A 111,521-nucleotide genomic window follows, 5' to 3' on the forward strand; every position below is an offset into this window, starting at 1 on the left:
AAACCCTGAAACTCTTCGGAATTTTAAACAGATTGTATAGACCAAAAGGCGAACATTAACCTTTTCGTTAGACATGCCTCCTATTGCTTTCACCGGTAATCCGTCAGTCGGGGGCTGCTTTGAAACAAGACGATAACAATGGGTTCGCCAAATCTTTTCTGCACAAAGGCAGGCACGTTTTCGCGCCCGCAGGCTTCACAATCGGGACTGCCTTTGCATTGGCAATCCTGTGGTTCGGGTGGCAGTGGTTCGCCTTTGTTGGCGCGGTCTTGCTCCCGCTAATATATCTATTCTTAGGACGGTCCCGCGCTGTCGCTCAATCAACCTATGCCTCGCGGCAAGATGCAGTGAGGCCCGTCGCAGCGCCTGTGATCAATAGCATATCACGTTCACGTCCGGCCCGGCACCAGCATGATCCAATGCTATTCCAACCACAAATTTCGACGCACTCGGGTGAGGTAAGTGGTTTTTGCGCAATACGCGCTTCATGTGTCGATTCGATCATACCTCATCAACAACATGGCACGTCGATGGGGGCACCAAGTGAGACGGATAGCGAGCCACTTTTATCCCTCTCCACAATTCTTTTGGAAGCAAAGAAGCTGTCGCGCACCTGTCGTTCTTCAGTTCAGATAATCTACAACCTCGCGCCTTCACAGATGGATGATCCACTACTATTACAGAAGGTAGAATGGGAACTTGAGCGGCTCGATCTCCCTCCCCGCTTTTTGCGCATCGCGCTCCCATCATATCTTTGTCAGCGCCAACCCGGGCCACCGGTGATCATGCTTCTTCGGAAGCTTCATGAGCTGGGCAGCCAAACCGGATTAAATGGATTCGGCAGCGGCCCCCGTTGTGTAGAGATCGTTCAGAGATATGGTATAAACGTCGTAGCGATCGATCCATCGCTAACGAACGGAGCGAACTTAAGCACCAACCGTCGACTCATTTTGTCCACTGTCCTCGCAATGGCACAAGATCTGGGCACCGAAACTCTTGCTTGCGGTGTGCAGACCTCAGGAGAACATGAACTGTTGTCGCAACTTGGTTGCGACAACGTTCAAGGTCCCGGAATCGCGCAACCTATGCCCCCCGAACAGGTCGTCGGCTGGATGCATACGCACATTGAAAAACTCGATTATCTGCCACGGGCCTTCGGTGACATTGCCTGACAATAAGATCCACTTTACGGGAAGCGCTTGGATGCAGGGGCCGAATTTACTTGACCTTTGGTACCTTACTCTGTTGAACCCACGCTGATATTACAGGCATCAGGTGACGGTCAAATGGACGATCAAAACAAGAATCTCATTTTTGCGACGGTTCTCAGTTTCATAGTCATCCTAGGGTGGTTCGTTTTGTTCCCGCCTCAGGAAACCGAAACCCTCTCCGAGCCTCCGCTGCAAACCAGTGATGCAAACGCGTCAGAGGCTGTTGTTCCAGCGAACGCTGGGTCGGCGAGCATACCTGCCGAAGACAGCGCGTCTACCACAAAGGCCCTCGATACAGCGCCGCGTATTGCTGTCGAGACGGCCCGTATCGCTGGCTCTATATCGTTGCTTGGGGGTCGGGTGGATGATCTGTACCTAAAGGATTATAACACAACGATTGAGGAAGACGCGCCTACCGTCAGGTTGCTATCTCCTGCAGGCTCCACTGACGCCTATTACGCGCTCTATGGTTGGGCTCCTGGCGCGGGTATCTCACCCGAGCAAGTCCCTGGCCCGAACACCCTCTGGTCTCACAGCGACGGTGAAACGCTGTCGGTCGACGCCCCCGTTACGCTAACTTGGGATAATAAAGCCGGCCAGGTCTTTTCGCGCACGATTTCGATCGATGAAAACTATATGTTCAAGATCGACCAAACCATTACTAACTCATCCGAAAAATCGGTTTCGCTTGCACCCTACGGCCTCATCGCACGTCATGGTATCCCTAGCGACGCGCAGAACTTCTTCATTCTGCATGAAGGTCTAGTCACCATGAATAATGGTGAACTGATTGAAACCGCTTGGGACGACATACCCGATCTAGATGTTGTAAATGGCGTGCCCTCCAAACGCATTGACGGTGTTACCAATGGTTGGATCGGCTTCACAGGTCACTATTTCATGACCAATCTCATTCCCGATCCGGCCCAGCCAACACGTCTGACGGTTAAATACCTGCCGCGAACTGAAATTTTCCAGACCGAAGCTGTGATGCCTGCACAAGTTGTTGGCAGCGGCCAATCTGCCACTGTTTCAACGCAACTTTTCGCCGGTGCCAAAGAATGGGAGATCCTGCGCGCCTATGAAGCTCAGGGTGTTTATAAATTTATCGACTCCATCGACTGGGGTTGGTTTTTCTTCCTGACAAAACCGATCTTCTGGGTTCTGCACCACCTCAACTTGTTGATCGGAAATATGGGCATCGCGATCATCGGGTTGACGCTTTTGATCAAGGCTCTGCTCTTCCCGCTGGCGTATAAATCATATGTGTCGATGGCTAAGATGAAAGAACTTCAGCCGCAGATGGAGAAACTAAAGAAGGATGCTGGTGACGATCGCCAGAAGCTTCAGCAGGGCATGATGGAGCTTTATAAGAGGGAGAAGGTAAACCCCGCCGCAGGGTGTCTCCCGATCCTAATGCAGATCCCGATCTTCTTCTCTCTCTACAAAGTAATCTTTGTGACACTAGAGCTGCGCCACGCGCCCTTCTTCGGCCCCTTTCAAGATCTAAGTGCACCCGACCCGACATCGATCTACAACCTGTACGGCCTTTTGCCATGGGGCGCTCCCGAAGCTGGGACAGTTCTGGCACTTGTCTTTATCGGCATTCTTCCACTGTTGCTCGGTATTTCAATGTTCTTGCAGCAAAAACTTAACCCGGCCCCCACCGATCCCACTCAACAGATGATCTTCGCCTGGATGCCTTGGGTGTTTATGTTCATGCTCGGCGGGTTTGCGTCCGGTCTTGTTGTTTACTGGATAGCAAACAACACGATCACCTTTACGCAACAATATCTGATCATGCGAAGCCAAGGATATAAGCCTGATATTCTTGGCAATATTAAGGGTAGCATGAAGCTCGGACGTAAAGGCGACCCGAAATAATGACGGCGGTTGCCCAGCTTTATCGCTACCCGCTCAAGAGCCATGGTCGCGAAGAGCTGGGCCACACGACCCTCACCGCGGGGCAGTCTATGCCATGGGACCGGACCTGGGCCGTCGCGCACGACGCCGCACACACCGACGGAACCGAGTGGGCGCATTGCGCCAATTTCAGCACCGGGTCCAAAGCGCCAGCGTTGATGGCAATAACAGCGGTCTTTGACAGCGCGAGCGAACTGCTTACGTTGCACCACCCAGACCGCCCCTCACTCACCTTCCATCCCGATCGTGAAACCAGCAGATTTCTGGAATGGGTTGCGCCGCTTGTCCCCGAAAACAGAGCACAACCAAGTGCAATTTTCAGGTTGGATGGGCGCGGGTTTACCGACACCCCCTACCCGTCCGTAAGCCTATGTAATTACGCGTCCTTGCGCGCTGTGTCGGATGCGGTAGGAACACCGGTTTCGCCCCATCGCTGGCGCGGCAACGTCTGGTTTGACACGGGAACCCCGTGGGACGAACTAGATTGGGTCGGTAAAGAGGTCGCGATCGGCAGCGTGGTACTACGTATCCGCGAACGCACGGAAAGATGTCGGGCTACAACCGCGAATCCACATACTGGGGAACGCGATATTGAAATGTTACGCATATTGAAGACTTGGGGTCACCAGGATTTCGGCGTATATGCCGAGGTTATTGAAACGGGTCCCGTCTTTATCGGTGACCAGGTAAAGGTACTTTAACATATGCAAGTTCAGTTCAGCATCGCCGAAGAGCCTGATGCGCACGCGCTCGAAAAAGGGCGCATGCTGTTCGCAGGCGAAACCTTGTTCGTAAAGGGCGTTGTCGCCATGGACGGTCTACCAGCTGCTGACCGAATGGAGGTTTGTTTTGCAGGCCGCTCTAACGTCGGGAAATCTACACTTATAAATGCGTTAACCGGCACGAAAGCTTTGGCACGCGCATCGAATACCCCCGGTCGCACACAAGAAATCAACTTTTTTACAGCTGCCGAGGAGCATTACCTCGTCGACCTACCTGGTTATGGCTATGCAAATGCGCCTCTGCCCATTGTTGAGAAATGGCAGCGATTGCTAAAGCAGTATTTATCCGGTCGCCAGACTTTGCGACGTGCCTTCGTGCTGATTGATGCACGCCACGGCGTTAAAAAGGTTGATGACGAAATCATGTCATTGCTGGATAGCTCGGCCGTAACATTTCAATGCGTGCTGACGAAAGCGGACAAAGTTAAAGAAGTCGAACGAGAAAAAATTCTAGAGCAGGTGCGCGGCGCGCTTGCCAAACATCCAGCGGCTTACCCTGAAATCGTAGTAACCTCGTCTGAAAAGGGCTGGGGCATTCCTACGCTCCGTGCCATTATCGCTACGTTGGAGTAACGGTATCTCCGCGTTTACCGAGGCAGAGAATGAGAAAACGAGAAATGAACCGCGATTGGATCGCCACCGCGCGCACCCTGAGCCAAGCGCTCCCTTATTTGCAACGTTACGCTGACGCCACTGTTGTCATCAAGCTTGGCGGCCACGCCATGGGCAGCGATGACGCCATGGAAGAGTTCGCGCGTGATGTCGCCCTTATGCGCCAGGTCGGCGTGAACCCTGTTATCATTCATGGTGGTGGGCCCATGATCAATGATATGCTGGGTCGGCTGAATATCACATCCGAGTTTATCAACGGTAAACGCGTCACCGACGCAGCGACGATGGAAGTCGTCGAAATGGTTTTGTCGGGATTGGTCAACGCCCGTATCGTTCAGGCAATTACAGCGCAAGGCGGGCGCTGTGTGGGTGTATCGGGTAAGGATAGCGGGCTTATCATTTGTGACCAAGAAGACCCCGAGCTTGGTTTGGTCGGAGCACCGACTGAAGTGAACCCACGCTTGCTGCGCGATCTGGCGGATAAAGGTATTATTCCAGTGATTGCCCCCCTTGGTATGGGCCGGAATGGCGAAACGTTTAACATTAACGGCGATACCGCTGCTGGCGCTATCGCCGCTGCGCTAAAAGCAGATCGGTTGCTTCTTCTCACAGACGTTGCAGGCGTGAAAAATGCTGACGGGGACGTACTGACAGAGCTCACTGCGACGCAGATCCGTAAGATGGTTTCAGACGGCACTATTGCTGGCGGCATGATTCCCAAGACACAAACCGCGCTTGACGCAATCGACGGTGGCGTACGGGCAGCCGTCATTCTGGACGGGCGAGCCCCGAACGCCTGCTTGCTTGAGCTGTTCACCGAACATGGTGCTGGGAGTATTATCCGCGGTCAATAGCGGACCATTTATCAGTGTGTTACATATCGCTGTCTCCCCTGCTGTAGACACTCTGCCCCCTTGTTTATGCGACCGATAAATTAAGGAGACGTTGATGCGACGGCTTATTTTAATGCGCCACGCTAAAGCTGGCTGGCCGGCAGGGGTATCCACTGATTTTGATCGCCCTTTGGATGATAAAGGGCGACAAGACGCCGTAGCAGTTGGCCAGTGGCTCGTTGCAGAGGGCTACAGGCCAGATCTTGCGCTTTGCTCAGCATCTCGGCGTACGTCGGAAACGCTCTCTCTTTTGGACATACCGACTGATGTTAAGCGAATCCTCACAGACCGCCTTTATCTCGCACATACGGAACGTTTGATGGCGTCCATACAGGGCGCTAAGGGAACCACAGTGTTGCTGGTCGCGCACAACCCCGGCGTGGCCGAGATGGCGAACCTGCTGCCCCGTGAGGGCCTTACAGCGCAACATTCGGGTGCCACTCCTCCTGGTGCTACGCTGGTGTTAACGTTCGACGTGGACGATTGGAAGGATGTGCATTGGCATAGCGGCGATATAGAGGCGCACATCACGCCCCGTATACTTGCACGGTAAATACAGAAAGGGCGGGGAAAATCCCGCCCTTCTAGCTTAGTGCCCTAGAATCTGGCTAAGAAACAGCTTGGTCCTCGGGCTTTGAGGGTTGTTAAAGAACTCTTCAGGTTCATTTTGCTCAACGATTTGGCCCTCATCCATAAAGATGACCCGATTGGCGACCTGTCGCGCGAAACCCATTTCGTGCGTCACGCACAGCATGGTCATACCTTCTTCGGCAAGTTCGACCATCGTATCGAGCACTTCCTTAATCATCTCAGGATCCAGGGCAGACGTCGGCTCATCAAATAGCATGATGCGGGGACGCATGCACAAGCTACGTGCAATGGCGACCCGCTGCTGTTGGCCGCCGGACAGCTGACCGGGGTATTTGTCTGCCTGATCAGGAATTTTGACCTTTTCGAGGAAATGCATTGCGATTTCCTCGGCTTCCTTTTTTGGGGTCTTTCGGACCCAAATGGGTGCCAATGTACAGTTTTCGAGAATTGTCAGATGGGGAAACAGGTTAAAGTGCTGGAAGCACATCCCCACTTCGGACCGGATTTTATCGATATTCTTGACATCAGAAGACAGCACGGTGCCATCCACTTCAATTCGGCCTTTTTGGTGTTCTTCCAATGCGTTGATGCATCGGATCAACGTTGATTTCCCCGACCCCGACGGCCCAGCGATAACAATGCGTTCCCCACGATAAACGGTCAGGTCGATATCCCGCAGTACATGAAACGTACCATACCATTTATTCATGTTTTCGATGCTGATCGCGACCTCGTTCGAGACATTCAGCGCTTGTGCTTGTTCAGCCATGATTAAAGTCTTTCCTTAATGGTGGTCGGTCTGGAGTTGACGTTCCAGCCATTGTGAATATTGCGAGATGCCGTAGCAAACGACGAAGAACAGAAGGGCAGCAAATCCCCAAAGTTCCCAATAAACGCCGTTCCAATCCGTAGAGGCTAGGATCGGACCGCGGATCATCCCCACGAGATCGAACATCGAAATGATCGAGACCAGCGTGGTATCCTTGAACAGTCCGACGGCCACGTTCACTATACCCGGGATCGAGATTTTCAGTGCTTGCGGCAGGATGATCAGGCGCATCGCCTGAGCATAGTCGAGCCCCAGGCTATCCGCGGCTTCGTATTGTCCCCGTGGCAACGCTGCCAACCCGCCCCGGATCACCTCGGCAATATAAGCCGACGCGAACATCGTGATCATGATGATAACACGAAGGATCAAGTCAAAGTTTGTGCCCGGTGGCAGGAAATAGGCCAAGACCACGTTCGCAACAAAGAGGAGCGTGATCAGTGGCACGCCACGTATAAACTCAATGAAAACAACGCAGATCAGCTTGATAATAGGAAGGCTCGATTGACGTCCAAGCGCCAGCAGGATTCCCAAAGGCAATGAAAGGGATACACAAATCACGCCCAGTATCATGTTGAGCATAAAGCCCCCCATGTTCCGCGAGACGACCGGTTCGAGTGCCAGCACCCCCGAGAGTTGTGGCGTGATGAAGCTGAAGACCACCCACGCCACGCCGCCCGCAAGAAGACCGGCAAAAAATGCGCCGGCAAAGCTTTTCTTAACGATTCTGCTGTAGATCACATACCCGATAAGAACCGCCAACAGCGCTGACAGCGGCACGAAAAGGGATCCGCCCCATATCAGCCAGAATGCAATAAAAGGATATAGAACAGTAAAGAGGATAAGCCCGCGCGGCAAATTGCCAAACAGCACCGGTGCCACGGCGACAAACAACAGCACAAAGGCCGCCGTCGGGCGCCAGTACCCGTCTTGGGGATAGGCGATCCCGAAAAGCAGTTGGTTCCAGCGCTCAGTCAGGACGGAGAAGCACCCTGCCTGTGCCCCATCCAACACTTCGCGACATTCCCGGATATTGGATGTCGTCCAAACGCCCCCCAGCAACCAGGGCAGGAAGCCGGAAAGGATCAGATAGATGACATAAAGCGCTGCGAGCGTCAGGATTGTATAAGGAATCGAAGAAAACAGACTTTCTCGAACCCATTTGACAGGCCCCTGTGCGGTCGAAGGGGGCGCGTTCTGTGGCAACATAGTGTCCCGCACATAAGGGACAGAGGCGGCGTGTGTATCTGACATCCTACCGTTCCTTCAAGCTGACAGAATTGTTGTAAACGTTCATTATTGCCGAGATCGACAGCGAAATCGTGAGGTAGAAGAGCATCAGCAAAAGCACGCATTCGATCGCGCGACCCGTCTGGTTAAGGGTGATCCCCCCCAACGTCGCAGTGATATCGGCATACCCAACAGCGATCGCCAAGGACGAATTTTTGGTGATGTTGAGATACTGGGAGATCAGCGGTGGGATAATTACCCGAAGCGCCTGAGGCAAAACCACGAGGTTCATGACACGCTTTGGACGTAGCCCAAGTGAAGACGCAGCCTCAGTCTGACCTTTAGAAATTGCCTGAATACCGGCGCGCACGTTTTCGGCGATGAATGCACCAGTGTAGACCGACAAAGCCAACCACAACGCGATCAGCGGTGCGCCGATCTGCAAACCGCCGCGAAAGTTGAACCCTTTAAGCTCGGGGTAATCTAACGCAATGGGGCTACCCATCACGAAGAACATCAAGATAGTCGGGACGAGAAGGATGGCGATTGTTGGCCAGCCCGTCGGCAACAGCTTGCCTGTCCGGAATAGTAGGCTGACGGCGTAGCGGCGGTAAATAACCATAGCAATGAACGAGAGGACAAAGGTCGCCACGACGATCATTGATCCAGGCCCCCAAACGGGCGCGGGGATGTAGATACCGCGGTTGGTAAAGGCGAAGGCGTCAAACAGCATGCTTGAAGTGGCGTTATCGCCGCGGAATTGGTTTGGCGCAGGCAAAACGGCGGTCATCAAAGTGTAGATCATCAGAATCCAGATCAGCACCGGGATATTACGGAAAATCTCAACGTAAACCGACATCAATTTTGAAACGAGCCAGTTCTTGGACAAACGCGCCACACCGGCGATCACGCCGAGAATTGTCGCGGTTATGCAGGCCAGAAACGCCACAAGAAGGGTGTTGATGATACCGACCATCGCCGCACGCAGGTTCGACGATTGGCTGTTATAGTCGATTAATGATTGGTTGATGTCATACCCGGCAGGTACATTCAAAAACCCGTAAGAGATGTTCAATCCAGCTTCAGCAAGATTTCGCACCAGGTTAATGCCCAGAAAAGCCATCAACGCGATAAGCAAGATCAGCGCGATAAACTGAAAAGTATAGGATCTATAGCGGGTGTCGTTTAGCAACATCGACAGCCGGAACGAGCCCCGTTGAGGGTCGGACATTGTCGTCATCAGATTTTCCCTGTGTGCCGGACCTGTTATTCACGCATCATTCGATGTCGCGGGCCGGGTTTATTTTTGGCGTCTTAGAGGCGCAGAGGGCGCGGAAATGCTCCGCGCCCTCTGACGAATGTGTTTAGCGGAAAGGAGGCGCGTACATCAGGCCGCCATCTGTCCACTGAGCGTTCAGGCCACGCGCCAGACCGATTGGGGTTTCTTCGCCGATGTTCTTGGCAAAGATTTCACCATAGTTACCCTGGGAAGCGATAGCTTTCTTCGCAAAGTCAGCTTCGAGACCCAGCATCTCACCCAACGTACCTTCGGTGCCAAGAAGACGAGCAACCTCTGGGTTGGTGGTGTTTGTGGTCATCTCTTCGACGTTTGCCGATGTGACGCCCAGTTCTTCCGCCGCGATCAGAGCATATAGTACCCAACGGGTGACGTCGCCCCAATCGTTGTCACCGTGACGCACCAATGGGCCCAGAGGCTCTTTGGAGATGATCTCGGGGAGGATGATGTGCTCGCCTGGGTTCTCGAAGGTCGCGCGTGTCGCGGCCAGACCTGACGCGTCGGTTGTATAGGAATCGCAAGCACCGGCCAGATATTGCTGCTGGCCTTCGGCGTTTGTCTCGACAGGTACCGGCTCGTAGCTGATGTTGTTGTTGCGGAAGAAGTCCGCGAGGTTCAGCTCGGTCGTGGTGCCGGTCTGGATACAGACAGTCGCGCCATCCAGATCCTTGGCGGAAGAAACGCCAAGCTCTTTCGGTACCATGAAGCCTTGACCGTCATAGTAGTTAACGCCGATGAAGTCGAACTTGAGGTCGACGTCGCGGCTGAAGGTCCAGGTGGTGTTACGCGCAAGGAAATCGATCTCGCCCGAGGCCAGCGCGGTGAAACGGGTTTTACCGGTTGTGGGGACGAATTCGACAGCGTTCGGGTCACCCAGTACAGCGGCGGCAACCGCGCGGCATATTGCGACGTCAAAGCCTTCCCACTCGCCATTGGCGTTGGGAGCGGCAAAGCCCGCCAGACCGGTGGTAACGCCGCAGTTCAGCTTGCCGCGCGCTTTGACATCGTCAAGCGTTGACGCAGCAGCAGCGCCAGCCGCAAGGCCGGCTACTGTTAGCGCACCAAAAAATACGGATTTATTCATTTTAACCTCTTCCTGATTTTCCGCCACGTTTTAGGGCGGCTCAACCGGCACCTTTTCGGTCCGGAGATGTTTTGGCGGGGTTATCCCCGTCAGTGGAAGAGAGTTTGGGCGATGTTACGCCGGAACGTCAAGTCGCTGCGCCTAAAAAACGCTCACAACCGTTCGGATTGGGGTCACCGTGAAACCTATTCGGGCAAGCTCAGGTCAAACATCAACTTGGCGTGTAGAAAACTAGCCTTTTTCACTGCGGCCAACGCGTCGGCTTCGTCGTCATTGCCCCATTGTTCGGCCTGCCAAAGCTCGTCCAGGCGCGAAAGGTCCCAAATTGATTCCGCTTCCCTTGCGTCAAGCGCGGCTGCAAACCCCAAGATCAGCGATCCTGAAAGGCTGACAAGATCATGAAACGCCGCCAATTGGAAATTGTCGAGCGAATGGGTCCGTTTAGACAGGTTCGCCACATCTGATGGTGACTGCGGCGCGTGCATAATTCCTATTCGGGTCTGCAAACGCACGCCTAAAACATCCTGCGCCCAACCTAGCATCGGGTCCCACCGTTCGGCCTGACGCGTCGCCAGTTCGGCCGGACTATCCGCACGATAGCACAGCAGGTCACAGTCCCCATATGCCGCCAACATATCCGACACTTCAGCGTGTTGGGCCGCGACCTTATCGATCGCGGCATTGGCGGTTTTCGTCGCCGGCATGGTATCAGGTTTGATCACCCCGTCTTGCGCCTGCCATTCGTCAGCGATCTTCTCTGCCATGGCACGGGTCGGGATCACCAGCAAACGCTTCGCCGGTGTCTTGATCCCGCGCCCGTCCAATTCGACGGTAAAGCCACTGTCAGCTTCGAGGACGGCAGCGTCTTGCCAGAAGCGTTTGACCTTCCAGTCGCTCACCCCCAATCCTCCTCGAACGGGTCGGCGGGCACATCAGAAGGCACCCACTGGAAGGTGTCCCAGGTTCGCGCCATGTGATCAGGCAACGGCGCAATCAGGTTCAAACGGGCCTTAGTTACTGGATGCTCTAGCGTCAAAGACCGTGCGTGCAGGTGCAACTTCTTAGAGATGTCGCCCCCCAGTTGCGCGCCCCAGCCATCGCCCATGTTTTCCTGACCGGATCCGCCATATTTTCCATCCCCAACAATGGGATGCCCGATTTCCGCCATATGCGCACGCAGCTGGTGCGTCCGGCCCGTTACCGGGATCAGCGCCATCCAGCAGGTCCGTTTGCCAGCCTGCGCGAGGGTCGCATAATCGGTGGTGGCACGTTTGGCACCTTCGGTGGTTTCCATGTCTTTCGGATGCACGCAGTACATCTTTTCACCCTCGCCCCGGGCCCCGTGACCAAAGGCTTTGACCAAACCGAATTTGATCGTTCCGTTCCTCGGATGCGGCACGCCTGCGACGGCGGCCCAGTAGATTTTGCGGGTCTCGCGGTGACGGAACGACGACGTCAGGGACGCAGCAATCGACCTTGTCCGCGCCATGATCAAGACGCCCGAGGTATCCTTGTCCAAGCGGTGCACAAGGCGCGGCTTTTCATCAAGCTCGAACATCAGCGCATCGGCAAGCGCGTCAACATGGCGGTCTGACTGGCCAGACCCGCCTTGCACAGGCAATCCGGGCGGCTTGTTCAAGGCAATGATATGATCGTCGCGGTATATGACGCAGGACCGGATAAATTTGGTGTCCGCGTCAGAAATACGTGTCCGCTTGGGCGGCGGTGGTGCCTCTGCGTCGGGCAGCGGTGGGATGCGCACGGTTTGCCCCACTTCTAGCCGGGAGGAGGCTTTGACACGCCCACCGTCAACGCGAATATCGCCCTTGCGGCACATCTTTTCAATCAGCCCTTGGCCAATCAGCGGAAACGTCCGTTTGAACCAGCGGTCCAACCGCTGATCCCCGTCGCCTTCTTCTACGACCAGATGTTGAACCCGGCTCATGCAAATACCCCTCTGGCCATCATAAGGCCCAGCATTAATCCCAGCACTGATAGCCCGACGGACAGTGCCATATATATCCCTGCCGCCCCGATCTGGCCGCGCTCGATCAACGTTACCGTCTCAAGCGAAAACGACGAAAAGGTCGTAAAGCCGCCAAGCACACCGGTCATCACAAAAGGGCTAAACTGCGTGAGCCCTTTGTGTGCAGCAAACACTACAAACAGGCCCATAATAAACGACCCGATGATGTTGACCGTCAAGACCGCCAGCGGAAAATCGGACGGCCCGGTCAGCCGCATCGCTGCGACACCGAACAGATACCGCAGGGAGGCGCCGATCGCGCCACCCATGGCTACAAGTGACAGGGTTGAAATCATCTGCGGTCTCTCACGGTTCACGCCCCGAATGTCAAGTTTTCCGCGTTGCCCGCAGCTTTTCGAAATAATCGACCCGTTTTTTAAGATCCCGTTCAAAGCCGCGTTCGACAGGTTGGTAAAGCTGCGGCCGCTCCATCCCGTCAGGAAAATAGTTCTGCCCCGAGAACCCGTCCTCGGCGTCATGGTCATAGGCGTAACCCGCGCCATAGCCCTGCTCTTTCATCATCTTGGTAGGCGCATTCATGATATGTTTTGGCGGCGGAGAGGACCCCGTCTGTTTCGCCGCCCGCCGCGCCGCCTTATAGGCCACATAAGCGGCGTTCGATTTCGGGGCCAGCGCCAGATAGGTCAGCGCCTGCGCGATCGCCAATTCACCCTCGGGGGATCCAAGCCGCTCGTAGGTTTCCCACGACTGCAGACACACAGACTGCGCCTGCGGATCAGCGAGCCCGATGTCCTCGACGGCCATGCGCGTGATGCGACGCATCAGATACCGCGGGTCTTCGCCACCTTCCAGCATACGCGCCAGCCAATAAAGCGCGGCATCCGGATCGGAACCCCGAACGGATTTATGCAGCGCAGAGATGAGGTTATAATGCGCATCGCCCCCTTTGTCATACTGCGCCGCCCGCCGCATCAGCCGCGCCGACAGCGCCTTACCGTCAAGCTTTCCGTCCACCTTCCACGCGACGACCTGTTCAATCAGGTTGAGCAAGGCACGCCCGTCGCCATCTGCCATCTCCAGCAGGTTTTCCCGCGCAGGGCCGTCCAGGGGCAGGCCCCGCCCGAGCTCTTTCTCGGCCCTTTGGGCCATACGTTCCAGATCAGACAGGGGTAAACGCTCAAGCACCAGAACCTGCGACCTGCTCAGTACAGCGGCGTTCAGCTCGAAGGACGGATTCTCAGTCGTGGCCCCCACGAGCAAGATCGTCCCGTCCTCCATATGAGGCAGAAACCCGTCTTGCTGCGCCTTATTGAAACGATGGATCTCGTCGACGAACAACAAGGTGCCCTGCCCGTTTTGCCGCCGGATTTTCGCAGCATCAAAGACTTTGCGTAGCTCGGGCACGCCGCTGAATATCGCGCTGATCTGGACAAAATGCAGGTCTGTCTCATCCGCAAGCAACCGTGCGATCGTCGTCTTGCCCACGCCAGGCGGCCCCCAGAAAATCAACGATCCCAGCGACCCCGAATCCAGCATCACGGTCAACGGCGCGTCCGGGCCCAACACCTGCGACTGGCCGATCACCTCGGCCAAGCTTCGTGGCCGCAACCTGTCCGCCAGTGGCCGGTGCCCGCTTTCTACAACAGGCGCGTCAGAGCCGAATAGATCCGCCATCGTGCTAGACCCGGAACTGCAGCGACAGTCGCTGCACGCCGCGCTGTACGACCATCGACACCTGACGGCTTCCTGCCATCTGGTCGCTCACGTCCGCAGGCGTTGCGACCGTTGCACCATTTACCGCGAGGATCACGTCACCCTGTCGCAAGCCGACGCGCGCGCCATAGGGCCCGCTATCCATCACTGCAACACCGATCACCTCAAGCGGCAGGTTCAATTCAGCCATCACCGCAGGGTTGATCCGCGCGAGCGTTAACCCCGGCAAAAGGCTACTTTCATCCAGCGCCAGCGTCTGTCGCGGCGGTTCATCTGGTGCTGCGATCAAGGCCACAGCGACCTCAGCCGTTTTGCCACCCCGAAGTCGGGTAACGCTCGCCTGCGCGCCCATGCCCGCCACGCTCATGCGATAGATCATCTCGGCGGGGGTATGGACTTCTTGACTGTCAACGGCGGTGATCACATCGCCCACAGCCACACCTGCCTGCAAAAACGGGCTTGCCGGATGCATTCCCGACACGATGATGCCACCGGGGCGATCCAACCCCAAGGGGCCAGCCATATCCGCATCGACTGGCTGCCCGCTCATCCCCGCCCACGGACGGGTAAATTCAGCTGCCCCGTCGCGCGCCTGCGTCATGAACGCCGCGATCAGATTCGCCGGAATAGCAAAGCCGATCCCGTTGGACCCGCCCGACCGGGTCAGAATAGACGTATTGATTCCGATCAACCGCCCTTGCACATCTATCAAAGCACCGCCCGAATTGCCCGGATTGATCGGCGCATCGGTCTGGATGAAATACCCCTGCCCGCCGCCGTTCATCCCGCCCGATCGCGCAAGGCCAGACACAATGCCACTACTTACGGTTTGCCCGACCCCGAAAGGGTTCCCGATTGCAAGCGTAAGCTCCCCTACCTCTACCGTGTCACTGTCGCGCAACGGCAGATGGGCAAGCCCGGCCACGTCATCAATCTTCAGGATCGCCAAATCGCTTTCAGCATCACTCAGCAACACACGGGCCGAGAACTCGCGTCGGTCGGCCAGTACGATACGGATGTCGGTGGCCATACCAACGACATGATAGTTCGACACGACAATCCCGTCCTCAGACAAGATCACACCGGACCCAAGAGAGTTCTGGACACGCGGCCTCCCCGAATCAGGTCGGCGGAAAAACCGTTCGAAAAACGGATCCGCCTGCAGCGGCGTTCGGCTTTGCTCTACGATGGTACGTGCATAGATGTTCACCACAGCCGGGGCCGCTTCGTGCACCAGCGGCGCAAAGCTCAACTGTATCTGCGCGGGGGAACTTGGCACAGTCTGCGCGGCGACGGGAAAGGACAACACGGTCAACAGGATCAGGAGTATTCTCATACCCTCAGATATGCGCAGCCCTTCGCGCTTGCGCAACACCCATGTTCCAAATGGGTCTAAATCCTTGCCGAAGGCATAAAAGCAAAAAGCCCCTGCGCAGGCAGGGGCTTCTAAAATTCGCCACAAAAGCTGATGGCTTTAGTCTTCCGCAACCTCATAGGCCACTACGCGTGCCTTATCGTTTGCACCCTTCGCGTCGCGGTCGCGATCTACGAACTCGATGATGGCCATAGGTGCCATGTCGCCATAACGGAAGCCGGCCTTCAGGACGCGGACATAGCCACCCTGACGGTCTTTGTAGCGTGGGCCCAGGATGTCGAACAGTTTGGCGACATACTGGTCTTGCTTCAGCTTGCTTGCAGCCTGACGACGCGCATGCAGGTCGCCGCGCTTTGCCAATGTGATCATCTTTTCGATGATTGGCTTCAATTCTTTTGCTTTAGGCAATGTTGTTTTGATTTGCTCATGCTCGATGAGCGAGCCCGCCATGTTCGAGAACAACGCCTTGCGGTGTTCATGTGTACGATTCAGACGGCGGTAACCACGTGCGTGACGCATTTTCTAGTCTCCAATTTGATGCCCTCTACGGGCGGTTTTACTTTGTCTGGTTGGCGTGCGTAGCGCCAACTCTCCTTGGGGCAGGTGCCCGGTCGTATTGACGGGCGGGAACAACCCCACCCGTCAAATCTCTTAGAACGAATCCTCGAACTTCTTCGCGAGGTCTTCGATGTTGTCCGGCGGCCAGTCCTCGACGTCCATGCCAAGGTGCAGACCCATGCCCGACAACACTTCCTTGATTTCGTTCAAGGATTTGCGGCCAAAGTTCGGTGTGCGCAGCATTTCTGCTTCGGTCTTCTGGATCAAATCGCCGATGTAGACGATGTTGTCGTTCTTCAGGCAGTTTGCCGAACGGACAGACAATTCCAGCTCGTCTACTTTCTTCAGCAGCAGCGGGTTGAATTCCAGACCGTCGTCGTCGTCTTGACGCGATGCGGATTCGGGCTCGTCGAAGTTGACGAAAATGCCCAGCTGATCCTGCAGGATACGCGCGGCAAATGCCACGGCATCGTCAGGCGAGATGGAGCCGTCGGTTTCGACCTTCATCGTCAGTTTGTCATAATCAAGCACCTGACCTTCGCGGGTCGGTTGCACGTCATAAGACACTTTTTTGACCGGCGAATAGATTGCGTCGATCGGGATCAGGCCGATAGGCGCATCTTCTGGCTTGTTCTTATCTGCCGCAACATAGCCCTTGCCGGTGTTAACCGTCAGTTCCATGTAAACGTCAGCATTGTCATCCAAGTGGCAGATGACGTGATCGCGGTTCAGAATTTCGATACCGGCGCTCTCAGAGATGTCACCGGCAGTGACAACACCTGGGCCTTTAGCAGAGATCGACAGGCGCTTGGGCCCTTCGACTTCCATGCGCAGGGAAACGCCTTTGAGGTTCAGAACGATGTCGGTGACATCTTCACGAACGCCAGTAACGCTCGAAAATTCGTGCAAAACATTATCAATTTGTACGGAAGTAATGGCAGCGCCTTGCAGCGACGACATCAAAACGCGACGCAGCGCGTTGCCCATTGTCAAACCAAAGCCACGCTCGAGCGGCTCGGCAATGACAGTCGCTTGACGTGCGGGGTCATTGCCCGGCTTCACGTCCAACTGCTGTGGCTTAATCAATTCAGCCCAATTTTTGTGGATCATACGTCCCTCCATTCCTGTCCTGCGCCCCATGTCCAAATGGCGAAGAACTCCCGAGGTTTCAACAAAGCAGTAAGAGGCCGAGCGCGAACGCGCGGCCCCTTTTGTAACTTAAACTCTTAAACGCGGCGGCGTTTCGGAGGGCGGCAGCCGTTGTGTGCCATTGGGGTCACGTCACGGATGGATGTGATGTTGAACCCGGCAGCAGCCAGAGCGCGCAGGGCGCTTTCACGGCCCGAACCGGGGCCTTGCACTTCGACTTCCAGCGTTTTTACGCCGTGATCTTGAGCTTTTTTGCCTACATCTTCAGCAGCCATCTGAGCCGCATAAGGTGTCGATTTACGCGACCCTTTGAAGCCCATGGTGCCAGCGGAGGACCATGCAATTGCGTTACCCTGAACGTCGGAGATCAGGATTTTTGTGTTGTTGAAGCTGGAGTTCACATGCGCCACACCTGCGGCGATGTTCTTGGAAACCTTACGCTTCGTCTTTGTCTTTTCGCGTGCCATTGATCAGACCCTCCCTTACTTCTTCTTACCAGCAATGGCCTTTGCAGGGCCTTTGCGCGTACGAGCGTTGGTGTGAGTACGCTGACCACGAACCGGGAGGTTGCGACGGTGGCGCAAACCACGGTAGCAGCCAAGGTCCATCAGACGCTTGATGTTCATCTGCGTATCACGACGCAGGTCACCTTCAACGGTGTGGTTTTCGTCGATGAATTCGCGGATCTTCAGGATTTCGGCATCCGAAAGTTCGTTGATACGACGGGTGGAGTCGATGCCAACAGCTTCGCAGATTGCAGCTGCGGAGGAGTTACCGATACCGGTGATATATGTCAGGGCGATTGGAACCCGCTTTGCAGTCGGGATGTTTACGCCGGCAATACGTGCCACGTGGGTGCTTCCTTTTCGTTGCGGGTCCGTCATACCAGACCCTTTTTTCACAACGTGAAGCCCGAGGCGTTTGTGCCGTCGGGCTCCAGCTGATCAGGTGTTCATGCGCAGGGTATGATCGGTGCCCGTTGCAATTCGATTCTCATACGAGATACGGCTGGTTATGGGGAATTAACCGGCGCGTCAACCCATAGCGACGGCAGAGCGTATGGATTGGCATAGCGATCGAATGCCCGCCTGCCCTGCCCTAAGAAACGGCAAAACGGCGCGTCGGAAAACGCGCCGTTGTCTACCATTGCTTGATGCTTGGACTATGCGTCCAAAACCTTCGTGATGCTGTCCTGAACCTCTTTGATATCGGCCAGACCATCAACGCGCGTGAGCATATTATGCGCGTAATAGTACCCCAACAGCGGAGAGGTTTTCTTGTAGTATTCCATCAAACGATTCCGGAGGCTTTCCTCGTTATCATCTGCACGGCGTTTGAAGTCGGATGCGCCGCATTTCTCGCATTTGCCGTCGGCTGGCTGTGGCTTGGTGACGTCATGATAGACTTCACCACAGTTGCTACAGGTAGAGCGCCCGGAGATCCGTGCGACCAGCGCTTCGTCGTCGACGCCCAGCTGGATCACGTGGTCCAATGGCTTGCCTGTCGCTTCCAGCAGCTCACCAAGCGCTGTGGCCTGCGCCAATGTCCGCGGGAACCCGTCAAAGATGAAACCACCGTGGTCGGTCGTGTCTTCGAGTTTTTCGCGGATGAGGCCGATCACAATCTCGTCGGTGACCAAATCGCCGCGGGCCATGACATCGGCAACCATATTGCCCATCTCGGTCCCGCTGTCTTTGGCTTCGCGCAGCATGTCGCCGGTGGAGAGCTGAACCATGTTACGTGTCTCTACCAAGTGACGCGCTTGTGTACCTTTACCCGCTCCGGGTGGTCCTAAGAGAATAATGTTCATCGACGTAACGGGCTCCGTTTTTTCCGTGGTTTGCCAGACTTACCACGCAGTTGGGAACGTTCAAGCAGACCTTCATACTGATGTGCCAGCAAATGGCTTTGTACTTGTTGGATGGTATCCATGGTGACCGACACAACGATCAGCACCGATGTACCGCCGAAATAGAACGGGATTGCGAACTGACCCCGCAGAATTTCGGGCAGCAGCATCACCGCAACCAGATATGCAGACCCAAGTACCAAGACGCGGTTAACCACATATTCAAGATATTCGGCTGTTTTCTTGCCGGGGCGGATACCGGGAACGAAGCCGTTCTGGTTTTTCAGGTTATCCGCGACATCATCAGGTTTAAAGCTGACGTTGAAGGTATAAAAATAAGCAAAAAAGACAATCATCAAGACGAAGAATAACAGGTATAGGGGTTGCCCTGGTCCGAAATTCGCCAAGAGGACCGACATTACCGGGCCGGTGGAATTCCCAGAGAACGTGCTGATCGTGATCGGAAGCAACAGAAGCGAGCTTGCGAAAATCGCCGGGATAACGCCCGCCGGGTTCACCTTGACCGGAAGATGCGAAGATCCGCCATCGTACATCTTCTGGCCGACCTGACGGCGCGGATATTGGATGTGGATTTTACGCAAGGCGCGCTCCATGAAGACGACGAACATGATCGTCACGATCACCATGACAAGAACACCGACGATCACCGCCGGGCTGATCGCACCGGACCGGCCAGACGAAAAGAACTGAGCGATTGCGGCTGGCACCTCGGCAATGATGCCGACGAAGATAATCAATGAGATACCGTTGCCGATGCCGCGTGCTGTGATCTGCTCGCCCAGCCACATCAGGAACATGGTCCCGCCGACCAGCGTAATCATGCACGCAATGCGGAAATACATGCCCGGATCGGCGGCGATATCACCAGCTTCTAGCGATACCGCAAGGCCATAGGCCTGCAGTGTCGCCAGTGCGACGGTGCCGAAGCGTGTGTATTGGTTGATCTTCTTACGCCCCTGCTCGCCCTCTTTCTTAAGTTGCTCAAGCGCGGGGACCATCGAAGTCATCAACTGAACGATGATCGATGCGGAGATATAGGGCATGATACCCAAAGCGAAGATACCCATACGGCCAAGAGCGCCGCCGGTGAACATGGACACCATGCCGCCGATCCCTTGACCCGCGCTTTCCATAAATTGGCGCAGGGCGGTGCCGTCGATCCCGGGAACCGGAATGAACGTGCCAAGGCGATAAACGATCAACAACCCCAGAGTGAATAGAATCCGGTTGCGCAGGTCTGTCGCCTTGCCCAACGCGGACCAACTGGTGTTGGCGGCCATGCTTTCGACGGCTGATACCATGATATAGGGCTCTTTCTTTGCAAAAACGCCGCCCAGGCCGTTTTCCGGCGGGCGGCATTTGGGAAAACTCGATTGACTATGTAAGCGGGACGCGTCCCGCTCACAAGGCAAAAGGTCGGGTTACGCGTCTGCGTTTGCCGCGGAAGGTGCTGTGACGGTCAGTTTGCCGCCCGCTTTTTCGACCGCTTCGACCGCGGATTTGGACGCGCCGTATACCTGAAGATCAACCTTGGCGTTGAAGTCGCCTTTGGCCAAAACACGGATGCCGTCCAGTTTGCGACGTACCAGACCCGAAGAGATCAGTGCATCTTCGGTGATCGCAGCAGAAGCGTCGATCTTTTTCGCGTCGATGAATTTCTGGATCAGGCCCAGGTTCACAACCGCATAGGACTTCCGGTTCGGCTTGGTAAAGCCACGCTTAGGAAGACGTTGGTACAAAGGCATTTGACCGCCTTCGAAACCTTTGATCGCGACACCCGAACGGGATTTTTGACCTTTGATACCACGGCCACCCATTTTACCGGTGCCGGAACCAGGACCACGGCCAACGCGCTTGCGTTTCTTGTTGGCACCTTCGTTATCAGACAGTTCATGAAGTTTCATGTCGCTTCTCCTTTTGCCGGATGTGGCCCCCAGCGACGGGAGTGGCCAAACGCGGCGTTTCATATGATTCTCGTGGCGGATTGGTGGCCACTGGGCGGCGTATAAACGGGAGAGACGGGGCATTCAAGCCCCCTGCCCTCACCGGCATAACCCGGCTTAACGAAAAACGCCTCGCAGTGTCCTGCGAGGCGTTATAGATTGGCAAAAGGGCGTCATCGGAACCCTTCACTTTCAGGCGAAAGCGTTCAGCCTTTTTCTTCGATGATCTCTACCATGTGAGAGATCTTGCGGATCATGCCGCGAACGGAAGGTGTGTCTTCCAGTTCACGTACACGGTGCATTTTGTTAAGGCCCAAACCAATCAACGTAGCGCGCTGGTCGGCGGGGCGGCGGATTGGCGAACCAACCTGCTTGATTACGATTGTCTTAGCCATGCTTATGCCTCCTCAGCCACTTGTGCGGACGATTCAACATTGTCCTCACGCTTGGGCAGAATGTCTGCAACTTTCTTGCCGCGACGCTGAGCAACAGCACGTGGCGAGGATTCTTTTTTCAGACCGTCCATGGTGGCACGGATCATGTTGTAAGGGTTCTGCGTCCCGATGGACTTGGATACAACGTCCTTGATGCCCAACATTTCGAATACGGCACGCATTGGACCACCGGCGATGATCCCGGTACCTTCTGGTGCCGTCCGCATTACAACGCGACCGGCGCCGTGACGGCCTTCCATGTCGTGGTGCAATGTACGGCCTTCGCGCAGTTGAACGCGAATCATTTGGCGCTTGGCTTGCTCGGTGGCTTTGCGAATGGCTTCTGGAACCTCTTTCGCTTTGCCTTTGCCGAAGCCTACACGGCCCTTTTGGTCGCCAACAACGACAAGTGCAGCGAAGCCAAAGCGCTTACCACCCTTAACGGTTTTGGAAACGCGGTTGATCGCCACTAGGCGGTCGGCGAATTCGGGTGTCTCGTCGCGTTGGTTGCGGCGGTTGCCACCCCGGTTGTCATCTCTTGCCATGCGGCATCATCCTTTTGGTGCTGCGCTTGCGCGCGTCATAATGTCAATCCAAGTGGGCCAAGCCCCCGGATCATCGAGGCGGCACGTGAACCGTGCCGCCTACGTTGGTTTAGATTTTCAGACCGCCTTCGCGGGCTGCATCGGCCAAAGCTTTGATTTTGCCGTGGAACAGGAAACCACCACGGTCAAAATATGCTTCCTTCACACCGGCCTTTTGAGCACGCTCGGCGATTGCCGAACCAACCTTGGTCGCTGCGTCGATGTTGTTTTTGCCAACAACACCCAGGTCTTTTTCCATCGAGGACGCGGAGGCCAGTGTGACCCCGTTTACGTCGTCGATCAGCTGGGCGCTGATGTTCTTGTTCGAGCGGTGAACGGAGAGACGAAGACGCCCCGCGTTGACCCGGCGAAGTTTGTTCCGAACGCGCAGGCGGCGTTTCAGAAACAGTTGTCTTTTGCTGTTTGCCATCTGAGCTATCCTTACTTCTTCTTGCCTTCTTTGCGGAAGACGAACTCACCCTTATAGCGGATGCCTTTGCCCTTGTAGGGCTCGGGCTTGCGCCAAGCGCGAATGTTCGCAGCGACTTGACCAACAAGCTGTTCGTCAATGCCTTCTACCACAATCTCGGTCTGTTTCGGGGCTGTGACTGTCACACCTTCAGGTGCCACGTAATCAACATCATGCGACAGGCCCAGGTTCAGGCGCAGCGTGTTGCCATTCATGGCAGCACGATAACCAACACCCTGGATCTCAAGCTCTTTCTTGAAGCCGGCGGTGACACCGGTAACAAGGTTTTCGACCATTGTGCGGCTCATGCCCCACTGCTGGCGCGCGCGCTTGGATTTGCCGCGTGGTGTGATGGTGACCACGTTGTCTTCGACAGTCAATGTAACGTCGTCAGTCGCCTTGAAGGAACGGGTTCCCTTTGGGCCTTTGACTTCGATGGTCTGCCCGCTCACGGATGCTGAAACACCGCTTGGCAGGTCGACCGGTTTTTTACCAATACGAGACATTTTGTTCTCCTTAGAATACGGTGCAGAGCACTTCGCCGCCAACATTGTGGCTGCGTGCATTCTGATCCGACATCACACCCTTGGGGGTGGAGACAATCGACACACCAAGGCCCTGACGGACAACGGGGATGTCATTGACGCCCATGTAGACGCGACGACCGGGTTTGGAGACCCGCTTCAGTTCGCGAATAACAGGTTCGCCCTCGTAATACTTGAGGCTGATTTCGATGGCGGGATGGCCATCGGCACCAGTTTTTGCTTCGTAACCACGGATGTAGCCTTCGTCCGCAAGCACGTCCAGAACCCATGCACGCAGCTTGGAAGCAGGTGTCATGACGGTGGATTTGCCGCGCATCGAAGAGTTACGGATGCGTGTCAGCATATCTGCGATAGGATCGTTCATCTGATGCGCTCCTTACCAGCTCGACTTGACCATGCCGGGGATTTGGCCGCTCGAGCCAAGATCCCGCAGCGCGATCCGCGAAATTTTCAGTTTACGGTAATAAGCGTGTGGACGGCCTGTCAGCTGGCAGCGGTTGTGCAGACGCACAGCGCTGGAGTTGCGAGGCAGTTTCGCCAGCTTCAGGGAAGCGCGAAAACGCTCTTCCATTGGCTTGGATTCGTCGCTTACGATCTCTTTCAAGGCAGCGCGCTTTTCAGCGTACTTCTTGACCAGTGCTTCGCGCTTCTTTTCACGCTCGATCATGGATTTCTTAGCCATATCTAAATCCTCCCCGCGCTTACGATGTGAAGGGCATGTTGAATGCTTTCAACAGTGCCTTCGCTTCAGCGTCGGTTTTCGCCGTGGTGGCGATCACGATGTCCATTCCCCAAGTCTCGTCGACTTTATCAAAGTCGATTTCGGGGAACACGATGTGCTCTTTCAAGCCCATGGCGTAGTTGCCACGGCCGTCAAAGCTCTTGCCGTTGATGCCGCGGAAGTCGCGGATACGAGGCATTGCGATCGTGATCAGACGATCCAGGAATTCGTACATACGTTCGCCACGCAGGGTAACTTTCGCACCCAACGGCATGTCTTCACGTACGCGGAAACCAGCGATGGATTTCTTGGCAACTGTTGTCAGCGCTTTTTGGCCGGCAATCGTTGTCAGATCTTCCTGTGCGGATTTTGCTTTCTTGCTGTCACGAACAGCTTCAGCACCACAGCCGATGTTCAGAACGATTTTATCCAGACGCGGGATCTGCATTTCGTTCTTGTAACCGAACTCTTCCTTAAGCGTCGCACGGATCTTGTCCTTGTACTCGACCTTCAGGCGGGGTGTGTATGTTGCGTTATCAAGCATCGATCACGTCCCCCGTGGTTTTTGCAAAGCGCACTTTCTTGTCGCCTTCGATTTTGAACCCAACGCGCGTGGCCTTGCCGTTGGCATCAACCAACGACAGGTTGCTCAGGTCGACTGGCATCGCTTTGGGAATACGGCCGCCTTGCGACGTCTGGGACTGACGCGTGGCGCGGATTGCCATGTTGATACCATCTACGATTGCTTTGTTGGCCTTCGGGTCAACAGACGAGATGGAACCCGTCTTGCCCTTGTCCTTGCCAGCAAGCACGATGACTTTGTCACCTTTGCGAAGTTTAGCAGCCATTACAGCACCTCCGGCGCAAGCGAGATAATCTTCATGAAGTTTTTGGCGCGCAGTTCGCGAACAACTGGGCCGAAGATACGTGTACCTACGGGCTCATTCGAGTTGTTCAGAATGACGGCGGCGTTACGATCGAAACGGATGGCTGTGCCATCGTCACGACGAACTTCTTTGGCTGTGCGAACGACGACGGCTTTACGCACGTCACCCTTTTTCACACGACCGCGAGGGATGGCTTCCTTGACCGACACGACAATGATGTCGCCGACGGATGCGTATTTACGCTTGGAACCACCCAATACCTTGATGCACTGAACACGGCGAGCGCCGCTGTTGTCAGCAACATCCAGGTTGGTCTGCATCTGGATCATTTGGTTTCTCCCGACCTTCTGGGGGGCGATGCGTGCCCTATCCCCAGGGTTTCGATTAAGTTGGTCCGCCCGAAATGGGCATCTCGCTCGTGCCTTTGCGCCTTGCTGCCCTCGGTGTCAAGGGTACAAGACGTTCAGGCCCGAGCGAGCAGCGCCTTAAGCCTCAGCGGCTTGCAGCACTTCCCAACGTTTGGTTTTCGACTTTGGTGCACATTCGATGATGCGAACGCTGTCGCCCACTTTGAATGTGTTGTTCTCATCGTGAGCCCGGTACTTTTTGGACTTACGGATGGTTTTCTTCAGAACCGGGTGTGTAAAGCGACGCTCTACGGATACGGTTACTGTCTGTTCGTTGGCATCGCTTGTCACGGTGCCTGTTAGGATACGTTTGGGCATACTCTCAGGCTCCTATTATTCTGCAGATGCCGCGGCAGCGGCTTTCTGGTTAAGAACGGTTTTGACACGTGCGACGTCACGCTTAACGGTCTTCAAACGTGCGGCATTTTCCAGCTGGCCAGTGGCTTGCTGAAAACGCAGGTTGAAGGATTCTTTCTTGAGGTTAACAAGCTCATCCCGGAGCTGGTCCGGCGTCTTGTCGTGTAGTTCTTTGGCGTTCATCGCCTCATCCTTTCGACATCACCAGTAGGCCCCTTATGGGTGACCATGATTCTGGTGGAGTTCATGTGAAAGCTTCCTCTACATGCCCTACCCTACTTTGGCAAGCGAGGTTTCTGCAAAACCGTATCGCCACGCTGCGCAGGCTGATGTAGAACGGCCCTATGTCACAGATAGAATCCCTTTTCGTCACCCGTCTTTACCGCGCCGCTTTGTCAGAGCACGGTCAACCCGTCGACCCGTCCGAGCTTGAGGCCGCGTGCCTGTCCATCGCCGAGGATGACGAGGCCGGCCAGGAGTGGTGCGAGGAACATGATTTCCCCGGCTACACCAGCTATGCGTCGTTGACGGATCTGCCATGGCGGTTCCCGATCTTTAAGACGGTCAAAAAAGCGCTGGATAAACACGTCAAAGCCTTTGCCAAGGATCTGGCGTTTGATCTGGACGGGCGCAAGCTCAAGCTTGAAGACATCTGGATCAATATCCTCCCCGAGGGCGGCATCCATACGGCGCATATCCACCCGCATTCGGTCATCTCTGGCACAACCTATGTGGCGATGCCCGAAGGGACCAGTGCGCTCAAGCTCGAAGATCCGCGTCTGCCAATGATGATGGCGGCCCCCGGTCGCCAAAAAGACGCACCCCAAGAGCTGCGCCAGTTCGTTTATGCAAAGCCCGTCGTCGGTGACGTGCTGCTCTGGGAAAGCTGGTTGCGCCACGAGGTGCCGATGAACATGTCCGAAGAAGACCGTATTTCGGTCTCATTCAACTACGCCTGGGGTTAACCACGCTTGGGCGGTGCAGCTTTGCGCGCCGCCTCTTGCTCTTTCACGGCCGCCTTCTCTTCTTTGGTCAGCTTGTTGCCCCACTGATTGTTGCTAAGCCCCAAATCGTCCGGCATCGGCTTTGTCTTACCCTTCTTGATCGTACCACCTTTATTCAAAAACTCTTTGATGAGGTCTGCGTCGGTGGTGGGCTTGGGCACGTGTTTCATTATCAGTTCCTTTAGGCAGGTTACGCCAAGCCTATGCGCCACATGCGGCGCTGACTAGGCCCTGCAACCGCTTATTCACGAGACATCAATGTTTCAGAAACAACGCCGCGGATCACGTCACCGCGCGGTTGCCCTAATGTGACTGGGAATAGCTGTGCCGTGGTGCCATCTCGGGCCCGATAACGGCGCAGATGCGCACACAAGGAAGCCCCACGTGAATACTACGAACCCAAGCCCCCTGCCCGCTCTTGCCCTTGCCGGGCTGATTGGTGAACTCACCTTCGAAGCCTATGCATGGCTCGCGTCACCGATCCTGTTCGGCGTCAAGCTAGAGCCGGCCAATCTTGTCATTGGTCTCAGCAAAAAACTGGGGAGCGTCCACCTGCCCTATGCCACCGCCTTTGCCATCCACTTCCTGATCGGGGCATTGGGATTTGCCGCCGTGGTTTTCCTGACCAAGCGGGTCACGAAGCTTGGATTTCTTGGCTCAGGCGTCCTTGCGGGTATTGTGTTGTGGTTTGTGGCCCAGGGTGTGCTGGCACCGCTAATGGGGCGCAGCTTTATGATGGGGTTCGGCAGCTATACGCAGTCTTCTTTTGTCGGACATGTCGGCATGACAATCGTGATCGCACTGGTATGGAAAAAACTACTGAACCAAACCGCGGGTCCCTCGGCCTGAAGACGACGGAGGCAAACCCACTTAAACGAAAAAACCCCCGCTGATTACTCAGCGGGGGTTTTCCATTTTAAAGCAACATCTCCGGCGCGTGCCGGAGCGCTGGTTTTACCAATCTTCGCGAACGACGACGCGCGTTTTGATCGGCAGCTTCATCGCGGCAAGACGCAGAGCTTCTTGTGCAACGTCCTCGGAGACACCGTCGATCTCGAACATTACACGGCCTGGCTTGACCTTGCAGACCCAACGATCCACGGAACCTTTACCTTTACCCATACGAACTTCGATGGGCTTTGCGGTGACAGGTACATCCGGGAAAATACGGATCCAGACACGGCCTTGACGTTTCATGTGACGCGTCATGGCACGACGAGCAGCTTCGATCTGGCGTGCGGTTACCCGCTCGGGCTCGAGAGCCTTCAGACCGTAGGTGCCAAAGTTCAGGTCAGACCCGCCCTTTGCCAGACCTTTGATCCGACCTTTGTGCTGCTTGCGGAATTTAGTACGCTTTGGTTGTAGCATCTCTCATTCCCCCTTAGCGACGACCGCCGGCACCGCGAGGTGCTGGGCCGTCTTGCATTTCTTGTGCCTTACGGTCACGCGCTGCCGGGTCATGTTCCATGATCTCGCCTTTGAAGATCCAGGTCTTGATCCCGATGATGCCATAGGCAGTCATCGCTTCGACATGTGCGTAATCGATGTCTGCACGCAGAGTGTGGAGCGGCACGCGGCCTTCACGATACCATTCGGTACGCGCGATTTCTGCACCACCCAGACGACCAGCAACGTTCACGCGGATACCCAGGGCACCCATACGCATGGCGTTCTGTACCGCACGCTTCATGGCACGACGGAAAGAAACCCGGCGTTCCAGCTGTTGTGCGATGGATTCACCAACAAGGGCTGCGTCCAGCTCTGGCTTGCGAACTTCAACGATGTTGAGGTGCAGGTCAGATTTAGTGATCTTGGCGATTTTCTGGCGCAGACCTTCGATGTCTGCACCTTTCTTGCCGATGATCACACCGGGGCGCGCTGTGTGGATCGTAACGCGGCACTTCTTGTGTGGGCGTTCGATGATCACACGGGCGATACCAGCCTGTGCACATTCTTTCTTGATGAAGTCACGGATGGCAAGGTCTTCGAGCAGAAGATCACCATAGTCCTTCGTATCGGCGTACCAGCGGCTGTCCCAGGTGCGGTTGACCTGAAGACGCATACCGATCGGATTTACTTTGTTACCCATCAGGCTTGCTCCTCAACTTGACGCACGACGATCGTGATTTCCGAAAACGGCTTGATAATCTTGCCGAAACGGCCACGCGCACGCGGACGACCACGTTTCATGATCAGGTTTTTGCCGACATATGCTTCGGCAACGACCAGTTCATCCACGTCAAGGTTGTGGTTGTTTTCACCGTTCGCGATGGCGGACTGAAGGCATTTCTTCACGTCCAGTGCGATCCGCTTTTTGGAGAAGGTCAGGTCCGTAAGGGCCTTGTCTACCTTCTTGCCACGGATCATCGCGGCGACGAGGTTCAGTTTCTGCGGGCTTGTGCGAAGCATGCGCAGTTTTGCACGGGCTTCGTTATCAGCCACGCGGCGGGGATTCTTATCCTTGCTCATGGCTTATTTCCGCTTCGCTTTTTTGTCGGCTGCGTGACCATAATAGGTGCGAGTTGGCGAATACTCACCAAACTTCTGACCAATCATCTCTTCGCTGACGTTTACAGGGATGTGCTTGTGACCGTTGTACACACCGAACGTCAGGCCAACAAACTGTGGCAAGATCGTGGAACGGCGCGACCAAATCTTGATCACTTCGCTGCGACCGCTTTCGCGGGAGGCTTCGGCCTTTTTGAGGACATAAGAGTCAACAAAAGGACCTTTCCATACTGAACGAGACATCTATTAACGCCCCTTCTTCTTGGCGTGGCGCGAGCGTAGGATAAGCTTGCTGGACGCTTTGTTCTTGTTGCGGGTTTTTGCACCCTTTGTGGGCTTGCCCCAAGGCGTAACAGGGTGACGACCACCCGATGTACGGCCTTCACCACCACCGTGAGGGTGGTCGATCGGGTTCATAACAACACCACGTACCGAAGGGCGGATACCCTTGTGACGCATGCGGCCCGCTTTACCGAAGTTCTGGTTGGAGTTGTCAGGGTTGGACACGGCACCAACGGTGGCCATGCATTCCTGACGCACCAGACGCAGTTCGCCCGAGGACAAACGGATCTGAGCGTATCCACCATCACGGCCTACGAATTGTGCGTAGGTACCGGCGGCGCGTGCGATCTGGCCGCCTTTGCCTGGCTTCATTTCGATGTTGTGAACGATTGTACCGATAGGCATGCCCGAAAATGGCATAGCGTTACCAGGCTTGATGTCGGCCTTGGCCGAGGAAATCACCTTGTCGCCGACAGCGATACGCTGTGGTGCTAGGATGTAAGCCTGTTCGCCGTCTTCGTACTGGATCAGTGCGATGAATGCGGTCCGGTTAGGGTCATATTCGATCCGTGCGACAACAGCGGACATGTCCAGCTTGTTGCGTTTGAAATCGACGATACGGTAAAGGCGCTTTGCCCCACCGCCTGTGCGACGCATTGTGATCCGTCCGGTGTTGTTCCGACCGCCTGATTTGGTCAAACCCTGAGTAAGGGATTTGACCGGGCGGCCTTTCCAAAGCTCCGAACGGTCGATCAGTACCAGCCCACGCTGGCCTGGCGTCGTCGGTTTGTACGACTTGAGTGCCATGTTCTCTGTCTTCCGTTTTGCTTGTCCCCGGCCCCGTCGCGATGGTGCCGAGATGGTTGTAGGGCCCCGAAGGTCCCCAATTTGAAATGCCAGACAAAGAACCCCTTTGCCGGGCGTTGCGTGCGGCTAGAACCTACCAACGCGCAAAACGACACAGCCCCGGACGAATCCGGGGCACTGCCGATGGGGTCGTTTAGGGTAGGATCACCCGAGGGTCAAGGGAGCGTCGGGGAATAGTCGGCAAAAGCCCACTGACCTGACAATAACGCGCCTTATTGCGCCATCGACTTGATCTTGCGCGCCACGCTTTGCACGGACGGATCAGCCGCCTTCGGTACAATCCGGTACACTGCGTTCACAAAGCAAAACAGCGAGAACATCAGCAACCCTGCGCAGAGAAGCCCCACCAGAATGCGCCCATAGGCCTGCTGGTGCAACCATTCAAAAGCCGCATCAATGCCGCCAGCATCTGATGCATTCGCGCTCATCGCGGCGTAGACAATCAGACCGCCGATGATCACCACAACAACCCCCTGCGCGGCGACACCGATGCGCAAAACCGGGTTCCAGTGCATGGTAAAGTGGTTAGCCTCCAGATGTTCGCGATAGGACTGCGAGGCTGCTTTGTAGAAATAGTAAAATCCCGTTCCCATGGTGACCAGTCCGACGCCGCCGACAACCCACACGCCGGCTGGCGTTTGAAGGAACTGGTTCAAGAGCTCTTTGCTGCTAGACCCCGATGACGACACTCCCAGCACGGTGACGGCCAAGGCACCGATTGCGCTATGGATGACGCCGGTCACCAGCATCCCCAGCCGCGCGACAATACCTTTTGCCCCCGACCCGTAAGCCTCAAGATCCCAAAAACTATCAACAGCGCGCCAGATCGCATAGGCAAACATACCCGTAGCAATTGCAAAAATCACGGCAAAGCCGGTCGCTCCGTCCAACGATTGCAGTGTAGATTTTGTGCCCTCAGCCTGCCCACCCGACAGTACGGACCACAAGGATAGCCCAGCGACCACCAGATAAACCAACCCGCGTCCGGCATAGCCGGTTCGCATGATCGGCACGGCCCAGGAGAAGTCATCGGGGTCGATGTGAGATAGAATTTCCGATCGGGTGGATTGATGGCTGTTGGCTGACATAGTGACGATATCCCTTCGCGCAAAGCCGGCTCCGGAAAGCGGGGCCCCTACTTTGATGACGTGTGGGACAACAACGCACCGCCGGTCGGCAAGTTCCCGCGAATGGGCCTAAACAGGCAGCGTCACTCCAAACGCAATCGCCAAATAGGAAAAGGCCCCCCACCTTGCGGTGAGGGGCCTTTCATTTTTCGCGTCCAGTCTGACTTACAGACCGGTGGATACGTCGATGGTGTTACCCTCTTCGAGCATAACGTAAGCCTTCTTAACGTCCTTCCGGCGACCCATCTGGCCCCGGAAACGCTTTGCCTTGCCTTTGGTGATGGACGTGTTCACGGCCTTCACTTTGACACCAAAGAGAGCTTCAACAGCTTCTTTGATCATTGGCTTGTTGCTGTCGATCGCGACTTCGAAAACGACGGCGTTGTGCTCGGAAGCCATCGTCGCTTTTTCAGTGATGATCGGCTTGCGGATCACATCGTAATGTTCGTGCTTGGCGCTCATTTCAAACGGGCCTCCAGTGCTTCGATCCCTGCTTTGGTGATCACGAGTGTATCACGCTTAAGGATGTCATAGACGTTTGCACCCATCGTCGGCAGGATATCCAGACCTTCGATGTTGCGCGCGGCTTGCAAGAAGTTCTCATTTACCGAGGCACCGTCGATGATCAACGCGCGTTTCCAGCCCAGGTTCTTAACCTGTTTGGCCAAAGCTGCGGTTTTCCCATCCGAGTTTACATCGTCGATGATAACCAGGCTGCCTGTTTTTGCCTTGGCAGACAAAGCGTGGCGCAGACCCAGTTTGCGGAACTTCTTGGTCAGTTCGTGGCCGTGGCTACGCGGGGTTGGACCCTTGTAGATACCACCCTTACGGAAGATCGGTGCAGAACGTGCGCCGTGGCGTGCGCCGCCGGTGCCTTTCTGACGATAGATCTTCTTGGTCGAATAGCTGACCTCGGACCGTGTCTTGACCTTGTGCGTACCCTGCTGCGCGTTGTTACGCTGCCAGCGGACAACACGGTGCAGAATGTCGGCGCGTGGCTCAAGACCGAACAGGGCCTCGTCCAGGTCTACCGAACCGGCTGCGCCGCCGTCGAGTTTGATGACATCAAGTTTCATTCGTCACCTTCCTTCTTGTCCGACTCAATGGATGCTTCGGCTTCGGCAAGGGCGGCAGCTTCGGTTGCTGCTTGCTCTTCAGCCAAGCGTGCTGCTTCGGCTTCGGCTTCTGCGGCTGCTGCTGCGGCGGCTTCTTCAGCTGCTTTAGCGGCTTCGTCTGCAGCAGATTTCAAAGCGGCAGGTAGGATTGCGTCTTCGGGAAACGGCTTTTTCACCGCATCCTTAACAGTCACCCAACCACCTTTGGAGCCTGGAACGGCGCCTTTGACCATGATCAGACCACGTACGCTGTCAGTTTTGACAACTTCAAGGTTCTGAGTGGTAACACGAGCAGAACCCATGTGACCGGCCATTTTCTTGCCTTTGAAAACCTTGCCCGGATCCTGACACTGACCGGTGGAACCGTGCGAACGGTGCGATACGGAAACACCGTGTGTCGCGCGCAGACCACCAAAGTTGTGACGCTTCATCGCGCCCTGAAAGCCCTTACCGATGGAAGTGCCTGCAACGTCAACATACTGACCAGCAAAGTAATGATCGGCGATGATTTCTTCGCCGACGTTCAACATGGCTTCTGGGTCGATGCGGAATTCCGCGACCTTACGCTTTGGTTCAACCTTTGCTGCTGCAAAGTGACCGCGCATGGCTTGCGACGTCCGTTTAACCTTGGCTGTACCTGCGCCGAGCTGAACAGCTGTGTAGCCGTCCCGTTCGATGGTACGCTGAGCAACAACCTGAAGTTTGTCGAGCTGAAGAACGGTCACAGGGATCTGCTTGCCGTCTTCCATGAACAAACGGGTCATGCCCATCTTTTTTGCAATAACGCCTGAGCGCAACATAATATTACCCTCCTACGCTTATGACTGCAGCTTGATCTCGACGTCCACACCAGCGGCCAGGTCGAGCTTCATCAGCGCGTCCACGGTCTGGGGGGTCGGATCAACGATATCCAGCAGGCGCTTGTGCGTGCGGATTTCGAACTGGTCACGGGATTTCTTGTCAACGTGTGGGCCACGCAGAACAGTGAATTTCTCAATCTTGTTCGGCAGCGGGATTGGGCCGCGAACAGATGCACCGGTACGCTTGGCGGTGTTGACGATTTCTTGTGTGGACGCATCCAGCACGCGGTAATCGAACGCCTTCAAACGGATGCGGATGTTTTGGCTTTGTGCCATATGTCATCATCCCTCATTGGGGGTAGAAACGAAGAGGAAGAGGCGCCTCATCACGGCCCTTCATTGCGTTTTGTCGTAAATCAAACGGGGCGCGTAAAAACGCACCCCGCTGAGACTTTCGCTCTATAGGTCAGGTCACGCCATGAGGCAAGGGGTGAATCCGTTGTTTCGCGCAAATCCGCCTTCTGGACCGTCGCTTGGCGATCGTCAAAACGGCAAAAAAGCCCAGATATGACGCAGCGCGAGCACGGTAAAAGACAGGACTGTGGCAGCGAGCGCCAGGATAAAACGCGCGCGTTTTTGCTCGCGTAGTTTGGACACCATCAACAGCTCATAGGCCAGCTCGTCTTCCCAATCCACCTCCGCCACGGCGGCTTTAAGCGATTCGACCGTGGGATAGCGCGAGGTCTGCACATAAAGCGCGCGTCGGACGCCGGCTGCCCCTCCGTCCGGAACCTTCGAGACGGACCGACGCGATGGATAAAGCACATAGCCAAATAGGAACAGCGGGGCCATCACCACGGACCAGAAGACCAGTACGAACACGATCCCGGACTGTGCAGCACCGGGCAAGCCACCCACAACCGCCGCAACGATGTTCAGGGTAAACGTATATCCGATACCGACAATTTGAGCCTTTGTATCATAGCCCCGCACGGTGGCCTGCGCCTCTTCCAGCGCGATCTGAAAATACTGCCGGCGGTGCGCAGCGCTGCCGGCATCGGAGGGGGGAGTCATCGCTTTCGCCTTTTCGTGGGATAAATATTGCTATGCGGCCCTATAGGGCTTTGAAGCCCTTCGCCCGCAAAAAAGGCCGCCCCCTTACAGGAGCGGCCTTCGTTTTGTCAGCTGTCAGCGGGGTGACCCGCCAGCGGCTTATTCGTTGATCTTGGAAACAACGCCCGCGCCAACGGTACGACCGCCTTCGCGGATCGCGAAGCGCAGACCGTCTTCCATTGCAACGGGTGCGATCAGTTCAACGTCGAACTGAAGGTTGTCACCTGGCATAACCATTTCCGTACCTTCGGGAAGGTTAACGGTGCCGGTTACATCGGTTGTACGGAAGTAGAACTGTGGACGGTAGTTCGCGAAGAACGGCGTGTGACGGCCACCCTCTTCTTTGGTGAGGATATACGCCTCGGCAGTGAACTTTGTGTGTGGGTTAACCGACTTAGGTTTACACAGAACCTGACCGCGCTCAACGCCTTCACGCTCGATACCGCGCAGAAGAACACCAACGTTATCGCCAGCTTCCCCACGATCCAGCAGCTTGCGGAACATTTCAACGCCGGTACAAGTGGTGGTTTTCGTATCACGGATACCAACGATTTCAATGCTGTCGCCAACGTTGATCACGCCACGCTCGATACGGCCAGTCACAACAGTACCACGACCGGAGATCGAGAATACGTCTTCCACTGGCATCAGGAACGGCTGGTCAACAGCGCGTGCTGGTGTCGGGATATATTCGTCAACAGCGGCCATCAACTTGCGGATGGATTCCTCACCAATTTCGGGCTGAGTGCCGTTCATTGCGTGCAGAGCCGAACCAGGGATCACAGGCATGTCGTCGCCTGGGTAGTCGTAGGAAGACAGCAATTCGCGGATTTCCATTTCCACCAATTCCAGCAGCTCTTCGTCGTCAACCTGGTCAACTTTGTTCATGTAGACAACCATGGTCGGGATACCAACCTGGCGACCGAGCAGGATGTGCTCGCGGGTTTGTGGCATGGGGCCATCAGCCGCGTTCACAACCAGGATCGCGCCGTCCATCTGTGCCGCACCGGTGATCATGTTTTTCACATAGTCAGCGTGGCCGGGGCAGTCGACGTGTGCGTAGTGACGTGCTTCGGTTTCATACTCAACGTGCGCGGTCGAAATGGTGATACCGCGTGCTTTTTCTTCGGGCGCGCCGTCGATTTGGTCATAGGCGCGGAAGTCGCCGAAGTATTTCGTGATCGCAGCGGTCAACGTCGTTTTACCGTGGTCAACGTGACCAATGGTACCGATGTTAACGTGTGGTTTATTACGTTCAAACTTTGCCTTAGCCATGGTGGCCTCCTTGGTTTTCAAATTGGGCGGTGGGTTGAACACCCACCCTACGGTTTGGGTAGGGCGGGGTTATCCCCGCCGTCCCAGTTATTGCAACGCGCAGTTACGCGAATTTCGCTTGGATCTCGTCAGAGATGTTCTGCGGAACAGGTTCGTAGTGCGAGAACTGCATGGTGAAGTTCGCACGGCCCGACGACATCGAACGCAGTGTGTTGATATAGCCGAACATGTTGGCCAGCGGCACGTTTGCGTCGATCGCAATGGCGTTACCGCGTGTATCTTGACCCTGAACCTGACCGCGACGCGATGTCAGATCGCCGATGATACCACCTGTGTAATCTTCAGGTGTGACCACTTCGACTTTCATGATCGGCTCGAGCAGTTTCGCACCAGCTTTACGCATGCCTTCGCGCATACCCATACGGGCCGCGATTTCAAACGCCAGAACGCTGGAGTCAACATCGTGGAACTTACCGTCGATCAGCGCAACTTTGAAGTCGATGACCGGGAAGCCCGCCAAAGGACCGGAGTCCATGACCGAGTTGATCCCTTTTTCGACGCCGGGGATGTATTCTTTTGGAACAGCACCACCAACGATGCGGCTTTCAAAGGAGTACCCTTCGCCTGGCTCGGTTGGCATCAGGATCATCTTCACTTCAGCAAACTGACCGGAACCGCCGGACTGTTTCTTGTGTGTGTAGGTGATTTCCGCTTCGCGCGAGATGGTCTCGCGGTAGGCAACCTGAGGCGCACCAATGTTGGCTTCGACTTTAAATTCACGACGCAGACGGTCCACCAGAATATCGAGGTGAAGTTCGCCCATGCCCTTCATGATGGTCTGGCCGGATTCAATGTCTGTCTCGACGCGGAAGGAGGGATCTTCGGCCGCCAAACGCGCAAGACCAGTCGACATCTTCTCTTGGTCAGCCTTGGTTTTAGGCTCAACCGCGATTTCGATAACCGGATCGGGGAAGGTCATTGTTTCCAAGACCACAGGATCTGCAACAGAACACAGAGTGTCACCTGTTGTGGTGTCTTTGAGGCCAGCCAACGCAATAATGTCGCCCGCGAACGCTTCTTGAATCTCTTCACGATCGTTCGAGTGCATCATCATCATACGACCGACGCGCTCTTTTTTACCCTTGGTCGAGTTCAAGAGCGTGTCGCCCTTGTTCAACTTGCCCGAGTAAATGCGCGTGAAGGTCAACGAACCAACAAAGGGGTCGTTCATGATTTTGAACGCGAGACCGGAGAAGGCCATATCATCGTCCGCGCGACGCGGGATGTTACGTGTTTCTTCTTCGTCGCCTGGCTTAAAGCCCATGTAGTCAACAACGTCCATCGGCGAGGGAAGATAGTCGACAACAGCGTTCAACAGAGGCTGAACACCTTTGTTCTTAAAGGCGGAACCACACAGAACGGGGATGAACTTGATTGCCAACGTACCTTTGCGGATCAGACCGCGCAGCGTGTCAACGTCAGGCTCTGCGCCGTCCATCAAGTAATTTTCCATGGCTTCGTCGTCCATCTCGACCGCAATCTCGATCAAGTTGGCACGCCATTCGTCGGCCAGGTCTTTCAACTCGGCACGGATTTCGCGCTGTTCCCAGCCCGCGCCCAGATCGTCACCAGTCCAGACCCATTCTTTCATGGTGACCAGATCGATCAAGCCTTCAAGCTCGGTTTCGGCACCAATTGGGATTTGGATCGGTGCAGGAGTTGCACCGGTACGGTCTTTGATCATCTTCACACAGTTGAAGAAGTCAGCGCCGATTTTGTCCATTTTGTTAACAAAAACGATCCGCGGAACCTTGTAGCGGTCGGCCTGACGCCAAACGGTTTCAGTCTGCGGTTCAACACCGGCGTTGGCGTCAAGAACAGCAACCGCGCCATCAAGAACCGCCAGTGAACGCTCAACTTCAATGGTAAAGTCAACGTGACCGGGCGTGTCGATGATGTTCATCCGGTACTTGGTGTCGGAGGTTGCGTCCGCGTCTGGCAATTCCTGGCGCTGCCAGAAAGTTGTTGTCGCAGCGGAGGTAATTGTAATACCGCGTTCCTGCTCCTGCTCCATCCAGTCCATCGTTGCAGCGCCGTCGTGCACTTCGCCGATGTTGTGGGACTTACCAGTATAAAACAGGATCCGTTCGGAGCAGGTTGTTTTGCCTGCGTCGATGTGGGCCATGATGCCGAAATTGCGGTAGCGTGAGAGCGGATAGTCGCGTGCCATGGGGCTGCTTCCTCGAATATATCTGAAACGGATAAATCGCGCCCCAGTGTGGGACGCGACGGGAACGGCTTATGCCGCCCGGATTACCAGCGGTAGTGGCTGAACGCTTTGTTCGCGTCTGCCATTTTGTGCGTATCTTCGCGCTTTTTAACAGCAGTACCGCGCGATTGAACAGCATCCATAAGCTCGCCGGCCAGGCGTTCTTCCATCGTGTTCTCATTGCGGGCACGGGACGCTTTGATCAACCAGCGGATCGCCAGTGCTTCGCGACGCTCGGGGCGCACTTCAACAGGGACCTGATAGGTGGCACCACCGACGCGACGCGAACGCACTTCGACAGATGGCTTGATGTTATCCAGCGCTTCGTGGAAAACTTCGATAGGTGCGCGTTTGATCTTGTCTTCAACGCGGTTCATCGCGTTGTAAACGATACGCTCTGCAACCGATTTTTTACCATCGATCATCAGATTGTTCATGAATTTGGTGAGAACCAGATCACCGTACTTGGCGTCTGGCAGTACTTCGCGTTTTTCAGCGGCGTGACGACGTGACATTTAAAGCTCCTAATTGTCAGTTGCCGAGGCAGCGATGGGCCAGCGCGTCTGGTGCGATTTGCACCCCGATCGTCCGGCGCTCAGTCTTACTCGGCTCACTCCCTTACGGGAAAACATGGCGGGCGGCGGGACCGGGCATCTTGTATTTGCGATGCGCCAGCCCGAACCGACCCAAATTACTTTGGCTTCTTTGCACCATATTTGGAGCGACGCTGCTTACGATCTTTAACGCCTTGCGTATCGAGAACACCGCGCAGGATGTGGTAGCGCACACCGGGAAGGTCTTTTACACGGCCGCCGCGGATCAGAACAACAGAGTGTTCTTGCAGGTTGTGCGATTCACCCGGGATGTAGCTGATGACTTCGAAACCGTTGGTCAGGCGCACTTTGGCAACCTTACGCATGGCCGAGTTCGGCTTTTTAGGTGTGGTCGTGTAAACACGTGTGCACACGCCGCGCTTTTGCGGACATTCTTGCAGGTGCATGGATTTCGAACGTTTGATTTTAGGCTGGCGCGGTTTGCGGATCAGCTGCTGGATCGTTGGCATTCCGGTTTTATCCCCGTTTAGCTCACATAAGTGGTGCAGCGGGGCGGACCCCAGTGCGGTTTCAAATTCGGTCACTTCGCACGTCCACGAATTCTATCTTCGCCCGACACCGATGGCGCAAAGCAAAATCACCGCAGCGTTCCCGTACCGAGGAAAACGAAGCGGTGGGGTAACAGAGGATCGAGTCAGCAATAGACCGGATCGTGACCACAGTAGATATGATGTCGGCAAAGCAGGGCGACCCCTGCATCCGAGATAAGGGCCGTATAGGCAGAGTCGCCCCTGCTGTCAACAGCCCCCCGCCCCAAGTATGGGCGGCACGCGAAACGGGTATTCCTTCTTGCATCACGCCCCCCCTACCCCGCATATTTACGCTGCATAATCGGGACAAGGCGGTACACGATGCAGATACTTGGGCTATGCCGCTTTTCCTATCCGGCGCTAGGCGGATTTCAGGTCGGGCATGAAACCATCGAAGATCGTATCGCCTATCTTTACGAACCTGCACGGCTAGAAGAAAGATTCCGCCTGTTCGAAGCCGTCGCCCTGCCCTGCCTGATGGCACAAACCGATCCGGACTTCGAGATGATCGTCCTCGTCGGCGATAGCTTTCCGCAACAGCACATGGTGCGCCTGAAAGCTCTACTGGCCCCCCTGCCTCAGGCAAGAATCATCGTCGAACCACCCAGGCCACACCGCGAGGTTATGAAAGAGATACTGAACAGCGCCCGTCTCTCGCGGCTTGAGCCCTGTGTTCAGTTTCGGTTTGATGATGACGATGCCATTGCTGTAGATTTCATCGCCAAGCTGCGCAAAGCCGTCGATGACGCGACGCCGCTGTTGGTGCAGCATAAGTCTGTCGCTCTTGACTGGAACAAGGGCTACGTGGCCGAGTTTGGCGCGGACGGGATCGCCGCAACGCCGTCCTACCGGCCTTTCTATACCGCGGCGCTCGCGATGTTCGTGAATGCGCGGTGCCCATTAACCATCATGAACTTTGCCCACGACAAGCTACCCCGCTTTATGCCTGCGCTCAGCTTTCCCGATCAGGCGATGTACGTACGCGGTCACAACGGCTTTAACGATTCACGTCAAAAGAACGCACGACCGATCGAGCTTTCGCCGCTCAGCGCCGAGGAGGAGACCTTGTTCAAGGATCGCTTTACCATCGACATCAACGCAGTGCGCCGCGTCTTCGCCAAGGGTTAAAGGGGCGGCAGTGGGCGTGTGGTGATGCGCTCGCGGTACAGCGTGAACAACCCTGTCGCGGCGACGATAGAGGCACCGATCAGTGTCGTCGGCACGGGCCAGTCACCAAACACCAGCCAGCCAAGGATCAGGGCCCAGATCAGTCCCGTATAGCGGAACGGCGCGATGAAAGAGACATCGCCAACCCGCATCGTCTGTACGCTGAAATAATACCCCATCAGGACAAAGACAGCTGCCGCAGTGATCGCGATCCAATGGTCTGACGACACCGGTTCCCAAGGGGTGGTGAATTGCGCAAAGGTCGAAAACCCGGTGACAGAGAGGACCGCCGCGAAAGTCACCGTCATCGACGGCACCTCTTTCGACAATCTGCGTGTGCTTAGGTCGCGAACCGTAACGAAGAACACTGCAATCAGGGCGTAGACCGACCAGATATTGAACCCGTCAGTGCCCGGCTTGACGATCAACATCACACCAAAAAAGCCAACGAGGATGGCCGAGAACCGGCGCCACCCGACCTTCTCGCGGTAGACCAACGCGGCCCCCAACGTCACGGTCAGTGGCAACGACTGCAAGATCGCGCTGAGGTTCGCCAGCGGCATGTTAAACAGCGCTGTTACGAAGAAAAAGCTTGCCCCGACTTCGGCACCGGACCGGATGGCGACCAGTTTCCAATCGCGACGGCTCAGTCGCAGGTGCATCGGGCCAAGCCGCCCCCAAAGCATCACGATCAATGAGATCGAGATCACACCACGCAGAAATAGCAGCTGGAACAGCGGCACCGCCCCGCCCGTGGTCTTGGTCATTGTATCGTTCAACACAAAGGCCGCCATGGAGCCCATCATGAAAAGTGCTCCGGCGAGGTTTGGCGACATTGGGCGGCTTTCTTTTTGTTAGGTTGGCTTATCATTGCCGCAGGCCGCGACGGAAAACCAGCCCACTCGCGCAAATTTTAGACGCTATTTCATCACCCCGCCCCCGCAACGAAAAAGCCCCCGCCGATCTCTCGGCGGGGGCTTTTCCAGTTCTTTGTAGCGTAGGCTTAGTTGCGGCTTTCATCGTCGTTAGGGACGTTATCGAATACATCGCCACCGACCACATCATCCGATTTAGGCTCTGGCGCGGCCAAACGTGCGGCGGCTTCGGCTTCTTCGCGACGGGCTTCGATAACCACGTTGTCACGATCCGCTGCAACCTTACGCATCTGCTGCGTCGCACCACCGGTACCGGCTGGGATCAGACGGCCCACGATGACGTTTTCTTTCAGGCCAACCAGCTTGTCGCGCTTACCCTGAACCGAAGCCTCGGTCAGAACACGTGTGGTCTCCTGGAAGGACGCCGCCGAGATGAAGCTGCGGGTTTGCAGCGACGCCTTGGTGATACCCAGAAGGATCGGTTCGCCTTGCGCAGGACGTCCGCCTTTGGACAGCGCTTTGGCACAGGCTTGGTCGAACTCTTGCTTATCGACATGTTCGCCTTTCAACAGGGTGGTGTCACCGCTGTCTTGGACTTCCCACTTCTGCAACATCTGACGCACGATCACTTCGATATGCTTATCGTTGATCTTAACGCCTTGCAGACGATAAACATCCTGAACTTCGTCGATCATGTAGTCAGCCAGCGCTTCGACACCCATAATCGCGAGGATGTCATGCGGCGCAGGGTTGCCGTCCATGATGTAGTCGCCCTTCTGGACAAAGTCACCTTCCGCAACGGGAATGTGCTTACCCTTAGGCACCATGTATTCGACCTTGTGATCCGGATCTTCGGAAGACTCGATCGAGATACGACGCTTGTTCTTGTAGTCCTTGCCGTAGCGGACATAGCCGTCGATCTCTGCGATGATCGCGTGATCCTTGGGGCGACGTGCCTCAAAGAGTTCCGCAACACGTGGCAGACCACCGGTAATATCCTTGGTCTTGGCACCTTCGCGCGGAATACGCGCAACGATGTCACCCGCCGCGATTTCAGTCTGGTCCTCAACGGACAGAATGGCATCAACGGACATAGGATAGGTCACCGGGTTGCCCGCATCGTTACGGACAGGTTCGCCATCGGCATCTACCAGAATAACTTCTGGCTTCAGCTCATTGCCTTTGGGTGCTGCACGCCAGTCGATCACGATCTTCTGTGTCATACCGGTTGCATCATCGGTTTCATCCTTAACCGCGATCCCCGACACAAGGTCGACGAACTTGGTCATACCGGATTTCTCCGCGATGATCGGCAGCGTGTAGGGATCCCATTCGAACAGCTTGTCGCCGCGCAGAATGTTCTGACCGTCTTTCACGAAAAGCTTGGTACCATAGCCGACTTTGTGGCTGGCACGCTCGTCACCGTTTTCGTCAACAATCGCAAGCTTCATGTTACGGCCCATGACCATGATCTCACCTGCGGTGTTCTCAAGGGTCAGAGCGTTATCGAACACAACCTTACCGGACTGCGACGCTTCGAGGAAGGACTGTTGGCCACCCTGAGCAACACCACCAATGTGGAATGTACGCATCGTCAGCTGCGTGCCAGGTTCACCGATCGACTGCGCGGCAATAATGCCGACAGCTTCACCTTGGTTCACCAGCGTACCGCGTGCAAGGTCACGACCATAGCACATGGCGCAGACGCCCTCTTCGGCTTCACAGGTCAACGGGCTGCGGATACGGGCAGACGCCACGGCAGCTTCGTCGATAATATCGGCCAGACGCTCGTCGATCACAGTCTGTGCAGGTACCAGCACTTCTTCGGTACCGGGGCGCAGAATGTCATCAGCCGCAACACGACCCAGCAGACGTTCCGCCAGAGACGAGACGACTTCGCCGTCGTTGACAGCAGCTTCGGCGGTGATCGCAGTTTCGGTGCCACAGTCATGCATACGAATGATACAATCTTGTGCCACGTCCACCAGACGACGGGTCAGGTAACCCGAGTTCGCTGTTTTCAAAGCGGTATCCGACAGACCCTTACGGGCACCGTGGGTGGAGTTAAAATACTCCAGAACGGTCAGACCTTCTTTAAAGTTCGAGATAATCGGTGTCTCGATGATGTCGCCATTCGGCTTCGCCATCAGACCGCGCATCCCGCCCAGCTGTTTCATCTGTGTAACCGAACCACGCGCACCGGAGTGGGCCATCATGTAGACCGAGTTCGGCTCCATGACTGCACCCTGAGCATCGCGACGTTCGGCCGAAATGGCCCCCATCATCGCGTCGGTGACTTTGTCGTTACACTTGGACCAGGCATCGACAACTTTGTTGTACTTTTCGCCCTGAGTGATCAGGCCGTCCATGTACTGCTGTTCAAAGTCTTTGACCTGATCGCGTGTCTCGTCAACCAAGGTCCACTTGGTTTCGGGGATCAGCATGTCGTCCTTACCAAAGGAGATACCGGCGCGGAAAGCTTCGCGGAAACCCATGGTCATGATCTGGTCACAGAAGATAACGGATTCTTTCTGACCACAGTAGCGGTAGACCGTATCGATGACCTGCTGCACTTCTTTCTTACGCAACAGACGGTTTACCAGATCAAACGGCGCTTTGGCGTTCAGCGGCAACAACGCACCAAGACGAATACGGCCTGGTGTGGTGTCGAAACGCTTCATCACTTCGTTGCCTTCGGCATCGATCTGCTTGACCCGCGCTTTGATTGCGGTGTGCAGGTGGACTGCACCGGCATCAAGCGCGTGTTCGACTTCCTCAACGGAACCAAACACCATGCCTTCGCCCGGCATGCCTTCGCGTTCCAAAGTCGTGTAGTACAGACCCAAGATCATATCCTGCGACGGAACAATGATCGGTGCACCGTTTGCAGGCGACAGAACGTTGTTCGTGGACATCATCAGAACACGTGCTTCAAGCTGGGCTTCAAGCGACAGTGGTACGTGAACAGCCATTTGGTCGCCGTCAAAGTCAGCGTTAAAGGCCGAACAGACCAGCGGGTGAAGCTGGATCGCCTTACCTTCGATCAGAACCGGTTCGAACGCCTGAATGCCCAAACGGTGCAACGTAGGCGCACGGTTCAGCATGACGGGGTGTTCGCGGATCACTTCGTCAAGAATATCCCAGACTTCGGGACGCTCTTTTTCCACCAGCTTCTTGGCTTGCTTCACGGTGGAAGACAGACCTTTGGCTTCGAGGCGCGAGTAGATGAACGGCTTGAACAGCTCGAGCGCCATCTTCTTGGGCAGACCGCACTGGTGCAGCTTCAGCTCGGGTCCGGTCACGATGACCGAACGACCGGAGAAGTCGACGCGCTTGCCCAAAAGGTTTTGACGGAAGCGACCTTGCTTACCCTTCAGCATATCGGACAGCGATTTCAACGGTCGCTTGTTGGCACCCGTGATCACGCGGCCACGACGGCCGTTGTCGAACAATGCGTCAACAGATTCCTGCAACATCCGCTTTTCGTTCCGGACGATGATGTCAGGTGCGCGCAATTCGATCAGACGCTTGAGTCGGTTGTTCCGGTTGATGACACGGCGATACAGGTCGTTAAGGTCGGAGGTCGCAAAGCGGCCACCATCCAGCGGCACCAGCGGGCGCAGCTCTGGTGGGATCACAGGAATGACGGTCATGATCATCCACTCGGGCCGGTTGCCGGACTCGAGGAAGGATTCAACGACTTTCAAACGCTTGATGATCTTTTTCGGCTTCAGTTCGCCTGTCGCCTCTTTCAGATCGGCACGCAGTTGGTCAGCTTCGGCTTCAAGATCGATGGCAGCCAGCATTTCGCGGATCGCTTCGGCGCCGATATTGGCGGTGAACGCGTCCATGCCAAAGGCATCCTGAGCGTCCATGTACTCTTCCTCGGTCATCATCTGACCATAGGTAAGATCCGTCAGACCGGGTTCGATCACGACGTAGTTTTCAAAGTACAGCACGCGCTCCAGATCGCGCAGCGTCATATCCAGCATCAGGCCGATGCGCGATGGCAGCGACTTGAGGAACCAGATGTGCGCAACAGGCGACGCCAGTTCGATGTGGCCCATACGCTCGCGGCGGACCTTTTGCAGGGTAACTTCAACGCCACATTTCTCGCAGACAACGCCGCGATACTTCATGCGTTTATATTTACCGCACAGGCATTCGTAATCTTTGATCGGGCCAAAGATACGCGCGCAGAACAGGCCGTCCCGTTCGGGCTTGAACGTCCGGTAGTTGATGGTTTCGGGTTTCTTGATTTCACCGAACGACCACGACAGGATCCGCTCTGGCGATGCCAGAGAGACCTTGATTTCGTCGAACGTCTTAGTCGGCGCGACGGGGTTGAACGGGTTGTTTGTCAGTTCCTGGTTCATCTTAAATCCTTAGATAAGTCTCGAAAGCGGAGGGAGAGAGGCGTTTTCAGTCTGAGAAAACGGGCCGGGGTTTAAGAAAACCCCGGTGCTTTCCTCACTCTTCTTCCTCCGCATCCAGGAGTTCCATGTTCAGACCAAGACCACGTACTTCTTTCACAAGTACGTTGAACGATTCCGGAATGCCGGCCTCGAAGTTGTCTTCGCCTTTGACGATGCTTTCATAGACCTTGGTCCGTCCGGCCACGTCATCCGATTTCACAGTCAGCATTTCCTGCAAGGTGTATGCAGCGCCGTAAGCTTCCAAAGCCCAGACCTCCATCTCACCAAAGCGCTGACCACCAAACTGCGCTTTACCGCCCAATGGCTGCTGGGTGACCAGAGAGTATGGACCAGTCGAACGCGCGTGGATTTTGTCGTCCACAAGGTGGTGCAGTTTCAGCAGGTATTTGACGCCGACGGTGACAGGGCGGGCAAACTGCTCGCCTGTGCGACCGTCAAACAGAACCGACTGACCGGAGGTATCGAACCCGGCCCGTGTCAGACTGTCATTCACGTCTGCTTCCTTGGCACCATCGAAAACCGGCGTGGCGATTGGCACACCGCGTGCGACGTTCTTGGCTGCGTCCAGCAAGGATTCCTCGTCCATGCCAACGATGCCTTCTTCGTAGACGTCGTCGCCATAGGCGTGGTGCATTGCTTCGCGCACAGGTGTCAAATCACCGGAGCGTTTGTATTCCTGCAGGGCCTCGTCGATGTTGATGCCCAAGCCGCGAGCGGCCCAACCCATGTGGGTCTCAAGGATCTGACCAACGTTCATACGCGATGGAACACCCAGCGGGTTCAAACAGAAGTCCACTGGCGTGCCATCCGCAAGGAACGGCATGTCTTCCATCGGTACGACCTTGGAAATAACACCTTTGTTGCCGTGACGACCAGCCATCTTGTCGCCCGGTTGCAGCTTGCGCTTCACCGCGACGAACACTTTGACCATCTTCATCACGCCCGGGGGCAGATCGTCACCACGACGGACTTTTTCGACTTTGTCCTCAAAGCGCGCATCCAAGGTCCGTTTCTGGATCTCGTACTGCTCGTTCAGGGCTTCGACGATTTTTGCGTCGTCTTCGTCTTCGAGTGCCAGCTGCCACCACTGACCGCGCGACAGCGACGCCAGCAGGTCTTCGGTGATTTCCGAGTTCGACTTGACGCCTTTGGGGCCTTTGACAGCAATTTTGCCGATGATCATAGACTGCAGACGCGCGTAGATGTTGCGGTCAAGAATACCAAGCTCATCGTCGCGGTCACGGGCCAGACGTTCGACTTCTTCACGCTCGATCTGCAACGCACGTTCGTCTTTTTCGACGCCGTGACGGTTAAAGACGCGCACTTCGACGACTGTACCAAAATCACCGGGCTTCACACGCAGCGATGTATCGCGCACGTCCGATGCTTTCTCACCAAAGATGGCGCGCAGCAGTTTTTCTTCTGGCGTCATCGGGCTTTCGCCCTTGGGTGTGATCTTGCCGACAAGAATGTCACCGGGTTCAACATCCGCACCAATGTAAACGATGCCGGCCTCATCGAGGTTGCGCAGCGCTTCTTCACCGACGTTCGGGATATCGCGTGTGATTTCCTCTGGCCCCAGCTTTGTATCACGGGCGGCGACTTCGAATTCTTCGATGTGGATCGAAGTAAACACGTCGTCACGCGATACACGCTCAGAAATCAGAATGGAGTCTTCGTAGTTGTAGCCGTTCCAAGGCATAAACGCGACGATCACGTTCTTGCCAAGCGCCAGTTCACCCATGTCCGTCGACGGACCGTCCGCGATAACCTGACCCTTTTGAACCGTCTCACCAACCTTCACCAGCGGACGCTGGTTGATGCAGGTGTTCTGGTTCGAACGCTGGAATTTGCGCATGCGGTAGATGTCTACGCCCGCGTCACCCAACTCAAGGTCTTCGGTGGCACGGATAACGATACGGCTGGCATCGACTTGGTCGATGATACCGCCACGTTTCGCCATATAAGCAGCACCGGAATCCCGTGCGACGACTTCTTCGATACCGGTCCCGACCAGTGGTGCTTCGGCTTGAAGCAAAGGCACCGCCTGACGTTGCATGTTCGAGCCCATCAAGGCCCTGTTCGCATCGTCGTTTTCAAGGAACGGGATCAAGGACGCAGCGACCGAGACCAACTGTTTTGGCGAAACGTCGATCAGGTCAACGTTTTCGGAAGGCGACAAGGTGTAGTCGCCCGATTTCCGCGTCGAGACCAGATCGTTCACGAACTTCATGTTCTCATCAAGGTTCGCGTTGGCCTGCGCCACTGTGTGACGCATTTCTTCCGTAGCAGACATGTACTGCACGTCATCGGAAACCACACCGTTCGATACCTTGCGGTAGGGTGTTTCGATAAAGCCGTACTTGTTCACACGGGCAAAAGTGGCCAGCGAGTTGATCAGACCAATGTTCGGACCTTCGGGCGTTTCAATCGGACACATGCGACCATAGTGGGTCGCGTGAACGTCACGCACTTCAAAACCGGCACGCTCGCGTGTCAGACCACCTGGCCCAAGCGCGGAAAGACGACGCTTGTGCGTCACCTCGGACAGCGGGTTGGTTTGGTCCATGAACTGCGACAGCTGGCTGGAGCCGAAGAATTCACGTACCGCAGCAGCTGCTGGTTTCGCGTTGATCAGATCCTGTGGCATCACAGTGTCGATTTCGACGGAAGACATACGCTCCTTGATCGCGCGCTCCATCCGGAGCAGGCCAACACGGTACTGGTTTTCCATCAGCTCGCCGACGGAACGCACACGACGGTTGCCCAAGTGGTCAATATCGTCGATGTCGCCACGGCCGTCGCGCAGGTCAACCAGCGCCTTGATACAGGCGACGATATCGTCACGGTCCAGCGTGCGCTGCGTGTCTTCCTTGTCGAGCGCCAGGCGCATGTTCATCTTTACACGGCCAACCGCGGAAAGGTCATAGCGGTCCGCATCAAAGAACAGCGTGTCGAACAGGTTCGACGCGGCTTCGACTGTGGGCGGCTCGCCCGGACGCATAACGCGGTAGATATCCATGAGCGCGGTGTCGCGGTTCATGTTCTTGTCCGCCGCCATGGTGTTACGCATGTAAGGGCCGACGTTGATGTTGTCGATGTCGAGCAGTGGGATCTCGAAGATGCCTGCGTCGATCAGCTCTTTGGCTGTACCACCGATGAGCGTACCGTCTTTGTCGTGCTCGAGCGTCATCTCGTCGCCCGCTTCGACATAGATCGCGCCGGTTTCTTCGTTGATGATATCACGTGCAGCAAATTTGCCCGCGATGTGGTCAAACGGCAGCAGCAGTTCGGAAACCTTGCCTTCGTCGATCAACTGCTTAACGGCACGAGGTGTAACCTTCTTGCCCTTTTCAAACAGGATCTCGCCTGTCGCAGCGTCAACGAGGTCATACGTTGGCCGTGTGCCCCGCACACGATCCGGGAAGAAGGGTGCAACCCAGCCTTCGCCATCTTTCAGCGTATAGTTAACGGTGTTGTAATACGCGTCCATGATCGCTTCTTGGTCAAGACCCAGCGAATAAAGCAGCGTTGTTACTGGCAGTTTGCGGCGACGGTCGATGCGCGCGAAGACGATGTCTTTGGCGTCGAATTCGAAGTCGAGCCACGAACCGCGGTAAGGAATGATGCGGCAAGCGAACAGCAGTTTACCCGAAGAGTGGGTTTTGCCTTTGTCGTGGTCAAAGAACACGCCGGGTGAACGGTGCATCTGGGATACGATCACACGCTCGGTCCCGTTCACAACAAACGTACCGTTTGGCGTCATCAGGGGCATGTCGCCCATGAACACGTCCTGTTCCTTGATGTCCTTAACCGATTTTGCACCGGTGTCTTCGTCTACATCAAACACGATGAGGCGCAGCGTCACCTTCAAAGGCGCGCTGTAGGTCATGTCGCGTTGCTGACATTCCTCTACATCGTATTTTGGCTTTTCAAGCTCGTACTTGACGAATTCAAGAACCGACGTCTCATTGAAGTCCTTGATCGGGAAAACCGACTGAAAGACGCCCTGGATGCCGTCACCGTCTGTCGGTGTTTCCGCATCGCCGGAGCGCAGGAACAAATCATAAGAGGATTTCTGAACCTCGATCAGGTTCGGCATCTCCAGCACTTCGCGGATTTTGCCATAGTATTTACGTAGACGTTTCTGGCCAAGGAAGGATTGCGCCATGTGTCTGTCACCTTTCGTATCTCTTGCCGAGCTCGCCATCACCGGGGCCGTGATGCGCGCCCATAAGAGCGGTAAATCCTGATCAATTCTTGAGGCACGTCCCACCGTACCTCTTCCGACCACTAGGACCTATCCAGAGAAATATTTCGCATGAAATACTTTTCAAAACAGATCAGGCTGGACAGGGAATTCCCCGTCCAGCCTTAATTTTTATGGGCTTCCCCAAAGCTTTACAAACTTCGGGCCGCTTTCATCAAGCAAAAACAGCACCCTGATCGAATGGCTTAGGCCAGTTCAACTTCTGCGCCAGCTGCTTCCAGCTTGGCTTTAACGTCTTCAGCTTCCGCTTTATCAACGCCTTCTTTGATCTTGCCGCCAGCTTCAACCAGATCTTTGGCTTCTTTCAGGCCCAGACCGGTGATGCCGCGAACTTCTTTGATCACGTTGATTTTGGATGCGCCGGCGTTCTTCAGAACGACGTCGAATTCAGTTTTCTCTTCTTCAGCTGCGCCGCCATCTGCGGGGCCAGCCATCATCACTGCGCCGCCAGCTGCGGGCTCGATGCCATACTCGTCTTTGAGGATGGTTTTCAGTTCTTGTGCTTCCAGCAGCGTCAGACCAACGATGTCTTCTGCCAGTTTTTTCAGATCAGCCATGTTTAGCTCTTTCCGTTAACGATATGTGTGTTCCAACGCGAGTGTTCAACCCTGCGCCAGCTTGACGATATTGCTTTACGCAGCCGCCTTGTCCTCGATCGTGGACAAGATGGAAGCGATGTTGCTTGCAGGTGCGCCAATGGCCCCGGCGATGTTGGAAGCAGGTGCGCCCAGCATACCCGCGATGGTGGAGATAAGCTCCTCCCGCGAAGGCATCTTGGACACGGCTTCAACACCGGCGACATCCAGTGCGTTCTCACCCATTGCGCCGCCGAGAATGACAAATTTTGCATTCTCTTTAGCGAATTCCTGGGCCACCTTGGCTGCTGCCACGGGGTCTTCGGAATAGGTCAGAACGGTCATACCCGTCAGGAGATCTGCAATGCTTTCGCATGGCTTTCCGTCAAGGGCAATTTTGGCGAGCCTGTTTTTGGCAACACGCACGGCCCCGCCCGCAGCGCGAGCGCGCGCACGAAGGTCCTGCATATCAGCAACTGTCAGGCCGACGTAGTGGCTAACCACAACGACGCCAGAGCTTTCGAAGATTTGGCCGAGCTCGTCGACCAACTGTTCTTTCTGGGCTCTATCCACAGTTTCACTCCAAATCTGGGGGTTGCCCCCCGGCTCAATTAAGTCCGCTTACGCGAACAGTCTTGGTCCATTTTACGGGAATAAGCCAAAATAGCCCCACGCTTGCGCGAACGGTAATTCTTGCATCTCCCATCTCAGAAAGGAATTAAGGCTTGCGCCACCCTTCGTCTCGGACAGAAGACTCACCATGCGATGCATAGTGAATCGAGGGCGTTCTAGGGGATGCGGCACGGATTGCCAAGGGCTAATCTGGTTTCAGGTTAATTCATGCGCCCGAGGCGACGAGAAAACCGCCTCACCGAACGTTAGAACCAGCGCCCTACCCCCAGGCATTCGCCCGACCGTCAAACGAGAACGGGCCCCCTTGAAACCATGGGGGCCCGTCAATTCAAGAAACTAACTGTTCCGAGTTACTCGGTGACAGCGTTATCGACTTCTACAGTCACGCCTGGGCCCATTGTCGAGCTCAGAGCGATCTTTTTCATGTAAGCACCTTTAGAACCGGTAGGCTTGGCTCTGGACACAGCACCAACAAAGGCACGTACGTTCTCAACCAGCTTCGCTTCGTCAAAGGACAGTTTGCCGATGCCAGCATGCACAACGCCGCCTTTTTCAGCTTTAAACTGAACCTGACCGCCTTTGGCAGCTTCAACAGCTTCTTTGATGTCCATTGTAACTGTACCAACTTTTGGGTTTGGCATCAGGTTACGTGGGCCAAGAACCTTACCAAGACGACCAACGATCGGCATCATGTCAGGTGTCGCGATGCAACGATCAAAGTCGATCTTGCCGCCTTGAATGGCTTCCATCAAGTCTTCTGCGCCAACGATGTCGGCACCAGCTGCTTGAGCTTCGTCAGCCTTTGGGCCACGTGCAAATACAGCAACGCGAACGGATTTGCCGGTGCCGTTTGGCAGGCCAACAACGCCGCGAACCATTTGGTCGGCGTGACGGGGGTCAACACCAAGGTTCATCGCGATCTCGATGGTTTCATCAAATTTCGCGTTTGCGTTGGCTTTGATCAAAGATACCGCTTCTTCAACGGTCAGATCTACTTTGCCTACGAATGCTTCGCGTGCGGCGCGGGTGCGTTTTCCGAGTTTTGCCATCTTACTTAACCTCGATGCCCATGGAGCGGGCGGAGCCCAGAATGATTTTCATCGCGGATTCAACATCCACAGCGCTCAGGTCCGCCATTTTTGCTTCTGCAATCTCGCGCAGCTGCTTGGTGGTCACGGTACCAACGGTTTCGCGGCTCGGTGTTTTCGCGCCGGAGTTAACCTTGGCGGCTTTCTTCAGGTAGTAGGACGCTGGAGGCGTCTTGATGTCCATCGTAAAGGACTTGTCCTGATAGTAGCTGATCACGGTCGGGCAAGGGGCACCTGGCTCCATGTCCGCTGTCTTGGCGTTAAACGCCTTACAGAATTCCATGATGTTGATCCCGCGCTGACCCAGTGCGGGGCCAACGGGTGGGGATGGGTTCGCTTGACCCGCTTTAACTTGCAACTTCATCGTACCGACGAGTTTCTTGGCCATTGGCCTTCTCCTTTTAATGTCGGTGAACTTTCATTCACCCTATACGACCACATCGCGATGTGGCCGCTTGCTAGTGTGGTGCGGTTGAGCGGCGCGCCGCTGTCCCCTCCCACAAACGAACGGTGTTGCCACCGTATGGCGGGTCGCCCCGCCGCTCGCTCAGACCTGTTTGTTGACCTGAGTGAATTCCAGCTCGACCGGGGTTTCCCGGCCAAAGATCGACACAGAAACCTTGAGGCGCTGGTTCTCGTCGTCGACCTGTTCGATCATGCCGTCGAAATCCTCGAACGGACCATCGGCAACCTTCACCCGCTCGCCCACTTCAAAGTGGATCAATGTGCGTGGTGCTTCTTCGCCCTCTTGGACACGGCCAAGAATCGCGGTTACTTCGGCGTCACGCATGGGCATTGGACGGCCCTGCGGCCCCAAAAACCCTGTGACGCGGTTGATCGAGTTGATCAAGTGATAGCCGCGGTCGGACATCTCCATATGTACAAGCACATAGCCGGGCATAAACCGACGTTCTGTCGTGACTTTCTTGCCGCGCCGAACCTCGATCACCTCTTCGGTGGGGACCAGTACTTCGTCGATTTGGTCCTCAAGCTCTTGCTCGGCGACCGTGGTGCGGATTTGCTCGGCAATCTTCTTTTCGAAGTTCGACAAAACACTGACCGAATACCATCTTTTCGCCATCTGAACTTGGTCCCTGTCTTGTGATGCAGCAACAGCTACATCTAATTCTCTTAAAACCAGCGTGTCACAACAGGCCGGCGGTGAACAAAAAATCGGCGCGCAACACGAATCGCCGCACGCCCCTCTTGATCAGGTCTGCGGGATAGCCCGCAATCACAAATGTTTCAAGAGGTCCGCGGCGCTTTTACAGTGCCGCGCCCCGGATCAGCCGAAGGCCGACAAAATATACTGCAAGCCGCCGCGGATCAGAATATCCACAACCGCAAAGAACACTGCGGTCAGAGCGGCGAGGATGAACACCATTACCGTGGTGAGCATGACTTCGCGACGAGTCGGCCAGACGACTTTGGATACTTCGGAACGCACTTGCTGGATGAACTGAAGCGGGTTGACTGTGGCCATGTCGGTTTTCCTGTATACGAACGATTGTGGGGATGTATCTGTCAAAAGCACTGAATTCAAGGCTTCAAATACAGCGCCCTGCCCGAGCGGCCATACGCCTTCGCGCGCGTTGATCATGTGGTGAGATTGGCAGGGGCTGAGGGACTCGAACCCACGACCCTCGGTTTTGGAGACCGATGCTCTACCAACTGAGCTAAACCCCTATGCCGAGTGGTGAGGTAGTCGATATTTTCCTGGGGATCAAGTGCCGATAGACGCATTGCTCGCGAATAATGCCTTCCGGTGCCAAACAACGAAAAAGGCCGCCCCCTTACAGGAGCGGCCTTCGTTTTGTCAGCTGTCAGCGGGATGACCCGCCAGCGGCTTATTCGTTGATCTTGGAAACAACCCCCGCGCCAACGGTCCGGCCGCCTTCGCGGATCGCGAAACGCAGACCGTCTTCCATCGCGATGGGGGCGATCAGCTCAACGTCGAACTGCAGGTTGTCGCCGGGCATAACCATTTCAGTGCCTTCTGGCAGCTGAACGGTACCGGTGACGTCTGTGGTCCGGAAGTAGAACTGTGGACGGTAGTTCGCGAAGAACGGCGTGTGACGGCCACCCTCTTCTTTGGTGAGGATATACGCCTCGGCAGTGAACTTTGTGTGTGGGTTAACCGACTTAGGCTTACACAAAACCTGACCGCGCTCAACGCCTTCACGCTCGATACCGCGCAGAAGAACACCAACGTTATCGCCAGCTTCCCCACGATCCAGCAGCTTGCGGAACATTTCAACGCCGGTACAAGTGGTGGTTTTCGTATCACGAATACCAACGATTTCAATGCTGTCGCCAACGTTGATCACGCCACGCTCAACACGGCCAGTCACAACAGTACCACGACCGGAGATCGAGAATACGTCTTCCACTGGCATCAGGAACGGCTGGTCAACAGCGCGTGCTGGTGTCGGGATATATTCGTCAACAGCGGCCATCAACTTGCGGATGGATTCCTCACCAATTTCGGGCTGAGTGCCGTTCATTGCGTGCAGAGCCGAACCGGGGATGACGGGCATGTCGTCACCTGGGTAGTCGTAGGAAGACAGCAATTCGCGGATTTCCATTTCCACCAATTCCAGCAGCTCTTCGTCGTCAACCTGGTCAACTTTGTTCATGTAGACAACCATGGTCGGGATACCAACCTGGCGACCGAGCAGGATGTGCTCGCGGGTTTGTGGCATTGGGCCATCAGCCGCGTTCACAACCAGGATCGCGCCGTCCATCTGTGCCGCACCGGTGATCATGTTTTTCACATAGTCAGCGTGGCCGGGGCAGTCGACGTGTGCGTAGTGACGTGCTTCGGTTTCATACTCAACGTGCGCGGTCGAAATGGTGATACCGCGTGCTTTTTCTTCGGGCGCGCCGTCGATTTGGTCATAGGCGCGGAAGTCGCCGAAGTATTTCGTGATCGCAGCGGTCAACGTCGTTTTACCGTGGTCAACGTGACCAATGGTACCGATGTTAACGTGTGGTTTATTACGTTCAAACTTTGCCTTAGCCATGGTGCAGCCCTTTATATTAACGAGGGCCTGAAACCAGACCCAAACCTATCTGGCGGGCGATGTATTGGGTCTGGCGCATAAAATCAAGCACCTGTTGGCCAAACACCCCCCGAGAATTCATGTAAATGCGCGTTAATTTTCAGTTACCACCGGCGCAGAGGCAACTTCAGCGCGCTCAATGACCGCATCTGCGGGCCGCTCGAACCAGCCTTCGGCCTTATTTTGCTTGACCAAATAATTTTCGATCGACTTTGCCGCATTCTGGCTAAGGTTCTTGAGCTGCTCTTCAGCAGTCTTGGTATAGCCTGACCCGACGATAGGCCCCTGATCCAGAGATTCGAACACGGTGAGCTGATGCGGCTCTTCGGTAAGCTTCTTACCTGCGGCGTCATCCCAGACGGTGAGGTTAATAATCATGATCGACTTGGGCGCAAGTACAAGCGGAATACCAGGAGGTGCCAAAATATACCCTTCCACACTAACGCCGAAGTGATAGTTTCGCGTCCCGTCATATCGGTCGAACCGTTCAGCGATGGCGTCTTTGATGGCTGTGGTTAGGACTTCTTTGCTGACTTCACGGCTGATCGGCAGCTTCTGCACTTTCGGTGCGACGACGATATTATGATACAGGTTAAAATCTCCCAGCGGCACTGCCGGCTTGTCGAGATCAGACGCCCCGTTACACGCCGTAAGAACAACAATACTGATCAAAGCTGATAAAATTCGAACCACTTCAAGCCTCCTTGGCGCATTCATGCCTTCTGCGATACCCTAAGGCTGGTTCAGGTTCAACGTTTGCCAAAGTGGCAGGGCCTGCTTTGCATGCTACGGTGTGACCGCCTGATCGAGGAACAACATCATGGATCGCCCCCTGCCCGCCCGTGTGGCTTTGATTAACCAACCTGTAGGCCTGTTCCGCAGCCTCGCGATGGCGCGTCGCAATGTGTTGAGTATTATTCCGGAACTTGCCGTCAAACAGCCTATGGTATCGGGAAAAATGGGCAAACGCTGGCACATGGTGATGGACCCCATCGCCATTCGCGAGATGCTGCTGGACCGGGTTGATGACTATCCCAAGTCGCTGGTCACAAAGAATCTTTTGCGTCCGGCCATTGGGGAATCACTGTTCATCGCAGAGGGTGCGCAGTGGCGGTGGCAGCGCCGCGCAGTGGCACCCGCCTTTTCACATCGTAATATGTTAAACTTGTCGCCAATTATGACTGCAGCTGCAGAGCGTTCAGCCGATCGGATTGAGTCAGCAGGACCAGCTGCGATAAACCTGCTGGACGAGATGGTGACGACGACGTTTGATGTGATTTCGGACGTGACATTTTCCGGCGGCGATCGTTTTGACCGTGACGCCGTTCATCGGGCGATTGATGCGTACATCGCAGAAGCAGGAAAAATCAGCCTTTTCGACATTCTTGGGTTCCCCGATTGGCTACCGCGTCCCGGGCGCGCAATGTCTGGTCGCGCTCTTCGGGACATGAAGCGGATTGCCGACGACGCCATAAATGCGCGCGCGCAGCGCGGCACTAGCAAAGTGCCGGACCTGCTAGACCTGCTACTTGGCGGTGTCGATCCCGAGACCAAACGCCAAATGAATACGGCAGAGCTTCGGGACAATTTACTGACATTTATCGTCGCCGGGCACGAGACGACCGCGCTCACCTTGTCATGGGCGCTATATCTGGTCGGGTTCGATCAAACGGTTCAGGATAAAGCTCGCGCCGAAGCACAAAGTGTCTTGGCAGGACGTGCAGCGACCGGCGCGGATGTCGAACATCTGCCCTATATCCGTCAAATCATTGACGAAACGCTCCGCCTATATCCGCCAGCCGGCATCATATCACGCACGGCACAAAAGCACGACATTCTGAGCAACAGAGAGGTCAAGCCAGGCGATACGGTAATGATTCCGATTTACGCACTTGGTCGCCATCGGTTGCTATGGGAAAACCCTGATGCTTTTGACCCCGACCGGTTCCGCAATCGCAAGGCAATTGATCGCTACGCCTATCTCCCGTTTGGCGACGGTCCGCGAATTTGTATCGGTGCCTCCTTCGCGCAGCAGGAAGCCGTGATTATCCTTGCAACATTGCTATCACGCTTCCGTTTTAACCCCGTCAGCGGCAAAGACCCTAAGCCGGTTATGATATTGACACTGCGTCCCGAGGGCGGCGTCTGGTTAACAGCGACGCCCGTTTAACCTATCCCCTGCGACCGTCAATTTCCGACGCGGACCCTTACGCTAAGGTGATACCTAAATTCTGACGGCAGGAGTTCCCGGGTACTCTTCTGGGGCGACTACCGAGGCGCTTTAAAAAGCTTCTTCGCTTCGCCAAAAGCTCCCTCGGACCTGTCAGTTATGATTCCAAGCCGCTTCACGATGGTAGCACGATACCGTCAGAAATCGCCTGAAACTCACCAGATAGCCGTTCGGTCGACAAACTGGCGCAGGGCTTTCAACAATAAATTACCTTGTGGGAACAGGGACATCACCGCGATAGTCATAAAAACCCCGTTGCGTTTTGCGCCCCAGCCATCCAGCTTCAACATATTTGGTGAGCAAGGGACAAGGGCGATATTTCGTATCAGCCAAACCGTCATGTAACACGTTCATAATGGCCAGACAGGTGTCCAGACCGATGAAATCGGCAAGCTCTAGCGGGCCCATTGGGTGGTTCGCGCCAAGCTTCAAAGAGCTGTCGATCGACTCTACCGACCCCACGCCTTCGTAAAGCGTATAAACAGCTTCGTTGATCATCGGCATCAAGATTCGATTTACGATAAATGCCGGGAAATCTTCGGCCGAAGCCGCCGTTTTACCCAATTTTTCAACGACAGTACGGCAAGCCGCAAAGGTTTCTTTATCCGTCGCGATCCCGCGAATAAGCTCGACGAGCTGCATCACCGGAACCGGGTTCATAAAGTGAAAGCCCATGAATTTTTCGGGGCGGTCGGTGCGACTTGCGAGTCTCGTGATTGAAATCGAGGACGTGTTCGATGTTAGGATTGTCGTCGGCTTGAGATGGGGGATCAAATCTTCGAAGATCGCCTGTTTAACTGTTTCGCGTTCGGTCGCCGCTTCGATCACGAGATCGCTCTGCCCCAAGTCGGCAAGGGTCTGTGTCGTAACAATTCTTTTCAATGTTGCGTCACGGTCGGCTTCTGAAACCTTCCCGCGGCCGACCTGCCGATCCAGATTACCGGTGATCGTATCCACGGCCTTTTGCAGGGCCTCTGCGCTCACGTCATTCAACAGCACGTCATAGCCTGCCAGAGCCATAACATGGGCGATGCCGTTGCCCATCTGGCCCGCGCCGACGATGCCTATTGTCTGGATATCCATGCGCTGTCCCCTCTTGTTTCGCTGCAGCATAAAGCGGGCGGGGTAGCAGCCGCAAGGGCCGGAATTCATGACAGCTTTTCATAAATCCGAACTTTAAGGGAATCGAAAATACTTATGGCCATCCTACGGCCAGAATGAGTTGGCATAGGGCGAAAGCTATGAGTTGCGAAATCCGGAAGCTGGGGGGGCTTGATTATGCACTGTGTCGCTATGGCGCGTCGAAACTACAATTTAGGGGACCGCCTCGGAAAACCTCGGTTCCCTACGTGGCGTTTATGGGGGGGGCGAAAACCTTCGGCCGATATATAGCGTTGCCGTTCCCGGCGCTTGTAGAGCGTCAGGTTGCCTTGCCTTGCCTGAATCTTGGCACCCCAAGCGCCGGTGTTGACGTATTTCTTCGCGACGACGAAATCATGCGTCTTGCTAGCGCAGCACAAGTCACTGTGGTGCAGGTCACGGGTGCGCATAATATGACCAATCGATACTATTCGGTTCATCCCCGCCGCAACGACCGTTTTATAGCCCCCTCTAAACTTCTCTGCTCGATCTATCCGGAAGTTGACTTTGCTGAGTTTCACTTTACCCGCCACCTTTTGAACGCACTATGGACAGTGTCGAACACACGTTTTGAACTCGTGGTTAATGAATTGCAGGAAGCCTGGGTCGCGCGCATGAGGTTGCTTATTGGGCGCATGACCGGACCTAGCGTGCTGTTATGGCTGAATGCCCATGACGAGGTATCAACGAGCGATCCAACCATCGGGTCCGCCCCCCTATTTGTCACACAGAGGATGATAGCGCAGGTTGAAACCATGGCTGCAAAGCTGATTCAGGTTTCACCATCTCGGCGCGCCGTTTCTGAGGGCACAACGGGTATGGTTTTTCCGAAGGAGGAGAAAAAGCAGGCGGCACAGCTGGCCGGCGTTCGAGCACACCGTGAGATTGCAGATGTTCTGGGGCCAACAATACGGCGTTTAGCATAAAAAAAGGCCCGCCAACGTAGGCCAGCCCTTTCCATTTCGTGGTGCAGAAAAAAACTTAGGTTGGCCAGATTTTGGCCAATCTTTCCCTTGATAGCCACAATATGTGGTTTTTTCAGAGGGAGAATGTATGCTCGCGCCCGCGATTATTTCTACGCCAGCACTTCGGCGCAGGTTGCCGCACCCGAAATATGGGATCGACATCAACTTCTGTCGCAACCCGCAATGCGAACTCTTCGCAGAGCCGCCTGATCCATACATAAGACAAGGACGACCGCCGGCAAAAGTCAATCGAAATCAACCTCATGGAGAAGTCATAGGCTCCGATAACGACAAGACCTTCAAGTGCGGTGTTTGCGGCCAATCGTCGATCATCAAGAACAACGCGGCGGTCGTAGAGGAGTATCGCCGGCTGCGCGGACGCTTCCGGCCAGAGCCGCCCCAACCCGACTTCTGCCGGAACGAGACCTGCGACAATCACCAGAAGGAGCTGTCCAAGAATCCCGGCCGGTATCGAAAGTCAGGTCGCACAGCGACGGGCACGCAGCGCTACAAGTGCAAGGCCTGCCTGGGCACATTCACGGTCGGATCGCGCATCCGCAAGCAGCACCGCAGCAGCGCGAACCGCGAGGTGCTTTGGATGATCACGAACGGGATGCCGATCTCCAAGATCAGTGATTTCACCGGCCTCTGCCCGCGGGATGTCTATCGCAAGATCGACTTCATCTACGATCGAGTCGTCGATCACACCGCCCGGCGAGAAGGCTCCTTCGCATCGGTGGATTGGAACAAGGTTGGGCGGCGCTTCGCGACTGATTCCCAGACGCTGCACCTCAACTGGCCGAACAAGAAGACGCGGGCGCAGATCGCCGTGCAGCACCTCTGCACCGCCCACGCCAACACCGGCTACATCATGGCGGCCCATCTCGGCCTCGACTCGAGCGTCGATCTCCCGGACATCGAGGCGCGAATGACGGCGGCAGGGGATTTCACCTTGCCCCGCGCGTTCCGTAGCCAGGCTCGGGTCTGGTCCCAAACCGAGTTCAAGGCGCACTTGGACAAGATCACCCGAGGCGTTCAGATCCATCCGCTCGAAGCGCCGGATGCGGATCTCGACCTGCAACTGCCGCACCGAGGCTCCCTGCTGCGCCAGGACATCGCACAACTCGCGCACGCGTTTCACCTGCGCCATATGCTCGGGAAAGGAGGCGAGCGGTTCGTCTTCGTGCTGGACGCCGATCCAGGCTTAGCACTGTCCTTCGTCTCGGCATTTGCGACGTGGGTGAAGCAGGCGCGCGCCGATGTCATCGTTGTGCAGTTCAACAAGCACAAGTCCAACGACGAACGGAATATGCTCGTTGGCGATGGGAAGGCGGCACTCGAACTCGCCACGGGACTCACGCAGGCGGCCTGGGCTACCCTGGATATGGAGGAGAAACTCCAACGCACCGACACGGCCATCGAAGGCCTCTTGGGCGGGCATTTGCTTGGTGAGCCTTTCGCCTGGCCCTTCCACACCAAGAGCGAGCCGCACCGCCGCATCCGTATCCTGACGGACCGCGCGGGTATGGCGCCGGATCGGCGCGCCCGCCTGATGCGCCTCGCAACGCTCCGAAGCGTCGATGCCTACTTCCACAAGGTGCGCTCGAATATCCGCTTCGCCGCACGGCCAGCGCATACGCCGAGCGGCAACGGCCGGGCGTGGGATCGACACTACCTCTACAATCCGGAGACGATGGTGAAGATCATCGAGATCTACCGGTTCGTGCACAACTGGATCGGCTCGTCGAAGACGAAAGAGACGCCGGCGATGAAACTCGGTCTCGCAAGGGGCAAGATGCGGCTCAGCGAGTTCTTCGAGTAGGAAATGAAGCAGCCGCCGATTCCTCGGCGGCTGCAACACGAAATGCAAAGGGCTGGCAACGTAGGCGGACCTTTTATTTCATAATCCGGAAGGATTACAGTTTTTCAATAAGTTCCGGAACCGCTTCAAACAGATCAGCGACCAAACCATAATCAGCAACCTGGAAGATTGGCGCTTCTTCGTCTTTGTTGATGGCAACAATGATTTTGCTGTCTTTCATACCGGCCAAGTGCTGGATCGCACCGGAAATACCAATCGCGACATACAGGTCGGGTGCGACAACTTTGCCGGTCTGGCCGACCTGCCAGTCATTCGGAGCGTAACCGGAATCAACTGCGGCGCGCGATGCCCCTACAGCGGCACCCAGTTTGTCCGCCAGTTTTTCGATCAAAGCAAAGTCTTCTTCGGAGCCGACACCACGGCCACCAGAAACAACAACGCCAGCCGATGTAAGCTCGGGACGATCGCTTTCGGCGACGTGATCTTCAACCCACGTGGACAGTCCGGGATCAGCCGCTGCAGAAACAGTTTCGACCGAAGCAGAGCCGCCGGCACCCGCAGCATCGAATGTAGTTATGCGGAAGGTGATGACCTTTTTCGCGTCCGATGACTTTACTGTTTGAATCGCGTTGCCCGCATAGATCGGGCGTTCAAAGGTATCAGCATCTACAACGCCGGACACATCTGACAGCAACATCACGTCAAGCAAAGCTGCAACGCGTGGCATAACGTTTTTGGCGTCTGTCGTCGCTGGCGCCGCGATGTGATCGTAACCATCGGCGAGGGATACGATCAATGCTGCAGTTGATTCCGCAAGGCGATGACCGAGAGTTTCATCTTCAGCCACCAAAACCTTGGAGACGCCATCGATCTTGGCGGCCGCTTCACCCGCAGCTGCGGCAGAGCCGCCCGCGCAAAGCACAGTGACGTCGCCCAACATCTTGGCCGCAGAAACGGCCTTCGATGTCGCGTCGAGCGCCAATTCGCCGTCAGTTACTTCTGCAAGGAGTAGAACAGCCATTATACAGCCCCCGCTTCTTTAAGTTTCGCAACCAGTTCGTCAACCGAATCGACCTTGATGCCCGCAGCACGTTCTGCCGGCTCAACCGTCTTGATGATTTCCAAACGGTTGGAAACCTCAACGCCATAATCAGCGGGTGTTTTCTCGTCCAAAGGCTTTTTCTTGGCCTTCATGATGTTAGGCAGCGACGCGTAGCGTGGTTCGTTCAAGCGCAGGTCCACGGTGACGACTGTAGGCATGGAAACCTTAATAGTCTGCAAACCGCCGTCGACTTCACGTGTAACAACGGCGCTGTCACCGTCGATGTCGACTTTGGACGCGAATGTCGCTTGCGACCACCCCAGCAGAGCGGAAAGCATCTGGCCGGTTGCGTTCATATCATTGTCGATCGCTTGCTTACCACAAAGAACAAGGTTCGGCTGCTCTTCGTCGACAACACCCTTCAGGATCTTCGCGACGGTCAGAGGCTCGATGTCATTGTGCACATCATCTGCAGCAACGATCAGAATTGCGCGGTCCGCGCCCATTGCAAGCGCCGTGCGCAGCGTTTCCTGCGCCTGTTTCACGCCGATGGAGACGACCACAACTTCTTCGACCTGGCCGGCCTCTTTCATGCGGATCGCTTGTTCGACGGAAATTTCGTCAAACGGGTTCATCGACATTTTTACGTTGGCAAGATCAACACCCGTGCCGTCCGCTTTGACGCGTACTTTCACGTTGTAGTCGATCACGCGCTTTACAGGTACCAGTACCTTCATGAGCGTTCTCTCTCCTCAGTTGACGATCAAAGCCATTACGGCCCAGATCATGTGAACTCTTCGTCGGTGTAACGAAGCAATCGAATGCAAAACAGTCAAAAATAGTAATTTATTGTCTTTCGACGCGGCGTTCCTGACTGGCAGCTTTAGCGATTTGCGCCGGGCACCCACAATACATCGTCTTTCCCGCCGTTGTTCGACACTCGGGCTGCGACGAAAAACCAATCGCTTAGCCGGTTGAGATATTTGATAGCGGCAGGGTTAATCGTGTCGCGGCCTGCCAACTGCACAGCAAGACGCTCTGCACGGCGGGCGACGGTCCGACAAACGTGCAGATGTGCGGCGAGCGCGGTGCCACCAGGTAGAATAAAGCTGCGCAGCGGCGATAGTTCGGCGTTCATTACGTCGATTTCCCGCTCAAGCCTGTCAACCTGTTCTACTGCAAGACGCAGAGGGGGGTATTCTGCCTCGGCGTCCGCCTCCATATCCGGCCGACAAAGATCCGCGCCAAGGTCGAATAGATCGTTCTGGATGCGCGACAGGGCTGTGTCGGTTTCGCCCTTTGCCTCAAGCCGCGCGACGCCAACAAAGCAATTCAATTCGTCCGACGTGCCATAGGCTTCGACCCGCAGGTCGTGTTTGGCAATGCGGTCCCCGTTTCCCAATGCGGTTTCGCCCTTATCCCCGGTACGGGTGTAAATTTTATTAAGAACAACCATCAGCCTGTGTCCTTTCGCAGATAAACATAGATGACGATGAGAACGACGGCGATGAACTGCGCGATAATACGCAGTCGCATAATTTTATTTGAATTGCGCCGATTAAACTCGCCACCGCCGGCGAAGCCGCCCAACCCAAAGATTAGGACGATAACAACCGCGATCACGGCAATGACGGTTAGGATATACAACGGGTCAGCGAACATAAGGATCCTTTGTGTTGCTGAAAGATGTAGCGGGGTCATTCCTCAGCGCAACCCGTATTTATCGCGACAGCACCCAGTCAAGTGCGCGCGTAGGCAAAATGCGCCTTAGAATGCCCGAGATATGGGTGGGCGTCGTGACATAATATCGCGGTCGCGGCCTGTCGGATTCGAGCGCATGTATGAGCTTATCAATCACAGCTTGCGGAGGAAGTTCGAACCTGTCCGGCCCTCGCTCCGTGTACAGCCTGTCCAAAAGCTGCTTTTCGTACTGCGCTTTTCGGGGGGATGCTTCCCAATTAATCCAACGCTCGAAATAAGGGATAGAATTCGCGCGAATATTAGAGGTGATTGGTCCGGGCTCGATCAAACTCACATGGATGGGGGTGTCGCGCAGTTCGATCCGCAGGGTGTCCGTCAACCCTTCCAAGGCAAATTTTGTCGCATTATAAGCACCACGCCAAGGCATAGTGACCAGGCCAAGCACTGACGAACACTGAATAATTCGTCCGTGACCCTGAGCCCGCATAACGGGGAGGATGCTTCGCGTCAGCTCATGCCAACCGAAGAAATTACTCTCGAAAATCTCCCTTAATGCGGCTGTTGGCAAATCCTCCACCGCCCCGGGGGTTGCGTGGGCACCGTTATTATAAAGGGCATCCAGCTTGCCACCAGTGCTATCAAGGATGTGGTTAACCGCGGCAGCGATAGTGGCCTTATCAGTGTAATCTAGCTGCGGCGCATTAAATCCGGCGGCGATGAGCCGATCACAGTCTTTCTGCTGGCGGCACGAGGCGAATACATTCCAGCCACGTTCGCGCAATGCATGGGCTGCAGCATATCCGATACCCGAAGAGCATCCGGTAATCAGTATCGAGCGTTGCTCCGCCAAACCGCTATTTTTCTTCACACCTATGATCAGCCGTTCGAGAGAAGGAAATCAGCCATCCAACCCTCTTGGCCGCCACCCAGCGAACGCATCTTCACCCAGCCGTCTCCGTTATCCTGGATCACTTCCACCGAATCGCCACGGCCGAGCTTGTCGACAACCTGATAATCTGTTCCCGGACCGCCGCGCACGTTTACACGGCTTCCCGATACAGAGCGGATAACGCCTTCGTAACCCACTTCAACTAGCGTCGTTTCAGCATCATTGGGTGCAATCAGGCTTGGAATAACAATCGGTGCATTGTTCGCATTAGAGTTAGCATTGTCAGACGTAGCAACATTGCCGTTCAGGGACCTCAACGAGGTTAGAGTGACGGAAACATTTTGCACCTCTGCAGCATTACCGGCACTTGGTCCCGGCACAAAAGCTGCAGGCGTCGGTGCAATGGGAGCAGCTGCGACTGCCCGGGTTATGACAGCAGGCTCAACCACATTTTTGGGCTCGTCCGCTGCAACTTTCTGGATTGCTCGCGAAGGCTCGTCGGCGTTTGCCGTCATGCGCGCGCTGGCAGGTTGAAAATCAACCCCGCCGCTCATTTCAAAGAATGCCCAACCCAGAAATCCAAAAGTCAGAAAAATAAACCGTTTCATCGCACATCCCCCGAAGTATTGACCGGCACCGTTCCGGTGCAAGGCTTTATAGGCCCTCTTGCGAGACCTAACACAAAAGCTGGGAAAACGTTCCAACTTGATTGAAATATTGGTTGCTAAAGAGCGCAATTCTCCGGCGATACGAGCGCACTTCAAACAGTCGCTTGCCGCGTCGCGCGCCCTTAGCTAAACAAGGAAAATGTCAGATATAACCACCCCCGCCGATCAAGATTCTCGCAATTCGTCAGAGCCGCTACGCCGCGCCTTGGGGGACCGGTATCTGACCTATGCGCTTTCTACCATCATGCACCGCGCGCTGCCTGATGCGCGCGATGGCTTAAAGCCCGTTCACCGGCGTATCTTATTTGCAATGCGTGAACTGAGGCTTAACAGCACCGGGGGATTCCGGAAGTCCGCAAAAATTTCCGGCGACGTAATGGGGAACTATCACCCGCATGGTGACGCCGCGATTTACGATGCGATGGCGCGTCTCGCTCAAGATTTTAACGTGCGTTATCCGTTGGTTGACGGACAAGGTAACTTTGGCAACATCGATGGCGATAACCCCGCCGCAAGCCGCTACACCGAAGCTCGGATGACAGCCGTTGCCGAAGCTATGCTTGAGGGCTTGAACGAAAATGCTGTCGATTTTAGGGAAAACTACGACGGCACGCTGACAGAGCCCGTTGTTTTGCCGGCGCAGTTCCCGAACCTTTTGGCGAACGGGTCGTCGGGGATTGCGGTCGGGATGGCGACCAACATACCGCCGCATAACATTTCGGAACTGGTCGACGCGTGCATTCACCTCATCAAGACGCCCGACGCGCGTGATGACACTTTGCTCAATTTTGTCCCGGGCCCCGATTTCCCCACCGGCGGTATCATCGTTGAACCCCCTGAAAACATTGCAAATGCTTATCGCACTGGCAAAGGTGGCTTCCGCCTGCGGTGCCGCTGGGAAACAGAAGATTTAGGCCGCGGCGCATGGCAAATCGTCATCACCGAAATCCCCTATCAGGTACAAAAATCGAAGCTCATAGAGAAGATCGCCGAGCTGATCCATACCAAGAAGATTCCGATTCTGGGCGATGTGCGCGACGAATCGGCAGAAGATATCCGTCTGATCATTGAACCGCGCTCAAAGAACGTCGATCCCGAGGTCCTCATGGGGATGCTGTATCGTAGCTCGGATCTCGAGGTGCGATTCTCCCTGAACATGAACGTGTTGATCGATGGCGTCACACCCAAAGTGTGTTCAATGAAAGAAGTGTTACGTGCGTTTCTGGATCACCGTCGTGAAGTGCTGCAGCGGCGTTCTGCGCACCGCATGGAGAAGATCGATCATCGGCTTGAGGTCCTCGAGGGCTTCATCATCGCGTTCCTGAACCTGGATCGCGTCATTGATATCATTCGCTATGACGACGACCCGAAATCCGCGCTGATGATGGAAGATTGGGGCAAGGAACATGCGCGTGCGCTGAACGAATCCAGCTATGTGCCGCCTGCCCCGTCTACCGAGCACTCTCTGTCCGAGGTTCAGGCCGACGCCATTTTGAACATGCGTTTGCGGTCATTGCGACGCCTGGAGGAAATTGAGCTTCTTCGCGAGCAATCCGCGCTGATGGCGGAACGCGCCGGCCTCGAAGACCTGTTGGAAAACGAACTGACCCAGTGGACGACAATCGTTGACCAGCTACGCGAAACGAAAAAGAAATTCGGCAAGGATTGGACGTTAGACGGCAAAAACGTTGGTCGTCGCAGAACAACCTTTGCCGAGGCCGGCGTGGTCGAAGAAGTTCCACTCGAGGCGATGATCGACCGCGAACCGATTACCGTGGTTTGCTCGCAAATGGGGTGGATCCGGGCGATGACCGGCCACATCGACCTGAACCGAGAGCTGAAGTTCAAAGACGGCGATGGGCCGCGCTTTATTTTTCACGCAGAGACAACAGATAGGTTGCTCGTTTTCGGCACGAATGGGCGTTTCTATACACTTTCTGCCTCCACCCTGCCCGGCGGGCGCGGAATGGGGGAACCGTTGCGCTTGATGGTTGATCTGCCGAACGAGGTTCAAATTGTCGATATTTTGATCCACAAGCCCGGGCGGAAGCTCTTGGTCGCGTCATCAGCCGGTGATGGCTTCGTTGTGCCAGAAGACGAGGTGTTGGCGCAAACTCGGACCGGTAGACAGGTTCTTAACGTACGGGGAAACGTCAAAGCGATGATCTGTGCGCCTGTGGCAGGAAATGCAGTTGCTGTCGTTGGTGAGAATCGCAAGGTCTTGGTCTTTGGCTTATATGAGCTGCCAGAGATGGGCCGCGGCAAAGGCGTTCGACTGCAGAAATACAAAGATGGTGGTATGTCTGACGCAATCACCTTCAATGCCGAGAATGGCTTGAGTTGGCAAGATCCGGCAGGTCGCACGCGCACCGAGCCCGACCTGACTGAATGGACTGGGAAACGGGCTACTGCCGGGCGAATGGCCCCACGTGGTTTCCCGCGAGATAACCGTTTCGGTTGATCGTGTAGTGCGCGCAATCTCGGCGCTATCCTTGTCTAGGCGCATTTGACGACAACCTGTCGTTCAACAAATGCACCGACCAGAGCAACCGAAAATCGCCCATTTGGGCACGCCGCCGATCTTTATTTTATTACCTTAAGTCATAGCGTTATGCTTCAAGTGAAAGCGTATGCGCCCGAAGCCAAGCCATAAAACCACGCGGGTCATCTACATTCGCGCTCATCTGTTCCGGTGTCAGCGCATGACCGACAATCGGCCCCTGGGGTTTATTGCAGGCATGGACGATCTCGTGCAGCAGCAACCCCTGCCGCAAAATCGGCGATATCCTATTTGCGATTTGGTAAGCACGGCTATTTTCACCGGGAAACCGCATCGGTACAACCTTGGCCCCCGATCGACGGATCATTTTCGCGGTAAAGACATTCCACTCTGCTTCGATCGCTGGACCAAACATGGTATCAGAGGCGGCGACGACGCCTGACGGGAAAAGCGCGACAACGCCGCCCGCCCTTAGGTGCGCCATCGCTTTCGCGCGCATTTCGACGCCCTTGCGCTGTGCATCAGGATCGTGAGCAAACGGCACCGGGATCATATAGCTGCCCGCAACTTCGTCGATTGAGGTTAACAAAGATCGGGTGAGGATGCGGTAGTCAGGCCGGACTCGACCAATAAGATCCGCAAAAATCATGCCGTCGACCATTCCATGCGGGTGGTTCGCAACGACGACAACGGGTCCGTTTTTTGGGATACGGTCCAACTGCTCCTGCGGCGTCGTCAAGTCGATGCCCATGGTATCCAGAGCAGCGCGCCAGAATCCCTGGCCCGTCGGTGCCCCTTGTTTTTCAAACTGTCGAATCAACCGAAGCACCTTGAGTTTTCCGGTGAACAGTTCAATAGCGCTGATGAGACCTGACTTTAACGGGTGATCGAATGTAGAGGCATAAGAAAGGCTGCTGCGATCATATTTGGTAAAGGTTACCGGCTCCCCGGTTCCATCATTTAATAATGGCGCGGGGCCGCTTTGCGCATTCTCCGTCATATTTTTAACCTTTTACCCTTCAAGGCAACCGACAGTAGCCATCGAAAACGGACGATCAGTTGCCCTCGCCGAATTTGTCAGCCACCAAGGCTGTCAGGGCATCTGCCAGCGCGTCTTGATCAGGTCCCGACGTTTGTACATCAATCGTGCATCCCTTAGAGGCCGCGAGCATAAGCAAGCCCATGATGCTGTCGCCCGAAGCCGACATACCATCTTTGCTGACTTCCGCACGTGCGTCGAACGCTTCGACAACTTCGACCAGTTTGGCAGAGGCGCGGGCGTGCAAGCCTTTTTCGTTTACAATTTTCAGTGAAACTTGGGTCATATAATAGGGCCTTGCTATTCCGCACTAACGTTTTGGCTATCGATGTATTTTCTGCCCGCCGCCAAGGCTGCGCGCACCGCTTCTGGCACTTCCAAGTCACGGGACTTGGCTAGCTTGATCAACATCGGCAAGTTTGCGCCATAAAGGATGCGGCGATTTTCGGGACGGCATGCGAGCAGGCTAAGGTTCGAAGGTGACCCACCAAAGAGGTCAGTCACGACAACCACCCCGTTACCGGTGTCCACGGCATCGGCCGCCTGACAGATCTCTTGCTGCTTCTCGGTGCGATCGTGGTCCGCGTAAATCGCAATAGCGCGCACACCATTTTGCGACCCGACGACATGCTCGATCGCGGCCAAATATTCCTTGGCCAACCCGCCGTGTGCAACAATCACAATACCAATCAACGCGATGTCTCTTCCCGTTTGCTACGATCTAATTCGCGGTGCCTAACCGAGACCTGCCAGCCGTCTTTCGACAGGCTGGATGCCAGATATTCGGCCAAAGTTACGGAACGGTGTTGCCCCCCTGTGCAGCCAAACGCAAGAGAGATATGTGATTTCCCCTCGGTCTTGCAGGCGGGCAGGACCAATTCACACAGAGAATTTACCTGCGTCGCAAAGTTTGCGAACAAGGGATCGGCCCCGACGTAGTCAGCCACAGGTTGCTGGGTGCCATTCATGCTCCGAAGAGCGGGTTCCCAATAGGGGTTTCGCAGAAAGCGGCAGTCGAAGACCATATCAGCACTGCGCGGCAGCCCGCGTTTATACGAAAATGATTGTACCGAAACCGTCAAATGGCGTGCACCATCAAGTGCGAACCAGCGCTCTACCTCTGATCTGAGCTGATGCACATTTAGGTCTGATGTATCGATCAAAACGTCAGCGAGAGTCAAAACCGGTTCAAGCAGTTCTTTCTCACGCACGATACCTTCAATGGGTGTCGCTGATGCTGTCATCGGATGGCGCCTGCGCGTTTCGGAAAATCGGCGTAGCAAGACATTGGTATCGCAATCGAGGTAAAGAAGTTCGATGTCGATGTCGGGACGTGATCTCATGTCCGCCATTAGCTCGATAACGCGATCCGTCGAAAAGTCGCGATTGCGCAGGTCAACGCCAAGAGCCATCGGGCGCAGCTGCCCAGGTGCCTCGATCAATGCACGCAACATCCGCATCGGGATGTTATCGATCGCCTCAAAACCGGCATCCTCCAACACATTCAGCGTGGAAGAGCGCCCTGCCCCTGCCGGGCCGGTCACTAGCACAATTCGCCGGTTGGATGTCATTGCCTCAGTCATATGCTGGGTAGTCCATCATATTTGCCATCAAGTAAACAGAAGCAGCGAAATGTGGTCCATCGCACCGCCAAAGACATCGAACAGCGACTCCCATCACCTCGTCGTAGCGTATTTCGGGAAGGCGATCGGGTTCATCTTTGTTGAGATCTATTATGAGGTAAATCGGCATGTCTACGCGATATTTCAAGGTCAGTATCCCGACGCCGCGCGCTTCGATCATGCCTTGTATCGCGTCGGGCGGGCTAGCGATAAGCCGATTTTCGTGCACGATCAGACTTGTACGGTCATCCGATACAAGCTCGGCCCCCATTGCGATCATCTGCAATGCCAGCGCAGATTTCCCCCTGCCCGAAGCTCCGCGTATCATCACACCACGACCGTTAACAGCAACGGTAGTGGCGTGGATCGTAGTCGTCGGTGACATGGGCTTCAGATCGGCAATCCAACCACAAAGCGAGCGCCAAGAGGGTCGGAGGTGATATCGGCATCGGTAGGTCGAATATTTTCGGCCCAGATGACACCACCATGCGCCTCTACGATTTGCTTTGAAATCGCGAGCCCTAGGCCAGAGTTATTGCCAAAATGCTCTTCGGGACGCTCCGAGTAGAAACGTTTGAAAATCTTCGAGAGAGCTTGTTCCGGGATGCCCGGACCTGTGTCTTCCACGACAACGAGAATGCGATTTTCACGCTTGCGCGCCCAGACACGTATCGCATCGCCATCTTCACAAAACGACACGGCATTGCTGATCAAATTCACAAAAACCTGCGCCAAACGGGCTTCGAGGCCATGAACGATAATCGGTTGTTCGGGCAGATCAGTTATAAAGTCGATGCCGCGTTTGCGGGCGTCTTCCCCCAGATACTGACCCAAGTTGCCGATCATCATCAGCAAATCAAAGGGCTCTTCTTCTTCTTTAACCAGCTCGCTGTCCAAGCGTGACGCATTTGAAATGTCGCTCACCAGACGGTCCAACCGGCGCACATCGTGGTCGATGACATCCAGCAATTTCTCTCGTTGATCTTCGCGCTTGATCAAACGCAATGTCCCAACGGCCGATCGCAGAGACGCGAGTGGGTTCTTGATCTCATGCGCGACATCAGCTGCAAATTGTTCGTTACCATCTATGCGGTTATAGAGCGCCGACACCATGCCACGTAGAGCCCCCGACAAGCGACCGATTTCATCGGGGCGTGCGGTCAAATCCGGGATACGGATCCGACCAGGATTCATTTTACGCGCATCCTTATCACGCCCCAGCTCGGCGGCTGCCGCCAAGTCTGACAGCGGATTTGCAATGGTCGAAGCCAGCACGATACTAAGCCCGATAGAGACCAGCGTCGCAATAACAAACATCTGGAGAACCCGCTCGCGCTCGTCCCGAACAAGTTTATCAATCTCACCCGCCGCCGAAGTTACTGCGACTACACCAATCGGCAAACCATCATGAACGATGGGCGTGGCGACCGAGAAAAGCGTCCCTCCCGCGCCAACGAGATCATTTCCCATCCGCGTACCACTGACGAGAGCACCAGAGACCAGCGGCCGCAACTGTTCTGCTACCGGCAAAGTCTCAGCCGGCGTGCCTGCACCAAACGATGCGGAAAGTATATCCCAAAGCCAGCTTAGCCCATCAGAAATGAGGGCTGTATCCCCAGGCTCTAGTACCTCAGCGGGCGCATCGCTTTGCCCTGCGTTTTGAGCGACCAAATCAACAGATGTATCGAAAACAAAAACTTCGATCCCGCTACGCAGGTCAAGTCGCTCAAGGCTTGCCCGAGCGTTCGTCGCTCCCGCCAGCCCGTCGGAAATGCCCCCAACTGCGAGCTGTGCCTCGAATACGTCTGCAATAAGCTCGGCCTCCGAGATAAGCGAGGCACCTCGCTGTACGGCCAAGCTATCGCGGGAGGAGTTAAGATAAAGTATACCGGCGGCCAAAACATTCAGCGCAATTAAGTTGAATGTGATGATTTTTCGCGTCAACGGCGACGCGCGCAACGCAAACAGGCCGCGCCGCGCACGTTTTCCGCGCAATTCATCTGTCGCGATTTTGTCCGGAGCGACCCAATCGTCACCCAATACAACATCACCGTCCCGATTAGGCGTGGTCATGTCCCGCACAAAATTCCTTTCGACAATGGCCATGGCTCAGATCACTCTTCGTTGTATCTGTAACCGATGCCATACAGCGTTTCGATCGCGGAAAACTCCTCGTCCGCTGACCGCATCTTTTTGCGCAAGCGTTTGATATGGCTATCGATGGTACGATCGTCGACATACACTTGGTCATCGTACGCAACATCCATCAGCTGGTCGCGCGATTTCACGAAACCAGGACGTTGAGCCAAAGCCTGCAATAGCAGAAATTCGGTTACAGTCAGCGAGACATCCTTGCCCTTCCAACTGACAGCATGGCGCAGCGGGTCCATCCGAAGGTCACCACGCTCGATCACTTTGGTTTCTTCAGTGTCGCCGACTTCGTTCGTTTCAACAGCATCTTGGCGACGCAACAACGCACGGATACGCTCGACTAAAAGGCGTTGACTGAAGGGCTTTTTGACATAATCGTCAGCCCCCATACGCAGGCCAAGCACTTCATCGATTTCATCGTCTTTGGACGTCAGGAAGATCACGGGCATCGCGGTTTTTTGCCGCAGCCTTTGCAACAGATCCATCCCGTCCATACGAGGCATTTTGATATCCAGCACCGCCATATCAGGCAGCTTTTTATTGAATGCGTCCAACGCGGCCTGACCGTCATTATAGGTTTCGACCTCGAAACCTTCGGCTTCCAAAGTCATAGAAACCGACGTCAGGATATTCCTATCGTCGTCCACCAATGCAATTCTTGACATTGCCTGTTCCCTTTATATTCTGCTCAACTGCTAAATATTTTTTTCTTCTACTGATCATCAATTTACGCGACCGAATCAATCGGAAACTGAGAATCGCTCCTCATCTTAGCCTTAATCGTGCCACAATTTGTTAAGAAATGGCTAAATTGCCGCACATACGGGGTTAACCCCTATGTTATTCGGCAAGCCTTTACGTCGGATTAAGAAGAGTTTCCGCAAACAGTTGGATGATGGCGCTAACTGAGAGAAACCTACCTGTTCATAACGTAAATCAACGTGCTAAGAGGCAGTTACGGCCCCAAAGGGTCGAGCCATTAGTGCAAGAATTGGCATCTTTTTGATGCAGCTACAGGAGACATCACATGACGTTAGGCCGCGTAAATCCGCAATTCCGCCTCGAAGACCAAGGCATTAGCGGGCTGGGTGATGTCTATTACAACATGATCGAGCCCGCCCTGGTAGAGGCCGCGCTCAAGCGCGATGAAGGCACCTTGGGCAAAGGCGGTGCGTTTCTGGTCACAACGGGTAAGTTTACCGGCCGCTCTCCCAAAGACAAACATGTCGTGAAAACTGATAGCGTCGCTGACAAAATCTGGTGGGAAAACAATGCGGCGATGTCCCCCGAAGGGTTTGACGCGTTGCATCAAGATATGCTCGCCCACATGCAGGGTCGAGACTACTTCGTTCAGGATCTCGTCGGCGGTGCCGACCCCAAACACGCAATCAACGTGCGCATGGTGACCGAACTTGCTTGGCATGGCTTGTTTATTCGCCACATGCTTCGCCGTCCGGATCGTGACGCTCTGGACAGCTTCATCGCAGATTTCACCGTAATCAATTGCCCCAGCTTCTCTGCCGATCCGGCAAAGCATGACTGCCGTTCGGAAACGGTTATCGCGATGAACTTTGACAAGAAGATGATCCTTATTGGCGGGACCGAGTATGCAGGTGAGAACAAGAAATCGGTGTTCACCCTGCTGAACTATCTACTGCCGGAGAAAGGTATCATGCCGATGCACTGCTCGGCCAACCATGCCACCGGCAACCCCGTTGATACCGCCGTGTTCTTCGGCCTGTCGGGTACAGGCAAGACCACCTTGTCCGCCGACCCCGGCCGCACGCTTATTGGTGATGACGAACATGGTTGGTCGGACAATGGCACCTTCAACTTTGAAGGCGGATGCTATGCGAAGACGATCAACCTGAGCAGCGAAGCCGAACCCGAGATTTACGCGACGACCGAAAAGTTCGGTACCGTCATCGAGAATATGATCTTTGACCAAGAAACCAAAGAGCTTGATTTCGATGACGATAGCCTGACCGCCAACATGCGTTGCGCCTACCCGCTGCACTATATCTCGAACGCATCCGCCAAAGCGACCGGCGGTCACCCCAAAAATATCATCATGTTAACCTGCGATGCGTTCGGTGTGCTCCCTCCCATCGCGCGTTTGACACCTGCGCAGGCGATGTACCACTTCCTGTCGGGCTTCACATCCAAGGTAGCAGGCACTGAGCGTGGCGTAACCGAACCCGAGCCTACATTCTCGACCTGTTTCGGTGCGCCTTTCATGCCACGTCGCCCTGAAGTTTACGGGAACCTCCTGCGCGAGAAAATTGCAACGCATGGTGCCACCTGCTGGTTGGTGAACACTGGCTGGACCGGCGGCGCTTATGGCACCGGTAGCCGCATGCCGATCAAGGCCACCCGCGCGCTGCTAACCGCGGCGCTGGAAGGATCACTCGCAGGCGTTGAATACCGCAAAGACCCGAACTTCGGCTTTGACGTTCCGGTCGCGGTGACGGGGGTTGCGGACATCCTTCTGGACCCGCGCAGAACTTGGGACAATCCTGCTTCCTACGATCGTCAGGCGGCCAAACTGGTCAAGATGTTCGCGGAAAACTTCGAACAATACCTCCCCTATATCGACGACGACGTGAAAGCCGCCTCAATCGGTTGATCCTATCAGAGCCGCGCGAAAAGCGCGGCTCTTTTTTTTAGCGCCCCCTACGCCGCCTTCGACGAACGGTCTGACAGCGGCATATCGAGAATAAACCGTAGATCCTCGCGCTCCATATACGCCATAAAGCCTTCTACGGGCGCATCTTGACCATTAATGAACCACCGCAACGTGCCGGGCTCGGTATGCATATAGCCATGACGTGCTGGGAACCCCTTATAAACAACTGCGTTTGTCATGAAGGCAATGACGTGGTCTGGATCCCAATGCTGCATTGCCTGCCAGAAGGCATAGCGCCCCAATAGCGATGATAGGCCGGCGGTTTTAAACTCACGCGGTGTTGCACCCACCCAAAACTCGCCATGATAGCACACGTCGCCAGCGATGCGGTGCGCCCCCGGCCCCGCGCGATACCGCGAGCGGTGGAAATCGATATCAACGCCCGGAGGTGGAAATTCTACGAATGACCGGCGCAGGTACTCGGCCAGTTTTGCTCCGTTCAACTCCAACATACGCATGGCCTGCGTATGCATAACTTCACCTTTTGAATTCCGCCCAACGATCCAAAAGGCGTTATTCTCGTTCAGGACATTCGTGATCGGGTCAAAAGGCAGCCCGATTAAATGATCCGGTCGCGCGTCCTGCAATAGTTCCTTATAGTCCCTAAAGTCATAACCGACCGTTAACGTGATCCCAGCTTTGCGCAGGATCTCCGAACTGCTGGCGATAAAACGTTCGCCGCTCTGAAAACTCAACAACGTCATACTGAACTCTCCTCTGGTGAAATTCCACCAAAGGGTAGCCTATTTGACAAAAGTTAGCTTCGAATTTTAGGTAGACGCCTAGAAGCGCACTATGGCGTCGTCGGGCATGCCCGACATTGCGGCCTGATCTAGACCGGAGATGGTCACATGGCGCGATCTATCTACTGCTGAGATCAAGGCTAAACTACCGTCAGGAAACCGGCTCGCCATTAAAAGTCTCTTATATGCCAGCGGGATAAGTTCTCCGCTAGCTGTGTCGCGCGGTATTTGCGTTACGATCTCGTCCAAGCGTACCCCGCCGTTAGCCTGCACCTCCCGAAAGGGAAAATCCAGCATAGCCTCGAACTCGGGCCCGCCGGGAAAATTCGCCAGAGGCCGTCCGATGCTACTACGCGCATTCTCCCAACCCCACCAATTTGTATAAAATGATTCCTGACCCACCTCGATGCAGATCCACCCGCTCGGAGTGTCGCGATACACCAGAACATAAGGACGAATTTTCTGGAAATTCTCGTGCTCTAACCGCCCTTCGCTACTCACCCAGGCTACGAATGCTTCCTTTATCATCGGCGACTCGCCATCCCAAATCTGCGTTAAGGGCCGCTGCTGCTGATAGAAGTTCCAACCATTTGGCGTTTCGTGCGACAGTCGCAACAGGCCGCCGGAGCTTCTAGTATTGCCGCCAATCCACACCTTACCGCGCGCGAGAAACTCTCGCGCTTCTGGTAAGGCTTCCTCACCACGCTGGGTTAGACGATATCGGCGCTCGTCGACATCGAACAACGGGGCATCCAGATAGTCCTCAATTTGGGCAATATGGCGCCGTACTGTCTGCCTCGTACTTCCCAACAGGCGCACAGCTTGACTAAGATTGAGAGTGTCCGCGAGAACGATAAAAGATCTAACCATTTCATATAGTAACGGCGGGATTCTCTCCGCTTCGGTTTCACCTAGTCCTGTGTTATCGACACTATTCATTGGCCACCGATGGTAAATTAATAATACATTAAAGAGTTATTCATAATACATCAGTGGACATTTTGTAACCACAAATTGAATAAATCTATCCAATTGATCGGAAAGAGAGATTTGAGGATGACTAACTACAACAACAACCGGAGGTATCAGAATGTCGCATCCCGTAGACATCCACGTCGGCAAGAAACTAAAACAGATTCGTACGCTGCGTCGTTTTTCTCAAACCGATGTGGCCAAACGGTTAAATTTGTCCTTTCAGCAAATCCAGAAATACGAAATTGGCTCAAACCGTGTCGCTGCCAGCCGTCTATTTGAATTGTCTCAAATTCTAGACGTGGCCCCCGCCTATTTCTTCGAAGGGCTGCATGACGCCACAAACGACGCCCCCAAGGCCGACCCCAGCATCGAGATCGTCAGCGCTTTGGCCGCGATAAATGACGACGCGCTTAAAACACGCATCGTGACATTTATCGAAGATGTGTCAGGATTAACCGTCGCGCGGCAAAGTTAGGCGCTAGCCAAATACACCGCGGCGGACCAAATTTGCGCCCGCAATTAACAGGATGACCAGCGTCGTTTTTTTAAAAGACGCTTGGTCAATCTTGTCCATCACTAGGCTACCTAGCCACATACCGATCAACGATGGCACGATCATAACGGCCGAAAAAGGCACGGTTTCCGCGCGCAGTACGCCCGATCCAAAGTGCGAAATCAGCAATAATATAGCGCCCAACCCATAGATGACGCCTTGTACACGCATCTGATCATGTTTGGGCGTTCCAAGCGCGGTAAGGTAGGCAACCGTCGGCGGCCCCCAAACGGCTGAAACTCCGCCGATGGCACCAGCGAACATCCCGATGGCGGCCTCTAATTTCGTGGATCTATGCGTTAGGGTAAAACTTCGTCCCGTGACCTGCCACAAAGCAAACAGCGTTATCGGCACACCAATCACCAACATCATCGTATCAGCGGCGAGGAACCGCACTGTCTGGGCAGACAGACAAAGTGCTACCCCTCCGGCGATTAGGAAAACTTTAAACATTTTTACGCTGCGCCACGCAGCGGCTACACCCTGCCGTAAGGCCTGAAACATGTTCGTGACTACCGTTGGAAAGATCAGCCCGGCAAGCGCGAGCTCGGGCGATAGAAACATTGTGAGCCCAGATATGAGCACCAAGGGCATCGCGAAGCCCACCACCCCCTTAATAAACCCAGCTACAAGTCCGACCCCGAAGGCAAATGCCCATTCTCCCGGTGTCATTAAGGTAAAAAACATGTCCATGGGCCTGTTCATACCAAGTTTAACAATAGGCGCACGCGAAATCATCTACGTAATTTTAAACCAAATTGCCGCACTGAAACGTATCTTTATTGTGCTGCACCTGCGAAAGGTTTATGTCGTCTTTAACCAACTAAGGGAGCTTACAGATGGCACATGATGGACAAGACGTGATTGCTGGCACCGACGTTGTGATCGAAGACTTGCTCGCGATCACCAAATCAACACTGGCTCCCGTGGATCGCCTATTAGATGCAGCGAAAACCGCGGTACGCGCGATCGTATCGCAAGATGGAAAAGTGGCAAACGCACTTGTCGAGGAAAATCAGACAGCGGCGCATGGGCTTGCTTGGCTTGCCACCTATGCGCAGTCTCTTCACCAGATGCAGCTGTGGGCAGAAAAACTTCAGGCCGAAGGAAACTTTTCCGAAACTGAACAGCTGATCCATCAAATCGCCTTCGGTGAATATCTGTGCCAGATGACCGGCGGCATTCAGATGAACCAAGGTGAAATCCTGCGCCTGCACGATCTCGGCGTAGCAGCCGAGGATCAGGCCGCATTCACGAACGCTGGCATCACTGCATTGCAAAAGCAGGGCAATACGCAAGCCGCACGCACACGTCTTGTTGAACTGATGCAAGAGCAATCCGCTAACATCACCGTGGGTCGGTCCGGCCTCGATGAAGAGCTAGAGATGATCCGCGAGCAGTTCCGCCGCTACGCTGTTGAAAAAGTCGAGCCCTTCGCCCACGAATGGCACCTCAAGGACGAGCTGATCCCGATTGAGATCATCAATGAGTTGGCAGAAATGGGCGTTTTCGGCCTGACAATTCCCGAGGAATACGGCGGCTTTGGACTGTCCAAAGCCTCTATGTGTGTCGTCTCCGAAGAATTATCGCGCGGCTATATCGGTGTTGGGTCTCTGGGGACACGCTCGGAAATCGCAGCGGAGCTGATCATCGCGGGCGGAACAGATGCTCAGAAAGAAAAGTGGCTTCCCCGGATTGCGAGCGCTGAGACCCTGCCCACGGCCGTATTTACAGAGCCGAATACCGGTTCTGATCTTGGCTCCCTGCGCACCCGCGCAGTGAAGGACGGCGACGACTATAAGGTGACTGGTAACAAAACATGGATCACGCATGCAGCGCGCACCCATGTCATGACTCTTTTAGCACGGACCGATCCCCAGACGTCAAATTACAAAGGATTATCGATGTTCTTGGCCGAAAAAACGCCAGGTGATGATGAAAACCCCTTCCCGTCCGAAGGCATGACCGGCGGCGAAATCGAAGTGCTTGGCTATCGCGGTATGAAAGAATACGAGCTCGCCTTCGATGGTTTCCATGTCAAAGGTGAAAATCTGTTGGGTGGCGAAGAGGGCAAAGGCTTTAAACAGCTAATGGAAACCTTTGAAAGCGCGCGTATCCAGACGGCCGCGCGCGCCATTGGGGTTGCACAATCCGCGCTCGACATCTCCATGCAATACGCGATCGACCGCAAGCAATTTGGAAAATCCCTGATCAACTTCCCTCGTGTGTCTTCTAAACTTGCGATGATGGCGGTCGAGATTATGATCGCGCGTCAGCTCACTTATTTCTCTGCCTTCGAGAAAGATGAAGGTCGTCGCTGTGATGTCGAAGCGGGCATGGCCAAGCTGCTCGGCGCACGTGTCGCCTGGGCCGCGGCCGACAACGGTCTGCAAATTCACGGCGGCAACGGCTTTGCGCTGGAGTATAAGATCAGCCGCGTCCTCTGTGATGCCCGTATCCTCAATATCTTTGAAGGTGCCGCAGAAATCCAGGCGCAGGTCATCTCGCGCCGCTTGCTAGGATAGTGTCACAGCGGCCTGATGGCTAACACCGTCGGGCCGCTTTCGCACCGAGCATGTTCAAATTCATCCCTCTACTACTTATGGCGGCTCTGACAAACCTGTGCAGTCGGGATGAAACCGCTCGGGCATATGGCGCTGCAGACCGGCTTTGGGATCTACAGGAGGTGAACGGCGTCCCGTTCCCGGCAAACGCGACGCTGTCCTTCCTAGCCGCAGAAACAATCGCCATCCAAGGCCCGTGCAACCGGATCACCGCGTCGAATACAGTGCCCTATCCGTGGTTTTCAGTCACGCTCGTATCCTCCACCAAAAGATCCTGCCCTGACCTGCAGCACGAAAAATCACTCGCCAACGCGCTCGAACGCACCACAGTTATCGAAATACTGGATAATGTAATGATCCTTTCTAACACCGAGAACCTTAATATGGTGTTTATCGCTGCCGACTGAAGGCCTCCACGTATCGCGCTCGCGCCTCAGGCAAGGGCCTTCCCCCAAGATCTCGCGCCAGATGCCGTTCTAGAAAGTAGCCCGTGGTTTTGAACGCCAACGCAATATCTGCGTCGCTCGCATCACCCTCACCACGGAGCACGGGCGACAGCGGCAACATCTTGTCCACCCACTCTCCAGCCCCCTCCCGTGTGACGGCACGACCCGTTTTTGGCGACACGAAGATCAACCCGCTTGTCCGTCCGGTTACAGCACAAACGCTAAGATCAAGCCCGTAGCCCAGTTCGTCTAGTAAACTGATTTCCCACTGAAGATAGGCAAGCGGCCACAGGTCCCCCTGTCCCAGAAGGTCCAGCAACGTTTCGGTTCGCCGGTATAGCGGTGTATGGGGCTCGCGTTCAGGCAGCGCAAAAACCAGCAAACCTGTCACGGCATTCAATCCCGCGAGGCTCATCCTGTCGTTCATCGCCAATGCGGCTCGGCTCCGCACGGGCTCGACAGTAAAAGCACCGATGTGGTCTTCCAATCGTGCGCGCCATGAGACATCCAACTGGGCACCCGGCTGCAGAATTGGCGCGATCTTGCGGCTGGTGCCGCCGCGCACGATCCCGGCGTGACGCCCGCGTTCTGGCGTAAAAACCTCGATAATCGCCGATGTTTCGCCGTGGCGGCGCGTGCTCAGCAAAATGCCCTGATCGCGCCACTCCATCAGCTCAGACCATCCTCGTGCAACAGATGCCGGCCTTGCCGGTCTTCGACTTCGATCACCCATAGATCCGGGTCATAGCCACGTTGCCGACTGATCGACTCATCGACATCGGGCTCTTGGCCACTTGTCATCTCGACCCAGCTCCGTTCGCCACTGATCAAATCAAAGCTTTTATGAAAAAGCTGTGCATTTCCATCCAATGTGGCCAGCTTCACCAGAACCGCGCCGCCGGTGTCATCCCCGTGCGCGACAACAAACGCCGGTATATCATAGACCCGCAGCCGCGCGAGATAGGCGTCGACCCAGAACCGCGCCGTCAGCCGGGCCATGACAGGCCCTTGCTTCCAAATGGTGAGAGATCCTCCCCGAAGGGTCGGGTTGCACCAAACCTAGACATTGCCGTCTTTGAACTCCAACCCCATTTCAGAGTAGCGCTCCGCCTCGTCGAGCCAGTTCGGGCGCACCTTGACCTGCAGGAATAGATGAACCTTTCGACCCAGAAACTCTTCGAGCTCTTCGCGCGCGGCTTTGCTGACGGACTTGATTGTTTCGCCTTTGTTGCCCAGCACAATACCTTTGTGCCCGTCACGCACCACATAGATCAGTTGATCTACCCGCGCCGACCCATCCTTGCGCTCTTCCCAGTTCTCGGTCTCAACCGTCAGCTGGTACGGCAGCTCTTGGTGCAGGCGAAGGATCAGCTTTTCTCGGGTCATTTCGGCAGCAATCATGCGCATCGGCAGGTCGGCGATCTGATCTTCGGGGTAAAGCCATGGGCTCTCGGGCAACTCGGCTGCAAGCCAATGGCGCAACGTATCGACACCATGCCCGCGCTCGGCTGAAATCATGAAGGTCCCGACGAAATTATAACGGTCGTTCATCTCTTTGCTGAGACCCAGCAAAACCGGTGCATCAACGCGGTCAATTTTATTGATCGCCAGCGCGACTTTACGTCCCTTGCCGATGTCGGCCAAACCTTCGAGAATTCGTTCCACACCTTCGGTGATGCCGCGATTGGCTTCGATCAGCAGGATGACAATATCTGCATCTGCAGCGCCCCCCCAAGCAGCAGCCACCATGGCGCGATCCAGACGACGGCGGGGTTGGAACAGGCCGGGCGTGTCCACGAACACAAGCTGGCTTTGCCCTTCCATCGCAACGCCGCGGATCCGGGCGCGTGTGGTTTGCACCTTATGGGTCACAATCGACACTTTCGCGCCGACCATGCGGTTCAGCAACGTCGATTTGCCCGCGTTGGGCTCGCCTATCAGGGCGATAAATCCGGCGCGCGTGGTCATGAGGGTCTCTCCAATTGGGCCAAGAGCGTCTTGGCAGCGGCCTGTTCGGCCTGACGTTTCGAAGGGGCGGACGCAACGGCGCTGGCCCCGCTTTCAATACGGGCAGTGATGGTAAACACAGGGGCGTGGTCTGGCCCCTGCCGGTCAGTCTGGACATAGGCGGGGGGCGGCAAGCCGCGCGCCTGTGCCCATTCCTGCAACGCGGTTTTGGCATCGCGGGCGTCTTGCTTGACCTGCAGTACCCGCGGACCCCACAGCCGCAGGATCAACGCTCTGGACTCGTCAAACCCGCCATCTAGATAGACAGCTGCGATTATAGCCTCGATCGCGTCGCCCAACAATGCCTGCTTGCGCCGACCGCCTGATAGCATCTCAGAGCGACCGAGCTTGAGCACAGCCCCCATGTCGATTTCGCGCGCGACCTCCGCACAGGCTTCTTTGCGTACCAGCGCGTTGAACCGCGGGGCCAGCTGGCCTTCGGTCGCGGCGGGATCAAGGTTAAGCAGCGCTTCGGCCATCACCAGCCCCAAGACGCGGTCGCCCAGAAACTCAAGCCGCTGGTTATCGTCGCGGTTGGCCGACGACATAGAGGCGTGGGTCACCGCACGATTCAACAGCTCGGGCTTGGTAAAGTGGTACCCGATACGGCCCTCAAAGGCCCGGAGATCAGCGTTTAACTTCACTTGACCGCCTTAAAGAAACGATCGCCACGCCACGTCCAGAAAAACAGCATGGACCGCCCCCCCGAACTGAACATGATCCGATCCGCGCGCCCAATTAGATTCTCAAACGGGACAAAACCCACGCCACCGGCTTGTTGCGCCAGACGGCTATCGGCCGAATTATCGCGGTTATCGCCCATGAAAAAGTAATGCCCTTCCGGCACCGAATACACTCCGGTGTTGTCCGACGCTTGATTACCGATGTTCAAGATCGGGTGCTCTACGCCATTGGGCAAAACTTCGATCTGGCGGGTCTTTTTACACATTCCACCGGCACCGACCGCACCATTTTCACAGCGTGGACGCATACCCTGCGGTCCTTGCCGGTCCATGACTTCTTCGAAAACACCCTCATCACGCAGCTCGACCGCGGTGCCGTTGATGCTGACTGTTCCATCGGTGACCTGGATCTTATCGCCCGGCAACCCGATCAGACGTTTGATATAGTCGCGGCCCGATACCGGATGACGGAAAACAACGACATCCCCGCGCTCAGGCTCGGATCCGAACAGACGTTTGTTGTCGCCATCAAACACGCCGCAGATATCCTTCGCGTCCACTTCTATGCCGAAACGGGGCATCATCACGCTGGGGCAGGACGCGTAGGAATAGCCATAAGCCATTTTGTTCACGAACAGGAAATCACCGATCAACAGCGTCTCTTTCATCGACCCTGACGGAATCCAGAACGGCTGGAAAAACAGGGTCCGGAAGACACCCGCAATCAACAGCGCATAGACAATCGTTTTGATGGTTTCGACAAAGGCGTTGCCGGTTTTCTCTTTGGCGGCCATTTTGGCGCTCCTGTTCATGCGTTCGAGCGTTACATGCGGGTGCCATTGCCGCAAGTCAAGCAACCCCGCCCCCGATCCATCGACCGATTGGGCCATGATTTGCCGTTGCGGCTAGATACCTGCCTTGGGGCGGGCTTCGATGACGACAAATGCCTGGGCCCAAGGGTGATCGTCGGTCAACGTGACATGAATGATCGCCTCATGTCCTTCGGGTGTCATTTCGGCCAGACGTTCTGCGGCCCAACCGGTCACTTCCATCACCGGCTGGCCGGTTCGAAGATTGCTCACGGCCATGTCCCGCCATGCGATCCCCATGCGCAGTCCGGTACCAAGTGCCTTTGAACAAGCCTCCTTGGCAGCCCATCGCTTGGCATAGGTCCCCGCGATATCGCGCCGCCGTTCAGCCTTTTGCTGTTCAACTTCGGTAAATACGCGATTTCTAAAACGGTCACCAAAGCGGTCCAGCGTGCCTTGAATCCGTTCGATATTCGCAAGGTCAGTCCCAATGCCTAAAATCATGCCGCGCCCTCAGCCCTTGCGGGCGTCATCCATCAGGCGGCGCATCTCGGCGATGGCGGGACCAAGCCCCAGAAAGATTGCCTCGCCGATTAGGAAGTGTCCGATGTTCAGCTCTTGCACTTCAGGGAAGGCGGCGATCGGGCTCACGGTGTCATAGGTCAGCCCGTGGCCTGCGTGCACTTCAAGCCCCAGATCATGCGCAAATTTCGACATTTCCTCGAGCTTTTGAAGTTCTTTCTGCGCTTCTTCCCAATGCCCTTCGGCATAGGCGTCGCAATACGCACCGGTGTGCAGCTCGATCACTTCGGCCCCGATGCGGTTCGCGGCTTCGATCTGACGCTGGTCGGCGGCGATAAAAATGCTGACGCGGCTACCTGCTTCGCGCAGCGGGGCAATGAAGTGCGCCAACCGGTTTTCTTCGCGCGCAACTTCCAAACCGCCCTCGGTGGTCCGCTCCTCGCGCTTTTCGGGCACGATGCAAACCGCATGGGGTTTGTGGCGCAAGGCGATGGCCTGCATCTCTTCGGTGGCTGCCATTTCAAAGTTCAGCGGCACCGTCAGCACCTCTTGCAGACCCTCGATATCGGCATCCGTGATGTGACGGCGATCCTCGCGCAGGTGTGCCGTAATCCCGTCGGCCCCCGCCTCTTGCGCGGCCCGAGCAGCACGCAGCGGATCAGGATAGGCACCACCGCGCGCATTCCGCACAGTTGCCACGTGGTCAATATTTACACCCAGCCGAAGCTTACCTTGTGCCGCCATGGTCTTTCCCCTTCAGAGCCGCCTGCTCTGCCTTGCGTTTCGCCTCTGCCTTGGCCGAGGCTTTTTTCTTCAACGAGTCAAACTTGGCCTTAATCGCGCCCTTGCGTCGTTTTTGATAGGCCCGAAGCAACGGTACAGCCAGATAATACGCGATTGTCGCGCAGATCATGCCGGGCACAATGCCCCCGATCAAATACGGATAAAACACCTGATGCCAGAATACCTCAAGCCCGGACCAATCCATGTCCCGGTTCGTTAGCATCGCGACAAAATTGGCCAACAAATCGTGTCCAGCGTCAAAAAACTTGCCGCCGAATGACCGGTGTTCGCCCGTCTGCATCTGAGACCCGAGTATCCAGTGCCCCATCGACAGCGATGACAATCCAATTGGCACATAGGTCAGTGGGTTGCCAAAAAACGTCCCCATCAGCGCCGCCAGCAGGTTGCCCCGCATCATCCGCGACACCAACGCCGCAACGATAAAATGCATCCCGTAAAACGGCGTGAATGTTGTGAAAACCCCGGCCCAAATCCCGCGTGCAATCCGTTCGGGCGTATCAGGCAACCGGCGCATACGGTGTTTGACATAGTGGAATGCCCGCGTCCAACCACCCCGAGGCCACATGAATTCAGCCATCGCGCGCACTGTCGGCTTTGGATCGCGGCGTTTGAAGATCAACAGTTCGTCCTTGGGTCAGCGCAGTCCGGGCGGATCATGCGTCTTTGCTGCCTGCCTTGAACAAATCGGGGTTCCGATATCGGCTGATCTCGGCCACTTCGCTCTCGGCCTCCAGCATGGGGATCAAAGAATGCAGATGTGCAATGTCTCGCAGCTCTACGTAGATCAGCAACCGGAAAAAGTCAGGCTTGCGGTCCAAAAATTCCAAATCCGCGATATTGGCCGAGGATTGCCCGATCAGGGTACAGATCCGCCCCAAGACCCCTGCGCCATTGCCGATGGTCAGATCCAGCGTCGCGCCATAGATCGCCGGATGCGGGCCATCGTGCCACCGCAGGTCCAGCCAGCGTTCGGGTTGGTCCTCGTAATGCGACAGGCGTTCACAGTCGATCGTGTGTATTTTTACGCCCTGCCCGCGGAAGGTAATCCCGACAATACGTTCCCCCGGAAGCGCCTGACAGCACGGGGCCCGATCAAAGGATTGACCCGCCTCCAAACCGACAACCGCTCGTTTGCGGTCGACATGTTCGCCGGGTTTGGGGCGCAGGTTGGGATAGACGGCTTGCACCACTTCTTGACCCGACAGTTCTGCCGACCCAAGTTGCGCCAGCAACTCTTCCTCGTTGGACAGCCGGAGGTTGCGCGCGGCGGTGCGCAGTACTTTCTCTGTCGCAGATTTATTCATCTGCTCAAAAGCCGAGCGCGCCAATTCGCGCCCCAAACTGACAAAGCGCGCGCGATCCAATTCACGCAGCGACCGACGTATCGCCGTTTTCGCCTTGCCGGTCGTTGCAATATCCAGCCACGTTGCCTGCGGTGTTTGACCTTGGGCGGTAATAATCTCTATCGACTGTCCGTTTTTCACCCGCGTCCACAACGGAACGCGCATACCGTCGATCTTGGCCCCCACGCAGGCAGCGCCGATTCGCGTGTGGATCGCATATGCGAAATCGATCGGCGTGGCTCCACGGGGCAGTTTGACCACCTCGCCCTTGGGCGTAAAACAGAACACTTGGTCGGCGTACATCTCGAGCTTGACCGCCTCGAGGAAATCCTCGTGATCTTCTTCCGAATCAAGCTGCTCTGTCAGCTGCGCGACCCATTTCACGGGATCGACTGCGAACGGGTTTCGCGACCGTACACCGTCACGATAGGACCAATGCGCCGCCACACCGGATTCGGCGACATCATGCATCTGCCGCGTTCTGATCTGCACCTCGACCCGTTTACCGTCACGACCAGAAACGGTGGTGTGGATCGACCGATAGCCGTTGGTTTTAGGCTGGCTGATATAATCCTTGAACCGTCCCGGAACAGCCCGCCACCGTCGGTGAATGGTGCCAAGAGCGCGGTAGCATTCATCCTCTGACGTAGTGATAACGCGGAAACCGTAAATATCCGATAAACGGGAAAAAGATTGCTGCTTTTCCTGCATTTTCCGCCAGATCGAATAGGGCTTCTTCGCACGGCCGAAGACCTCGGCCTCTATTCCCGCCTTCTCAAGCTCGTGACGCATGTCGCCGGTAATGCGCTGGATCACGTCACCGGTTTCACGTTGCAGCGTGATGAACCGCCGGATGATGGATTGCCGCCCCTCGGGGTTGAGTACGCGGAACGCCAGATCTTCAAGCTCTTCGCGCATCCATTGCATCCCCATACGCCCCGCAAGAGGCGCATAGATATCCATTGTTTCGCGTGCTTTCTGAATCTGCTTATCAGGGCGCATCGACTTGATCGTGCGCATATTATGCAGTCGATCCGCCAACTTAACCAAAATAACCCGCAGGTCTTTCGACATTGCCATAAACAACTTACGAAAGTTTTCGGCCTGCTTTGTCTCGTTAGAGTTCAGCTGCAAGTTGGTCAGCTTGGTCACACCATCGACCAGCTCGGCCACGTCGCGCCCGAATTTTTCATCCACGCTGCGATAGGACGCTTTCGTGTCCTCAATCGTGTCGTGCAACAATGCGGTGATGATGGTCGCGTCGTCCAGCTGCTGTTCGGTCAGAATCGCCGCAACAGAGACCGGATGCGTAAAATAGGGCTCCCCTGAATGGCGGAACTGCCCATCGTGCATCTGCTGGCCATACTCATAGGCCAGCCGGATCTGATTCTCGTTTGTCTTAGGGTTATAGGCGCGCACAAGCGCGATAAGGTCTTCAGCCGTAATGTCGGCGGTATTCATGCCTGTCCTGCCTATAAGCCCCGTAGGGCGGGGGCCTTAGCCCTGCCCTTGTGCCGCCATCAACTGCCGCAGCAGCATTTCTTCGGACATGCTGTCCTCTTCGGGCTTATCTTGTTCTGCCCCCATAAGAAGCGCCATCGCGTCCTCTTCGGGTTCATCAACTTCGATTTGGTTCTGATTGCTTTCGATCAGGCGTTCACGCAGATCGTCAGCCGACTGCGTTTCATCTGCAATCTCGCGCAGGGAAACGACAGGGTTCTTGTCGTTATCACGATCAACAGTGACCGGCGAACCAGCCGCGATTTCGCGGGCACGGTGCGCGGCAAGCATGACAAGCTCGAACCGGTTTGGCACTTTATCTACACAATCTTCGACGGTGACGCGGGCCATGGGGGTGCTCCAATCATGAATGCTGCAAGAAGCCGACTATTTAGAAGCCATCGGCGGAATTTACAAGGCCCTATTCCATGGGCCATACCCCCTTTTTATCTGCCTCAGGTAGGTCATTCAACATCTCTTGAACTGTTTTGCCAATCAGCGGATGACGCCAGTCCGGCGCGATATCGGCAAGCGGCACCAGGACGAAGGCGCGATCTTGTAAACGAGGGTGCGGCAAGATCAGTTCTTTAGGGGCGCGAACCGACTGTTGTTCGATAGCGAGCTCGCGCCAGACGGTCTGAATCTCTGCATCAGGCAACACCGTATCCCCCATTGCGATCAAATCCAGATCCACCGTACGGGGGCCCCAACGGTTTATCCTTTCGCGCCCCAACTCCGCCTCTACAGCGTGAAGAATGGCTAAAATCTGATCGGCCTCACCGCCGAATCTGATTCTTGCGGTAGTATTTACAAAGTTTGGGCCAGACCCCGCCGGATACGCATGGGTTGAGTAGAGCGGACTAACAGCGACGACTTGTACTGCCATGTTCTCCAGCACCTCAAGGGACTTGAGCACTGTATCAGCGGGCCCTCCCACAACCGAAGATTGATTACTCCCCAAGGCGATCAGCGCTTCCCTGCCGATTCCCACTCCATCGTCACGGGCTGTACCGAATGTCTTCACTTGCTGCCCCCTCAAAAAGTCTTAGGTAGTATTATATTCAAGTCGGAAACTGATTTTGAAACATTTCGTTTTATAGCGGCGCTACACGACGCACTTTTCCGGACGACGTGTATTAGAAAGGCATTTCATGTTCTACAAGGACGAACGCTTAGCTTTGTTCATCGACGGCTCCAACCTGTACGCCGCCGCCAAGAACCTGGGCTTTGATATCGACTACAAGCTGTTGCGGCAGGAATTCATGCGGCGCGGGAAGCTGTTGCGCGCGTTTTATTACACGGCTCTGCTCGAGAATGACGAATATTCGCCGATACGACCATTGGTCGACTGGCTGAACTACAACGGGTTCTCGATGGTGACCAAGCCCGCCAAAGAATACACGGACAGCATGGGCCGCCGCAAAGTTAAGGGCAACATGGATATCGAGCTTGCGGTCGACGCGATGGAGCTCGCGCCACATCTTGACCATATCGTGATCTTTTCCGGTGACGGGGATTTTCGCCCGCTGGTGGAAAGCCTGCAACGGCAGGGCGTACGCGTGTCTGTCGTCAGCACAATCCGCAGCCAGCCGCCTATGATCTCTGACGAATTACGCCGTCAGGTCGACAATTTCATCGAGCTCGAAGACCTGCGCGATGTCATTGGCCGCCCGCCACGTGAAACACCGGACGCATAAGCGATCGCCTACTTCGCCTCTTGTGGGGCAAAGCGGACCAAAATACCAAAATATCATTGGCGCAATTTGATATAGATTTCGCCGATTTCTTGATCCCCACCTGCTTATCTCGCGTCCCCCGTTCAGGGCATGCGTCGCGTGGCAAAAGCGCATTGATCTGCTGCCGGTCTGGACGATGCGCGGCGCAAGCCTTACCTATGGCCCCAGCCCGAGGAGAGATTGATGACCAAACCGCCTTTGACCTTATACCTTGCCGCGCCGCGCGGGTTCTGTGCGGGCGTGGACCGTGCGATCAAGATCGTCGAAATGGCCATCGAGAAGTGGGGCGCACCAGTCTACGTGCGCCACGAAATCGTGCACAATAAATTTGTCGTCGATGGATTGCGTGAACGCGGCGCAATCTTTGTCGAAGAGCTTTCGGAATGCCCCGATCACCGACCCGTGATCTTCTCAGCTCACGGGGTGCCCAAGGCCGTGCCCGCCAAAGCCGAAGCGCGCAATATGGTGTATGTCGACGCCACCTGCCCGCTTGTCTCCAAGGTTCATATCGAAGCACAGCGACATGCCGATGCGGGCTTGCAGATGATCATGATCGGTCACGCGGGCCACCCAGAAACCATCGGGACGATGGGGCAACTGCCACCGGGCGAGGTTCTGCTGGTTGAAACCCCCGCTGATGTCGACGCCGTCGAGGTGCGCGATCCGGCCAAACTGGCATATGTCACCCAAACCACGCTCAGCGTCGATGACACCGCGGAAATCGTCGCGGCGCTGAACCGCCGCTTCCCTCAAATCATCGGGCCGCACAAAGAAGACATCTGCTATGCCACTACCAACCGCCAAGAAGCGGTCAAGGCGATGGCTCCGAAGTGCGATGCGATGCTGGTGGTTGGCGCGCCGAATTCGTCGAATTCACGCCGTCTCGTCGAGGTTGGATCGCGTGCGGGGTGCGCGTATGCCCAGCTGGTACAGCGCGCGACGGATATTGATTGGCGCAGCCTTGAAGGCATCACAAGCATCGGCATCACGGCGGGTGCCTCTGCCCCCGAGCAACTGATCAACGAAGTAATCGACGCCTTCAAAAACCGCTACGAGGTGACCACAGAACTGGTCGAAACCGCCGTCGAAAACGTCGAGTTCAAGGTCCCCCGCGTTCTGCGCGTGCCCGCATGACCGGCATCCCCCGCGCACCGCTCTGGCTTGGCCTTGCCGGTCTGATCCCGTTCATCTGGGGGGCACTGACCGGGCTGGTTGATCCCTTGGCCAATTGGGGGGCTGCGACCTTGGGCGGGCGCTTTGTAGGACCTTATATTCAATTATTCTATGGCACTGTTATCCTTTCCTTCATGTCTGGCGTGCTATGGGGGTTCGCAACAAAGATCAGCGGGGCCAAGGCCACTGCTGGGTATATCCTCGCTGTGCTGCCGGCGCTGTGGGCTTTTTTCATGACCAGCGGCGGCCCTGTCGGGGCCGGGTTAAACCTGATGTTCGGTTTTGCCGGCCTGGTGGTATTGGATGCAGCGTTCTGGCACTGGCGTCTTGCGCCACGTTGGTGGTTGAAACTGCGCACGCTGCTGACTGCCGTGGTGCTGGCCTGTCTCGCCGTGAGCGTCTTTCTTTAACGGCAAAAGTCGCCTATCCAAGACAAAATAGACTGGACGCCCCCACGCCAGACTGGATAAGGCAGCCCTATGACAAAGTTAATTGCATATACTGATGGTGCCTGTTCAGGCAATCCCGGCCCCGGCGGCTGGGGGGCCCTAATGCGAGCGATGGATGGTGACAAGGTCGTCAAACAACGCGAGCTGAAAGGCGGCGAACCCGATACGACCAACAACCGGATGGAACTCATGGCCGCCATCAGTGCCCTCGAAGCACTGGCCCGCCCAACAGAGATCACCATCGTCACAGACAGCAACTACGTCAAAAACGGCATCACCGGCTGGATTTTTGGTTGGAAGAAAAACGGCTGGAAAAATGCCGCGAAAAAGCCTGTAAAAAACGCAGAACTTTGGCAGCGCCTGGACACCGCGAATGCGCGGCATCAGGTGACATGGGAGTGGGTCAAGGGCCACGCGGGGCATCCGGAAAACGAACGTGCGGATGAACTGGCCCGGGCTGGCATGGCCCCGTTCAAGACAAAATGAGCCTGCTCACCCTGCTCGAGTACGCCTCCGTGCTGGTCTTTGCGATCACGGGTGCTCTTGTCGCCAGCCGCGCGCAGCTTGATCTGGTGGGCTTCGCCTTTATTGCCTGCCTGACGGCTTTGGGCGGCGGCACTTTGCGGGATCTCCTGCTCGATCGGAACCCGATTTTCTGGATCGCAAACCCTACGCATCTCGCCTTAGGTGTGACTGCCGCGCTGGTGGTTTTTCTTTCAGCGCACCTTTTAGAAAGCAGATATCGCGCCTTACTTTGGCTTGATTCCATCGCTCTTGCCGTGGCCGTCGCCGCTGGTACCGGCGTCGCAATTTCTCTGGATCAATCGCCCGTCGTCGTCGTCTTGATGGGGATAATCACAGGCTGCATGGGCGGGCTGATGCGTGATGTCGTCGTCGGCGAAGTACCGTTGGTTTTGCGCCAGGGGGAGCTTTACGTGACCGCAGCTTTCGCCGGTGCTGCCACCGCTGTAATCATCCGCAGCATTTTAGGGGACGATCCGATTTCTCTGTTTGCCGGGGCCTGCGTAACATGGGTTCTGCGCGCCGGATCGTTGTATTTCGGGTGGCATTTGCCCGTCTACAAAAGCCGGCCACCGCGGGTGTAACCCTATTTCCGACGCCAATGAAACGGTACGATAATCAGGGCCCCGATAGAAGAAGCGATGGCGTTCATACCGGCGGAGTTGAACCCGAAGCCGAACATCAGCCGGACAAAATAGAACAAGAATGCCCCGCCAACGCAAATAATAATCGACGCAAGATAGCCGTTGCGGGTAAAGCCGGCCTTCTCGGCAAAAAAGCCCACAAGACCCGCAATCACGACCGTGCCGATAAGCGTCGGAAGCATATTTTACCCTTTGCTCAGAACTGTGCCCGCCGCGATCTGCGCGCCACGCTGGAATGTCTCGGCATCTTGCGCCGCTTTCCCCGCACGTTGCAAGCGGATCAACCGCACCGCGCCGGTCCCGCAGGCTACAGTCAGGCTCGCATCCAAGACCTCCCCCGCAGTACCGCCCCCCTCCGCAAGGGCAGAGGCCAGCACCTTTACACGCGTATCGTTCAGATCAAACCAAGCCCCCGGAAACGGCGACAGGCCCCGGATCTGACGATCGACGTCGGTTGCGGGGCGAGACCAATCGATGCGCGCCTCGGACTTATCAATCTTGCTGGCGTAGGTCACGCCCACGTCGGGCTGCTGCTCTGGCTCAAGCTCCGGCAGCTGACGCAGCGCCTCAACAATCAACTCTGCGCCCAGATTACTTAACCGGTCGTGAAGTTCGATCGTCGTCTCAGTACTGCGGATCGGTGTGGCAGCGCGCAGCAGCACCGGACCTGTATCCAGCCCAGCCTCCATTTGCATGATGCAAACGCCGGTTTCTTCATCACCGGCCATGATCGCACGATGGATCGGCGCAGCACCGCGCCAGCGCGGCAACAGGCTCGCGTGGATGTTCAGACACCCGGATTTGGGCGCATCCAGAACCGCTTGCGGCAGAATGAGGCCATAGGCGACAACAACCGCGACATCAGCGTCAAGCGCGGCGAACTCGGCCTGCGCCTCGTCCGTTTTCAACGACACAGGGTAACGAACAGGCAAGCCAAGCGCCGCGGCCCGCTGCTGCACCGCGCTCGGACGATCTTTTTTACCACGCCCTGCTGGTCGGGGCGGTTGACAATAGACGGCGGCGATTTCGTGGCCGGCCAGCACCAATGCGTCCAACACAGGCACTGAAAACTCGGGCGTTCCCATAAAGATCACACGCATCGTACACATCCTCTTAAAACGTAAAGGTGACTAAATCTTGAATTTTCGAGCTTTGCGAAGCAGGATATCTCGGCGCGTTTTACTCAGATTGTCGAAAAACATCTTACCGGCGAGGTGATCAATTTGATGCTGCACGCTGGTCGCTTCCAAGCCGACAAAGTCACGGGTCACTGTATCGCCTTGTTCGTTCAGATACTGCACCTTAACCCCGCGCGGACGGCGAACTTTCGCAGAGATCCCGGGTAGATTCGGGCTCGCTTCATCGTATTCATTCATGATCGCGGAGGCCTCGATCACAACTGGGTTCGCCAATCTGATCCGCCTGTCCCGCCCCTTCGAGGCATCCACAACAGCCACCTGTAACGCCACCCCGATCTGAGTCGCGGCCAAGCCGACGCCGGGCATCGCATCCATCGTGTCGATCATATCGTCCCACAATGTCCGGATTTCATCATTTATTTCGGTCACTTGCGCGGCGGGAGCCCGCAGACAGGCATGGGGCCACGGGATGATGCGACGAACGGTCATTGGTTTTTCTCCTGCTCTACCCGATCATATATGACGACCCCATCAAGATGGTCATATTCATGCTGCACAATCACGGCCTCAGCCCCGGCAAAATCTCGTTCGTGGGTGCCATTCGCATCTGTCCACCGCAAGGTTACCTGTGTCGCACGGGGGATATTCATCGGCACGCCAGGGATGGACAAGCACCCCTCCTCGCCGATAGCGCGGGTGTCAGACAGCCTTAGAATCTGCGGGTTGATACATACCACGGGCGTAGGCGTGCCCGTTTTCCAGCCCACATCGAACACGAAAATACGCTCGGTCCGGCCAACTTGGGGCGCGGCCAAACCGCGACCGGGGGCGGCATACATCGTCTCGAGCATATCGGCGATCAACCGATCTATTTCAGGCGAACGCGTTTCAACTGCATCGCAAACCGTTGTCAGAAGTACATCGGGCCATGTGACGATTTCCAGCACGCTCATTCGCGCGCCAACTCTCGTTTCAACTTGGTCATTTTGCGGGTAATCATCTGACGTCGCATCGGCTTGAGGTAATCGATAAAAAGCTTGCCGTCCAAATGATCGATTTCGTGCTGCACGCAGGTCGCCCAAAGCTTGGTGAAGGTCTCTGTTCGCTCATTCCCGTCGGCATCGACCCACCGCACATCTACATCAGCCGGGCGCGTCACATCAGCAAAGTGCTCAGGTATCGACAAACACCCTTCTTCGTAGGTGTTAAGCTCGTCCGATGAGGCAATGATTTCAGGGTTGAACATTACCAACGGACGCGGCGTTTCGCCCTCTTCCTTGACACAATCCATGACGATCAGACGGTTCATCACCCCGATTTGGGGTGCCGCAAGACCAATCCCTGGCGCATCATACATCGTTGCAAGCATATCATCGGCCAAGCTGCGCAGATCCTCCGTCATATTGGTCACGGGGGCGCATGGTTTTTTAAGCCGAGGATCAGGGTGTAATAAAATATTGCGTACCATTTAGATGATTTAGGCCAACACATACGCCGCTGCAACCTCGGGCCTTGCGGTCCGGTCGATTAGGTTTAGCGTGACGGCCAAATCTGACAGGAGAACCCCATGAGCTTTGACGAAATCATCGACCGGCGTGGCACCCATTGCGCGAAATGGGACAAGATGGAGCCGACCTATGGCGTCCCCGCAGATACCGGAATCGCGATGTGGGTTGCCGATATGGATTTCCGTCCGCCGCAGGTGGTTCAAACCGCGCTGCAAGATATGTTGGATCATGGCGTCTATGGCTACTTCGGCGACGACAGCAAATATCTGGGCGCTATCCAGTGGTGGATGGAGAACCGCCATGGCTGGAAAATCGCAACAGAGTGGATCTTCACCACCCACGGATTGGTAAACGGGACGGCAATGTGCGTTGATGCCTTCACCAAACCAGGGGACGGCGTGGTTCTTTTCACGCCCATCTACCATGCATTTGCGCGGGTGATCTCGGCCGCGGGTCGGCAGGTTGTAGAATGCGAAATGGCGTTGGAAGGCGGCCAATACACATTGGACTTCGATGCCTATGACGCGCAAATGACCGGCAATGAAACGATGCTGGTTTTTTGTTCCCCCCATAATCCGGGGGGCCGTGTATGGTCAAAATCCGAGCTGGAGGACGTCGCTGCATTTGCCAAACGCCATGACCTCATCCTCGTCTCAGATGAAATCCACCATGATCTTGTGATGCCCGGACATACGCACACCGCAATGGCGCTGATCGACGGGGTGGCAGATCGGCTGGTCATGATGACCGCGACGACGAAAACCTTCAACATTGCAGGTTGCCATTCTGGCAACATCATTATCCCCGACCTGAAGTTGCGCGAAATCTTTGCCCAACGTGTCGCTGCGATGGGGCTGTCGCCGAATTCCTTTGGCCTTGTTATGGCCACCGCAGCCTATTCTCCAGAAGGCGCGGCGTGGGTCGATAATTTGGTCAGTTATCTTGACGGCAATCGGCAGATTTTCGACGCCGCTATTCAGAGCATTCCAGGACTGCAATCAATGTCGCTGCACTCAACCTACCTTGCCTGGGTCGATTTCAGCGGGACCGGTATGGATAGGTCTGAATTCACCCAGCGGGTAGAAAAGTCGGCAGAGATCGCAGCGAACCATGGGCCCACTTTTGGCAAGGGCGGCGAAAACTTCCTTCGGTTCAACATCGCCACACCGCGCGCCCGCGTAGAGGAAGCCTGCGATCGTTTACGCGACGCGTTTAAAGACCTGCAGTAGGATCAGTGAGGTGCGTCGGCGGCAATCAACCCCGCCGGTGCATCCCCCGCCCGTTCGAAATCCAGCGCAGCTGTCTTTGCAACGCGCGTTGCTCGCTTGAAATCAAAGATCATCTCGTCGCCCTCTTGCGCGACAGCAACGATGAGGCACTGACACAGATGTGCAGCCCCATCATACAGGTCCACGCGCCCACGTAGCTGCGGTGCGGTTGCTGTCTCCAGCGAGAACCCTGTGTCCCAATACCGCAGAACCTTGTGCTGCGCCCCATCTGCCTCAACATGCAAATGAGATGACTTTCGCATGCTATCTAATCGTGCGGCGTCCAGTCCTGCCTGGATATTTTTTGGCAACATCGCTTCCACAGCATATTCCCCTCTGTGCTGACTAATACCGAGCGTGACGTATAGCGATTTAAAATCAAGAGATTCCTTCAATGTAGCCTCGGTGCGCTGCTGCAGCCCCCCTGTGCTCGAACCGCTATAGCCATCCGCTGGCATAGACTTACCTTGACCATAAATATGTAAAGGAATTGTGTATGGGACTGCTGATCGACGGAGAATGGCACGACAAATGGTATGATACTGACGCCACCGGAGGACAATTCGAGCGTTCGGCATCCAAATTTCGCAACTGGGTGACGGCTGATGGCAGCGCAGGCCCTTCCGGAAAGTCAGACTTTCCCGCCCAGTCGGGACGCTACCACCTGTACGTTAGCTATGCCTGCCCGTGGGCACACCGCACATTGATTTTCCGCGCGCTCAAAGGGCTTACACCCCACATAGGCGTTTCAGTGGTACATCCAGATATGCTGCAAGACGGATGGACTTTTGCAACAGACTTCGAAGGTGCTACCGGCGACACCCTCACGGGCGAAAGCTACTTGCGTGGCATTTATATCAAAGCTGATCCACATTTCTCGGGCCGTGTGACGGTGCCTGTGCTTTGGGACAAGGAACGAAACACTATCGTCTCGAACGAATCGGCTGAAATCATCCTTATGCTTAACAATGCCTTTGACCACATAGTCGGCGATACGGAAGATTATTCGCCGGCATATCTGCACGCGCAGATCGGCCAAGTGAACCAACGCGTCTACGACACTGTGAATAATGGTGTCTACAAGGCGGGATTTGCAACGACCCAAGAAGCCTACGACAATGCAGTTCACCGTCTATTTGACAGTCTGGACTGGCTAGAGGGTATTCTCAGTCATAATCGCTTCCTGATCGGCAATACCCTAACCGAGGCAGACTGGCGTCTATTTACAACGCTTGTACGTTTTGACCTCGTCTACCACACGCATTTTAAGTGCAATCACAAGCGCTTGACTGACTACCCGAACCTTTGGGCCTATACCCGTCAGCTGTATCAACACGCTGGTGTAGCGGAAACCGTTCACTTTGATCACATCGTCCGGCACTACTACTACAGCCAGAAAACGGTGAACCCCCATCAGATCATACCAATTAACCCGACAGTCGATTTTAATATGCCTCACGGGCGTGATTGAACAACGGATCCGTACGGCGCTAGGCGACCAGGGTCTCTGCTTTCTTTAGGTCAACAGAGACCAGTTGGCTGACACCCTGTTCCGCCATAGTAACGCCAAATAGGCGATCCATCCGCGCCATCGTCACGGCATGATGCGTGATGATCAGGAACCGCGTGTCGGTCTGTCTGCACATTTCATCCAAGAGGTCGCAAAACCGCGAAACATTCGCATCATCTAAGGGGGCGTCAACTTCATCCAAAACGCAGATTGGGGCAGGATTCGCGAGAAAGACCGCAAATATCAGCGCCAATGCGGTTAGGGTTTGCTCCCCTCCCGACAATAGGCTGAGCGTACTCAGTTTTTTTCCCGGAGGCTGGCACATGATCTCTAGTCCGGCGTCTAAGGGGTCGTCAGATTCGACCATCACCAGATTGGCTTCTCCGCCGTTAAAGAGGTGTTTAAAAAGCATAGAAAAGTTGCTGTTCACCTGTTCAAAGGCAGTGAGCAATCTTTCTCTCCCCTCCTTGTTCAAGCTCGCGATGCCGCTACGCAGCGTCCGGATCGCCTCCATAAGATCGGCCTTTTCGTCGATCAAGGTATCGTGCTCAGCTTTCACATTCTTAACGTCTTCTTCAGCACGCAGGTTCACGGCACCCAATGCCTCTCGCTGGCCCTTTAAAAGGCTCAACTGACTTTCGAGTGCCCCAATCTCAGACGCATCATCCGAGCCCAGATCAAGGGATGCCAAAAGCGTTTCTGGCGTCATATCGCGTTCATCATCGATGCGCTCAGCTGCAAGTGTAGCTGTCTCCTTCGCTGAATCTGCCCGCGCTTCAGATCTTGCTCTGGCTTCCCGTGCCTCCGACGCCTGCCGTTCGGCGTCGCGTTCCGCCACGGTTGCTTCACGCAAAGCCGCATCACCATTAGAAAGCTGCCGCGCGGCGGCAACTTTGCGCACCTCGGCAGCAGTTATATCGACGGTTAGCTTTTCGCGCTCCGCTGCGATCCTCCCAGGTGCAAAACTAGCTTCAGAAAGCTCCTGTTCAGACGACGCTTTTCGCTCAGCAAGCTCCGCGCCGCGTTTACCCGCGGTGCCCAGGCGATGCCGCCAGCCGCTCAACTCGTTCTCGACATCTTGACTGCGCTTAAGCCGCGCGGTGCCATCACGACGTAATTCATCCAACGCAGAGCGATGCGAGATCATGGCAATACGTGCGCCCTCAACAGTCTCGCGCAGCGTTTCCACGCCCGCGCGGGCGGATGCCACGTCCTCAAGCGCCGCAAGCGCATTTTCAGCCTCGGTCACCAACCGACGCCCCTCAGTGGCCTCCGCTTCGTGTCGCACCACGGCCAAGCCCAAACTTTCTAGCCGGCTTTGGGCCAAACTAAGGTCTGCCTCGGCCCGACTTAGCGCACGGCTGGCATCGGCGACCGCCTTGTCTGCGTCGCGGCGAAAGGCACGGGCGTTCCTATCAGCCTCCGCCTGGGTAAGAAGAAGCTTTTGCAATGTTTCATGTGCATCACGCGCCCCCTCTGCGCGCTGAGTCGCCTGCTCCAAGCCCTGCTTTAATACTTCCAACCTGTTAATTTGCTGTAACCGTAGGGCCGAGGCAGAAGGCGCATCTTCTGCCCACGCCCGAAATCCATCCCATCGCCACAGATCTCCCTCAAGAGATACAAGCCGTTGGCCCGGCTGAAGAAAATGTTGCAATCTCGAACCATCATCGGCATCGACCAATCCGACTTGGCTCATTCGCCTATCTAAAACATCTGGCACCGAAACATGCGCCGTCAACGGCGTGATCCCCTCGGGCAGAGGCTGAACCGCGGAATAAGGCGGCAAGAACGCCCATCCTGACGGCCCGTCCGGATCCACATCTGGCGCGCGCAAATCGTCAGCCAACGCGGCGCCGAGCGCTTTCTCAAAGCCGTGCTCAACCTGCAAGCGATCTAAGATCTGCCCGCCCTCGGCCGTGTCCCGTTCAACTAATTTAGCGAGCGCGCCAGCCTCCGCACTGATCGCATTCAATTCACCTTCAGCTTGCGACCGTTCCGCACGCGCATCTGCCTCGCGGCTCTGAGTGACAGCGCTTTCTTCTTCCGCCTTCATCAAGGCTTCCTCTGCGGCGGCGGATGCGCCATGGGCCTGAGCTTCAGCAGCTTTGGCCGCGTCGAAATCTGCGTTCGCTTTCTCGACTGCAGCGCCGCTTTGTTGCACTGCGTTACGCGCTTTGGATGCTTCTACCTCGGCTTTTATAAGGGTTCCACGATAGTCATTGAGAAGCCGTTCTGCAGAACTGTGGCGCGCCACCAAGCGGGCGACATCTTCGGTCAACTCAGACAATTCGGCTTCCCGCGCCTCCAAGACGCATTCCGCCTCTTGCGCCGCATCTTCCGCATTCGCGACGGCGGCTTCATGCCCTTCACCAGCCTTGTCCAGTTCGCACCCTTCCCGCTCCAATCGAGAAATCGTCTCTTCAGCATCGCGGTTCAGCTCTTTTTCTCGGTCGAGATCGCGGGACAACTGGGCAATGCGTTTCGTAAGCGTATCGATAGCGGCATGGGCGCGGTTTTCTTGATCGCTCAATGCATCTCGCTGCGCTCCTAACCGCTGAAGGACGGCGACTGCGATCGCTTCTTCTTCGTGCAAGGACGGGAGAGCTTCTTCGAGCTCCTGACGCGCAGCAGCAGCTTGCCGCACCGCCCCTTCCGCGTCAAACGCGACGGCCATCTGTGCCCTCAGACCTTCTGCCGCGACGAGCCTCGCGTCTTCTGCAGCACGCCAGCGACGATATAGCAGGACCCCCTCGGTGCGACGCAGCGTTTGGCCGATGTCCCGATACCGAGCCGCTTGGCGTGCTTGGCGCGTCAACTGCGCAAGCTGGTTGGCCAGTTGGTCAATCACGTCATCGACTCGTGCAAGGTTCGTTTCCGTGCCATTCAACTTAAGCTCGGCCTCGTGCCGGCGGGCATAAAGCCCCGAGATTCCGGCGGCTTCTTCCAGAATGCGACGCCGGCTTTTGGGTTTGGCATTGATAAGTTCGGAGATCTGACCTTGTCGCACCAAAGCGGGGGAGTGGGCCCCAGTCGATGCATCAGCGAAAAGCATTTGAACATCGCGAGCGCGCACGTCCTTGCCCGCCGCCTTATACGCGCTCCCGACATCACGGGTGATCCGTCGGATAATCTCGATACTGTCGCCGTCGTTGAAGCCAGCGGGGGCCAAACGGTCGGAGTTATCGATGTGCAAAGCGACTTCGGCAAAGTTTTTGGCAGGACGCGAAGATGCACCAGCAAAAATCACGTCCTCCATCCCGCCGCCCCGCATCGCGGTCGGACGGTTTTCCCCCATCACCCACCGCAACGCTTCGAGAAGGTTGGATTTACCACAGCCATTGGGGCCGACCACGCCGGTCAGACCATCCGTGATGATCAAATCTGTAGGGTCTACAAAGCTTTTAAAGCCCGTCAGCCTGAGTTTAGAAAACCGCAATGTTCGTGCCCGCCTGATTCTTTTGGACAGTCAGAATTGCGGGTCATTGCCTATGCTGTCAACGTAACGCCGCTAGGTAGAGCGGGAAGCAGCCACTTTATCCACAAGATATTGTAAACTGACCTATCTCATCGCCTCCTCCCGCTTCAAAACCAATGTTCTGGCCATTCACACCTAGGCGCAGTTCAATTTCCCTATCGCAACGGCTTGGTCCCCCACCACATGTACAACCTTGCAGCCGCTCGCCTGTGCCATGGCCCGCCCGGCACGATCGCGGATCGGGCCGAACCTAGGGGCGTATTCCATATTAATGCGTATGGCCTCAGCTTGAGCACCCTTTACCCGTACGTCGAATACAGATCCATCCACGATGACCTGTTGGACTGGCAGGCCGCTAAAGCCTGCGCTTGGCATGTTGCAACCAGCGGCAAAGAGCATCACCAAGCTGCAAATTAGGACGGGCAGAAAACGCATATCTGTCAACATAGCAACACTCTGCGCGATAAATGCTAATCGACCGTTAAAGCGCCCGTTGGTCTTCAAAAATAATTACATTGCTGCCCCATGCCGCTGGTCATATAATTTGACCAATCCAAGGAAACGCCAATGCCTTTTCACCCTGTCGCCTCTGAAAAACTATCCGCCGCCGTCGTCCGGCAGGTTGAACAGCTGATCCTCCGCGGCATTCTCCGCCCTGGCGAAAGGCTGCCCGCCGAACGCGAACTGGCCGAGCGGCTTGCCGTGTCACGCCCCTCACTGCGAGATGCGATTGCCCAACTTCAGGCCAGCGGATTGTTAGCTGCAAAACCCGGCGCAGGGGTCTATGTTGCCGATGTCCTGGGCAGTGCTTTTTCACCCGCGCTGACAGAGCTTTTCGCGCGTCACGATGAGGCGGTTTTCGATTATCTATCGTTCCGTCGTGACATGGAGGGGCTGGCTGCCGAACGGGCAGCCCGGCTGGCCTCTAACACGGATTTGGGCGTGATCCAAGCGGTTTTTGACAAGATGGAAGCCGCACACCACAAGCGCAACGCCGACGACGAGGCCCAGCTTGATGCACAGTTTCACATGGCAATTATCGAGGCGAGCCATAACGTCATCATGCTTCATATGATGCGGTCGATGTACGATCTGCTACGTGGTGGCGTGTTCTATAACCGTGAAGTTATGTTCAAACAGCGCACCACGCGCACCGCCCTGCTGGACCAGCACCGCGCCATTAACAATGCACTACAGTCGCGCGATCCGGCTGCGGCGCAGGCAGCCGTAGAGACGCATCTGACCTTTGTCGAAAACGCGTTGAGGGAACATCAGAAGGCGGAACGCAATGAAGACGTCGCCCGCCAGCGGCTGCAACACGAGACGATGACAAAACCCTGAAACGTAAAAAGGCCCCGGATGATACCGAGGCCTTTTAGAATAAGTCCGTTAAAACTTAGTGAAGCTTTGCATCGACTTCGGCGATTGCGCTGTCGATCAACGCGTTGCCTTCGGCGGCGGTCATCTTCTTGGCGATGACATCCTTGGCAGCGGCGATGGCCACAACGATCGCTTGATCGCGCACTTCCTTGACGGCAGCGGCCTGAGCGGAGACGATTTGCTCTTCGGCTGCAGTCAAACGGCGCGTGATGGATTTCTCCAGATCGGCACGGGCCTGATCCGCAGCTTCGGTTGCTTCGGCTTTGGCCGACGTCACGATACGGTCCGCTTGCTCTTTCACTTCTTGCTGCTTGCGCTCGTAGCTAGCGAGAAGCGTTTGCGCCTCTTCACGCAGCGCACGGGCTTCATCCAGCTCGGATTTGATGCCTACGGCACGATTGTCCAGCATGCTGCCGATCATCTTGGGCACTTTGAAATACATCAAAACGCCAACGAAAAGAATGAAGGCAAGCAGAACGATAAAATCGGTATTGCTTAGCGAAAAGAACACGTCACCAGCTGCAAATGCAGGGGACGCGACCAGACCGGCGATGAGGGCTGAGAAGGTCAAACGCATGGCTTATCCTTTCATCCGGGCATCGACAGCCGCGGAAATAGTTGTCGCGTCAGCACTGCCACCAAGGGCGGCGATGATCGCCGCGGCTGTGTCTTTTGCAACGGCTTCAACGTTCTCCATCGCGGAGGCGCGGATTTCGCTGATGGCTTTTTCAGACTCGGCGGACTTTGCTGCGATCTCCGCGTCTGCATTGGCAATCGCTTTGTCGAGGTCGGCTTGAATGTCTGCTTTCGCCGCGATGATGATCTGCTGTGCTTCTGCACGGGCGTCGATCAGCGCTTTGTCGTAAGCGGCCTCTGCCTCCGTCGCTTTGACCTTCAGGTCTTCGGCGGCGGCGATATCATTTGTGATTGTGCCCTGGCGTTCCGCCAGAACAGCGCCGATGCGTGGCAGGGCAACGCGCGACAGAATAAAGTAAATTGCGACCAGGGCGACGATAAGCCAGAAAATCTGGTTGCCGAACCAATCAATGCAAAGCTGTGGCATACCAATGGCGCTGCCAAATTCGTTGACGCATGCGCCAGCGATTTCCGTAGTAATCGGTTCCGTCGCCATAGCGGGCTCCTGTCAATGCGTGGAAATCTTTCGGGCAGCGCGCATCTGCGCACTGCCCGAAGCGTAAGGACTTAGGTGTCTTAAGCTTAGACAGCGAACATCAGCAGCAGAGCGACGAGGAACGAGAAGATCCCCAGAGCTTCTGCAAAGGCGATGCCGATGAACAGAGTTGCTGTTTGACCAGCAGCAGCAGATGGGTTGCGCAGAGCGCCAGCCAAGTAGTTGCCTGCAACGTTGCCCACACCGATGGCTGCGCCACCCATGCCGAATGCTGTCAGACCTGCGCCAATGAATTGGCCCATTTGTGCGAGTTCGCCTTCCATGTCATTTCTCCTTACAATGGAATTGAGGTGATTGGTCAGGCAGGAAGACCCTGCTCTGGTGTTAGTGGTGCGGGTGCAATGCGTCTTTCAGATAAACGCATGTGAGGATCGCGAAAACATAGGCCTGGATGAAGGAAACCAGCACCTCAAGGCCATACATCGCCGTGATCGCAAGAACTGAGAAAGGGGCGATTGCAGCAAGTGCAGCAAAGCCCGCGAAAACCTTGATCACGGCGTGACCCGCCATCATGTTACCCGCAAGACGGATAGAGTGGCTGACCGGACGTACAAAGTACGAGATCAGCTCGATCACGGCCAGAACCGGACGCAGTGCCAGTGGCGCGCTACTGACCCAGAACAGGCTCAGGAAGGACGCGCCGTTCTTGACGAAACCCAGAATGGTCACACCAAAGAATACGGCAAACGCCATCACAGCGGTGACAGAGATATGCGACGTAGGCGTAAAGGCCATCGGCAGCAGACCAAGGAAGTTCGAGAATACGATAAACATGAACAGTGTCATGATGTAGGGGAAGTATTTCACCCCTTCTTTACCGCAGATGTCTTCAACCATCTTGTAGATGAAGCCATACGCAAGCTCGGCCACAGACTGCATGCGCGACGGGATCACCGACCGTTTGGACGTGCCCAAAACCAGCAGCGCAAAGATCGCCAGAACAGCAATTGCCATCCAGACTGTTGCGTTGGTGATCGTGTACCAGGATACAGCGCCTTCGCCAAAGAATGGCTTAACGATGAACTGATCCATCGGGTGAAAAGCCAAACCGCCTGTTTCTTCGCCGTGTGCTTCTGCCGCCATGTCAGGGCCCTTTTTCTTCATCGGCCACATCGGCCATCTTCTTTTCCTGGATTTCCTGCGCAGAGCGGAGCATCGTCTTTACCCCTGCCGCAAGGCCCAGCATTACAAACAGCACCATGAAAATCGGGAGCGTTCCTAAGAACCAATCCAACGAATATCCGATGCCAAAACCGATCCCAAGACCGGCGCAAAGTTCGATCACCATCCGCCAGGCCAGCGATGCCTGAGAATAATGTTCATCCACCCGGGGTTTTGGTGCGTGCGCCCGCTTGGCTGCTTCGATCTTTGCCTCAAGCTGCTTTAGCCGCTGCTGTTGGTCTGGATCGGTCACGCCAAAATCCCTGTTGGATGTGTTGCGCAGTAGCTACTTTCACACCGCCACAGAGTCAACTCTGATCGCAAGACATCTATCTATCTGAAAACGCTAGCAAATGTGTGGGATGGATCGCCTGAATCACGGTCAAAGCAGGGCTAGCTCTTGCAAATTGATCCTGCAATCACATTCAACCTTTTGGTTAAGCGTGGTTTCCGCTACCTCTAGGAAGCCGCACTTACCTGCCCTGCAAGGACATCTATAAACGCCGTGCCCCAACCGCCTGCCGCCCAGCTTGATGCGATCTTTTCCGCGCTCGCCGACCCAACGCGGCGCGCGATTTTGTCGATGCTGCTCGAAGACGATATGGCGGTGACAGACGTGGCCGAACCGTTCGACGTGTCGCTTGCCGCGATCTCGAAACACCTGTCGGTTCTCGAACGGGCGGGGCTAATTGCGCAGGAAAAGCGCGGCCGACTTAAATGGTGCAAGCTCGAACCTGCAGCGCTAAAAACCCCATCCGTCTGGATGCAGGGCTTTGGCCAATACGAGCCTATCAATCTTGATGATTTTGAAAGATTTCTGGCCGCAGAGATAAAAGAGATGTCACCAGATGCGGCACAGGATGATCAGGGGACTTAGGCAGCGCAGTAGGTTGTTGGCCCTCCTGCGACGAGGTTTTACACAGAAGGGCCAAACTTGATGATGTTAGATGACGCCGAACGCAAAGCGCAGGATCGCCAAAACAACAACAATCAAACCAATAAGATAAATAATGCTACGCATTAGAATAGTCCCTTCATAAGCTTTATGTGATGCTAACGCGGGATAGGTCAGATCGGTTCCCGTGATTGTGATCAAACCTGTTTGGTGTCGTCACGCAGCAGCAGATACAGGGCTACGATCGTCAGCCCCACGCCCCCCAGAATAAGCGGCCGCGGCGCGCCATTGCCTAATGCGATCTCCCATAGGATCACCCAACTGGGCGTTAGATAGGTATAGGCCATGACCTTGGCCGACGGCAGCCGCAGGGTCGCAAATTGCAGCAACACGAAGGTAGCAGAAGAGGCCGCGACCGCGACATATATGATCGTGATCCACACGATGGCGGGCAGCGCAATCCAGTCGGTCCCCAGCACATCGCGCCAACCGTAGACAAACAACAGCCCGCCCCCGGCAATCAGCGTGCCCAAGGTGAACACAACCGCCGGCTCCCCGCGGTTCAGTTTACGAACCATCGGCGTATAAAGCGCATGACAGATGACCCCGACGAAATAGACCGCCTCGCCATAGCCTATCTCGAACCGGCGCAGGGCCGCGAAATCCGCGCGAAAGATCACCCAAAGCGCACCAACCGCTCCGATCGTCAGGGCCAACGCCATACGTGCCGTCGTGACCTGACGCAGCAGCAGCCAGCCAAACCCCGCAGCGATCACCGGCGTCAACGTAAACACAGCTGCCGCACTGACCGGGCGCGCCGTCTTCAGCCCCTCGAACATCAGCACAAAATAGACAGCGAACAGGCCGCCAAGCACCAGATAGCGCCAAGGGGCCTGCGTTGCCCCTTTGGGCACGCCTGTCGTCGCGGCCACAGCCACCGCAATCACCATACCCGCGATAACGAACCGCGCAGCGTTCAGCGCCGTAGGCGAGATCAGATTGGCCGACAGCGCCCCCAGTGAAAATGACCCCGCCACCAAGGCCGAGAATACCAGCATCGCCAGATGCCCCTGCATATCAGGCCGCATCACATTTCCTTCTTTACCGCTTTTTTCAGAAAAGACAGCAACGCCTGTACCTTCGGCGTGCGGTGCAGATCAACATGGGTCACCAGCCACAACGTCGAATCCCACTCGGGCAGATGCGGGTGCACTTCGACCAGATCAGGGTCGGCGCGACCTTCCGTCAGCTCGATGAACCCGATCCCCGCGCCCTCACGCACCGCCACCCGCAGCCCGCCCGCATCAAGCCCGCGAAACGAGATCGCTTGTGCAGGCACCATATCGCGCATCCACTTAAAGAACGGTGCACGCATCTGCGCGTTGTCATGCCCGACAAACCGGTGGTTGCCATAGTCATCAGGGGCCGAAGGCATCCCATGCGCAGCGATATAGCTCTTATGGGCGAACAGCCCCATCTGCAGCATATGAAACGGCTGTACCACATTATCTGGCTGCTCCGGCACCTGTCCGGCACGGATCGCGATATGGGCTTCACCGTACTCCAGCCGGAACAGACGCTCTCCGGTCAGAAACCGCACGGTCACATCCGGGTTCTTCTTCTGGAACGCGACCAACAGCGGCGTCATCCAGCTCGACAGTTCCATCAGCGACGTGACAACCAACTCGCCCGACACCGCCTCCCCGCGCCCCTTGATCCGGCTCGCCAACTGGCTGAACTGATCGTCGGTGGCCGCGGCCACACGCAGCAGGTCTTCGCCCGCCTCGGTCGTCTTGTACCCGCGCGCATGACGCTGGAACAGCTTGACGGCAAGCCGGCGTTCCAGCGCATCGACGTGGCGGATTACGGTGGCGTGATGCACGCCCAACACCTCGGCCGCGCCGCTGACGGTCCCCATACGCGCCACCTGATAGGCCGTTCTAATTTCGTCCCAGTTATCCATCCACAGCCCCTTACCCCCGCGCCTGTGCATTATTGAACACATCACCTGCATTTTCACCAGTTGCGTTCGCACAAGCAAGGGTCATGTAGAGGTCAGAAAGCAAACACGAAAGGATATCCTCCCATGTCTATCTTGCGTATCGACTCCTCCGCCAGCACCACCAGCTCTGTGACCCGTAGTCTTACCGACCGGATCATCGCACAACTGGGCGACACTGATGTAACCGTGCGCGATCTCGCCCGTGAACCCCTGCCCCAGATCACGGAAACATGGGCCATCGCCCGCGCTACACCTGAGTCCGACCGCTCCCCCGAGCAAAGCGAAGCGCTGGTTGAGTCCGACAAGCTTGTTGCCGAACTGCTGGCCGCCGACACCATCGTCATTGGCGCGCCCATCTATAACTTTAGCGTGCCCGCGTCGCTTAAGGCTTGGATCGATCTCGTCGCCCGCGTCGGCGTCACCTTCCGATACACCGAAGCCGGCCCCGAAGGCCTGGTCAAAGGCAAGCGCGTCATCGTCGCGATGGCCTCCGGCGGCGTCCCTGCCGGCTCCGAGGCCGACTTCAACACTGGCTACCTCAAGGCAGTACTGGGCTTTATGGGCATGACCGATGTCACCATCGTCGCCGCCGACGCGCTGGCCACCGATGCCGAAGCCACCATCGCCCGCGCCAATGAAGCGGTCGACGCGCTCAAGGCAGCCTGACCCTCGGGACGCGCGGCGGGTTGACTCAATCCCGCCGCTCGCCTAAACGGTCCGCAATCTCCGGAAGCATCATGTCTTCCGGTCTCTGGCGCGGCCAGAGATCGCCCCCCACCAGCGTGTTACGCCCGTGGGGGCATTTGCGTATTTAACGCGGGCATCCTATTTCAAGGGAACCGCAACCGATCGAAGGGGGCCATGGCCCATGTTTGAGAATCTTTCTGAACGTCTCTCTGGCGTCTTTGACCGTCTGACCAAACAGGGTGCCCTCTCCGAAGAGGATGTGAAAACCGCCCTACGCGAAGTCCGCGTCGCCCTGCTTGAAGCCGACGTATCCCTGACTGTCGCCCGCGATTTCGTCAAAGCCGTGCAAGACAGGGCCACAGGTCAGGCGGTCACCAAATCGATCACCCCCGGCCAGCAGGTCGTCAAGATTGTCCACGACGCGCTGATCGACACGCTGAAAGGCGAAGGCGAACCGGGCGCGCTGAAGATCGACAATGCGCCTGCGCCGATCCTGATGGTCGGCCTGCAAGGCTCCGGTAAAACCACCACCACGGCCAAGCTTGCCAAACGCCTGAAAGACCGCGACGGCAAGCGCGTGCTGATGGCCTCGCTTGACGTCAACCGCCCCGCCGCGATGGAACAGCTGGCGATCCTCGGCGTGCAGATCGGCGTCGATACCCTGCCGATCGTCAAAGGCGAAAACCCCGTCCAGATCGCGAAACGCGCGAAAACGCAGGCATCCATGGGCGGCTATGACGTCTATATGCTTGATACCGCGGGCCGCTTGTCGATCGACGAAGAGCTGATGCAACAGGTCGAAGCGGTACGCGATGTCGCCAACCCGCGTGAAACCCTGCTGGTTGTCGACGGCCTGACCGGTCAAGACGCCGTACAAACTGCCGAAAACTTTAACGACCGCATTGGCATTTCCGGCGTCGTGCTGACCCGCATGGACGGCGACGGCCGCGGCGGTGCGGCCCTGTCCATGCGGGCGGTCACTGGCAAACCCATCAAGTTCGTCGGTCTCGGCGAAAAGATGGATGCGCTGGAAACGTTTGAGCCAGAACGCATCGCGGGCCGTATCCTAGGCATGGGTGACATCGTCGCCCTAGTCGAGAAGGCGCAAGAAACCATCGAGGCCGAACAAGCCGAAAAGATGATGAAGCGCATGGCCAAGGGTCAGTTCAATATGAACGACCTGAAAATGCAGCTCGAACAGATGCTCAAAATGGGCGGGATGCAGGGCATGATGGGCATGATGCCCGGCATGGGCAAAATGGCCAAACAGGTGGAAGACGCGGGTTTTGACGACAAGATCCTCAAGCGCCAGATCGCCCTGATCCAGTCGATGACCAAGAAAGAGCGCGCCAACCCGGCCCTCCTTCAAGCCAGCCGTAAAAAACGCATCGCTAAAGGCGCGGGCATGGAAGTGTCCGAACTGAACAAACTCATGAAGATGCACCGCCAGATGGGCGACATGATGAAAAAGATGGGCAAAATGGGCAAAGGTGGCATGCTCAAACAAGCGATGAAGGGCATGATGGGCAAAGGCGGCATGCCCGGTGGCATGGATCCGTCCCAGATGGACCCCAAAGCGCTGGAAGCAGCAGCCAAACAGATGGGCGGCAAACTGCCCGGCGGCATGGGTGGCGCTGGTCTGCCCGGCAGCCTCTCCGGCTTCGGGAAAAAGAAATGATCCGCACTTCATTTTGCCAGATAAACTCCCGCCGGAGGCACCTGAACGTGCAACACGCCCTGCCCTTTGCCGTTAAAAAAGGAGCCGCCGCATGACCGATCCCGTCACCCGCGCTGCAGAGGTTCTCAAAGAGCACCGCGCGTCCATCGACCGTCTGGATGCGATCCTGGTTTACACTTTGGGCGAGCGGTTCAAACACACTCAGGCTGTGGGGAAACTCAAAGCCGAACACGACCTTCCCCCCTCTGATCCGGACCGCGAAGCGAACCAGATCAAGCGGCTCGAAGATTTGGCGAAAGAGGCTGACCTCGATCCCGAATTCGCCAAGAAGTTTCTGAACTTCATCATCGCTGAAGTCATTCAGCACCACAAACAACAGCAATCATAGGTCCGGGTGCGTCCCTGACCTCAGTACCAACCTAAAGGAAACTACTCATGTCCATGAAAATTCGTCTCGCCCGTGGCGGTTCTAAAAAGCGCCCTTTTTACCGCATCGTTGCAGCTGACAGCCGCATGCCACGCGATGGCCGCTTCATCGAAAAGCTGGGCACATACAACCCGCTGCTGGCGAAAGACAGCGAAGAGCGCGTAAAAATGGACGTCGAGCGCGTTCAATACTGGATCGGCCAGGGCGCACAGC

127 protein-coding genes, 1 tRNA gene and 1 pseudogene (2 of these 129 running past the window's edge) are annotated in these 111,521 nt (G+C 55.8%); 32 read left to right on the top strand and 97 right to left on the bottom strand.

What is annotated here, in order from left to right; all coding sequences use genetic code 11:
- The 8 genes and pseudogenes from ttcA to ACVBAU_RS14955 form a co-directional block, all read left to right on the top strand.
- On the top strand, positions 1-2 hold a 2-nt sliver of the coding sequence (ttcA, locus tag ACVBAU_RS14920; protein ID WP_448326955.1) for a tRNA 2-thiocytidine(32) synthetase TtcA. The gene continues 826 nt to the left of window position 1, outside the view; only 2 of the gene's 828 nt are visible here; its start codon lies off the left edge, out of view; the stop codon is cut by the window's left edge — 2 of its three bases fall inside, at positions 1-2.
- Positions 3-368: 366 nt separating this feature from the next.
- Complete coding sequence (locus ACVBAU_RS14925; RefSeq protein WP_448329010.1) at positions 369-1,172, top strand: EAL domain-containing protein; 804 nt, start codon at positions 369-371, stop codon at positions 1,170-1,172.
- Positions 1,173-1,286: 114 nt separating this feature from the next.
- Complete coding sequence (yidC, locus tag ACVBAU_RS14930; RefSeq protein WP_448326957.1) at positions 1,287-3,095, top strand: membrane protein insertase YidC; 1,809 nt, start codon at positions 1,287-1,289, stop codon at positions 3,093-3,095.
- The gene (locus ACVBAU_RS14935) at positions 3,095-3,835 is read left to right on the top strand and encodes an MOSC domain-containing protein (RefSeq protein ID WP_448326959.1); all 741 of its coding nucleotides are present in this window, start codon (positions 3,095-3,097) and stop codon (positions 3,833-3,835) included. The genes yidC and ACVBAU_RS14935 overlap by 1 nt, the downstream gene beginning before the upstream one ends.
- A 3-nt stretch (positions 3,836-3,838) precedes the next feature.
- Positions 3,839-4,489, top strand: a complete 651-nt coding sequence (gene yihA / locus ACVBAU_RS14940; RefSeq protein WP_448326962.1) for a ribosome biogenesis GTP-binding protein YihA/YsxC — start codon at positions 3,839-3,841, stop codon at positions 4,487-4,489.
- A gap of 29 nt (positions 4,490-4,518) precedes the next feature.
- Complete coding sequence (argB, locus tag ACVBAU_RS14945; protein ID WP_448326964.1) at positions 4,519-5,382, top strand: acetylglutamate kinase; 864 nt, start codon at positions 4,519-4,521, stop codon at positions 5,380-5,382.
- A gap of 112 nt (positions 5,383-5,494) precedes the next feature.
- Positions 5,495-5,704 (top strand): annotated as a pseudogene (locus ACVBAU_RS14950) (SixA phosphatase family protein); the annotation flags it as partial.
- A gap of 36 nt (positions 5,705-5,740) precedes the next feature.
- The gene (locus tag ACVBAU_RS14955; protein ID WP_448329016.1) at positions 5,741-5,974 is read left to right on the top strand and encodes a hypothetical protein; all 234 of its coding nucleotides are present in this window, start codon (positions 5,741-5,743) and stop codon (positions 5,972-5,974) included.
- A gap of 36 nt (positions 5,975-6,010) precedes the next feature.
- Here the strand turns inward: ACVBAU_RS14955 and ACVBAU_RS14960 are convergent, their stop codons facing one another.
- The 27 genes from ACVBAU_RS14960 to rpmC all read right to left on the bottom strand — a co-directional run bounded on the left by ACVBAU_RS14960 (position 6,011) and on the right by rpmC (position 25,631).
- Positions 6,011-6,781, bottom strand: a complete 771-nt coding sequence (locus ACVBAU_RS14960; RefSeq protein WP_093731797.1) for an amino acid ABC transporter ATP-binding protein — start codon at positions 6,779-6,781, stop codon at positions 6,011-6,013.
- A 15-nt stretch (positions 6,782-6,796) separates the two neighbouring features.
- Positions 6,797-8,092, bottom strand: a complete 1,296-nt coding sequence (locus ACVBAU_RS14965; RefSeq protein WP_448326965.1) for an amino acid ABC transporter permease — start codon at positions 8,090-8,092, stop codon at positions 6,797-6,799.
- A 1-nt stretch (position 8,093) separates the two neighbouring features.
- Entirely contained in the window at positions 8,094-9,308 is a 1,215-nt protein-coding gene (locus tag ACVBAU_RS14970; RefSeq protein WP_138922626.1) for an amino acid ABC transporter permease, read from the bottom strand.
- Positions 9,309-9,432: 124 nt separating this feature from the next.
- Positions 9,433-10,449 carry an amino acid ABC transporter substrate-binding protein gene (locus ACVBAU_RS14975; protein WP_138922625.1) on the bottom strand — a complete coding sequence of 339 codons (1,017 nt, stop codon included), beginning with the start codon at positions 10,447-10,449 and terminating at the stop codon, positions 9,433-9,435.
- A 185-nt stretch (positions 10,450-10,634) separates the two neighbouring features.
- Entirely contained in the window at positions 10,635-11,348 is a 714-nt protein-coding gene (locus ACVBAU_RS14980) for an ATP12 family chaperone protein (protein WP_448326968.1), read from the bottom strand.
- Positions 11,345-12,394, bottom strand: a complete 1,050-nt coding sequence (locus ACVBAU_RS14985) for an RluA family pseudouridine synthase (protein ID WP_448326970.1) — start codon at positions 12,392-12,394, stop codon at positions 11,345-11,347. The genes ACVBAU_RS14980 and ACVBAU_RS14985 overlap by 4 nt, the downstream gene beginning before the upstream one ends.
- Positions 12,391-12,771 carry a fluoride efflux transporter CrcB gene (gene crcB / locus ACVBAU_RS14990; protein ID WP_093731791.1) on the bottom strand — a complete coding sequence of 127 codons (381 nt, stop codon included), beginning with the start codon at positions 12,769-12,771 and terminating at the stop codon, positions 12,391-12,393. Before crcB ends, ACVBAU_RS14985 begins: the two co-directional genes overlap by 4 nt.
- A gap of 31 nt (positions 12,772-12,802) precedes the next feature.
- Positions 12,803-14,110, bottom strand: coding sequence for a replication-associated recombination protein A (locus tag ACVBAU_RS14995; RefSeq protein ID WP_448326972.1), 1,308 nt, complete (start codon positions 14,108-14,110; stop codon positions 12,803-12,805).
- A gap of 4 nt (positions 14,111-14,114) precedes the next feature.
- Positions 14,115-15,485 carry a trypsin-like peptidase domain-containing protein gene (locus ACVBAU_RS15000; RefSeq protein WP_448326973.1) on the bottom strand — a complete coding sequence of 457 codons (1,371 nt, stop codon included), beginning with the start codon at positions 15,483-15,485 and terminating at the stop codon, positions 14,115-14,117.
- A 138-nt stretch (positions 15,486-15,623) separates the two neighbouring features.
- Positions 15,624-16,043, bottom strand: coding sequence for a 50S ribosomal protein L17 (gene rplQ, locus ACVBAU_RS15005; protein WP_448326975.1), 420 nt, complete (start codon positions 16,041-16,043; stop codon positions 15,624-15,626).
- Positions 16,044-16,175: 132 nt separating this feature from the next.
- Entirely contained in the window at positions 16,176-17,192 is a 1,017-nt protein-coding gene (locus ACVBAU_RS15010) for a DNA-directed RNA polymerase subunit alpha (RefSeq protein ID WP_093731788.1), read from the bottom strand.
- Between the two features lie 116 nt (positions 17,193-17,308).
- Complete coding sequence (gene rpsK / locus ACVBAU_RS15015) at positions 17,309-17,698, bottom strand: 30S ribosomal protein S11 (RefSeq protein ID WP_008226467.1); 390 nt, start codon at positions 17,696-17,698, stop codon at positions 17,309-17,311.
- A 15-nt stretch (positions 17,699-17,713) separates the two neighbouring features.
- Positions 17,714-18,082: a 30S ribosomal protein S13 gene (gene rpsM / locus ACVBAU_RS15020; RefSeq protein WP_138922620.1), complete on the bottom strand. Its 369-nt coding sequence runs from the start codon at positions 18,080-18,082 to the stop codon at positions 17,714-17,716.
- Between the two features lie 311 nt (positions 18,083-18,393).
- A complete protein-coding gene (locus tag ACVBAU_RS15025; RefSeq protein ID WP_448326978.1) occupies positions 18,394-19,041 on the bottom strand; it encodes an adenylate kinase in 648 nt (215 codons plus the stop codon).
- On the bottom strand, positions 19,038-20,402 hold the full coding sequence (secY, locus tag ACVBAU_RS15030) for a preprotein translocase subunit SecY (RefSeq protein WP_138922618.1): 1,365 nt from the start codon (positions 20,400-20,402) through the stop codon (positions 19,038-19,040). Before secY ends, ACVBAU_RS15025 begins: the two co-directional genes overlap by 4 nt.
- Before the next feature lie 120 nt (positions 20,403-20,522).
- A complete protein-coding gene (gene rplO / locus ACVBAU_RS15035; RefSeq protein WP_138922617.1) occupies positions 20,523-21,005 on the bottom strand; it encodes a 50S ribosomal protein L15 in 483 nt (160 codons plus the stop codon).
- A gap of 245 nt (positions 21,006-21,250) precedes the next feature.
- Positions 21,251-21,439 (bottom strand): 50S ribosomal protein L30, encoded by a 189-nt coding sequence (rpmD, locus tag ACVBAU_RS15040; RefSeq protein ID WP_005849797.1) that lies wholly within the window; start codon positions 21,437-21,439, stop codon positions 21,251-21,253.
- Between the two features lie 2 nt (positions 21,440-21,441).
- Positions 21,442-22,023, bottom strand: a complete 582-nt coding sequence (gene rpsE / locus ACVBAU_RS15045) for a 30S ribosomal protein S5 (protein WP_093731783.1) — start codon at positions 22,021-22,023, stop codon at positions 21,442-21,444.
- 109 nt (positions 22,024-22,132) lie between these two features.
- Positions 22,133-22,492: a 50S ribosomal protein L18 gene (gene rplR / locus ACVBAU_RS15050; protein ID WP_093731782.1), complete on the bottom strand. Its 360-nt coding sequence runs from the start codon at positions 22,490-22,492 to the stop codon at positions 22,133-22,135.
- A gap of 11 nt (positions 22,493-22,503) precedes the next feature.
- On the bottom strand, positions 22,504-23,037 hold the full coding sequence (gene rplF / locus ACVBAU_RS15055) for a 50S ribosomal protein L6 (protein WP_093731781.1): 534 nt from the start codon (positions 23,035-23,037) through the stop codon (positions 22,504-22,506).
- 10 nt (positions 23,038-23,047) lie between these two features.
- Positions 23,048-23,440: a 30S ribosomal protein S8 gene (rpsH, locus tag ACVBAU_RS15060; protein WP_138922615.1), complete on the bottom strand. Its 393-nt coding sequence runs from the start codon at positions 23,438-23,440 to the stop codon at positions 23,048-23,050.
- Between the two features lie 12 nt (positions 23,441-23,452).
- Positions 23,453-23,758 carry a 30S ribosomal protein S14 gene (rpsN, locus tag ACVBAU_RS15065; protein WP_007118851.1) on the bottom strand — a complete coding sequence of 102 codons (306 nt, stop codon included), beginning with the start codon at positions 23,756-23,758 and terminating at the stop codon, positions 23,453-23,455.
- A gap of 19 nt (positions 23,759-23,777) precedes the next feature.
- Positions 23,778-24,341 carry a 50S ribosomal protein L5 gene (gene rplE, locus ACVBAU_RS15070; protein WP_093731779.1) on the bottom strand — a complete coding sequence of 188 codons (564 nt, stop codon included), beginning with the start codon at positions 24,339-24,341 and terminating at the stop codon, positions 23,778-23,780.
- Entirely contained in the window at positions 24,334-24,645 is a 312-nt protein-coding gene (gene rplX / locus ACVBAU_RS15075) for a 50S ribosomal protein L24 (protein WP_138922614.1), read from the bottom strand. The genes rplE and rplX overlap by 8 nt, the downstream gene beginning before the upstream one ends.
- Positions 24,645-25,013, bottom strand: coding sequence for a 50S ribosomal protein L14 (rplN, locus tag ACVBAU_RS15080; protein WP_093731777.1), 369 nt, complete (start codon positions 25,011-25,013; stop codon positions 24,645-24,647). The genes rplX and rplN overlap by 1 nt, the downstream gene beginning before the upstream one ends.
- Before the next feature lie 156 nt (positions 25,014-25,169).
- Complete coding sequence (gene rpsQ, locus ACVBAU_RS15085) at positions 25,170-25,409, bottom strand: 30S ribosomal protein S17 (RefSeq protein ID WP_008224956.1); 240 nt, start codon at positions 25,407-25,409, stop codon at positions 25,170-25,172.
- 15 nt (positions 25,410-25,424) lie between these two features.
- Positions 25,425-25,631, bottom strand: coding sequence for a 50S ribosomal protein L29 (gene rpmC / locus ACVBAU_RS15090; protein ID WP_093731776.1), 207 nt, complete (start codon positions 25,629-25,631; stop codon positions 25,425-25,427).
- 161 nt (positions 25,632-25,792) lie between these two features.
- Here rpmC and ACVBAU_RS15095 point away from each other — a divergent pair, with 161 nt between their 5' ends.
- Positions 25,793-26,413, top strand: a complete 621-nt coding sequence (locus ACVBAU_RS15095; protein ID WP_093731775.1) for a TIGR02466 family protein — start codon at positions 25,793-25,795, stop codon at positions 26,411-26,413.
- Here ACVBAU_RS15095 and ACVBAU_RS15100 read toward each other — a convergent pair.
- Positions 26,410-26,622 carry a hypothetical protein gene (locus tag ACVBAU_RS15100; RefSeq protein ID WP_138922612.1) on the bottom strand — a complete coding sequence of 71 codons (213 nt, stop codon included), beginning with the start codon at positions 26,620-26,622 and terminating at the stop codon, positions 26,410-26,412. The two genes, ACVBAU_RS15095 and ACVBAU_RS15100, sit on opposite strands and share 4 nt — an antisense overlap.
- Positions 26,623-26,836: 214 nt before the next feature.
- Between ACVBAU_RS15100 and ACVBAU_RS15105 the strand changes: the two genes are divergently transcribed.
- On the top strand, positions 26,837-27,301 hold the full coding sequence (locus tag ACVBAU_RS15105) for a hypothetical protein (RefSeq protein ID WP_448326988.1): 465 nt from the start codon (positions 26,837-26,839) through the stop codon (positions 27,299-27,301).
- A gap of 105 nt (positions 27,302-27,406) precedes the next feature.
- On the opposite strand, the gene rplP is transcribed toward ACVBAU_RS15105, so the two are convergent.
- The 15 genes from rplP to rpsL form a co-directional block, all read right to left on the bottom strand.
- Positions 27,407-27,820, bottom strand: coding sequence for a 50S ribosomal protein L16 (gene rplP / locus ACVBAU_RS15110; RefSeq protein ID WP_138922610.1), 414 nt, complete (start codon positions 27,818-27,820; stop codon positions 27,407-27,409).
- Between the two features lie 13 nt (positions 27,821-27,833).
- Entirely contained in the window at positions 27,834-28,541 is a 708-nt protein-coding gene (gene rpsC / locus ACVBAU_RS15115) for a 30S ribosomal protein S3 (RefSeq protein WP_093731771.1), read from the bottom strand.
- The gene (gene rplV / locus ACVBAU_RS15120) at positions 28,541-28,921 is read right to left on the bottom strand and encodes a 50S ribosomal protein L22 (protein WP_093731770.1); all 381 of its coding nucleotides are present in this window, start codon (positions 28,919-28,921) and stop codon (positions 28,541-28,543) included. Before rplV ends, rpsC begins: the two co-directional genes overlap by 1 nt.
- Positions 28,922-28,924: 3 nt before the next feature.
- Positions 28,925-29,203, bottom strand: a complete 279-nt coding sequence (rpsS, locus tag ACVBAU_RS15125; RefSeq protein ID WP_005849833.1) for a 30S ribosomal protein S19 — start codon at positions 29,201-29,203, stop codon at positions 28,925-28,927.
- A gap of 3 nt (positions 29,204-29,206) precedes the next feature.
- Positions 29,207-30,049, bottom strand: coding sequence for a 50S ribosomal protein L2 (gene rplB, locus ACVBAU_RS15130; protein ID WP_138922609.1), 843 nt, complete (start codon positions 30,047-30,049; stop codon positions 29,207-29,209).
- Positions 30,050-30,321: 272 nt separating this feature from the next.
- Positions 30,322-31,197: a DUF1206 domain-containing protein gene (locus ACVBAU_RS15135; protein WP_448326992.1), complete on the bottom strand. Its 876-nt coding sequence runs from the start codon at positions 31,195-31,197 to the stop codon at positions 30,322-30,324.
- 204 nt (positions 31,198-31,401) lie between these two features.
- Positions 31,402-31,698 carry a 50S ribosomal protein L23 gene (locus ACVBAU_RS15140; RefSeq protein ID WP_093731768.1) on the bottom strand — a complete coding sequence of 99 codons (297 nt, stop codon included), beginning with the start codon at positions 31,696-31,698 and terminating at the stop codon, positions 31,402-31,404.
- Positions 31,695-32,312: a 50S ribosomal protein L4 gene (rplD, locus tag ACVBAU_RS15145; RefSeq protein WP_093731767.1), complete on the bottom strand. Its 618-nt coding sequence runs from the start codon at positions 32,310-32,312 to the stop codon at positions 31,695-31,697. Before rplD ends, ACVBAU_RS15140 begins: the two co-directional genes overlap by 4 nt.
- Positions 32,309-33,151 (bottom strand): 50S ribosomal protein L3, encoded by an 843-nt coding sequence (gene rplC / locus ACVBAU_RS15150; protein ID WP_138922607.1) that lies wholly within the window; start codon positions 33,149-33,151, stop codon positions 32,309-32,311. The genes rplD and rplC overlap by 4 nt, the downstream gene beginning before the upstream one ends.
- Before the next feature lie 18 nt (positions 33,152-33,169).
- A complete protein-coding gene (gene rpsJ, locus ACVBAU_RS15155; RefSeq protein ID WP_005849850.1) occupies positions 33,170-33,487 on the bottom strand; it encodes a 30S ribosomal protein S10 in 318 nt (105 codons plus the stop codon).
- Between the two features lie 207 nt (positions 33,488-33,694).
- Complete coding sequence (locus tag ACVBAU_RS15160; protein ID WP_448326996.1) at positions 33,695-34,225, bottom strand: hypothetical protein; 531 nt, start codon at positions 34,223-34,225, stop codon at positions 33,695-33,697.
- Between the two features lie 138 nt (positions 34,226-34,363).
- Entirely contained in the window at positions 34,364-35,539 is a 1,176-nt protein-coding gene (tuf, locus tag ACVBAU_RS15165; RefSeq protein WP_138925245.1) for an elongation factor Tu, read from the bottom strand.
- A 103-nt stretch (positions 35,540-35,642) separates the two neighbouring features.
- Complete coding sequence (gene fusA / locus ACVBAU_RS15170) at positions 35,643-37,769, bottom strand: elongation factor G (protein WP_138925074.1); 2,127 nt, start codon at positions 37,767-37,769, stop codon at positions 35,643-35,645.
- An 83-nt stretch (positions 37,770-37,852) separates the two neighbouring features.
- A complete protein-coding gene (rpsG, locus tag ACVBAU_RS15175; RefSeq protein WP_093734409.1) occupies positions 37,853-38,323 on the bottom strand; it encodes a 30S ribosomal protein S7 in 471 nt (156 codons plus the stop codon).
- A 176-nt stretch (positions 38,324-38,499) separates the two neighbouring features.
- On the bottom strand, positions 38,500-38,871 hold the full coding sequence (gene rpsL / locus ACVBAU_RS15180) for a 30S ribosomal protein S12 (protein WP_005849863.1): 372 nt from the start codon (positions 38,869-38,871) through the stop codon (positions 38,500-38,502).
- Positions 38,872-39,273: 402 nt separating this feature from the next.
- Between rpsL and ACVBAU_RS15185 the strand changes: the two genes are divergently transcribed.
- Positions 39,274-40,080 carry a putative rhamnosyl transferase gene (locus ACVBAU_RS15185; protein ID WP_448326999.1) on the top strand — a complete coding sequence of 269 codons (807 nt, stop codon included), beginning with the start codon at positions 39,274-39,276 and terminating at the stop codon, positions 40,078-40,080.
- Here ACVBAU_RS15185 and ACVBAU_RS15190 read toward each other — a convergent pair.
- From ACVBAU_RS15190 to ACVBAU_RS15245, 12 genes are all read right to left on the bottom strand, one after another.
- A complete protein-coding gene (locus tag ACVBAU_RS15190) occupies positions 40,077-40,955 on the bottom strand; it encodes a DMT family transporter (protein ID WP_335744453.1) in 879 nt (292 codons plus the stop codon). The two genes, ACVBAU_RS15185 and ACVBAU_RS15190, sit on opposite strands and share 4 nt — an antisense overlap.
- Positions 40,956-41,122: 167 nt before the next feature.
- Entirely contained in the window at positions 41,123-45,370 is a 4,248-nt protein-coding gene (gene rpoC, locus ACVBAU_RS15195; RefSeq protein WP_138925071.1) for a DNA-directed RNA polymerase subunit beta', read from the bottom strand.
- A 94-nt stretch (positions 45,371-45,464) separates the two neighbouring features.
- Entirely contained in the window at positions 45,465-49,601 is a 4,137-nt protein-coding gene (gene rpoB / locus ACVBAU_RS15200) for a DNA-directed RNA polymerase subunit beta (protein ID WP_138925070.1), read from the bottom strand.
- A gap of 284 nt (positions 49,602-49,885) precedes the next feature.
- On the bottom strand, positions 49,886-50,257 hold the full coding sequence (rplL, locus tag ACVBAU_RS15205; protein WP_093734404.1) for a 50S ribosomal protein L7/L12: 372 nt from the start codon (positions 50,255-50,257) through the stop codon (positions 49,886-49,888).
- Positions 50,258-50,332: 75 nt separating this feature from the next.
- A complete protein-coding gene (gene rplJ, locus ACVBAU_RS15210) occupies positions 50,333-50,848 on the bottom strand; it encodes a 50S ribosomal protein L10 (protein WP_138925069.1) in 516 nt (171 codons plus the stop codon).
- A 410-nt stretch (positions 50,849-51,258) separates the two neighbouring features.
- Positions 51,259-51,957 (bottom strand): 50S ribosomal protein L1, encoded by a 699-nt coding sequence (rplA, locus tag ACVBAU_RS15215; protein WP_138925068.1) that lies wholly within the window; start codon positions 51,955-51,957, stop codon positions 51,259-51,261.
- 1 nt (position 51,958) lies between these two features.
- Positions 51,959-52,384, bottom strand: a complete 426-nt coding sequence (rplK, locus tag ACVBAU_RS15220) for a 50S ribosomal protein L11 (protein WP_005849876.1) — start codon at positions 52,382-52,384, stop codon at positions 51,959-51,961.
- A 159-nt stretch (positions 52,385-52,543) separates the two neighbouring features.
- The gene (gene nusG / locus ACVBAU_RS15225; protein ID WP_335744455.1) at positions 52,544-53,077 is read right to left on the bottom strand and encodes a transcription termination/antitermination protein NusG; all 534 of its coding nucleotides are present in this window, start codon (positions 53,075-53,077) and stop codon (positions 52,544-52,546) included.
- A 204-nt stretch (positions 53,078-53,281) separates the two neighbouring features.
- Entirely contained in the window at positions 53,282-53,479 is a 198-nt protein-coding gene (gene secE, locus ACVBAU_RS15230) for a preprotein translocase subunit SecE (RefSeq protein ID WP_093734401.1), read from the bottom strand.
- Between the two features lie 127 nt (positions 53,480-53,606).
- A tRNA-Trp gene (locus tag ACVBAU_RS15235) sits at positions 53,607-53,682 on the bottom strand.
- Positions 53,683-53,843: 161 nt separating this feature from the next.
- Complete coding sequence (tuf, locus tag ACVBAU_RS15240) at positions 53,844-55,019, bottom strand: elongation factor Tu (RefSeq protein ID WP_138925065.1); 1,176 nt, start codon at positions 55,017-55,019, stop codon at positions 53,844-53,846.
- 132 nt (positions 55,020-55,151) lie between these two features.
- Positions 55,152-55,751 (bottom strand): hypothetical protein, encoded by a 600-nt coding sequence (locus tag ACVBAU_RS15245; protein ID WP_335744456.1) that lies wholly within the window; start codon positions 55,749-55,751, stop codon positions 55,152-55,154.
- Positions 55,752-55,878: 127 nt separating this feature from the next.
- Between ACVBAU_RS15245 and ACVBAU_RS15250 the strand changes: the two genes are divergently transcribed.
- The gene (locus tag ACVBAU_RS15250; RefSeq protein ID WP_448327006.1) at positions 55,879-57,228 is read left to right on the top strand and encodes a cytochrome P450; all 1,350 of its coding nucleotides are present in this window, start codon (positions 55,879-55,881) and stop codon (positions 57,226-57,228) included.
- 267 nt (positions 57,229-57,495) lie between these two features.
- Here the strand turns inward: ACVBAU_RS15250 and ACVBAU_RS15255 are convergent, their stop codons facing one another.
- Complete coding sequence (locus ACVBAU_RS15255; protein ID WP_138925063.1) at positions 57,496-58,371, bottom strand: 3-hydroxybutyryl-CoA dehydrogenase; 876 nt, start codon at positions 58,369-58,371, stop codon at positions 57,496-57,498.
- Between the two features lie 158 nt (positions 58,372-58,529).
- On the opposite strand from ACVBAU_RS15255, the gene ACVBAU_RS15260 reads away from it, so the two are divergent.
- Both ACVBAU_RS15260 and ACVBAU_RS15265 read left to right on the top strand, forming a co-directional pair.
- A complete protein-coding gene (locus ACVBAU_RS15260; RefSeq protein ID WP_448327008.1) occupies positions 58,530-59,354 on the top strand; it encodes a DUF6473 family protein in 825 nt (274 codons plus the stop codon).
- A gap of 127 nt (positions 59,355-59,481) precedes the next feature.
- Positions 59,482-61,215, top strand: coding sequence for a transposase (locus ACVBAU_RS15265; protein WP_448327010.1), 1,734 nt, complete (start codon positions 59,482-59,484; stop codon positions 61,213-61,215).
- 94 nt (positions 61,216-61,309) lie between these two features.
- On the opposite strand, the gene ACVBAU_RS15270 is transcribed toward ACVBAU_RS15265, so the two are convergent.
- The 6 genes from ACVBAU_RS15270 to ACVBAU_RS15295 form a co-directional block, all read right to left on the bottom strand.
- Positions 61,310-62,236 carry an electron transfer flavoprotein subunit alpha/FixB family protein gene (locus ACVBAU_RS15270; protein WP_335744459.1) on the bottom strand — a complete coding sequence of 309 codons (927 nt, stop codon included), beginning with the start codon at positions 62,234-62,236 and terminating at the stop codon, positions 61,310-61,312.
- Complete coding sequence (locus ACVBAU_RS15275; protein ID WP_138925061.1) at positions 62,236-62,994, bottom strand: electron transfer flavoprotein subunit beta/FixA family protein; 759 nt, start codon at positions 62,992-62,994, stop codon at positions 62,236-62,238. Before ACVBAU_RS15275 ends, ACVBAU_RS15270 begins: the two co-directional genes overlap by 1 nt.
- A gap of 146 nt (positions 62,995-63,140) precedes the next feature.
- Positions 63,141-63,713 carry a cob(I)yrinic acid a,c-diamide adenosyltransferase gene (locus ACVBAU_RS15280; protein ID WP_138925060.1) on the bottom strand — a complete coding sequence of 191 codons (573 nt, stop codon included), beginning with the start codon at positions 63,711-63,713 and terminating at the stop codon, positions 63,141-63,143.
- Positions 63,713-63,919 carry a twin transmembrane helix small protein gene (locus ACVBAU_RS15285; RefSeq protein ID WP_138925059.1) on the bottom strand — a complete coding sequence of 69 codons (207 nt, stop codon included), beginning with the start codon at positions 63,917-63,919 and terminating at the stop codon, positions 63,713-63,715. Before ACVBAU_RS15285 ends, ACVBAU_RS15280 begins: the two co-directional genes overlap by 1 nt.
- A gap of 58 nt (positions 63,920-63,977) precedes the next feature.
- Entirely contained in the window at positions 63,978-64,826 is an 849-nt protein-coding gene (locus ACVBAU_RS15290; RefSeq protein ID WP_448327013.1) for an SDR family oxidoreductase, read from the bottom strand.
- A gap of 8 nt (positions 64,827-64,834) precedes the next feature.
- On the bottom strand, positions 64,835-65,455 hold the full coding sequence (locus tag ACVBAU_RS15295; RefSeq protein WP_448327015.1) for an SH3 domain-containing protein: 621 nt from the start codon (positions 65,453-65,455) through the stop codon (positions 64,835-64,837).
- Positions 65,456-65,654: 199 nt separating this feature from the next.
- Here ACVBAU_RS15295 and ACVBAU_RS15300 point away from each other — a divergent pair, with 199 nt between their 5' ends.
- Positions 65,655-67,976 carry a DNA topoisomerase IV subunit A gene (locus ACVBAU_RS15300; protein ID WP_448327017.1) on the top strand — a complete coding sequence of 774 codons (2,322 nt, stop codon included), beginning with the start codon at positions 65,655-65,657 and terminating at the stop codon, positions 67,974-67,976.
- Between the two features lie 148 nt (positions 67,977-68,124).
- Here the strand turns inward: ACVBAU_RS15300 and ACVBAU_RS15305 are convergent, their stop codons facing one another.
- Genes ACVBAU_RS15305 through ACVBAU_RS15335 form a run of 7 tightly spaced genes read right to left on the bottom strand, consistent with a single transcriptional unit; the run spans position 68,125 to position 73,492 of the window.
- A complete protein-coding gene (locus ACVBAU_RS15305; protein ID WP_448327018.1) occupies positions 68,125-69,015 on the bottom strand; it encodes a lysophospholipid acyltransferase family protein in 891 nt (296 codons plus the stop codon).
- A gap of 55 nt (positions 69,016-69,070) precedes the next feature.
- Positions 69,071-69,340, bottom strand: a complete 270-nt coding sequence (locus ACVBAU_RS15310; RefSeq protein WP_138925054.1) for an HPr family phosphocarrier protein — start codon at positions 69,338-69,340, stop codon at positions 69,071-69,073.
- 14 nt (positions 69,341-69,354) lie between these two features.
- Positions 69,355-69,747 (bottom strand): PTS sugar transporter subunit IIA, encoded by a 393-nt coding sequence (locus tag ACVBAU_RS15315; RefSeq protein WP_093731753.1) that lies wholly within the window; start codon positions 69,745-69,747, stop codon positions 69,355-69,357.
- On the bottom strand, positions 69,744-70,637 hold the full coding sequence (rapZ, locus tag ACVBAU_RS15320; RefSeq protein WP_138925052.1) for an RNase adapter RapZ: 894 nt from the start codon (positions 70,635-70,637) through the stop codon (positions 69,744-69,746). Before rapZ ends, ACVBAU_RS15315 begins: the two co-directional genes overlap by 4 nt.
- Positions 70,630-71,061: an HPr kinase/phosphorylase gene (locus tag ACVBAU_RS15325; RefSeq protein ID WP_448327022.1), complete on the bottom strand. Its 432-nt coding sequence runs from the start codon at positions 71,059-71,061 to the stop codon at positions 70,630-70,632. Before ACVBAU_RS15325 ends, rapZ begins: the two co-directional genes overlap by 8 nt.
- A 5-nt stretch (positions 71,062-71,066) precedes the next feature.
- Positions 71,067-72,749 carry a sensor N-terminal transmembrane domain-containing protein gene (locus ACVBAU_RS15330; RefSeq protein ID WP_448327024.1) on the bottom strand — a complete coding sequence of 561 codons (1,683 nt, stop codon included), beginning with the start codon at positions 72,747-72,749 and terminating at the stop codon, positions 71,067-71,069.
- Between the two features lie 41 nt (positions 72,750-72,790).
- Positions 72,791-73,492: a response regulator transcription factor gene (locus tag ACVBAU_RS15335; RefSeq protein WP_138925049.1), complete on the bottom strand. Its 702-nt coding sequence runs from the start codon at positions 73,490-73,492 to the stop codon at positions 72,791-72,793.
- Between the two features lie 362 nt (positions 73,493-73,854).
- Between ACVBAU_RS15335 and ACVBAU_RS15340 the strand changes: the two genes are divergently transcribed.
- The gene (locus ACVBAU_RS15340; protein WP_138925048.1) at positions 73,855-75,453 is read left to right on the top strand and encodes a phosphoenolpyruvate carboxykinase; all 1,599 of its coding nucleotides are present in this window, start codon (positions 73,855-73,857) and stop codon (positions 75,451-75,453) included.
- Positions 75,454-75,500: 47 nt separating this feature from the next.
- Here the strand turns inward: ACVBAU_RS15340 and ACVBAU_RS15345 are convergent, their stop codons facing one another.
- Together ACVBAU_RS15345 and ACVBAU_RS15350 are read right to left on the bottom strand one after the other, a co-directional pair.
- Positions 75,501-76,217 carry a hypothetical protein gene (locus ACVBAU_RS15345; protein WP_448327026.1) on the bottom strand — a complete coding sequence of 239 codons (717 nt, stop codon included), beginning with the start codon at positions 76,215-76,217 and terminating at the stop codon, positions 75,501-75,503.
- 78 nt (positions 76,218-76,295) lie between these two features.
- A complete protein-coding gene (locus ACVBAU_RS15350) occupies positions 76,296-77,126 on the bottom strand; it encodes a LysR family transcriptional regulator (protein WP_448329012.1) in 831 nt (276 codons plus the stop codon).
- Positions 77,127-77,346: 220 nt separating this feature from the next.
- Here ACVBAU_RS15350 and ACVBAU_RS15355 point away from each other — a divergent pair, with 220 nt between their 5' ends.
- The gene (locus ACVBAU_RS15355; protein WP_138925046.1) at positions 77,347-77,706 is read left to right on the top strand and encodes a helix-turn-helix domain-containing protein; all 360 of its coding nucleotides are present in this window, start codon (positions 77,347-77,349) and stop codon (positions 77,704-77,706) included.
- Between the two features lie 3 nt (positions 77,707-77,709).
- Here ACVBAU_RS15355 and ACVBAU_RS15360 read toward each other — a convergent pair whose 3' ends face one another.
- The gene (locus ACVBAU_RS15360; RefSeq protein ID WP_448327028.1) at positions 77,710-78,477 is read right to left on the bottom strand and encodes a sulfite exporter TauE/SafE family protein; all 768 of its coding nucleotides are present in this window, start codon (positions 78,475-78,477) and stop codon (positions 77,710-77,712) included.
- 146 nt (positions 78,478-78,623) lie between these two features.
- Between ACVBAU_RS15360 and ACVBAU_RS15365 the strand changes: the two genes are divergently transcribed.
- Together ACVBAU_RS15365 and ACVBAU_RS15370 are read left to right on the top strand one after the other, a co-directional pair.
- Positions 78,624-80,309, top strand: a complete 1,686-nt coding sequence (locus ACVBAU_RS15365) for an acyl-CoA dehydrogenase family protein (RefSeq protein ID WP_448327029.1) — start codon at positions 78,624-78,626, stop codon at positions 80,307-80,309.
- 50 nt (positions 80,310-80,359) lie between these two features.
- On the top strand, positions 80,360-80,755 hold the full coding sequence (locus tag ACVBAU_RS15370) for an META domain-containing protein (RefSeq protein WP_448327030.1): 396 nt from the start codon (positions 80,360-80,362) through the stop codon (positions 80,753-80,755).
- Here the strand turns inward: ACVBAU_RS15370 and recO are convergent.
- The 11 genes from recO to folK all read right to left on the bottom strand — a co-directional run bounded on the left by recO (position 80,739) and on the right by folK (position 89,486).
- Positions 80,739-81,464, bottom strand: coding sequence for a DNA repair protein RecO (recO, locus tag ACVBAU_RS15375; RefSeq protein WP_448327031.1), 726 nt, complete (start codon positions 81,462-81,464; stop codon positions 80,739-80,741). The two genes, ACVBAU_RS15370 and recO, sit on opposite strands and share 17 nt — an antisense overlap.
- A complete protein-coding gene (locus tag ACVBAU_RS15380; protein ID WP_448327033.1) occupies positions 81,464-81,793 on the bottom strand; it encodes a DUF1491 family protein in 330 nt (109 codons plus the stop codon). The genes recO and ACVBAU_RS15380 overlap by 1 nt, the downstream gene beginning before the upstream one ends.
- 60 nt (positions 81,794-81,853) lie before the next feature.
- Entirely contained in the window at positions 81,854-82,762 is a 909-nt protein-coding gene (era, locus tag ACVBAU_RS15385; protein ID WP_138925040.1) for a GTPase Era, read from the bottom strand.
- Positions 82,759-83,445, bottom strand: coding sequence for a ribonuclease III (gene rnc, locus ACVBAU_RS15390; RefSeq protein WP_138925039.1), 687 nt, complete (start codon positions 83,443-83,445; stop codon positions 82,759-82,761). The genes era and rnc overlap by 4 nt, the downstream gene beginning before the upstream one ends.
- On the bottom strand, positions 83,442-84,278 hold the full coding sequence (lepB, locus tag ACVBAU_RS15395) for a signal peptidase I (RefSeq protein ID WP_448329014.1): 837 nt from the start codon (positions 84,276-84,278) through the stop codon (positions 83,442-83,444). Before lepB ends, rnc begins: the two co-directional genes overlap by 4 nt.
- A 111-nt stretch (positions 84,279-84,389) precedes the next feature.
- Positions 84,390-84,797, bottom strand: coding sequence for a holo-ACP synthase (gene acpS / locus ACVBAU_RS15400; protein WP_138925037.1), 408 nt, complete (start codon positions 84,795-84,797; stop codon positions 84,390-84,392).
- Between the two features lie 9 nt (positions 84,798-84,806).
- The gene (locus ACVBAU_RS15405; protein WP_138925036.1) at positions 84,807-85,559 is read right to left on the bottom strand and encodes a pyridoxine 5'-phosphate synthase; all 753 of its coding nucleotides are present in this window, start codon (positions 85,557-85,559) and stop codon (positions 84,807-84,809) included.
- Positions 85,543-86,238 (bottom strand): DUF2062 domain-containing protein, encoded by a 696-nt coding sequence (locus tag ACVBAU_RS15410; protein ID WP_448327036.1) that lies wholly within the window; start codon positions 86,236-86,238, stop codon positions 85,543-85,545. Before ACVBAU_RS15410 ends, ACVBAU_RS15405 begins: the two co-directional genes overlap by 17 nt.
- Positions 86,239-86,272: 34 nt before the next feature.
- Positions 86,273-88,423: a RelA/SpoT family protein gene (locus tag ACVBAU_RS15415; RefSeq protein ID WP_335744473.1), complete on the bottom strand. Its 2,151-nt coding sequence runs from the start codon at positions 88,421-88,423 to the stop codon at positions 86,273-86,275.
- A gap of 36 nt (positions 88,424-88,459) precedes the next feature.
- Positions 88,460-88,813 (bottom strand): DNA-directed RNA polymerase subunit omega, encoded by a 354-nt coding sequence (gene rpoZ, locus ACVBAU_RS15420; RefSeq protein WP_093731733.1) that lies wholly within the window; start codon positions 88,811-88,813, stop codon positions 88,460-88,462.
- A 70-nt stretch (positions 88,814-88,883) separates the two neighbouring features.
- Complete coding sequence (gene folK, locus ACVBAU_RS15425) at positions 88,884-89,486, bottom strand: 2-amino-4-hydroxy-6-hydroxymethyldihydropteridine diphosphokinase (RefSeq protein ID WP_448327039.1); 603 nt, start codon at positions 89,484-89,486, stop codon at positions 88,884-88,886.
- Between the two features lie 127 nt (positions 89,487-89,613).
- On the opposite strand from folK, the gene ACVBAU_RS15430 reads away from it, so the two are divergent.
- The 5 genes from ACVBAU_RS15430 to ACVBAU_RS15450 all read left to right on the top strand — a co-directional run bounded on the left by ACVBAU_RS15430 (position 89,614) and on the right by ACVBAU_RS15450 (position 92,926).
- Entirely contained in the window at positions 89,614-90,159 is a 546-nt protein-coding gene (locus ACVBAU_RS15430; RefSeq protein ID WP_138925033.1) for a LabA-like NYN domain-containing protein, read from the top strand.
- Between the two features lie 222 nt (positions 90,160-90,381).
- On the top strand, positions 90,382-91,332 hold the full coding sequence (gene ispH / locus ACVBAU_RS15435) for a 4-hydroxy-3-methylbut-2-enyl diphosphate reductase (RefSeq protein WP_448327042.1): 951 nt from the start codon (positions 90,382-90,384) through the stop codon (positions 91,330-91,332).
- Positions 91,329-91,781: a DUF3429 domain-containing protein gene (locus tag ACVBAU_RS15440; protein WP_448327044.1), complete on the top strand. Its 453-nt coding sequence runs from the start codon at positions 91,329-91,331 to the stop codon at positions 91,779-91,781. The genes ispH and ACVBAU_RS15440 overlap by 4 nt, the downstream gene beginning before the upstream one ends.
- Positions 91,782-91,850: 69 nt before the next feature.
- Positions 91,851-92,306 (top strand): ribonuclease HI, encoded by a 456-nt coding sequence (gene rnhA / locus ACVBAU_RS15445; RefSeq protein WP_138925029.1) that lies wholly within the window; start codon positions 91,851-91,853, stop codon positions 92,304-92,306.
- On the top strand, positions 92,303-92,926 hold the full coding sequence (locus ACVBAU_RS15450) for a trimeric intracellular cation channel family protein (RefSeq protein WP_138925028.1): 624 nt from the start codon (positions 92,303-92,305) through the stop codon (positions 92,924-92,926). The genes rnhA and ACVBAU_RS15450 overlap by 4 nt, the downstream gene beginning before the upstream one ends.
- 2 nt (positions 92,927-92,928) lie before the next feature.
- Here the strand turns inward: ACVBAU_RS15450 and ACVBAU_RS15455 are convergent, their stop codons facing one another.
- Genes ACVBAU_RS15455 through def (ACVBAU_RS15475) form a run of 5 tightly spaced genes read right to left on the bottom strand, consistent with a single transcriptional unit; the run spans position 92,929 to position 95,593 of the window.
- Positions 92,929-93,168 carry a hypothetical protein gene (locus ACVBAU_RS15455; RefSeq protein ID WP_448327046.1) on the bottom strand — a complete coding sequence of 80 codons (240 nt, stop codon included), beginning with the start codon at positions 93,166-93,168 and terminating at the stop codon, positions 92,929-92,931.
- Positions 93,169-93,171: 3 nt separating this feature from the next.
- On the bottom strand, positions 93,172-94,086 hold the full coding sequence (fmt, locus tag ACVBAU_RS15460) for a methionyl-tRNA formyltransferase (RefSeq protein ID WP_448327048.1): 915 nt from the start codon (positions 94,084-94,086) through the stop codon (positions 93,172-93,174).
- A 30-nt stretch (positions 94,087-94,116) separates the two neighbouring features.
- Positions 94,117-94,614, bottom strand: a complete 498-nt coding sequence (gene def / locus ACVBAU_RS15465; protein WP_448327050.1) for a peptide deformylase — start codon at positions 94,612-94,614, stop codon at positions 94,117-94,119.
- The gene (gene def / locus ACVBAU_RS15470; RefSeq protein WP_448327051.1) at positions 94,611-95,078 is read right to left on the bottom strand and encodes a peptide deformylase; all 468 of its coding nucleotides are present in this window, start codon (positions 95,076-95,078) and stop codon (positions 94,611-94,613) included. Before def (ACVBAU_RS15470) ends, def (ACVBAU_RS15465) begins: the two co-directional genes overlap by 4 nt.
- Complete coding sequence (gene def / locus ACVBAU_RS15475) at positions 95,075-95,593, bottom strand: peptide deformylase (protein WP_448327053.1); 519 nt, start codon at positions 95,591-95,593, stop codon at positions 95,075-95,077. Before def (ACVBAU_RS15475) ends, def (ACVBAU_RS15470) begins: the two co-directional genes overlap by 4 nt.
- Before the next feature lie 99 nt (positions 95,594-95,692).
- Between def (ACVBAU_RS15475) and ACVBAU_RS15480 the strand changes: the two genes are divergently transcribed.
- Positions 95,693-96,862, top strand: a complete 1,170-nt coding sequence (locus ACVBAU_RS15480; RefSeq protein ID WP_448327055.1) for a MalY/PatB family protein — start codon at positions 95,693-95,695, stop codon at positions 96,860-96,862.
- 2 nt (positions 96,863-96,864) lie between these two features.
- Here ACVBAU_RS15480 and ACVBAU_RS15485 read toward each other — a convergent pair whose 3' ends face one another.
- Positions 96,865-97,224, bottom strand: coding sequence for a hypothetical protein (locus ACVBAU_RS15485; protein WP_138925240.1), 360 nt, complete (start codon positions 97,222-97,224; stop codon positions 96,865-96,867).
- A 173-nt stretch (positions 97,225-97,397) separates the two neighbouring features.
- Here ACVBAU_RS15485 and ACVBAU_RS15490 point away from each other — a divergent pair, with 173 nt between their 5' ends.
- Positions 97,398-98,372 carry a glutathione S-transferase family protein gene (locus ACVBAU_RS15490; protein ID WP_448327058.1) on the top strand — a complete coding sequence of 325 codons (975 nt, stop codon included), beginning with the start codon at positions 97,398-97,400 and terminating at the stop codon, positions 98,370-98,372.
- Positions 98,373-98,391: 19 nt separating this feature from the next.
- Here the strand turns inward: ACVBAU_RS15490 and smc are convergent, their stop codons facing one another.
- A complete protein-coding gene (gene smc / locus ACVBAU_RS15495) occupies positions 98,392-101,847 on the bottom strand; it encodes a chromosome segregation protein SMC (protein WP_448327060.1) in 3,456 nt (1,151 codons plus the stop codon).
- 606 nt (positions 101,848-102,453) lie between these two features.
- Between smc and ACVBAU_RS15500 the strand changes: the two genes are divergently transcribed.
- A complete protein-coding gene (locus ACVBAU_RS15500; RefSeq protein ID WP_448327062.1) occupies positions 102,454-103,227 on the top strand; it encodes an FCD domain-containing protein in 774 nt (257 codons plus the stop codon).
- A gap of 55 nt (positions 103,228-103,282) precedes the next feature.
- On the opposite strand, the gene ACVBAU_RS15505 is transcribed toward ACVBAU_RS15500, so the two are convergent.
- From ACVBAU_RS15505 to ACVBAU_RS15525, 5 genes are all read right to left on the bottom strand, one after another.
- Positions 103,283-103,843 (bottom strand): F0F1 ATP synthase subunit B, encoded by a 561-nt coding sequence (locus tag ACVBAU_RS15505; RefSeq protein ID WP_335744482.1) that lies wholly within the window; start codon positions 103,841-103,843, stop codon positions 103,283-103,285.
- A gap of 3 nt (positions 103,844-103,846) precedes the next feature.
- A complete protein-coding gene (locus ACVBAU_RS15510; protein WP_448327063.1) occupies positions 103,847-104,398 on the bottom strand; it encodes a F0F1 ATP synthase subunit B' in 552 nt (183 codons plus the stop codon).
- A gap of 86 nt (positions 104,399-104,484) precedes the next feature.
- Complete coding sequence (locus tag ACVBAU_RS15515; protein WP_005849971.1) at positions 104,485-104,721, bottom strand: F0F1 ATP synthase subunit C; 237 nt, start codon at positions 104,719-104,721, stop codon at positions 104,485-104,487.
- Positions 104,722-104,782: 61 nt separating this feature from the next.
- Positions 104,783-105,541 (bottom strand): F0F1 ATP synthase subunit A, encoded by a 759-nt coding sequence (locus ACVBAU_RS15520; protein ID WP_093731714.1) that lies wholly within the window; start codon positions 105,539-105,541, stop codon positions 104,783-104,785.
- A gap of 1 nt (position 105,542) precedes the next feature.
- Positions 105,543-105,872: an AtpZ/AtpI family protein gene (locus ACVBAU_RS15525; protein ID WP_138925017.1), complete on the bottom strand. Its 330-nt coding sequence runs from the start codon at positions 105,870-105,872 to the stop codon at positions 105,543-105,545.
- Positions 105,873-106,124: 252 nt separating this feature from the next.
- Between ACVBAU_RS15525 and ACVBAU_RS15530 the strand changes: the two genes are divergently transcribed.
- Positions 106,125-106,496 carry an ArsR/SmtB family transcription factor gene (locus tag ACVBAU_RS15530; RefSeq protein ID WP_138925016.1) on the top strand — a complete coding sequence of 124 codons (372 nt, stop codon included), beginning with the start codon at positions 106,125-106,127 and terminating at the stop codon, positions 106,494-106,496.
- 215 nt (positions 106,497-106,711) lie between these two features.
- Here ACVBAU_RS15530 and ACVBAU_RS15535 read toward each other — a convergent pair whose 3' ends face one another.
- Complete coding sequence (locus ACVBAU_RS15535) at positions 106,712-107,602, bottom strand: DMT family transporter (protein ID WP_448327067.1); 891 nt, start codon at positions 107,600-107,602, stop codon at positions 106,712-106,714.
- Positions 107,602-108,477: a LysR family transcriptional regulator gene (locus ACVBAU_RS15540; RefSeq protein ID WP_448327069.1), complete on the bottom strand. Its 876-nt coding sequence runs from the start codon at positions 108,475-108,477 to the stop codon at positions 107,602-107,604. The genes ACVBAU_RS15535 and ACVBAU_RS15540 overlap by 1 nt, the downstream gene beginning before the upstream one ends.
- 123 nt (positions 108,478-108,600) lie before the next feature.
- Here ACVBAU_RS15540 and ACVBAU_RS15545 point away from each other — a divergent pair, with 123 nt between their 5' ends.
- From ACVBAU_RS15545 to rpsP, 4 genes are all read left to right on the top strand, one after another.
- Positions 108,601-109,182 (top strand): FMN-dependent NADH-azoreductase, encoded by a 582-nt coding sequence (locus tag ACVBAU_RS15545; RefSeq protein ID WP_138925013.1) that lies wholly within the window; start codon positions 108,601-108,603, stop codon positions 109,180-109,182.
- 202 nt (positions 109,183-109,384) lie between these two features.
- Positions 109,385-110,881 carry a signal recognition particle protein gene (gene ffh / locus ACVBAU_RS15550; protein ID WP_448327071.1) on the top strand — a complete coding sequence of 499 codons (1,497 nt, stop codon included), beginning with the start codon at positions 109,385-109,387 and terminating at the stop codon, positions 110,879-110,881.
- Between the two features lie 91 nt (positions 110,882-110,972).
- Positions 110,973-111,269 (top strand): chorismate mutase, encoded by a 297-nt coding sequence (locus ACVBAU_RS15555; RefSeq protein WP_093731708.1) that lies wholly within the window; start codon positions 110,973-110,975, stop codon positions 111,267-111,269.
- 47 nt (positions 111,270-111,316) lie between these two features.
- Positions 111,317-111,521 carry the 5' portion of a 30S ribosomal protein S16 gene (gene rpsP / locus ACVBAU_RS15560; protein WP_138925010.1) on the top strand. 182 nt of this gene lie beyond the right edge of the window, so 205 of the gene's 387 nt are visible here — the first part of the coding sequence; its start codon is at positions 111,317-111,319; the stop codon falls past the right edge of the window.

Source organism: Sulfitobacter sp. M13 (assembly GCF_053474885.1).

Coding starts and splice junctions, on each gene's coding strand:
- ACVBAU_RS15265 (WP_448327010.1), top strand. CDS start 59,482: ATGCTCGCGCCCGCGATTATTTCTACGCCAGCACTTCGGCGCAGGTTG.
- rpsJ (WP_005849850.1), bottom strand. CDS start 33,487: ATGGCACAAAGCCAAAACATCCGCATCCGTTTGAAGGCGTTCGATTAC.
- rpsS (WP_005849833.1), bottom strand. CDS start 29,203: ATGTCTCGTTCAGTATGGAAAGGTCCTTTTGTTGACTCTTATGTCCTC.
- rpsE (WP_093731783.1), bottom strand. CDS start 22,023: ATGGCAAGAGATGACAACCGGGGTGGCAACCGCCGCAACCAACGCGAC.
- secY (WP_138922618.1), bottom strand. CDS start 20,402: ATGGTATCAGCCGTCGAAAGCATGGCCGCCAACACCAGTTGGTCCGCG.
- ispH (WP_448327042.1), top strand. CDS start 90,382: ATGACCAAACCGCCTTTGACCTTATACCTTGCCGCGCCGCGCGGGTTC.
- ACVBAU_RS15275 (WP_138925061.1), bottom strand. CDS start 62,994: ATGAAGGTACTGGTACCTGTAAAGCGCGTGATCGACTACAACGTGAAA.
- rpoB (WP_138925070.1), bottom strand. CDS start 49,601: ATGGCGCAATCCTTCCTTGGCCAGAAACGTCTACGTAAATACTATGGC.
- ACVBAU_RS15440 (WP_448327044.1), top strand. CDS start 91,329: ATGACCGGCATCCCCCGCGCACCGCTCTGGCTTGGCCTTGCCGGTCTG.
- ACVBAU_RS15190 (WP_335744453.1), bottom strand. CDS start 40,955: ATGTCGCCAAACCTCGCCGGAGCACTTTTCATGATGGGCTCCATGGCG.
- rplV (WP_093731770.1), bottom strand. CDS start 28,921: ATGAGCAAGGATAAGAATCCCCGCCGCGTGGCTGATAACGAAGCCCGT.
- ACVBAU_RS15540 (WP_448327069.1), bottom strand. CDS start 108,477: ATGGATAACTGGGACGAAATTAGAACGGCCTATCAGGTGGCGCGTATG.
- ACVBAU_RS15355 (WP_138925046.1), top strand. CDS start 77,347: ATGTCGCATCCCGTAGACATCCACGTCGGCAAGAAACTAAAACAGATT.
- ACVBAU_RS14995 (WP_448326972.1), bottom strand. CDS start 14,110: ATGGCGGATCTATTCGGCTCTGACGCGCCTGTTGTAGAAAGCGGGCAC.
- ACVBAU_RS15330 (WP_448327024.1), bottom strand. CDS start 72,749: ATGACCACGCCTAATCGGGACGGTGATGTTGTATTGGGTGACGATTGG.
- rpsC (WP_093731771.1), bottom strand. CDS start 28,541: ATGGGTAACAAAGTAAATCCGATCGGTATGCGTCTTCAGGTCAACCGC.
- fmt (WP_448327048.1), bottom strand. CDS start 94,086: ATGCGTGTGATCTTTATGGGAACGCCCGAGTTTTCAGTGCCTGTGTTG.
- ACVBAU_RS15450 (WP_138925028.1), top strand. CDS start 92,303: ATGAGCCTGCTCACCCTGCTCGAGTACGCCTCCGTGCTGGTCTTTGCG.
- rapZ (WP_138925052.1), bottom strand. CDS start 70,637: ATGACTGAGGCAATGACATCCAACCGGCGAATTGTGCTAGTGACCGGC.
- ACVBAU_RS14960 (WP_093731797.1), bottom strand. CDS start 6,781: ATGGCTGAACAAGCACAAGCGCTGAATGTCTCGAACGAGGTCGCGATC.
- nusG (WP_335744455.1), bottom strand. CDS start 53,077: ATGGCGAAAAGATGGTATTCGGTCAGTGTTTTGTCGAACTTCGAAAAG.
- ACVBAU_RS15025 (WP_448326978.1), bottom strand. CDS start 19,041: ATGAACATTATTCTCTTAGGACCACCCGGAGCGGGTAAAGGTACACAA.
- rplQ (WP_448326975.1), bottom strand. CDS start 16,043: ATGCGTCACGCACGTGGTTACCGCCGTCTGAATCGTACACATGAACAC.
- rpsN (WP_007118851.1), bottom strand. CDS start 23,758: ATGGCTAAGAAATCCATGATCGAGCGTGAAAAGAAGCGCGAAGCACTG.
- rplF (WP_093731781.1), bottom strand. CDS start 23,037: ATGTCTCGTATTGGTAAAAAACCGGTCGACCTGCCAAGCGGTGTTTCA.
- ACVBAU_RS15185 (WP_448326999.1), top strand. CDS start 39,274: ATGCAGATACTTGGGCTATGCCGCTTTTCCTATCCGGCGCTAGGCGGA.
- lepB (WP_448329014.1), bottom strand. CDS start 84,278: ATGGCCGCCAAAGAGAAAACCGGCAACGCCTTTGTCGAAACCATCAAA.
- ACVBAU_RS14970 (WP_138922626.1), bottom strand. CDS start 9,308: ATGACGACAATGTCCGACCCTCAACGGGGCTCGTTCCGGCTGTCGATG.
- ACVBAU_RS15380 (WP_448327033.1), bottom strand. CDS start 81,793: ATGGCCCGGCTGACGGCGCGGTTCTGGGTCGACGCCTATCTCGCGCGG.
- ACVBAU_RS15280 (WP_138925060.1), bottom strand. CDS start 63,713: ATGGTTGTTCTTAATAAAATTTACACCCGTACCGGGGATAAGGGCGAA.
- ACVBAU_RS14955 (WP_448329016.1), top strand. CDS start 5,741: ATGGCGTCCATACAGGGCGCTAAGGGAACCACAGTGTTGCTGGTCGCG.
- ACVBAU_RS14985 (WP_448326970.1), bottom strand. CDS start 12,394: ATGAGCCGGGTTCAACATCTGGTCGTAGAAGAAGGCGACGGGGATCAG.
- rplE (WP_093731779.1), bottom strand. CDS start 24,341: ATGCTTGATAACGCAACATACACACCCCGCCTGAAGGTCGAGTACAAG.
- ACVBAU_RS15510 (WP_448327063.1), bottom strand. CDS start 104,398: ATGGCGACGGAACCGATTACTACGGAAATCGCTGGCGCATGCGTCAAC.
- ACVBAU_RS15365 (WP_448327029.1), top strand. CDS start 78,624: ATGGCACATGATGGACAAGACGTGATTGCTGGCACCGACGTTGTGATC.
- rnhA (WP_138925029.1), top strand. CDS start 91,851: ATGACAAAGTTAATTGCATATACTGATGGTGCCTGTTCAGGCAATCCC.
- ACVBAU_RS15140 (WP_093731768.1), bottom strand. CDS start 31,698: ATGAGCGCCAAGCACGAACATTACGATGTGATCCGCAAGCCGATCATC.
- ACVBAU_RS15535 (WP_448327067.1), bottom strand. CDS start 107,602: ATGCGGCCTGATATGCAGGGGCATCTGGCGATGCTGGTATTCTCGGCC.
- ACVBAU_RS14935 (WP_448326959.1), top strand. CDS start 3,095: ATGACGGCGGTTGCCCAGCTTTATCGCTACCCGCTCAAGAGCCATGGT.
- rplX (WP_138922614.1), bottom strand. CDS start 24,645: ATGGCTGCTAAACTTCGCAAAGGTGACAAAGTCATCGTGCTTGCTGGC.
- ACVBAU_RS15500 (WP_448327062.1), top strand. CDS start 102,454: ATGCCTTTTCACCCTGTCGCCTCTGAAAAACTATCCGCCGCCGTCGTC.
- ACVBAU_RS15430 (WP_138925033.1), top strand. CDS start 89,614: ATGTTCTACAAGGACGAACGCTTAGCTTTGTTCATCGACGGCTCCAAC.
- ACVBAU_RS15260 (WP_448327008.1), top strand. CDS start 58,530: ATGAGTTGCGAAATCCGGAAGCTGGGGGGGCTTGATTATGCACTGTGT.
- crcB (WP_093731791.1), bottom strand. CDS start 12,771: ATGATTTCAACCCTGTCACTTGTAGCCATGGGTGGCGCGATCGGCGCC.
- rpsG (WP_093734409.1), bottom strand. CDS start 38,323: ATGTCACGTCGTCACGCCGCTGAAAAACGCGAAGTACTGCCAGACGCC.
- ACVBAU_RS15490 (WP_448327058.1), top strand. CDS start 97,398: ATGGGACTGCTGATCGACGGAGAATGGCACGACAAATGGTATGATACT.
- yidC (WP_448326957.1), top strand. CDS start 1,287: ATGGACGATCAAAACAAGAATCTCATTTTTGCGACGGTTCTCAGTTTC.
- ACVBAU_RS15305 (WP_448327018.1), bottom strand. CDS start 69,015: ATGACGGAGAATGCGCAAAGCGGCCCCGCGCCATTATTAAATGATGGA.
- rplR (WP_093731782.1), bottom strand. CDS start 22,492: ATGGCAAACAGCAAAAGACAACTGTTTCTGAAACGCCGCCTGCGCGTT.
- rpsL (WP_005849863.1), bottom strand. CDS start 38,871: ATGCCAACGATCCAGCAGCTGATCCGCAAACCGCGCCAGCCTAAAATC.
- ACVBAU_RS15285 (WP_138925059.1), bottom strand. CDS start 63,919: ATGTTCGCTGACCCGTTGTATATCCTAACCGTCATTGCCGTGATCGCG.
- rplP (WP_138922610.1), bottom strand. CDS start 27,820: ATGCTACAACCAAAGCGTACTAAATTCCGCAAGCAGCACAAAGGTCGG.
- ACVBAU_RS15545 (WP_138925013.1), top strand. CDS start 108,601: ATGTCTATCTTGCGTATCGACTCCTCCGCCAGCACCACCAGCTCTGTG.
- rpsQ (WP_008224956.1), bottom strand. CDS start 25,409: ATGCCCAAACGTATCCTAACAGGCACCGTGACAAGCGATGCCAACGAA.
- ACVBAU_RS15360 (WP_448327028.1), bottom strand. CDS start 78,477: ATGGACATGTTTTTTACCTTAATGACACCGGGAGAATGGGCATTTGCC.
- ACVBAU_RS15350 (WP_448329012.1), bottom strand. CDS start 77,126: ATGGTTAGATCTTTTATCGTTCTCGCGGACACTCTCAATCTTAGTCAA.
- rplN (WP_093731777.1), bottom strand. CDS start 25,013: ATGATCCAGATGCAGACCAACCTGGATGTTGCTGACAACAGCGGCGCT.
- tuf (WP_138925065.1), bottom strand. CDS start 55,019: ATGGCTAAGGCAAAGTTTGAACGTAATAAACCACACGTTAACATCGGT.
- era (WP_138925040.1), bottom strand. CDS start 82,762: ATGACCACGCGCGCCGGATTTATCGCCCTGATAGGCGAGCCCAACGCG.
- ACVBAU_RS15100 (WP_138922612.1), bottom strand. CDS start 26,622: ATGAAACACGTGCCCAAGCCCACCACCGACGCAGACCTCATCAAAGAG.
- def (WP_448327053.1), bottom strand. CDS start 95,593: ATGGTACGCAATATTTTATTACACCCTGATCCTCGGCTTAAAAAACCA.
- ACVBAU_RS15480 (WP_448327055.1), top strand. CDS start 95,693: ATGAGCTTTGACGAAATCATCGACCGGCGTGGCACCCATTGCGCGAAA.
- ACVBAU_RS15295 (WP_448327015.1), bottom strand. CDS start 65,455: ATGAAACGGTTTATTTTTCTGACTTTTGGATTTCTGGGTTGGGCATTC.
- ACVBAU_RS15555 (WP_093731708.1), top strand. CDS start 110,973: ATGACCGATCCCGTCACCCGCGCTGCAGAGGTTCTCAAAGAGCACCGC.
- ACVBAU_RS15135 (WP_448326992.1), bottom strand. CDS start 31,197: ATGTCAGCCAACAGCCATCAATCCACCCGATCGGAAATTCTATCTCAC.
- def (WP_448327051.1), bottom strand. CDS start 95,078: ATGAGCGTGCTGGAAATCGTCACATGGCCCGATGTACTTCTGACAACG.
- acpS (WP_138925037.1), bottom strand. CDS start 84,797: ATGATTTTAGGCATTGGGACTGACCTTGCGAATATCGAACGGATTCAA.
- ACVBAU_RS15370 (WP_448327030.1), top strand. CDS start 80,360: ATGTTCAAATTCATCCCTCTACTACTTATGGCGGCTCTGACAAACCTG.
- rpsH (WP_138922615.1), bottom strand. CDS start 23,440: ATGAACGATCCTATCGCAGATATGCTGACACGCATCCGTAACTCTTCG.
- ACVBAU_RS15325 (WP_448327022.1), bottom strand. CDS start 71,061: ATGTCACCGACGACTACGATCCACGCCACTACCGTTGCTGTTAACGGT.
- ACVBAU_RS15520 (WP_093731714.1), bottom strand. CDS start 105,541: ATGGCGGCAGAAGCACACGGCGAAGAAACAGGCGGTTTGGCTTTTCAC.
- fusA (WP_138925074.1), bottom strand. CDS start 37,769: ATGGCACGCGACTATCCGCTCTCACGCTACCGCAATTTCGGCATCATG.
- rplA (WP_138925068.1), bottom strand. CDS start 51,957: ATGGCAAAACTCGGAAAACGCACCCGCGCCGCACGCGAAGCATTCGTA.
- ACVBAU_RS15250 (WP_448327006.1), top strand. CDS start 55,879: ATGGATCGCCCCCTGCCCGCCCGTGTGGCTTTGATTAACCAACCTGTA.
- rplO (WP_138922617.1), bottom strand. CDS start 21,005: ATGAAACTTCATGAACTGTCTGATAACGAAGGTGCCAACAAGAAACGC.
- rplD (WP_093731767.1), bottom strand. CDS start 32,312: ATGAAACTTGATGTCATCAAACTCGACGGCGGCGCAGCCGGTTCGGTA.
- ACVBAU_RS15345 (WP_448327026.1), bottom strand. CDS start 76,217: ATGACGTTGTTGAGTTTTCAGAGCGGCGAACGTTTTATCGCCAGCAGT.
- rpmC (WP_093731776.1), bottom strand. CDS start 25,631: ATGAACGCCAAAGAACTACACGACAAGACGCCGGACCAGCTCCGGGAT.
- ACVBAU_RS15160 (WP_448326996.1), bottom strand. CDS start 34,225: ATGACTCCCCCCTCCGATGCCGGCAGCGCTGCGCACCGCCGGCAGTAT.
- rpoZ (WP_093731733.1), bottom strand. CDS start 88,813: ATGGCCCGCGTCACCGTCGAAGATTGTGTAGATAAAGTGCCAAACCGG.
- ACVBAU_RS14965 (WP_448326965.1), bottom strand. CDS start 8,092: ATGTCAGATACACACGCCGCCTCTGTCCCTTATGTGCGGGACACTATG.
- def (WP_448327050.1), bottom strand. CDS start 94,614: ATGACCGTTCGTCGCATCATCCCGTGGCCCCATGCCTGTCTGCGGGCT.
- ACVBAU_RS15505 (WP_335744482.1), bottom strand. CDS start 103,843: ATGCGTTTGACCTTCTCAGCCCTCATCGCCGGTCTGGTCGCGTCCCCT.
- ACVBAU_RS15405 (WP_138925036.1), bottom strand. CDS start 85,559: ATGGCGGCACAAGGTAAGCTTCGGCTGGGTGTAAATATTGACCACGTG.
- ACVBAU_RS15000 (WP_448326973.1), bottom strand. CDS start 15,485: ATGAGAATACTCCTGATCCTGTTGACCGTGTTGTCCTTTCCCGTCGCC.
- ACVBAU_RS15270 (WP_335744459.1), bottom strand. CDS start 62,236: ATGGCTGTTCTACTCCTTGCAGAAGTAACTGACGGCGAATTGGCGCTC.
- rplK (WP_005849876.1), bottom strand. CDS start 52,384: ATGGCCAAGAAACTCGTCGGTACGATGAAGTTGCAAGTTAAAGCGGGT.
- ACVBAU_RS15300 (WP_448327017.1), top strand. CDS start 65,655: ATGTCAGATATAACCACCCCCGCCGATCAAGATTCTCGCAATTCGTCA.
- ACVBAU_RS15095 (WP_093731775.1), top strand. CDS start 25,793: ATGTCACAGATAGAATCCCTTTTCGTCACCCGTCTTTACCGCGCCGCT.
- rplL (WP_093734404.1), bottom strand. CDS start 50,257: ATGGCTGATCTGAAAAAACTGGCAGAAGACATCGTTGGTCTGACGCTG.
- rpmD (WP_005849797.1), bottom strand. CDS start 21,439: ATGGCTAAGACAATCGTAATCAAGCAGGTTGGTTCGCCAATCCGCCGC.
- ACVBAU_RS15255 (WP_138925063.1), bottom strand. CDS start 58,371: ATGGATATCCAGACAATAGGCATCGTCGGCGCGGGCCAGATGGGCAAC.
- rpsK (WP_008226467.1), bottom strand. CDS start 17,698: ATGGCACGCGAAAAGACAAAGACGAAGCGTAAGGTTTCCAAGAACATC.
- ACVBAU_RS15310 (WP_138925054.1), bottom strand. CDS start 69,340: ATGACCCAAGTTTCACTGAAAATTGTAAACGAAAAAGGCTTGCACGCC.
- yihA (WP_448326962.1), top strand. CDS start 3,839: ATGCAAGTTCAGTTCAGCATCGCCGAAGAGCCTGATGCGCACGCGCTC.
- ACVBAU_RS15340 (WP_138925048.1), top strand. CDS start 73,855: ATGACGTTAGGCCGCGTAAATCCGCAATTCCGCCTCGAAGACCAAGGC.
- ACVBAU_RS15335 (WP_138925049.1), bottom strand. CDS start 73,492: ATGTCAAGAATTGCATTGGTGGACGACGATAGGAATATCCTGACGTCG.
- secE (WP_093734401.1), bottom strand. CDS start 53,479: ATGGCCACAGTCAACCCGCTTCAGTTCATCCAGCAAGTGCGTTCCGAA.
- tuf (WP_138925245.1), bottom strand. CDS start 35,539: ATGGCTAAGGCAAAGTTTGAACGTAATAAACCACACGTTAACATCGGT.
- rpoC (WP_138925071.1), bottom strand. CDS start 45,370: ATGAACCAGGAACTGACAAACAACCCGTTCAACCCCGTCGCGCCGACT.
- ACVBAU_RS15415 (WP_335744473.1), bottom strand. CDS start 88,423: ATGAATACCGCCGACATTACGGCTGAAGACCTTATCGCGCTTGTGCGC.
- ACVBAU_RS15010 (WP_093731788.1), bottom strand. CDS start 17,192: ATGATCCACAAAAATTGGGCTGAATTGATTAAGCCACAGCAGTTGGAC.
- argB (WP_448326964.1), top strand. CDS start 4,519: ATGAGAAAACGAGAAATGAACCGCGATTGGATCGCCACCGCGCGCACC.
- ACVBAU_RS15455 (WP_448327046.1), bottom strand. CDS start 93,168: ATGCTTCCGACGCTTATCGGCACGGTCGTGATTGCGGGTCTTGTGGGC.
- ffh (WP_448327071.1), top strand. CDS start 109,385: ATGTTTGAGAATCTTTCTGAACGTCTCTCTGGCGTCTTTGACCGTCTG.
- ACVBAU_RS15515 (WP_005849971.1), bottom strand. CDS start 104,721: ATGGAAGGCGAACTCGCACAAATGGGCCAATTCATTGGCGCAGGTCTG.
- rplB (WP_138922609.1), bottom strand. CDS start 30,049: ATGGCACTCAAGTCGTACAAACCGACGACGCCAGGCCAGCGTGGGCTG.
- recO (WP_448327031.1), bottom strand. CDS start 81,464: ATGGAGTGGCGCGATCAGGGCATTTTGCTGAGCACGCGCCGCCACGGC.
- rplC (WP_138922607.1), bottom strand. CDS start 33,151: ATGTTGCGCTCAGGCGTTATTGCAAAAAAGATGGGCATGACCCGTTTG.
- ACVBAU_RS14975 (WP_138922625.1), bottom strand. CDS start 10,449: ATGAATAAATCCGTATTTTTTGGTGCGCTAACAGTAGCCGGCCTTGCG.